This is a genomic window from Runella sp. MFBS21 (assembly GCF_029433105.1).
In the GTDB taxonomy this organism is placed as follows: Bacteria; Bacteroidota; Bacteroidia; order Cytophagales; family Spirosomataceae; genus Runella.
The window spans coordinates 324,319-416,679 of sequence record NZ_JARNTW010000004.1; the positions used below are offsets into that span (position 1 = coordinate 324,319).

Below are 92,361 nucleotides of genomic sequence, written 5' to 3' on the forward strand. Positions count from 1 at the left end.
ATGCCTCGTGATTTTCAGTGCTTTTTGTTTCAGTAGCGGGTTTTTTAGGGACAAAAACAGGTTTTGGTTTTGGAGCTGCCTGTGGGGAAGCGTCGCTGTTCTCGACTGTAGTTTCAGTAGCGGGCTTTTTAGGGACAAAAACAGGTTTTGGCTTTGGAGCTGCCTGTGGTGTATTGTCGCTGTTCTCGACTGTAGTTTCAGTAGCGGGCTTTTTAGGGACAAAAACAGGTTTTGGTTTTGGTGCTGCTTGTGGGGAAGCGTCGCTGTTTTCGACTGTAGTTTCAGCTGCGGGTTTTTTAGGAGCAAAAACAGGTTTTGGTTTTGGAGCTGCCTGTGGTGTATTGTCGCTGTTTTCGACTGTAGTTTCTGGTACAGACTTTTTAGGAACGAATGCTGGTTTTGCTCTAGGTGTTGCTGGCGGAGCTATTTCGTTAGTTTCCTCAGTCGTTTTACTTTCGGTAGTGGGAAGAGTTGGTTTAGGTGAAGGTCTAAAAGCGGGTTTTGGTTTGGCCGCTTCGCCCTCTACAGAAGTGGCTTTGGCGGCAACACTTTGTTTTTTCAATTCCTCTTTTTCTCGTACAAACTGCTCGTACAAACTCTTCTTCTCTTCTGCTTGTTCGGGCGTCAGATTAGAATAGTGATAATTCATATCTTTGACATCAAACTCACTGTAATCAAAGGTTTTGGTCATCGTAAGGCATTCGGTAGGGCATACGGTAGTACACAAACCACAATAACAGCATTTTGCCATATCGATGTCAAATTTGGCGGCATAGAGGCGAATCGGAGAGCCGTCGGATGCTTTCCCGATTTCGGCAGTGGCTTTGATAGGCTCAATGTCAATACAATCCACCGGACATACCTTGGCGCATTTGTCGCATACAATACAGTCGTCCATTTCGTTGTGAAGACGATAGCGACCATTGTCAGGAATAGGCATCGATTCAAAGGGGTACTGTAGTGTTACCATACCATTTGACTCGTTGAAATAGTCTTCTTCGCGGATATTGTTTTGACTACGACGGCGGCGCGCTTCCCACAAATGCCTGAATGTGAGTTTCATGCCTGCCAAAGTGGTACGAATACCTTCGCTGATATGTTGGAAATAAGTTTTCAATAGAAAGGAGATTGATATAGACCTAAATTGGGGTAAATGAGTTATTTCTTGTTACCGAGTTTTTGAAGCCAATTCAGAAGTCGTTCGACATCGGCGCGTAAAAAGAGCTGAGTACCTTCGTTCATAGTAGCAGCCGACCCACACGCGACCCCCCATTGAAGCATCTCAAAATAAGATAATTCTTGGGTAAGTGCCCAGGTCATGCCAGCTACCATACTATCACCTGCACCTACAGTACTGCGCTTTTGAACGGGCGGAGCGGGTACGTGTTCGACCAAATCTTTGGTAATGAGCATTGCGCCTTTAGGCCCCATCGATACAATTACTACCTCGCATTTACCCTCGCCGATGAGCATACGGGCGGCATCATCTACGTCGTCCATTTCCAGTTTGGAAGCTCCTACCAGCGCTTCTAGTTCGCCGATATTGGGTTTTAACAAAAATACACCTTCATCGCAGGCCGCTTTTAAAGGCTCGCCCGAAGTATCAAGAATAAGCCTTGCACCCATTTTTTTTGAAATCGCCGCTACCTTTTCGTAAAAATCTACTTCCATCTGAGGAGGAAGGCTACCGCTTGCCACTACGTAGTCGGCCTGCGATTGGGCTAGGGTATCTAAAAAAGCTTGTTTTTCGGTTTCTGTAAGTGGGGCACCGGGCATTCCAAAGCGGTATTGGGCATTGGTAGAAGTTTCGGCTACGATAAAATTTTCACGTGTCCATTGCTGAGTCTTTACTACTTTGGTCTCAATTTCCTCTTGTTTGAGCAGCTCTTCGAGATGCTGACCTGTAGGGCCGCCTGCGGTAAAAATAGCTAAAGAATTGCTCCCCAATCTCCTCAATCCTTTGGATACATTGATACCACCACCACCAGCGTCAAAACGCGGATTGTCACAGCGGAGTTTTTGCTCTGGAATGAGGCGGTCGATAGACGTACTTTTGTCAACGGCCGGATTGATGGTGAGGGTGGTTATTTTCATTTTGGTAATTGATTCCACTCGTTGATTTGTTGGAGGATTTCTTCACGGCCCTGATTAGCAACTGATGATGTAACAAAAATTTGGGGTAAATCTACCCACGTTTCTAGCAAGGTTTTTTTATAATTTTCGAGATTAGTTTTAAGCTGAGCGGCGCTCAATTTGTCAGTTTTTGTAAAAACTAGTGCAAACGGAATACCTTGAGTTCCCAATTTTTCTATGAATTCAAGATCTACTTTTTGAGCCTCAATACGACTATCAATCAATACAAAAGTACAGACTAGACTTTCGCGCTTGAAAAGATAATTGTCAATCATTTCGCTCCATTTTTTTCGGTCGGCTTGCGAAACTTTGGCGTAGCCATAGCCGGGTAAATCTACCAAATACCATTCGTTGTTGATATTAAAATGGTTGATTACCTGGGTTTTGCCGGGCGTTGATGAGGTCTTGGCCAAATCGCGACGCTGTGTGAGTGAGTTAATCAATGACGATTTGCCTACATTCGAACGCCCAATGAAAGCATATTCAGGGCGGTCAGGGGCGGGACATTGCTCATTGTTGGACGAGCTTTTGACGAAGACAGATGTTTTGATTTTCATAGCACAAAATTACGAATAATCTACACGAGATAGTTCAAATTTCGTAAAACTCAATCGGGAGGTCGTCGGGATCGGCTATAAAAAAGAAGAATTTTTGGGTAAATTCATCTTGTCTTATTTCTTCACAAGTAACTCCTGCATGGAGGAGCAAAGTATGGGTTTGATGAATGTTTTCTACTTTGAAAGCCAAATGTCGGAGTCCGGCTGCTTCGGGGCGGGAAGTACGAGCAGGGGGATTGGGAAACGAAAAAAGCTCAATTTGATACAGACCATTGACCGCCAAATCCAATTTATAGGAATCACGCTCTGCTCTATACACTTCTGCCATGACGGTCAATCCCAGTATTTGGGTATAAAAATGTTTAGAGCGAGCATAATCGCTACAAATAATGGCTACATGATGGATTCCCTGAAGTGAGAGCATACAGTAGAAAATAGTTTATTTGACAAAATCGTAAATCATTTCGGATACTTCGGCCATTGCGTTGACACCCACTTCGGGTTTGGTTAGTTTTTTAGAAAGCAAAACCAAGACATACGCCTTCCCATTGGGTAAAAACACAATCCCCGAATCATGCCTTACGCCAGTGATAGAGCCAGTTTTGTGGGCTACTTTGGCATGAGAAGGAAGGTGTTTAGGAATCATTTCGTTGAATTTTTGATCCAAAAGTATTTGAATCATTTTATCGGAGGCTGTGGGTGATACAGCTTGTTTTTGGGCTATTTTTTCAAAAATAAGCATCAAATCATAAGCCGTTGTGGTGTTGCTGAGTCCCTTTTCAAAGGCTTTGGTATCTTCTACGCCTCTCAGCACATTTATATCTTTAGCACCTAATTCACGCATGAATTGATTGGCATTTTTGGCATCCACTAAGTCAATGAGAATATTGGTGGCCAAATTGCTACTCACAATAATCATCTGATAAGTAAGGTCATAAATGGTCATTTTAGAGCCAATTTTTTTATACATATCATCTGCACTATCATCGCTGATATCGAGCTTAAAAGGGCTACCATCCACAATACTTTTAAATTCATTTTTGACCAAAATAGAATCGCTTAAATTGAATTGTCCGGCTTCTGCTTGTCTAAAAACTTCCATCATCACCGGGGTTTTCATGGTACTTGCCGCATGAAAATTTTCTTTTTCGTTGATAAACAACGTTTGCTGGGTTTGAAGGTCTTTGAATGCAAGTGCAAAGTCACCTTCTATTTGGCTTAGTTTGGATACAATGCTTGTGCGCAGTTGGTCGATAGTAGGCTTTTGGGCAAAAGAAGGAAGGCCTAGCCCTAGTAGCAAGTAGTATAGAAAGTGTTTCATAATTGACGAAGCATGTTTTTAAAAAATAAACATAGTCAAGTTTAGCTCATACTTGTAATTTATTTTGAGAAAACTTGATGAATTTGACCTTAAACATGACTACCGCTGAAGCATAACAGAACCATAGTGCCGTTGTATGTTGTTGGTTTTTAGGTTTTTATATTCAAAAACATAGGTGTAACTATCGAGAGGGCATAGCGTATTTTTAAAGAAGCCATCCCATTGTGGTTGAGGGCTTTCTTCGGTATAAATTGGAAGCCCTAATCGGTTATAGATAGTGAGCTTATGGGGAATTCCACCCGTGATGAACAAGTGAAATGTATCATTGATGCCGTCGCTATTGGGGGTAAACACATCCGGAGCAAATACTCTCACGCCGCACTGTTCTATCGTTACCTGCACCGAATCGGAGGCTGAGCAAGAGTTTTGAATGATGTGTAAGGTGTAAGTACCCGTTTGGGAGACAGTAATAGAAGGAGTAATGGCACCCGACGACCAAGCATAGGTATAAGGTGCACTAGGATTAGGGCTGGTGATAAGAGGACTTACTACTAGGCTTTCACCTTCGCAAAGTGTTGTATCTTGCCCTAATTTTACGGTAGGAGAGGCAATCACTTCTATGGTGCGTGTAGCTTCGCAGCCTGCTTCAGTACTTACCAAAACTTCGTACTTATCTGGCTGCGATACCGAAATGGCCGGGGTCGTTTCATTGCTGTGATTCCAGAGATAGCGGAGATTTGGCTCAGAAGTACCTGCGTCCAACACAAGAGTCAATCCTGTAAAGCATAATTGTTGATTGGGGGCTAGGCTAGGGGGCTTGCCTGCTATTACTTCAGTAGAGGTTTTGACGTTACAATTACCCTTAGAGAGCGTAAGGTCATATTGTCCGGGTTGATTGACTGTAATTTTGGGGATAGTTGCACCCGTTGACCATCGGTATCTGACGGCAGTATCTTGTGGCGTGAAAGTAGGTGTAATCTCTACCGTACGTTTGGGACAAATCTCTTTCGGAGAACCAAAGTCTACTTTGGGGAAAGGAACTACCTCCACTCGAATCGTGTCTTTGACGGTGATTCCACAGTCGTTGCGGTAGCTGACCGTGTAGGTAGTGGTTTGGGTAGGACGTGCTATAGGGGTACGGGAGCTAGGAGCTGAGAGAGATGTGGTAGGAGTCCACTGATAAGCTCCGTCGGAAGAAGGGCGTCCAGTGAGGAGTACATCTTGATTAGGACAAATGTCTTTGAATACATTTTTAAGTACCGCTTCTTTCTTTAGGCACACGGTTTGGATGTTGTAAGCACCGCCTGTAGAGCCTGAGATACCCCACCATACTTCGGGTTTGCCGCTAAAAATATCAGTTACAATGTCTTTGTTGAGTCTTAGACGTAGTTGGCAATCAAAATACACTTCTAGCGTAAGTGTTTGGGAATCCCACCGAATGTTTACTAAATGGTTTTTTCCGTCCTCGATATTGGGACTAGTGGCAGAGGCGGATACTGGGCCTTGTAGATTGTGAGGGGTAAGATGATTGACGGAGCCATTTTGAAGAATCGCCATGTGGTCACTTGCAAGATCACCTACGCCACTACCATTGTTATAGGTATCAAATTCGACTCCTAAAGAAGGTGAAATTCCAGCAAAGCCTAGCCCCATCCCCGAACCTCCAATGACATCTTTCCCCCTTGATTGCATAATAAAAGCCATGCCATCCGCACCAGCGTCGTTACTGCCAAAATTGATGATAAATTCTAGGTTGAGAGATTGGTGGAGATTTAATTTCTCTTCGTACCATACTACCCCAAATTGATTGGAACGCGCATCTGTGACGCGGTAGCATTCGCTGTCGATGGGGCGAGCATCTTTGTAAGTATAGTAAGTTTGGGTAAAAGCAGTAACTGCGTACAGAGAAAAAAATACAAAGAAGATGAAGTTTTTCATTTTTGCCGCTCAGTTTCTGTTACACTTACCTACCCACCAAAAATACGGAATCTGAGCAAAACCATGAAGTAAATGAGAATTTAAAAGGTTGATAGACTCAAATTTTTATACTTTAGTCAATCAACCTTCTAAATATTTCACCTTCTTTAAATCTGTGAATAGGGGGTCGGTTCTAGAAAAATACGTTCAATCCGCGATACTGTATTGGCGTATTCGGGCGCTTGGGAAAGTTGTTTCCAGTCAGGGTCAGCGCTGAACTTGGCCCAATTGGCGTTACGTTCTTCCATGTCCTTGAATGTAAGCATATAAGTAAGGCAAGGCAAACGATGTCCGATAAGTACTTCTCCAAAAAACACAATGTTGAGTTTAACTTTGTTGAAAATTGCGATTTCTCCCTCATTAAACATCTTGATTTTGCGTCTGACAGCATCTTCGCTGAAGCCCTCGTACGTTCGTAATTCCAAAATACGCGGCTCTTTGGGAGGAGTAGCTAAAGTAGGCATCCCGTCAAATGCCACCATCAGAGAGCTACTGATACGGTCATAAATAGCCTTGTCGGGCAAAGTTTGATGATAAGCTTCACTGGCTTTGAGGTAGTCGGCATCGGTTTTGAGCTGTTGTTGAATTTGGAAATATGTCTCTTGAGAACTATGTACTAGTAATAAATGGAGTTTGGCAGGTTCATCCTTTCCTAGTTCTTTAAAAACTCCCACCTGCTTCACACCGAGGCGATTGAGCGCCGGAATGAGTGCATTTTGAAGATAGGTTTCTAGACGAGGCATACCTCCCATTCTTAGCTCAAATGAGCGCAATTCATAGATTTCTTTTTGTTTTTTAGGAGAATGAGCTAACACAGGTGAGGCAGCGCCAAGCCCCAAAAGAGAGGATGTAGCAATAAATTTTCTTCTTTTCATGATGATTGTAGGTTATCTTAATCCAAAGTTTGGACTAGGCCGTCTTTACCTACACAATGTCAAAATCTATGAATCGAAATTTATTTTTCTATGGCTTGGCGTATGAGTTCTCTGATTTGAAGACTTGTAGCATTGCTTTGGCGGGGTTCGGTTTTGGTAAAAATAATCCCTGCTACTTTGTTTTTAGAATCCTGCCAAGGATGAGTTCCAAAAAGCCCAGGACTACTTGTTTCAAGGCCGTTGTCAGAAGCATCTACTACGTCGCGCCAGTTGCCGATACCATACCGCACCACGGAAGTAGGATGAGACGAATACAGATTAGAAGGATAAGGCGTACCTTCTATGACTGCCCCTCGGGTTTGGTCTTTTAGCATTTCTTCGACGGCGCTTTCGCTCAAAACGCGCTTGCCATTGTAAGTGCCTTTGTTGACAATCATCTCTAAAAATTTGAGATAGTCGCCTGCGGATGTCCAAACACCACCTGCGATGAGGGGATTTTTGAGGCTGCTAAGGATATAAGTGGCTTTCATATCGCAAGGAGTGGCGATTTTTTCATTGAATAGCATCTGCCACGATTGGCCTGTTACAACTTCGGCGATGCGTCCTGCAATGTGCATACTTGCACTTCCATAATTGAAAGTAGTACCAGGCGCATGAATCAGCGGTGTATAGACGGCGATAGAATCTACGGCTTCGGCAAAAGTCAAATCTGTTCGGTATTCATACTTTTGGGGCGAGTCGCCCGCAAAGCCTGCGGTATGAGAAAACAACTGCCGGATGTTGATATGTCCTTTACCATATCGACTAAAAATAGGTAAAAACTTACCGACTGTATCGTCCAGACTTATTTTTTTGTCATCTATCAGCGACATCATCACCGCCCCCGAAAGCCATTTGGATGCAGAAGCTATCAGACGGCTATCGGTGGCAGTGAGATTAATGCCTTTTTGATAAATGAGTTTCCCATTTTTAGAAACCAGCACGACCACATTGTTCTCATAAGCTTCCACGCTTTTTTCAATCAGGGCATCGACTGCCGAAAAATCGTAGGTGTCGGGTTGGACAGTATCCGTTGTTTTACAAGAAAAAATGGAAGTAAGGAGAGCGTAAGTCAATAACTTTTTCATGGTTGTATCTAAGCGTTAATAGAAACTTGAGTCAAGGCTTGGATACAAACACAGGAGTAAAGTTTAACGGACGAAATATTTTTTGTGAAAATGTACGAATCACTCTTTTGGACAAAACATACAGGTTATTAGACCGACGGTGAAAGGTCAGAAATTAATCTATGGTCTTGTAAGTCTGTGAATGTCATTTGTTTTACGGTTTTTGTGACAAAGTTAATACCCAATATTTCAAGAAAGTTTATGATTATATTATCAGGCGTATTACCATCCCAAATAAGCTTGATACGGTCGGCAAGTATACCTTCATAGCTATCAATTTGATCTTGAATGTTTTCGCTTGTATCGGTAGGCCATTCGGGAAAAGGTTCGGGTTTTTGTTTTTGGCCAGTAGCGGGGTCGATATCGGGGATGATGGGGAAGAATCCGTCTTCAATGAGAAAGCTGTTCTTAGCATTTGGGCTATAAGCGCCTTCAAAACAGGGGTTTTGGGTATCGTGAGGTATTTTAAAATGATTTTGTAAAAATCGCTGGCAATTGAGCCTTCCCAATTGGAAGTCATGGGTTCGGTATTTTAGTCTTAAAAATCCACTAAATCCTCCCAATGCTCCACTTGCGACTGCTTTTGCACCTACTATTTTTTCGCGTATTTCTCCTTCTATATACCTTACTGGCGCGATTAAAAAACGGCTAAAATCCTTGTTTGATTCGGCAGCAATTAGGTCTTCTTCTTTGAAAAGGGGCTGCATCCTGAGAGCTTCGTACAAGCCCACTACAATTTCGGGGAGAAGAATTCTATCTTTTGGAACTAGAATTTTGTTACGTTCTGTACTTGGAAAGGGATCTATCATCAACACCGTCCCCGTCATATCTTGGTGATTGCTATTAATGCGAATATTACGGTCGGTTAGAAGTTTTTTTGTGACGTCAAAAGGCTCATTGTTAAGCATTCCGCCGTCGGTATTTACGGTTTCAATGATTGCGTCATCGTCAAAAGTTTTTTTGTTGGGTGGACCAATGAGCGGATTCTGATTAAGAAAAATGCCTTTCCTGCTCACTTTGCGCCAACGTAAGCCAATAGGAAACGCACCCGTCGCCATCGCTGAGTCTCGCAGGGTTTTAAGATTGGGTGTATTAGGATTGTTTTTCTTAAAACTTACTGGAATGCGTCCATCGTTTTTGTAAGCGTCGTCGGTGATTCTAAACAAGGCATAATCGCGATGGTTGTAAGAAATATAGGCGCTATCATTTTCTAAAAGGTTATTTTTATTTATAAAATCAAGAGGAATGTTTTTGGCTTGACTATCAGTCCCTTGAAAGAATATTTTGCTTACCATTCCGGTCAAATTACTCAATGTAAGACATACTTCTGGGTCAGGAGCGATGTAAGGTTTTTTAGCCAGTGACTGATAATGCTTTGAGGAGATATTGATAATCTTGTGGGCTATTTGGTCGATAAAATCCGAATTAAAAATCGAGGTGGCACCGTGTTCGGCTAGGTCAGTATCTGAGAGCATGATGCGGAGCATATCGTCAGCGATGAGTTTGACCCACGCCTCGTAAAGTTTATTTTCTGCCGTAAAATTTTGATAGCCTCCCGTTTTTTCGTTGACATGCACCGTCCGTTGGTCCGACAACGCTGCCAGAGCAATAGGTGCGGTCATTCCCCCAGCGGATGTACCTGCCAATACATCAATGACCACTGTATGTTGTGGAATATCTGGAAGGTTAGATATTTTTGCTTCCTCCCAACGGTCGAGAGCTTCTAGCAAATAATCCATGACACCAGCGGTGTAGGCTCCGGCCGAAATGGCACCCGCCATACAAAGACCGAGATGAAAGGTTTTATCTTGGGTTTTCATGAGATTTTGGGAAAAGGAGAGGATTAAAAAAGAAAGTTTTTTAATCAAATTTGCATAAAAAAATACCACTTGATAAGAAATATTTATCAAGTGGTAGGAATAAAAATCATTGCCTTAGGTGGTAATGAGTATTTGATTTTCATTTGTTTTGCTCAATAATTTTTTGAGCATTTTTGTTCTTAGGATTTAAGGCTAGAGATTTTTTATATGCTTTTATTCCTTCTTCTTTTCGATGCAGCAGAAGCAAACATTCGCCAAGGCTATCGAAAGTATTGTATGCATCGGGATAAAATTGGGTGTTGAGTTCAAAAATCAGGAGTGCATCTTTTGGTTGGTTAGTTTTAAGGAGTTCGTACCCAAAAATGTTAATACCATTCTCATCTACTTTATAATCACTTAGCAAGCCTTTTTTATGTTCTTCTTTTATAAAATCAAGGGTTTGCTCAATAGATTTGGATTGCTGATAGAAACTGAGTATGCTCTTTAAATTCATTTCTCGTTCTTTGATTTTTTGCTCAGCAAGAGTTTCTACTCCGTAATAATCCCGGTCTTTATCAGTGACTTGGCTAGAGTCTATTTTATATCTTTCCCATTTGGCATCAGGTCCCATTTTTATGTATTGAGTTCCATAAATTTGGGGTTTGTTGCGACTCATTAGTTCTCGGTCAATGGCGGCTGCCAAAAGCCACCGATTGATAGTGGTATCAAGGTTGATAGCTGTACGCATGTGCTTAACAGCCATGCCATAGGCTACAGAATCTTCCCCATGTTGAAAAATCATAGCAGAGTGATAATAATCTTTCCCAGTCTTGACAGCTCCAGCTTTAATCAATTCATATACTCTTTTTTCGCGCATACGGTCTTTCTTTACTAATTCATCCCAATTGATATTAGAGACCGTTCGTGCTTTTTGGTCTTCTTCATACATTTTTTTTAGCTCTTCATTATCACTAGTTTGGGCTTGGATATGAAGCACTGAAAAACAAAGTAAAATGAAATAATAGCCAATAATTTTCATGCTGGTTAATTTAGTTGATGACTTTAGAATAGCCCCTAAAATACAAAGACCATTCAATAAATGGCCTTTGTGTAAAATAATTTATAGCTGTGAAATTAAATATCTACATCCCTTTCAACTCATTGACAACCTTGGTGATAGAATCTTTGGCATCTCCAAAAAGCATAAGGCAGTTTGGATAATAGAAAAGCTCATTGTCAATCCCCGCATAGCCCGCTGCCATGGAGCGCTTGCTTACAATCACGGTACGCGCTTTGTCGGCGTTTAGGATAGGCATACCGTAGATGGGGCTTGCTGGATTGCTACGAGCGGCAGGGTTGACGACGTCGTTGGCACCTACTACAAATACCACATCGGTAGTAGCAAATTGGTCATTGATTTCTTCCATTTCTACTAGTTTGTCGTAGGCCACATTCGATTCAGCCAAGAGTACATTCATATGGCCGGGCATCCTACCTGCTACGGGATGAATAGCGTATTTGACTTCTACTCCACGGCCTTCAAGCAGGGCTTCCAGTTCGTGAATCACATGTTGGGCTTGTGCTACGGCTAGTCCATATCCAGGTACTACGATTACCTTTTGGGCATAATTCATCAAAATGGCCACGTCCGAAGGGGTACTACTTTTAACTGCCCCTCCCGCAAAACTGCTTGTGTCGCCACCACCCTGGCTACTACCTCCACCGAATGAACCAAAAATAACATTGGTAAGGGAGCGGTTCATGGCGTTACACATCAAAATCGTAAGCAGTGTCCCAGCCGAACCTACCAAAATCCCTCCCGTAAGCATGACTTGGTTGTCGTACAAAAATCCTCCAAATGCCGCCGCTACTCCCGTAAAAGAGTTCAGCAAAGAAATCACAACAGGCATATCAGCTCCGCCGATGGGAAGTACAAACAAAATACCGTAAAGTAGAGACAATACAAATACGGTATAAAATAAAGCTGCTGAAGGATGTCCTATGGCAATATAAACGCTTAATCCTAAGATACTTAATAGTAGCACAATCGTCAATATGTTTTGAGCAGGAAGTTTGAAGGTTTTCTTCATGATTTCTTGCAGCTTGGCATACGCAATGATACTGCCCGAAAATGAAATACTTCCAATCACTAAACCTGCTACAATCGTGAGAATGGTAGCAGGAGAGGCCTCAGGATGCATATGGCCAAATTCAACCAATGAAATCAGAGCTGCACAAGCTCCTCCCATACCATTGAAAAGGCTCACCATTTGGGGCATGGCGGTCATTTTTACTTTTTTTGCTGAAATCCAGCCAATCACTGTACCTATGGCAATGCCCCCGAAAATCCAACCATAATTGCCGATGGATTCTCCATCTTCGTTTTTGTGCATAAAAATAGTCCCCAAAATGGCGATTGTCATCCCTGCGGCGGCTAGAAAGTTGCCATTACGGGCTGTTTTGGGGCCAGAAAGCATTTTTAATCCAACGATGAAAAACACCGAACCTAAAAGGTAAATAAGATATAACCAATATTGTTGTAGCATTTCAGTTGTAGATTTGGCCACTATTGCCCTTTCTTCGCTATGTTTGAAAAAGAAGTAAAAAGTGGTTAGGTTTTAGGTTGATTTTGTGGAGAGAATGGCAAAAAGTTATTTCTTTTTCTTAAACATTTCCAACATTCTATCAGTGACTACGAAGCCACCAACTACATTGAGGGTGCCCAGAATAACCGCCAAAAAGCCCAAAATAAGTGCTGGCCAATTTCCTTCTTCGGCATGACCCATGACTATAATAGCTCCAATGATTACCACCCCATGAATTGCATTTGCACCTGACATGAGAGGCGTGTGGAGGGCAGAAGGAACTTTTGAAATGACCTCAATTCCGACAAAAATGGAAAGAATAAGGATATAAATCAGTTGGATATTTTCTCCAATAAAAGTGATGATAGAATCCATATGTTTGTGGCACGGGCATCCTGCCCGTTTTTAAAAATGATTTGATGACTAATAAACTTGGCACTCAGGTAGTTTGATTAGTTTTTTATTTGGTGACGACAGACAGGATGTCCGTACCACATTAACCCAAAATGCTTTTGGTGAAAGTGTGGATTAGTTCGCCTTTATGGGTAATGAGGCTTCCTTTGGTGATCTCTTCGTCAAGCTCCCATTTAAAACCGTCTTTATTAGCCAAGTGCAACAAAAGAGTACTGATGTTTTTGGCGTATAAATCACTGGCATTGGTAGCAAGTAAAGCGGGCAGATTGGATTCACCAATGATTGTAACGCCATTTTTGACGACAGTTTGGTTGGGTTCACTCAAGGCACAGTTACCGCCCGATTCTACCGCCATATCCACAATCACGCTTCCTGTTTTCATGGATTTTACCATTTCTTCTGACACCAAAATAGGAGCCTTTTTCCCCATTACTAGCGCCGTGGTGATGACCAAGTCAGCATCTTTGATGCGTTGTTTGATGAGGTCTTGTTGTTTTTGTAAAAACTCCGCTGAAACTTCCTTCGCATAGCCTCCTTCCGATTTGTTGGCTTCCATGCCTTCTACACTCAAGAATTTTCCCCCAAGTGATTCAACTTGTTCTTTGGTTTCGGGGCGTACGTCTGTTACTTCTACCACAGCCCCCAATCGCTTAGCTGTTGCAATAGCTTGTAAACCAGCTACGCCGGCTCCAAAAATCAAAACCTTAGAGGGCTTGATAGTACCTGCAGCGGTCATCATCAAGGGAAAAATCTTACCCAAGGCATTGGCTCCTAGTAGTACCGCCTTATAGCCTGCTAGGTTGGCTTGAGAGCTAAGGGCATCCATACTCTGGGCCTTCGTAGTACGAGGTACGGCATCCATGCTAAAAGCCGAAATCTTTTTTTGATTCAAAACTTTTACCAAATCTGGCTGCGTATAAGCATACAAAAATGAAATAGCAACTGCACCTTCGCGCATTTGTGCCACTTCGTCTTGGGTAGGTGCATTGACTTTGAGAACCACATCGGCATCGCTTAGCAGTTGGGAAATGTCTGCTATAACGGTAGCTCCTGCATTTTCATAATCAATATCTAAAAGAGAAGATTTTTCGCCAGCGCCGCTTTGAACGGCGCATGTAAAGCCAGCTTTGAGAAGAGACTTAACAACATCAGGTGTGACCGAAACCCGCCTTTCAAAGGCTTTTGTTTCTTTTAAAATCGCTATTTTCAAAATCAGGATGGTTTTTAGGAATAAAATGCCAAAGTATAGGACTTTATCCATTTAAACAACATCTGTACGGGGTTTTTTGCAAATAAATGTAGTATTTTTTTTGCCTACTAAGCTTTCTTTTTCAGTTAAGAAAGCGTTTGGCGTTCTTGACATTTGTAAAATTAAATTCACAAATAATGGTGCGAGGCACTTTGTAAATATGGCATTAGAACAAACATGGCGATGGTTTGGCCCCAATGACCCCGTAAGCTTGTTGGATGTAAAACAAGCGGGTGCTACGGGAATCGTGACGGCCCTTCATCACATCCCTAACGGACAGGTATGGACAACCGCCGAAATCCAGAAACGTAAAACAGAAATTGAAGAAATAGGCTTGACTTGGTCGGTGGTAGAGAGCGTACCAGTTCATGAAGACATCAAGAAAGCGTCGGGTAATTTTAAAGAGTACATCAATAACTATAAAGAGTCTTTGACCAATTTGGCGGCAAGTGGTGTCGACACGGTTTGTTATAATTTTATGCCTATTTTGGATTGGACTCGCACCGATTTGGAGGCTCCCATGCCAGATGGTTCTACGGGTTTGCGCTTTGATTTTAACGAATTTGCGGCTTTTGAATTATACATTTTGCAGCGCCAAGGCGCAGAAAAACATTATACCGAAATCCAAAAACAAAAAGCTAAAAAGTGGATAGATAGTGCTGAGGAGGCTGACGTACAGCGCCTTGTTCGTAATATTATCGCTGGCTTGCCTGGTTCGGAAGAGAGCTATACTGTAGAGCAGTTTAGAGAGGTATTGGATACTTATAAAAAAGTAGGAGACAAAGAATTGCGTACCAACCTCTATGCTTTCTTGCGAGAGATAGTACCCGTAGCTCAAAATCTAGGAATTAGGCTTTCCATTCACCCTGATGATCCTCCATATCCGATATTGGGTCTACCACGTGTGGTAAGTACTGAAGCCGATGCTAAACTTCTATTGGCGGCTGCCGATATGCCTGCTAATGGCCTTTGCTTTTGCACAGGTAGCTATGGAGTACGAGCCGACAATGACTTAGTAGGGATGATTGAACGGATGGGCGACCGAATCCATTTTATCCATTTGAGAGCTACACAACGCGACGACGAAGGCAACTTCCACGAAGCCAATCACTTGGAAGGAAATGTGGATATGTATGGAGTCATGAAGGCGTTGGTATTTGAACAAAGACGAAGAAAAGAAGTAGGACGCAAAGATTTAAGGATGCCTTTCCGCCCTGACCATGGGCACCGAATGCTTGATGATCTCAATGCCTCCAAAAAAACAAATCCCGGATACACCGCGATTGGTCGTTTGCGTGGCTTGGCCGAATTACGTGGCTTAGAGTTTGGAATAGAGCGCAGTTTGTAATTAAATCCCCCTGTGAAAGAACGTACTTCATCTAACACAGGGGGATTCCCTGTTTACTTTAATTCGAGAGTGTCCAGTAATTCTGGACAAATTTGACCCAGTCTTTTTCATTGTCAGGAATGCGCACATCGGGCTGAAAGCCTACGTTGTCGATAGGGGCATAATCCACCCATCCTGTGCGGGTAGTAGGAAGTCGTAGTTCAAAAAGAGAACACGGAAGTGGCATGTTTCTTACATTGCCATAATCCATCATTCCACCCGTATTTTTACCAAAAAGCGTTACTTTCTTACTTTGTTTGGCAAAATAAACGAAGTATTCGGCACTACTGTAGCAGTGTTCGTTCATAAGGACAGCCACTTTTTTAGGGTTGGGGAGTACCTCTTTAAATTTTATATTTTCGGGGGCGTATTTCACCATTTTCCCTATTTGTTTTTGATTTTTAGCCAATGTCTCTTGCCAAGGTTTTGCTTCTTTTTCTGAAATCCACTCCTCCTTAAGTGCCTTATCGATGATTGCCTTTTCGGCCAGTAGATTGTCGGCTGTACTTCTAAAGTGAGAATGAATATCTTTAAAATTATGAGTGTTGAGGTATTTCAAAATCGCCGGAAAACTGCTGTTCATCCCTCCCCCATTTTCACGGATATCTATAATAAGATAAGGACTGCGACGAATGGTCAAATCATGAATTTTGAGTAGACTATCTACCATAGCATAAGAAACACCAAAGGAAGGAATACGGATGTAGAAAGTTTGATTATCAAGAGATTTTAGGGAAAAATCTTCTTCGACTGCTTGGGATTTAGCAATCTCCAAAGGAGTAGCTTCTTGTGGATAGCGGCGTATCCAATAACCCGAATTGGGGATATTTAGTAGGTTGTTGTCTAAGTAAAAGGTACGTTCTGAGGATGACAAATCACCGGCCCAATAGATACCTTTGTAAGGGCTGTTGCCTTGGGCTTGAGCTTCAAATTTAATCATGCCAAGTTGCCATTGTTTGTTTTGACTTGAGAGTACAACGGCCACGATTTTGGTAGGGTGCTGTGGGTGCCGCATCAAGACCACTTGATAGCTTCCATCTGCGATCTCCCAAATTCCTTCAAGGGGGTGAAGTTGGGAGGTATTTTTAGCTAGATAAATCTTTGCAGAGCTTTCGTCGATATCGATTTTTTGGACAGCAATATTCACTTCTGGAGCATTGAAATAGAGCTGAAAGTGGCCATCACCAAAAAACTTCTTGTACTGTTTGAGGAGTTTAAAACAATTTTTATCTCCTTCTAATTGAGTTGCTGCTGTACGAAGGCTATCTACAAGGGCTTCATAATGAGGGCGAGTTTTGGGATTGACTTTGTCGTAAAAACCGGCGTAATTATCTTCCGTTTTTTTGATAATAGCATTTAAGGCCGTGGTACAATCGCAGGAGTTTTGGGCAAAACTAATCAACGAACTAAAAAATAATATCCATAATAATAAAATGGGCTGAGGGGCTTTCATAGACCAAGGGTGTTTAAGGTTGAGTGCACAAAGCTGCTTTACCAGCATGTTGTTATCAACTTTATTAGATAAACACCATTATTAGAGGGATGAAATAGCGGGTTTTATTATAAGAGAAAACCTGCTTAAATATCTATATCAAAATAGACTTACCAAGAAAATCTGTTAGAGCTTGGTAAGTCTATTTTTTAGCCTACAAAATATACTGACTCAAATCGCGATTTTTGACTAAACCAGAGAGGCGCTCTTGGACGAGTTCTTTGGTAACTACTACGTGGGCATTGGCTCCAATAACATCCGGTATATCAAACATAAAGTCATTGAGCAAAGTACTCATTACGGTTTGTAAACGGCGCGCTCCGATGTTTTCAACGTCTGAGTTAATCGTAAAGGCCAGCTTAGCGATTTCGCGGAGGGCTTCGTCTTGAAAAGAAAGCTCTACGCCTTCGGCCTCCATAAGAGCGTGATATTGACGCGTAAGAGAGTTGCGAGGTTCTTTCAGGATAAGATAAAAATCGTCTTCGGTGAGGCTTTGCAATTCTACCCGAATCGGAAAACGGCCTTGTAGTTCAGGTATCAGGTCAGAAGGTTTGGAGACATGAAATGCTCCTGCCGCTACAAACAAAATATGGTCGGTTTTGATAGGGCCGTATTTGGTATTGACATTGGAACCTTCCACAATCGGTAACAAATCGCGCTGTACACCTTCACGACTTACATCAGGCCCGCCACCTTTGCCGCCTGAATTGGCGATTTTATCAATTTCATCAATAAAAATAATTCCCAAATCTTCTGCCTTGCGAATAGCCTCTTCCTTTACTTCATCCATATCGATGAGCTTGGCGGCTTCTTCTTCAAGCAATATTTTGCGGGCATCGGCGATGGTCAGTTTTCGCTTTTTGCTGCGTTTGGGCATCATATTGCCAAGCATTTCTTGAAGATTCATCATCGACACGTCATCAATCGGCCCCCCCATTACGCCAATGTTTGGAGAGGAAGAAGATTGCATATCGATTTCGATTTTTCGGTTTTCTAGCTCTCCTGCTTTTAATTTTTCACGAAAACGATTGCGTGTGCGTTCGTTGAGTTCATGGTCGGGCATGGAAGCGGCGGGAGGGGGCGGTTGTACTACGTCGTTGTCGTCTTTGATTTCAAAACCCACATTTGCCCGAGGAGTATTCTGGAATGAGGTATTGGGATACATGGGTGGAATCAACACATCCAAAATCATATCTTCTACAATCTCTTGGGCTTTTTGCTTTACTTCTTCTTTCTTCGCGCTTTTTACCATATTGACAGCCTGCTCTACCAAGTCTCTCACCATGCTTTCGACATCGCGACCTACGTAGCCTACTTCGGTAAACTTAGAGGCTTCTACTTTTACAAAAGGTGCATTGGCAATTTTGGCCAAACGACGAGCTATTTCTGTTTTACCCACACCCGTAGCTCCAATCATCAGGATATTGTTGGGAATGATTTCTTTTTGCATTTCGGGAATACTATTCATGCGGCGCCAGCGATTTCGGAGGGCAATGGCTACATTGCGCTTGGCGTCGTGTTGCCCGATGATATATTTGTCAAGTTCGGCGACTATCTCGCGGGGGGTCAGTTTGTCTAGTTGTGAGGACATAAATGCAATGAAATTTTTACAAAACAAACGTAGAAACGTTGGCAATTTCAAATTTGACCTCTATTTTTGTACAAATTTGATAAACGAATCTTGAAGATGAAACGTAACTTTCTGAAAATAAGTGCTTTAATGTTGGCTATTTCTTTAGCCTCGTGTAAGTATCAAAAGAACAATACCATTGACCAACCAGATGTGCGTGCGGGCGATGAGTATGTTTATGGCGTGCACCCTGATTCGGCCGCTCGTCAGACTAAGATTAAATACACCGCAAAACCTGAGTTAGAGCAGCGTACTAATGCCATCCGTGAGAAATTGTTTGGCGGCGCTACTCCTGAAGCTAGCGCTCCTGTAGCTGCGGTAGCTGACTCTGCGGCTAAAACCAACTAAGCATTTTCTATTTTAATATAATCTAAGAAGCGACGTTCATTAAAGCGTCGCTTCTTTTGTTTCTGCTACCAACAAACTTTTACTCTCATGAAAAAAAAGCTACTTTTTAGTATGGTACTAATGGCAGTAGGTAGCCTAGCCTATGCCCAAAATGCGGAAGAAAACGCGGCTAAGTTGCCAATTCAACAACTTTTTGAAGGGATGAAAAAAAGTGACTCTTCGCTGGTACGCCAAACGCTAATGGTAGGCGCAAAGCTCGAAGGAATCACTAAAACGCCAAGCGGTGAAATGTCGGTTCGCTCAGATTCTTTTGAAGGCTTCTTGAAAAGTATTGGTAAAGCCACTCCGGGCGATTTGGACGAACGCCTTTCGTCGATTGAGATTAGAATTGATGGTGACTTAGCAACCGCTTGGACTCCCTATCAGTTTTATTACAAAGGAAATTTTAGTCATTGTGGGGTAAATGCTTTTCAGTTGATAAAAACAGCAAAAGGCTGGAAAATCTGGAGCATCATCGATACGCGACGCAAAGACAATTGTAAATAAAAAGTCAACTCATAACTCAAAAAAGTATAGACCTCATGCGCTACGTAGGAGATATTACAAGTACTGATACTTATAAAATTGGGCTTTATACTTGGAACGGTAAATACATCGTGAAAGTAGAAGCAGGTTTGTATGAGCAAACTTACAAAATCAGCGAACTAGATTTTTTGGGCGATGAATCAGATATTCGAAAGATATTTACTGATGAATCCTTCTTGAAAACCATTTTTGCTCGTTTTCAACAAATGCACAATGATTTTCAAGCTGTAGTACAGGCATCCTGCCTGTAAAAATCAGAAAGTATAGTTAGTTTTAGTGTACCACAGGCATCCTGCCTGTAAATTTGTGAGGTATAACTGATTTCAAATTTTTATGTATTACAGGCAGGATGCCTGTAAAAACTAATATCAAATTTTTATGCAAGCTTCCCTGATTGAGGAGGGAAGCTTGCATAAAAGTCTTCTTACTTCAATTCACCCGGAATCACCGTTATTTTTTTCGCTAAATTATTTCGCAATATCGTCACTTGGCTACGTCTTCCGATGGTGTCTTCGATCAGTAACTTATGAAGGTCATCGACTGAGCTTACGGGTTTTCCTTCAAAACCCACAATAATATCACCCGTCTGAAACTCAGAATTGTAAGCTACGCCGTCGGCTTCTACACTGACAATGTAGATGCCGGTTTTGGTTTGCAACTGATTGTATTGCATGATACGGTCGGTGAGATTGATGAGTTGACCACCTATCCCTAAGTAACCTCTACGTACCCGCCCTTTCATGATAAGCTGCCCTGCCACTTGGGCCGCGATATTGGAAGAGACCGCAAAACAAAGCCCCTGAGCTGGCAAAATAACGGCGGTATTTACCCCAATCACCTCTCCATGAGAATTGACCAAAGGCCCTCCTGAATTGCCGGGATTCAAGGAGGCATCCGTTTGGATGACATCATCAATCAACCGCCCACCCTCTGAGCGCAAGGAGCGCCCCAAGGCACTAATTACACCCGCTGTTACGGTATATTGAAAACCGTAAGGATTTCCAATCGCAATGGCTATTTGTCCTACTTGTAAGTTTTTGGAGTCACCAAAAGAAACTGCTTTTAGAGCATCACCATAAATTTTCAAAACCGCAATATCGGTGGCTGGGTCGCGGCCAATGACTTGGGCTTCAAACTCGCGTCCGTCTTGGAGCAGGGCTGAGATTTTGGTAGCGCCTGCTACTACGTGATTGTTGGTAATGACAAATCCGTCTGATGAAATCACAAAACCCGAGCCCGAACCTTGCCCTTCATTGGGCTGCCGATTGCGAGGGTCTTTTTTGCCACTGACCTTGATTTGAACTACCGAATTGCTGACTTTTTTTGCTACATTTACCACCGTTTGGGAGTATGCGTCGAGCAGAGGCGCATCATTTTGTAAAACCGACGCGCCACCCTGGGTGGTGCCGGTAGGAGAATCGATGAATGCAATCATGGTGTTTTAGAGAATGAGATTGTAGTAGAGTCTCAATCCCTGTACCATCCAAAAAAAGAAGACATTTTGACAGACAATGACCTTTGAAGAATACCTTATCAGTAAAAAAATAGACATAAAGGCATTTCGGCAACACGAAGCCGAGCGTTTTAGTGAGTGGGAAAGACTTTTTGCCCAGCTTCATCCCGAGAGCTTCACAGCTCAAAAAAAATTCCTGATTAATGATACTCGAAGAAAGTATCGGATAAAATTGGACTAATCAAGTTAGAATCAATGATTTTGAGGTTTTTAGTAATAATCACCTCAAAATATTATGACTTCCGTATTCATTTTTCTGCGTTACCTTTCCTATCTCTTACTTTTAACCAATTTTACTTTTGCTCAAAAAAAGCCAAACATCATCATGATTTTGGTGGATGATATGGGCTGGGGCGAAGTGGGCGTATATGGGTCTAAATACTGCCAAACACCTCATTTGGATGCCTTTGCCAAACAAGGCCTAAAATTTAATAGCTTCTATGCCAACTCCACCGTATGCTCTCCGACCCGCGCAGCTTTGCTATCGGGCAAATACCCTGATTTGATAGGAGTGCCGGGCGTCATCAGAGGAAATACCCTCAATAGTTGGGGGTATTTTAATCCTAAAGTAAAGACCTTACCACAATTGCTAAAATCGGGAGGGTATCATACAGCTATGGTCGGTAAATGGCACCTTGGGCTCGAACCCGAAAACCATCCCAATGAACGTGGATTTATGCACTTTCATGGGTTTTTGGAAGATATGATGGATGACTATTATACGCATTTGCGAGAAGGCAAAAATTGGATGAGGCTCAATAAACAGACAGTTGACCCTAAAGGACATGCTACTGATGTATTTACAGATTGGGCGATAGAATATCTTGACAATCAAAAGAAAAGCACTCAGCCCTTTTTTCTGTATTTGGCTTACAATGCGCCGCATTTTCCGATGCAACCTCCTCGCGAATGGCTCGATAAAATCAAAAAGAGGAATCCAAATCTTACCGAAAAAAGAGCACTTTTGACAGCCCTCATCGAGCATCTTGATGATAATATCGGAAGGGTAATGGCCGCCCTCCAGAAAAACAACCAAGCAGAAAATACGCTCATTGTATTTAGTAGCGATAATGGCGGCCTTCTCTCTACCGAAGCCGACAATGGACCTTGGAGAGGAGGCAAACAAACAATGTATGAGGGAGGTCTTCGAGTGCCTACTATGGCCGTGTGGAAAAACAAAATTGTGGCCAACTCTCAGACCAACACTCCTGGATTGATGATGGATTTGCTGCCTACTTTTTGCGAAGTGGCTGGTGTCACGCCTCCTATGGATATTGATGGGAAATCATTGTTGTCAACGATGTTGGGAAAAAGCGTCACTTCTTTTGACCGAAGGGTGTTTTGGATGCGGCGCGAAGGAGGGGCTGATTATGGAGGCCAAGATTACTATGGAATGCGCGAAGGGCAGTGGAAGTTAGTACAAAACAATCCTTTTGAGCCTTTTCAACTTTTCGATATGTCGGTAGACTCGCTGGAGACCCACGACCTTAAGAAAACAAATAAAGAAATATATGAATCACTCAGTAGAAAAATGCGTGTTCATCTTCAAAAAGTAGGAAGCGTACAATGGCAAAAGTAGTTTGCTATGTAGTTGTTTAAATAGAAAAACACAACTCCTAATCTTAAACTCTTTTCACAAATGAAACTTGTATTTGTTGGTTTACTAGCTTTTTTTGTAAGTACTGTTTATGCCCAAAAAAGACCCAATATCCTTTTTTGTATCGCTGACGACTGGGGAAAACATGCCGGTGTGTATGGTGATAAAGTAGTTCAAACCCCCAATTTCGACCGTTTGGCCAAAGAAGGAGTGCTATTTACCAATGCTTTTTGCGGCTCGCCCTCCTGTACTCCTTCGCGTGCTACTATTCTGACAGGACGCTATCCCCATCAAAATGAAGAAAGCGGGAATCTTTGGAGTACCCTTCAAATTAAATTACCTAATTATGCTCAGCTTCTCACTCAGCATGGTTATCATGTGGGTTTAGAACGTAAAGGTTGGGGACCTGGCAATTTTAAAGTAGGAGGTTATGAACAAAATCCTGCGGGAAAGAGCTACCAAAATTTTGAAGAATTTTTAGCAAAAAGGCCTCAAGGCCAACCCTTCTGCTATTGGTTTGGCAGTCAAGACCCACATCGGGATTATGTAAAAGGTACTGGAAAAGCCGCAGGCCTCAATCCTCAGCAAGTACGCGTACCAGCTTATTGGCCTGACCACCTCGAAGTACGTGAAGATATTCTTGATTATTATTATGAAGTACAGCGATTTGATCAAGAAGTAGGGGAGTTGATAAAAAAACTAGAAGCAATAGGAGAATTGGAAAATACCTTCATCGTAATCACTTCCGACAATGGTATGCCTTTTCCTAGAGCTAAGGCCAATATTTATGACGCAGGGACTAATTTGCCTTTGGTGTTTTATTGGAAAAATCAATTATCTCCTCGCACGACTGACACGTTCATGAGCTTTGTGGATTTTGCCCCTACTTTTTTAGAAGTTGCAGGAGTACCGATTCCTAACATGGTCACGGGCAAAAGTTTGTTGCCTTTGCTGCAAGGCAAAAGCCAAGTGCATCGGAAGGAAGTATTTTTGGAACGTGAACGTCACGCTAATGTACGTCGAGGTGATAGGAGTTATCCTATTCGCGCTATCCGAAATACCGATTATTTGTACATTCAAAATCTTTCGCCAGACCAATGGCCGGCGGGTGATCCACAATTGTATTTTGCAGTAGGGCCTTATGGAGATGTAGACCCTAGTCCTACTAAAAAATTGGTGTTGAGTGACACCGTCGCTTACGCTAAATATTATCAGTTAATTTTTGCCAAGCGTCCTCAGGAAGAATTGTACGATTTGAGAAAAGACCCAGAGCAGCTCAGAAATGTAGCCCAATCTTCCGCTTATCAGAAAGAAAAACGCAAACTGAAAGCTCAGCTGGAGCAATGGCGTAAAGATACCCAAGATCCCAGAATGGAAGGAAAACAGCCTTTTGAATCTTATCCTTACTATGGCAACAACGCCGCCACCGAAAAGATGAAAAATTAGGCTTTGGTTTTACTTACTTCAAATAAGTACTTTTTGAGGCGTTCTTCTACTTCAGAAGCGGGAATGTTGCTGTGCAAATCTCCCTCTACGGCTAGCGAGATACGTCCTGTTTCTTCCGAAACCACTATCACGGCAGCATCCGTCACTTCGCTCATTCCCAACGCAGCCCGATGACGAAAGCCCAGATTGCCGTAATCGTCGCTATCAGAGACCGGAAGAATGCAGCGCGCTGCTTTGATGCGACCGTCGGCCACGATGACGCCGCCGTCGTTCATGGGGCTATATTGATTGAAAAGGGCCAAAAAAAGGCGTTTGGAAAGTACGCTATCTACTTCTTCGCCTGTTTGGAGGTATTTGTCAAGCTCATCGTTTTTCTTAATCACAAGCAGCCCGCCCGTAAACTCTGACGACATGGCACGGATAGCTTCAATGATAGGTTTGATTTCGTTGATTTTATCAGCGGGAGTAGGCTGACGCAAAAAACGCCCGATGAGGCGGTTGTTGGCAAAAGCGGTAGACTTACCTACAAAAAGTAAAAAGCGACGAATTTCTTGTTGAAAAATAACAATCAAAGCCACCGCACCTACTCCCATAAAGTATTCAAGGATTTTGGTAAGTAGCTCTAAACCAATGGCTCGTACAATTAAGTAAAAAAGATAAATCAGAAAATATCCTAAAAATACCCTGCTGGCCAAACTGCCTCTTACTAGATAATAAATTTGGAATAGCAGAAAGGCGACTAGGAAAATATCTAATACATCTACCCACTCAATATTTAAAAAACCTATTTCAAACAAAAACATTATAATCAGCAGTTTGCAGTTAAGACAATCGGATTAGGCTTCATCTTGGCTCTTTACTTCTTTGCGTGCATTAAAATAACCCCTTACAACCGTAAATGTTGTAATAGCCAAGAAGAAAATCACTACGTAATGAACATAGTTGATAATCCACGGGAATTTTTCTCCAAAATAGTAACCGCCGCCCGTTAATCCAAAAATCCACAAAGCGGCTCCGAGTATATTGTAAAGCATAAATCCGCCCCATTGCATTTTGACAAGACCCGCCAACAAGGGCGCAAAAGTACGCACTACGGGTAAAAAGCGGCTAATGACCAATGTACGGCTTCCATATTTGCCAAAATACTGACGAGTGGTTTCGATGTGCTGTTTCTTAAAGAAAAGCGAATCGGGGCGGTTTTGGATACGATCTCCAAAAAAACGGCCCGTCAGATAGCCTGTTAAGGAGCCTAAAATAGCAGCTCCAAAAAGACATCCTAACAAGAGAAATATAGGAACATCAAGGATTTTGAGAGCACAAAATACTCCCGCTAAAAATACCAGATAATCGCCTGGTAAAAAGAAAGCAAAGAAGAGACCATTCTCGGCAAAAATAATGAGTGTGATAAGTATTAATCCGCCCGTTCGGATGATTTCTTCGGAGTCTAATAAATACTGAAAAAAACCTGAAATTGAATCCATGTGAGTATCGTAAGATATTACCTTAGCAGGGGTTTGCTACTACCAAGGAAAAGAAAAAATAAGGGTAGTTAAGGTAAATACGCCTAACTACCTTCAAAATTACACAAAATCAGACAAGTGCCATCTTTTAATAATTTCTTAAAGAATAAGTAGAGGCTAGATTGTTATTTAAAGGCAGAAAATGTTACTTTTGATAAAACCAGATTATCATGGCTTTATGAGTAATACTTCTATCCATATCCTCCTTGTAGATGATTATCCACAATCACTTGAAGAATTAAAAGAAAAAACGGCTTCAATCAAAGGAGTCAAAATAGTCGATTCGCTTATCGATAGCAGAAAAGTAATTCCCCTTTTAGCGCATACTTCCAAACTAGATATTATACTCTTGGATGTACATATGCCCTACCTTACCGGAGTAGATGTGGCGTATCAAGTGAGGGCTTTATATCCTTCTACGAAAATTTTGTTTCTTACCACGACCGAAGACGAAACCAATATTCATGAAGCTCTCAAAGCCGGTGTGCAGGGGCATATCCTCAAAAGTGCACCGCAAGAAGAGTTTGAAAAGGCACTCTCGGCGTTAAAACAAAATAAATCTTATTTCAACGGCGAGAGCGTTTAGAATGCTACATCAATTCGCTTAGTTCTAGCCAACGCATTTCTTTTTCTTCAAGTAAGTTGTTGATGCGTTCGATTTGCTGCGCCCATTGCGTAATCTCTTGGTGATTGTGGCTGCCACCATTAAGCTTTTGTATATAATCGGCCTTTTCTTGCTCTAGTTTTGCCATTTCGATTTCCAAACTTTCAAATTCCTTTTGCTCTTTATAAGAAGCCTTGCGTTTGGTGGTAGAGGCAGCTGTTGAGGGAGTTGTGGTAGAGCGCTCGACGGTATTTTTACTTTCTACTTTGCTGACGGTATTTTCGGCTAAAAAATTACGATAGTCGGTATAATTGCCCGGAAAATCGCGGATGTTACCACCTTCTTCAAATACAAAAAGATGGTCAACCAGACGGTCGAGAAAATAACGGTCGTGTGAAACGATAATCAAACAGCCTGGAAAATTCATCAAAAACTCTTCTAGAACGTTGAGAGTCGTGATGTCGAGGTCGTTGGTAGGTTCGTCAAGGATGAGGAAGTTGGGTTCGGCCATCAAAACACGAAGGAGCTGAAGTCGGCGTTTTTCGCCCCCGCTGAGTTTTTCGATGAGCGTCCCTTGCTTATTAGGCGGAAACAAAAAAGCTTGTAAATATTGGGAGGCTGTCACGGTTTGGCCAGTACCAAGCCTAATCACTTCTGCTACTTCTTTTACCCAATCTACGACTCGTTGACCGTCTTTGTACTCAAGGTCGGTTTGTTGATAATACCCAAACTGTACCGTATCTCCTTTCACCACCTGCCCATTGTCGGGGCGAAGCGCACCTGTTATCATATTGAGTAGGGTAGATTTTCCAGCCCCATTTTTACCAACGATTCCGATACGATCCCCTTTCTTGAAAGTATAAAGAAAATTGTGAACGACTGTTTTATCGCCAAATCGTTTACCAATACTATGCAATTCCACAATTTTACTTCCTAGCCGTGTCGATTTTACATTGAGTTCAATCTGATTGTCATATCTGCGTTGGCTGGCTTTTTCTTTGGTATCTTCAAAAGCATCTACGCGGTATTTCGCTTTAGTGCCTCTTGCTTTGGGCTGGCGCCGAATCCAGTCCAACTCTTTGCGATAAAGATTTCGGGCTTTATCGATTTCGGCAGCTTCTACAGATTCTCGTTCGGCTTTTTTCTCCAAAAAGTAAGCATAATTTCCCCGATAAGTATAGAGATTCCCATTGTCGAGTTCGACGATAGTATTGCAGACTGTATCCAGAAAATACCTATCGTGAGTTACCAACAAAAGCGTGGTATTCTGGGTGTTGAGATAATTTTCGAGCCACTCTACCATGCTCAAATCAAGATGGTTGGTAGGCTCATCTAGGATAAGTAAGTCGGGACTTTCGATGAGAACCTTGGCCAAAGCGACACGTTTGCGTTGGCCACCCGAAAGAGTTCCGATTTTTGCTTTGACGTCTGGTACGCCCAGTTTGCCCAAAATTTCTTTGACGCGTGCCTCAAAGTCCCAGCCTTGGAGGGAGTCTACGCGTTCGATAGCTTTTGTCAATCTTTTTTCGTCGTCCAAGAGTAATGCTTGTTCGTATTCTTTGACAGCCAAGGCTACGGGATTGTTGCCCGAAAACAGCACCTCCATGACGGGGAGCTGAGGGTCAAAATCAGGTGCTTGATCAAGGTAGCCTACTCTAATATCTTTCCGAATACTCACTACACCTTGGTCTAAGGGTGTAATGCCCGCTAAGATAGTCATGAGGGTGGTTTTGCCAGTTCCGTTGGCTCCGATGAGTGCTACTTTGTCGCCTCGATTAAGGCCTATTGTCAAATCTTTAAACAACCACTTGTCGCCAAAAGACTTGGAGATATTTTCTGCGGAGAGATAATTCATACCACAAAGGTAGCATGAAGAAAGTTTTGCTTGTATTTTTTCTTACAAAACGACCTTATAAAACCGATAAATACTACAGGGAGACACGGTCGGATTTGGTAGTTGGAAATGTGAGTTCGAGGATAGTTCCTCCCTCAGTTGGGTTGGGATAAGCTTTGACAGTTCCTTTGTTTAGTTTTACTAGCTCTGCGCATACCAGTAGTCCTAAACCTGTGCCTTTTTCATTGCTTGTACCCATAGAAGAGGTGGTATTGAAAGAAGAGGCTATTTCTCCATCCCATTCAAAGCGCTGTCCTGTATTGTGGATAGTGCACAAAACATGGGAGGTTTCGTCAGTGATTGTTACTTGAATATCCCCACCTGGCAGTGAAAATTTGGTAGCATTATGAATGAGATTGGAGAGGATGATTGTCAAGTGGTTTTCGTCTACATAGATTAGGTTTTGGGAGGAGTCAAAAAGGAGTACTTTCAATTCTTTTTCTTTAATCATACCTTCTAAGTGGGTAAGTACATCGTTGATGCTATCTAACAAAACCAAAGGTCGGGGATTCATACGTAAAGCGCTTTGTTGAGAAAGAGCCCAGTAGAGGAGGTTTGTGAGCAAGTTGTCGAGCAATGTTAGTTTTTTGCGTAGGAGTGGTATCAAAAGATGCGTGGACATCAGGTTGTGCTCGGCCAGTTGCAGTGTATTGTTCATATCTGCTAGAGGGCGCCGCAGGTCATGTCCCAAAATTCCGAAGAGTTTATCTTTGGTATCGTTCAATGATTGCAGTTGTTTGCTACGCTCAGACAAAGCACGATTGAGGCGATTGACTTGATAATAAGACCCAAGCATAACAAACAACAAAAACAATCCTACTCCTACAATTCCCCAATAGAGACTATTTTCTCTTTTTTCTTTTTCTAGTTCAAGTTCTTTTATTTCTAGTGTCTTACGAAACAGCTCTTTTTCTTTCTCTTTCTTGTCTATCTGAAATTTTGCTTCGACGGTTTTGATGGTGGCTAAATCATTCTCTTTCTTTAGGAGACTGTCAGTCTTATGCATTTCCTCATACACCTCTAAAGCTTCTTTGTACTGTCCTGTAGCTTTAAGGGTATGGGTAAGTATCCTTAGTACATCGAGGAATTGCTGGCGAGGAGGAAGGCCTACCAAAAGATGACGAGACTGTTTTGCGCTTAGCAGCGCTTTTTGAGGTTGTTTAAGAGCCAGTAATATTTCTGCTTTTACTTGGTAAAGTTTTGATATATCAAAGTTGCGATTAGGAGTAGGGGATTTTTGGAGGAAAGTTTTTCCTGCGAGGTTTATGGTTTCTAGGGCTTTTTGATATTTTTTCATACCCACAAGGTGTTGAGCCATGTAAGTCAAAATTTCCCCTTCTATTTCGGCATTTTTCTGAGCCTTCTCTTTTCGAACAAGCTTAAGCGCTTTCATATGCAAGTCATAAGCACGTTGGAATTGCTTTTTTTTATTTAAGACAATAGCCGACAGTCCATAAGCGTATATTTTATCCTGATCTACATTTTTCTTTTCTGCAAATTCAACAAACTTAAGTAGATAATATTCTTGGTTCTTGTAGTCTCCTAAGTCTTGAAAATCAAGGGATAATAAATTGTAGGTATGACCCATGTACTTATCTATTTGGTGTAGTTCGAGGTAGCGCAGGGTACTTAAGTATTGGTTAATTGAAGTTTTAAGGTTATATAATTTTGAATGCAGGGTACCGATGCGATACATCACAAAAGAAGCTTCTTCCCAATTTTTATTTTGATTAAGAATCTCAAACGCTTGATTTAGATAAGCAAAAGAAGAATCAAATTGGGTTTGTGTAGTATGAAATTGGGCTAGTTGTATCAACAAACGACCGTGATACTGTTGTTGTGTTTTGAGTTGATTGTTGGTCTTTATTTCTTGTTTTAGTAAACCCGCTAGTGTGCTCCATTGCTTTGGCGTGAGGGTATCATAAAACTCTAGCAGTTGGGAATTAGTGCGGTCGGTAAGAATGAGTGATTGGAGAGTTTGAGCCCTCAAAGGTAATCCGTAAAATTTTAATAATATCCCTAAAAGCAAAAGACGTATCCATTTCATGTCTTGCGGTTAGCTAAGGTTTAATGTATTGGGGTAAGTCTATTGATTTGTAGGGGATTATCGAGCTTCGCCAAACCACCAAAAATTTTTTAAAGTCTCTCGATAGGCGGAACCAATCGGGATTTTGGTAGAGCCTACAAAAAGCGATTTAGAATCAAAACCATTTACTTTATCTAAATTAACAATAAAAGATTTTTGTACACGAGCAAAAGAACGTTTAGGTAAACGCTCTTCTAACGTTGAAATAGGCTCGTTTACTACCAATGTCCCTTGGTGGCCTATGAGCTTGGAATAGATCCCAAATGCTTCAATATAGTCGATTTCTTCAAATAAAAACCGGCGCAATTGGCGGCCAGCTTTAAGGAATATGCTATTCTGACTGGTAATACTATTGGCTGTTATCTTGATAGATAAAGCACGATTGATAGCCCTGACAGTGCGGGGAAAAGTCAGAGGCTTAAGTAAATAATCTGCCACATCGTAGTCAAAGCTCTGAACCGCCAAATTGGGGTCTGCGGTTGTAATCACCACTGGAGGGGGAGTTACGATCATATTTAGTAAATCCAACCCCATAAAGTCTGGTAAGTGGATGTCCAAAAAAAGAAGATCAATCGGTGAAGACTGAAGAATACCAAGCGCATCCATCGCTGATGTACAGATGATAGGCTTCTCAAAAAGAGGAAGTTGCTGCAAAAATGACTCTAATAGCAACGCCGAAGTTGCATCGTCTTCAAGAATAAGGGGCAAATAGTTTCTCACAGGGTAAATAGTATGTAGTGGTATACCTTTTATGCAAAAATAAGTATATATCCTTCATAATGTGTGCCAATTTATACTATGAAACCATATACTAAATTGGTTTATATGGTATAAATGAAAGGTTTCATCCCTTAAATAAAAGTTTTCGTTGTGTTTTTTTGAGGATTTTGTTTTGAGAAAGTTTTTTTTAAAAATATCTAATTGGGCTATTAATAATGACTTTCATAGGGCGGAATGGGTGTTTTTGTGGTATAAATATTCCAAGTAGGCTAAAAAAAATTCCAATCGAATAAATTTGGCAGGGTAGTTGTTACTTTTTTAGGCAATACTATCTAAAATCTTATCCATGCCATATCCCTTACTAAAAACCCGGACCGAATAGGTGCAGTGCTTCTGAGCTTGAAAAGGCTGCTTTGCATCTCCTGATTTATTAGTGAAAATCAGATTTTTTACTTCCTCTTGAAAGGGGGAAGCTGGGATGTTTATGTCCTGTTTTTTTTAATCGTACACGCATTATCAATTTGTTTAAATCTATCAATCATATGATTAAACACTTTATTTTGAGTCTTTTATGGCGCTTTTGTAATACCATTGGAAGTAAAGTTTTATACTTCCGAGGTGCGCTGGTAACTCTTGTGGGAGTATTAGGGTGGCTCTATCCTTCTTGGACTCAAGCTCAAATAGTAACTCCTACTATTTCTGCTTTAGAGTCTCGTTGTCAAGCCTCGGGAAAGGTAGTAGTCACTGGTGAAGCTACTTATCTATACTCGCTCACTGGAGGAAATATCCCAGGGCAACTTGGGCCTTTTGATGGTCCTAATGTGACATTTGAACTTCTTGCGCCTGGTAATTATACCCTGACGGTCATCGATCCTGCCACTAATGATGAGGAGAACTTTCCTGTATCAGTGACTAGCAACTATCAGCAAAACTGGACGTTTACCGCAGCGGTGTCGTATTTGCCCTGCACGGGTACTGCTCCTACTGTAAGTATCGGTAGTCTGGCCATTACTGGAGCTACTGCTTCTCAACAGCGTCCTGATTATTTCTTTAGAATTTCGACTAAAAATGGGACACTTCCCGCTGACGGTACAGTACCGCCTCCTTACGATACTACTTTAGCTGGGTCGTTTCCGATTGTATATCCTGCTGGAATGGGTGGTACTTACGAGATACAAGGGAGAGACTCTTGCGGAAATTACAAAACTATCAAGGTGACGGTTCCGTCTTCAGTACCTGCTCCTACGGCTTCGTCTTCTTTTGTGAAGTTTAACAATTGCGATGGTGATGCAGAATACAAAATAACCGCCAGTGGTGGTAACGCACCCTATATTTTTAAAGTCAAATCAGGCCCTGATCAGGTAGGGAATGAGATTACAGATCCTACATCTGCTACCTTTACCTTAACAGCGGGAGGCACTTACGTGATTTCTGTAACAGATCAGTGCGGAGGCACTCGGGATGTGACTGTCACACCCAAAGCCTATACTTCGCCTACTACGTCGGTGGGGACTTCAGTAGGGATATGTGGTGCGCCTGGTGACGATGGAACCGGTTCTATTCGCCTGACTACTACTGCAAGTTCTGTAGGTATTGGCCCCTTAACGTATACTCTGACAAGTGTTAGTTGTGGTGTAAACATTAGTGTTGTATCGTCCAATTTTGATACCACTTTTATCAATCTACCTCGCCCTTGTACTTATACCGTAGAAGTAAAAGATGGATGTGATAAGGTCAATACTCGTACCGTAGAATTGACAGGGCCTGGGCCTCATTCAATGGGTTGTAGTAAGTCTATCCAATGTCCTAATGGTGCTTCAGAACAATATCGCCTCCAAATGTCAGTGTCTGTAAGACCTCCCTACAATCCTACTCCCAACTATACTTTTGTCATAAAAGACAGTACTACCAATACCGTTGTTTATACCTCTACCCAAAGTAATGCTTCTTATACTTCGGCGGGATTAGCACCGGGCAAATACTATTTGAGCATTACGGATGCCTGTGGTGCTATGTGTACAGATTCAATCGTAATAGGTACTTATGCCAACCCTACGGTATCCGTAGATGCTACAAACCAATGTTTTGGCTCAGGACAAGCCAATGTAATCGGGATCAACAACCGCGGCCCCGAAAATGGATGGAACAATATCTATACTTACCGAATCATCGCGCCTTCGGCATCACGTGTCAATGAAGGTCCAGAATCGGATTCGCCCACTCACACTGGACAGTTTTCAAGTCTAGTGTCAGGTGGTAGCTATACTTTTTCTTTCAATGATGGTTGTAAAACCGTAACTACCCAAGTGACAATTCCGACCTATACCCAGCCAACATGGGAAGTAGGATTTGGAGCACTTTGTGGAAATGCAACGGTAGCCAACCTACAAATCATGAATTTGCAACCTGAAGGCCAAGTAGTAGGACCATACAAATGGCGTATCATTGGTACTGATTCGCAATTGTATGGTAGCACTGCGCCTTACAATGGTACCCTTCCTTATCCAAATTCTATGGGTCAAGAAGATTCGGTATTTGTAGGGCTTCCTGCCAAAAACTTGGCTGGAGAAGCAGCAACTTATCAAATACTCGGTAATGATGGTTGTAAAAACTCTTATCAAGGTTCAGGTAAAATCGGCGCTCTTCCTGACGAAACTTTGCTTTTAAATACCACTACTGTATGCGCCGACGGATCCACTTTGTTGAGAGCGCGTGTGTCTACTCCTATTGTGGGTGGGACGTATCGCTACTATCGTAATGGGGTTAAAGTGGCAGAAAGTAATAAACTTTTTACCAATATTGTTCCAGCATTACCAGGTACATACACGGTTAAAGTAGTAGCTAGTACTTTGCCCGATAGCTCTTGTGTACAGGAAGCGTCAGAGGTAGTGGTTCAAGCGTCTGCTACTTTGGTAACTACCGACCCCGCACCTGTGTGTCCAGGAGTAGCCGTGAATTTAACTACTACTACGGCTGGTAGCTCAAGCGGTACGATTACCTTCTATAGAGACAAGAATTTGACCCAAGAAGAAACAAATCCAACTGCCGTTACGACCGCCCAAACTTACTACGTAAAACTCGTACCTACTGGAATCAATGACTGTGAGGTGATTGACAGCGTAGTGGTGACCAACAAGATATGTGTGGGTTCTATCGGGGATTATGTATGGAAAGATGCCAACGATAATGGGATACAGGATAACAACGAGCAAGGAGTTTCGGGAGTTATCGTTCAACTTTTGAATGCTTCTAACAGCAACGTATTGGCTACGGATACTACCGATGCCAGTGGACTCTATGGTTTCTCTAATCTCCAAAGCGGTACTTACAAAGTCAAAATTTTGGTGAGTAGCTTGCCAGATACTTGTCAAATTACGCCAAAGTCAAATGTCAATACTGGTGGAGGAGATGATACAAATGACTCTGATTTTGATCCAATTAGCGGCGAAAGTCCCACGATTACAATTGATGTTACGGGGTCGGGGTTAACCAAAGACAATCCCACTATTGATGCAGGCTTGTATGTACCTTGTGTAAAACCTTCCGCAGGAGCAAATCAAACTTTGTGTGTAGGTACGACTACCATCGACCTAAAAGATGCTTCGGCACTAGAAGCTTGGAGTAAAGGCACTCAGCCCGCAAGCACCAACGCTACCATCAACGCTAGTTCTGGAGTAGTAACTGGGCTTACGATAGCAGGAGACTATTATTTTATTTTGACTTACAAAGGTCAAGCAGCATGTAGTGATACTGTCAAAGTGACTGTCAATCCTCGCCCTGTGGCGCAAGTAGCCGCCAAAATACAAGCGATTTGCCTTGGGGATACTCCCGCAGCCTATACTGCTAGCCCAAGTACAGGTGTAGGCTATGCTTGGTATGGACCTTTGGCTGATACTACTAGTGCATTAGGAACAGCAATCGCTGGTCAAACCACCGCTTCTTTCACTCCTAGTGGAGCCGCAATCAATACCGTTGGTACAAAATACTATGCAGTGATTGTAACTGATGCCACTACCTCATGTCAAGACACTGCTTTTGCAACCTTGACTGTTAAAGCATTGCCAGTGGCTAAGGTGACTGCCAAACAGCAAAGTATTTGTTTGGACGAAACCCCCACAGCATACGTAGCTATGCCAAGTACAGGTGTAGGCTATGCTTGGTATGGACCTTTGGCTGATACTACTAGTGCATTAGGAACAGCAATCGCTGGTCAAACCACCGCTTCTTTCACTCCTAGTGGTGTAGCTCTTGAAGATGTAGGTACTAAATACTATGCAGTGGTTATTACAGACAATAGTACTTCTTGCCAAGATACGGCTTATGTGAGTCTGACTATTTTTGACAAACCAGCGGTAGAAAACTCTGAACTCTCAGCTTGTGAAAATGAATCAGGGGCAGGAGTAGGTACTTTTAATCTCAGTAGTTTAAACAACACCGTTGGCGGAAGCAACAAAGTAGAGTGGTTTAGTAATGTACAGCGCACCACACCTATTGCTAATCCCGCAGCTTACCTTAGTACTTCGGGCAATGTCTACGTACTAGTTACCAATGAAACTACCGGCTGCTCCGATACTACTTTTGTCACGCTTACTGTAAACACCAAGCCCAACGCTGGCGCCGATAGCATTGGAGTAAAGGCAATATGCAATGATATTGCTACCGTGAATTTGCCCGATGCTGCCGCTGGTGAGAGCTGGACACAGCTGGGTTCTTCTCCCAAAGCCGTAACAATAAACGCTACTACGGGTGTAGTGACGGGTATGGACGCTATTGGTACTTATCGTTTTGTCTTAACAAATTCAAACACCAACTGTGCTGATACTGTAAATATAGAAGTGAAAAACTGTCTCAAAGGTAGTTTGGGAGACTATGTTTGGAAAGATACCAACGACAATGGTATTCAGGATGCTAACGAAAATGGAGTAGCGGGAGTAATTGTACAACTACTCAATGGAGATACAAATGCACTCATTAGTACTGATACTACTGATGCAAACGGAATCTATGGTTTTACGGGGCTCGACAGTGGTAACTATAAAGTGAAAATTGTGCTTAGTAGCATTCCGGCAGCGTGCCAAATCAGTACTAAAAAAGACGCAGGTTCTCCTAACGATGATGCCAAAGACTCTGATTTTGATTCGATTACTGGCGAAAGCCCTGTGATTGTCATCAATACCTTGAGTAATGGAATCGACAAAGACAATCCTACCATTGACGCGGCTTTGATCACACCTTGTGTTAAGCCCACTTTTACTTTGACGAGCACACCGGCCTGTTCGCCTGATGTACAAACCTACAGTATAACATTTAGTGTAGCGAATAAAAACGGAACATTGAAAGTAGATAAAGGTATCATAAGTGGTAATAACCCTTATACCGTGACAGATATTCCGTCGGGTGCTACAATCAAAATCACCGATAGTCTTAGCGCTATTTGTAAATTTGATACCCTGATTGTAGGGCCTAACTGTAACTGTAACCCTAATGTTCCGACCATTATTACGCCTAATTTGACCGCTTGTGAAGGAGATACCTTCCCTACGCTCAAAGCAACTGTGTTTGGCTTGGCTACAGTAGAATGGTATGCTACTCCTACTGGTGGCTCACTTCTTCACACAGGTCTTTCGTTCAAACCTGGAGGAATCGTTTTGGGAGATACCATCTTCTATGCGCAGGCTCGTAGTACTGATCCAGCTTGTTTGACTGACATCAGTTCGAGCAGGGTTGCGGTTACGATTGATGTCAACTGCCTTAAAGAAGTGGATTTGGCTTTGAAAAAATTGATAAGCAAAAAAATCGCTTCCATTGGCGATACCATTGAATACAAGCTTAAAGTTTGGAATGAAGCAAATTTCGATGCTACAGGAGTAGTCGTGACTGATAGTCTCAATGCTGGTATTCAATACATAAGCAGTAGTGCTGTACGAGTAGCGGGAGGAAGTGCAGGTAGCTATAATCCAAGTACATATCAATGGAATATTGGCAACATGGCTGCTAATGGTGATACAGTAGTCTTGACAATTCGCGTAAAAGTATTGGCGCATGGGGTATGGTTTAATACCGCCGAAATCACCGCTACTAACGAAAAAGACCGCGACTCTACGCCGGGCAATGGCGTCGAAGACGAAGACGATTTGGATCGTCAGTGCTTTACGGTGCCCTTTAAACTATGTGCAGGTGAAAAAGTACAGGTAAGTGTGCCTGCTCAATACACAAATGTACAGTGGTTTAAACAAGGCTCAGGGGCAGTTGTCGGAACAGGTAACCTGATTTTATTAGAAGAGCCAGGTAGCTATACTTATACGGCGTCTAATTCAACTTGCCCCGCCGAGGGATGTTGCCCGGTGATTATTGAGCCTGGTGATAATTGTTGCCCCGCCGAAATTTGTATACCTTTTTCTATCAAAAAGACTAAAAAGACTTCTCTCTAAGAGCTTAGGAGTTAATAGTTTATTGTGGGGCTTGTGCTGAAATAAGTTGACCTTCATAAATAAACCGCTCGGCAATTAATCACGATTCGCCGGGCGGTTATTTTTTTATTAGTAATATCAAGTTTATTACTATATTTCTTGAAATCGTAGCGGGGGGCGTTCCTAGGGTTCTGTGATTCTTTTTTTGTTTAACGTATTGAGTTATAGATGGATAGTTTTATATTCAAGTTGGATAAAATCAACTGGCCTCACCCATAAACTTCTCTTTCAAATGTTCATAAAAAGATTTACGGTCAACATAAAAACCTACTAAATTGGCGGTCATAGCAGCAAGCAATAAATAAAATATAGCCGAGTGGCGGTCGGTCATTTCTAGTACCAAAATAGCAGAAGTAAACGGAGAGCGGGTGACCCCCGTCAGGTACCCTACCATACTTACTAAAATGACTAAGTTGTAATTGGCTTGTGCGACTTGCAACACCTGAGCAATAAGTGCTCCTAAGGTGGCGCCAGCACTTAGAGAGGTTGCAAAAACGCCGCCAGCACCTCCGCTAAGATAGCTCAACACCGGTCCCAAAAAACGCCCTGCAAATTCGTACCATTTGGCCTGTTTGTGGTCGGTAAAAAGTAGACGATTCATAAGATCTTTACCGCTACCACCCGTCTGAGGGCCAGTGAGATAAAGCAATGTAGCGAAAAGTAATCCTAAACCTAGCACAAAAAGCACTTGTCGGGGTATGGATTTAAAATGCTTGTTTTTCCAATCACTCAAAAACAAAAGTAGTTTGGCCAGATAAGCACCCGCCAAGCCCGATATCATCCCTGCAACGATGATTACCCACACAAAAGAAAATCCGACAGGAGTGATTTTGGGGAAACCCAAATATAGATATGGGCCGAGTAAGGCTTGGGCGGTCATCCCAGCTATGATAACAGAGGCAAAAACCGCAGTGCGAAACTGAGTGATGTGGGTTTTGGTAAGTTCTTCTACCACAAATACGATTCCGCCTAAAGGAGTGTTAAAAGCGGCCGCCAATCCCGACGCCCCTCCCGTCACAAGCATGATGCGCTTCGATACAGGAGGCCAAAAAGAAGGTAGCAGACGATTGACAAACCGAAAAATGGAAGCCGAAATCTGTAAAGTAGGACCTTCTCTACCAATCGCCCCATGCCCCAGCAGCATACTTAAACTACTCGCAATTTTGACAATCGCAATTCGTACTCCAAGAAGCTTATCAACGCGGGTGTCGTGGCGAGGATTGGCAAGTTCGATAGATGCCATGAGTTGAGGAATCCCACTGCCTCGGGCTGTAGGTGCAAACTGCCACACCAGCCACCATGAGAGCAAGAAAAAAACAGGAATGAAAACAAAACTCCATAAAGGATATTGAATCACTAACAAAGCACCCAAATGCTCAAAAATAGAAAAAAGCTTCTCGTAAGCTACTGCTACAAAGCCTGTTAAGATAGACGCAATCCAAAAAGGAAGCGCTTGAAGCGTAAGCGTCCGTACTTCTTTATTGACAATTTTGTATTGTAGCCATTCAAGGCTATCTCTTAGTTTTTGGGTGAGCCAAGTGATTTTGTGATGCATAGCAATGAAGCGTGGAGGCAGTGTTGGAATTCAAATAACAAAAAAAAACCTTAGCAAACGCAATCAGTGTTAAGAGATTTGTAAAATTTATGTTTTCAAAAAAAGTAAGTATGTTTGACATCAGTAGATGCTGCTACACCATATTTTTACGTTAAAAGCTTATGTATTCCACTACCAGAAGTACGATATTGATATTTTTTTTGTTGAAAGCTTGTTTCGGTTTTTCTCAAGCTAATTTTATGAAAGGGGAAATTTATACTCCTTCAAAAGATACCATCTCAGGGTATATTGATTATCAAGAATGGACCCAAAGCCCGCTTAAAATTTCTTTTAAGAAGTCTTTAGATAAAGAAGTAGAGACTTTTACGACTTCTGATTTGTTGGGGTTTGAGATAATTGATACAAAAGAAAAATATGTATCGATGGATATCACACTCGAAAAACTCGTACGCGATATGGATCTAACGAAGTTTGGAACGATTGCTAAATATGCCAATCGAAAAAAAGATTTGAGGCTCAAATCTGCGTTTGTAAGGGTGCTATCGAGTGGCAAAATTACGCTCTATCATTTTGCCGATAATGAAATGGGGGAGCACTTCATCGTCAACAAAGACAAAAAAATTGAACCCTTGATTTATCATGTTGCTATGATTGACGAGGGGGCTTTGCACATTACAACCTATCAAGACCAACTTCGATTACTGACTGCTGATGGTTGTAAGTCTTTGCCTATCAAGAATCTGTCTTATAAAATAGTGCAACTGAGTAAGGTGATTGATAGTTATAATGCTTGCTTTAGTGAGTCGCCCGTAATGGAGACCAAAACAAGAGAAAAAGGAAAATTAGAATGGAGAATCATGGCAGGTATCAACGTCAATGCATTAAACCATACCATTTACAAAGACATTTCGGATGATGTTTATCGTGACGAATGGCGTGCTTTACCTACACCAGGAGTATTTTTAAATTATCAAGCCCCTCGCCTTAGAGGGAGATTGGCCCTACAAAATGAGGTTTATTTTTACCGTTATCAGAAAACTTTTACGACTAGGAATGGCGATAGAAGCTTTCATCATCTATTGAGCTATATCGGTATCAACAATTTGATTAGATATAGTTTCAAAATCTCAAATCCTACTTTTTATATGTTAGCTGGAATTTCAAACGGCATTATGATTAAAAATGAAAGTTATATGGAGTTACTAGGTAGTAAAAGAAAATTAGGGGAAGATTTTCGGAAACATGAAGTAGCAGTCGTAGCAGGGGTAGGATCTCGTTTCAAAAAAATGGCTTTTGAAGTGCGCTTTACGCTAGGAAATGGGTTTACTCCTTATCCCGATCATCGAAGTATCAGTAAATCCCTCTCTTTTATGGGGAGATATTACATAAAATAAAATGCTATGAGTAATCCAAAGCCGTTGAACTCATAGTCGAAAACAAAGTCAAAAATCGCAGTTTAGTTAATATGTATTTTCAAATTGTTTAATTTAATGGAAAACATTCAACACCAACAAAATGACAAGGGAGGTTCGTTTGATTATATTTTGAATGGACAAAAATTGGCCGAAATGGCTTATATCAAGGCAGGAGATACCAAAATTATTATTGACCATACCCATGTAGATGAAAGTCTAAAGGGACAAGGTATAGGAAAACGCTTGCAAACAGAGCTTGTCGCTTATGTAAGAGCCAATGATATCAAAGTGATTCCGCTATGTCCCTTTGCCAAAGCTACTTTTCAGAAAACGCCCGAATGGCAAGATGTGTTAGCCTAAAAATCAATCAATGATATGTCAAACGTTCAGATGATTATTGAAGAGCGCCCTGCTGATATTGGGAATTTTTTGGTAGGACGATTATTGCCTTTTCGTGGTAAGAGAATGGTAGGGCCTTTTATTTTTATCGACCACATGGGGCCGGCTTATCTCAAAGAATATCAGAATATTGACGTAGGGCCACATCCGCATATTGGGCTATCTACGTTGACGTATTTGTTTGAAGGCAACATCATGCACCGCGATACCCTCGGAACGGTGGTAGAGGTAGCCCCTGGCGAAGTCAATTGGATGACCGCAGGGAAAGGCATTGTGCATTCTGAAAGAACCCCCGAATATCTGCGTCATTCCGACAAGTACCTGCATGGCTTACAGATTTGGGTGGCTTTGCCCAAAGAACTCGAACAAATGGAGCCTTCTTTTCATCATGTAGGGGCAGAAGAACTACCCACTTGGGAAGAAAATGGGGTTATGTATAAATTGATTGCAGGTGAGGCTTTTGGTCATAGCTCTCCCGTGCCTGTATATAGCCAACTATATTTGTTGGAAATCAAAAGCGCCACTCGCCAAACCGTCCAAATTAGTCATGGACTGTATGGCGAAGCGGGTATGTATATTCTGGAAGGCAGTATCGAAGACGGAGGCATTAGTTATGAACCAAAGAGAATACTGGTAGCCAAAAATCCACAGCTTTGTGAATTTACTCTTGAGGCCAATACCACCGTATATGTGTTTGGGGGAGAGCCTTTTCCGGAAGAAAGGTTTATTTTTTGGAATTTTGTTGCTACGAGTCAAGACCTTATCGAAAAGGCGAAAGAAGATTGGCAAAACGACTTGTTCCCAAGGATTGAAGGAGAAGGCGACCTTGTACCTTTGCCTTCCCCTATTCCAAATTTAAAACCAAAAAAAACATAGACTCCTAACGGCTCGCAAGCGTACGTAGTTTGGTGTTTTGGTTGCGTATGCGCTGACACAGAATCTTAATGATATTTTTGAGTACTTCGCCTCGTTCATCCATAAGGTCATAAAAATCAGTTTGATCGATGCGGAAAAGGTGTACATCACTGAGGGCAGAAACCGTTGCTGAGCGGGGTTCTGCATCGAGCAGGGCTAGTTCGCCAAATACATCACCACGACCAAAGGTAGCCAATTGGACATGCCCGTCATAGATGCCTACTTCTCCGTCATAAATGACAAACATACTTGTTCCTAAGTCACCTTTCTGAAAAATCGTTTCTGCTTCTATGTAGCTTATTTCGCGCATGATAGGAGCAATACTACTTAGCACGTTTTCGGGAGTTTCGGCAAAAAGATCCGTGTTTTTCAGAACCATGACGCGTTCTGTAATCGAAACAGTAGCAGTGCTAGAAGAGTGACTCATGAGTTGTAAATCAGGATAATTAAACAATTGGTCGAGCGGCATTCCCCGTAAAGTGAGACGAATCGTCCAGTCGGTAAAAACATGGGAGCCTTGTTGGAGAATATAATTTTTAATGGATTCTTTGGCCGTGAAACTACCCATTTGCGCATCAATGAGGCGGATTTTGTCGGCATCGGAGGCATTGTCGAGCAGCGCATACAAGCTGCCGTATACTTGGCGGGGTACGATATTTTCTAGTAATTCAAGCGAATTGGCACGTCGCTCACGTGAGCTATGCAGAATACTCGTTTGAGTACTTGAAATCGCTTCTGGGTCGTAGAGTTGTTTCAAAAATCCAAAGATACGCTGTACTATAAGGTCTTGCTCGTAGGTAAGACTATTTTTGAGGTCTTGTTCGAGCGGTTCTATTTGGGCATGTAGAAGTCTTTGAGCTAAGATTAGTTCTTCGTGCAGGAGTTTTTTAAATAATTTTTCTTCCTTTTTGAAGGAATCAAAATGATGTAACGCTTGTAAGGCCGCCGTACGAACCGATACATTGGGGCGCTGCAACAATTCGATAAGTAACCCAAAAGCTTCGGGCGTTTTCATTTGGGAGCAGGCAGCTACCGCACGGCGGGCTGTAAGAGCATCTGCATCGCTAGAGACGCGTTTTTGGAGCAAAGGGAGAGATTCTTTTTCGAGCAAAGCTAGACTTCTAGAAGCAGCTCGCCAGTGGCGCTTTTCGGCTAAAAAGTCAATCAGTTTTTGTATCAACTCGGTATCCGGAAAAACACCTGCGGTATGAATAGCGGCATCAACCACTTCTTCATCGGAATGCTCAAAGGATAGCTTTACGAAGTCTTGAAAGGAATTTAGTTGCAGCGTTTTTACAATTTCAAGTACCGCCAACTGACTACTACTGTTGGGGTTTTGGCGCATTGCTTCAAGCGCGGTAAGGGCAAATTTATGGTTTGGATTAGGCTTGAGCAATCCCAAAATTGCTCCTTTGCGTACCATCAAATCGGGTTTATAGAGAAGTTCGATTCCATTTTTTTCGGATTCTTTACTCACAATACGCGCCGCTGTTTGTCGAATCGCTGGCGAAACATCCTCCAACGCCATTTGTTGTAATTGGCTATTTTTAATCACCAATCCCAACTTATCAATTGCTTCCAATGCACTCAATCTCACTTGGTCGTGAGGATACGTAAGTAGTTCACCGATAGAGGTCTGTAGTTTGTCGGAGGAGACTCCATGCATGCGATTGTGAGCGAGCCATTCGATAGCGTTTACTATTTCTTTGGGTTTGGTACTTTTGAGATTACGTAAAATAGCGTGAGTTGCTTCTTCAGGAATCGCCAAGTCTTCTACCGCTACAAAACGTTTGCTGAGAGCATCTTGGAGAGTGGAGACGTATTGGCGATAAGTACGGTACAAAAACCACAATGAGAATATAGCTCCCACGATGATTTCTTCTACCAAAAACCACTCGCTACCCTGCCACAAATGATGACTCAAATAAAGCATCAGTCCGCCGATACCAAGTCCTAAAGGTTCATAAAAGCCTTTGGCTAGAGTATGGCCTCTGAGGCGTTGGTGGGTAGAAAGAGGCTGAAACAATACCAAAAATACGGGATCAAACAATGCCCTACGTACTACTTCAAACCCCAAATACACAAAACAGTAAGCAATGAGTTGAATAGACTGGTCGAAGTCTCCCAAAAACACCACCGTCAATCCCAAAGCCGCTCCTAGACCTCCGATGGGTAGTAAAGCGAGCACGCGGTTGATACCAAAATGCTCGATGGTCTGGCGCGACACTACAAGTTTCACAAACGTGGCGAGTAAGTAGGTAATTGCCAAAACACCGCCAAGGTATTTCATCACATCGGCTTGGCTGTGGAGCTTGTATTTGACATTAATAAAAAAGGCATATTCAACCCCTGTGGCCATAATAGCTACTGCCGTCAGACTCAGACACATCGCAAATATCAGTTCGCTACCTCCAAACAACTGCGTAATAAGTCGCGGCAGATGTTTGCGATGAAGAGGCTCAGAACCGTGTCCTGTAGACACATGGTGTGAACGAAAAGTCAGAACCGCTGTGTACATCGCTGCCCAAAAGAACCCAAACGCCAAAAACAACAGTACTATTAGTTCAGTATGGCCATGAATGAGTACCGCAAGCATACCCCCGAGGGCTTTGGCGGGCATGTCTCCGGCACTGATTACGCCAAAAAGTCGTTTACTTTGGCGTACATCAAATACCACGGCCGATACACCCCAAAATTCGAGATTGGTCAGAAGATAAATGGCACGGTAGCCCACCATAATCGTCACCGCTGCCGCTATGGAATGTCCTACGTTGACCAGTATCAAAATGATAGCCGTGAGAACAATCACCGACCAAAGTACCCTGATGACCAGTTTGTCGAGACGTAGATGATGCTCAAAATAAGTGTAAAGCTTCCCAATCAGCATCATTCCCGCTGCCGAAGCCATGTAGGCAATAGGAAGGCTCGTTTCGGGGTGATTTTCGAGCAAAATAACATTGGCCGACACATAAATAAGCATGGTGCCGAACCCCAAGAAAAAATGATGTAAAAAAAACAGTCCGACGGTTTTGACTTCATCGGCTCTGATTCCTAAGGAACGATACAGTGGGTGAGGCAACATAAAAGACTCTCTAGCCGAATACAGTCGGCGGGTTAAGTAAGCTAGTGTTTATGAAAAGACCGTTTAGCTTTTTCAGTTTTTGACAAAAATACGGATATTGGAGAAAAAACAACGGTAAGTGAGGTGTATCGCCAACGATTCATCATAAATCCTTAATATTTTTCGGCTATGAACTTTGTGTATCCTTTCTTGGTGGCGTTTTTTCTTCTGCCATTTGAGCAAAAATTTCTGAGGCTCAAAGAAACTCTTCCACACTGGGATGAACGATTAAAATATGCTCGACTTATTGCATTTGGGTTGCTAGGTCTCCAAGTTGCTTTTAGTATCAAATGGTTGGTTCCACCCATTTTTTTTGGATTATTGGCGATGGCGGCTGTACCAGCCTATTTGCTTCGCTATCACACTCCCAACGCCCGTTTGTTACTTTGGATGATTGGCCCTTTTGGGATTGTATACTTGATTGATAATCTTTTCAAATATTGGACACCCAAATTTTACAAATCGCACGAAGAAATCTTTGACTCCGCTACAGGTATGGCGCTACTTTCGATGTTTGTGTTTGCATTGATGGCGCGCAACCAACAAAAAAGCTTTGATAAAGCCCTCAATGAAGAACGCCTCAAAAGAGAACAGGAAGAAGAGGCTAATCGTATTTTGGAAGCTAAAAAGCTAGATTTGGAGTCGCAGGTGGCTGAGCGAACGGCTGAAATTTTAAAACAAAAGGAAGAACTCCAACATGCCCTCGACAATCTGAAAGCGACCCAAGAACAGTTGATTCAATCAGAAAAACTGGCCTCTCTGGGCGAACTTACGGCGGGAATTGCCCACGAAATCCAGAATCCGTTGAATTTTGTTAACAATTTTTCTGATGTATCAGTTGAGTTGTTAGAAGAGCTAGAAGAAGAAAGAAAAAAAGACGCCACGGAGCGAGATAGTGAGCTGGAGGAAGAAATTTTAAATGATTTGATTCAAAATTTACAAAAAATCAACCATCATGGACGCCGAGCCGCAAGTATTGTATCGGGGATGCTGCAACATTCGAGAGCAAGTACGGGCAAAAAAGAAATCATAGATATCAATGCTTTGGCAGACGAATATATGCGGCTTAGTTATCATGGATTAAGAGCGAAGGACAAGTCTTTCAACGCCAACATGGTCACGGAGTTTGATGCTACCCTGCCAAAACTAGAAGTAATCCCGCAAGATTTGGGACGTGTTTTCTTGAATTTAATCAACAATGCTTTTTATGCAGTATATCAGCATTCGCTTCGGCCCGAGATAGCAGGTAGCGGCTATCAACCTACGGTGTGGGTCAAAACAAAATGGACGGGTGAGGCCGCCGAAATTTGTATTGAAGACAATGGCATGGGTATACCTGACGAAGTAAAATCTAAAATTTTTCAACCTTTCTTTACAACCAAGCCTACCGGGCAAGGGACAGGCCTTGGGTTATCGCTGGCGTATGATATTGTTACGAAAGGTCATGGCGGTACTATTGAATTGGAAAGTGAGGAAGGAAAAGGTACTAAATTTATTATTAATTTACCGATCAATTAGTTTTCAAAACCTTATTGCATGAAGTATTTTATTTTACTTTTAGTGGTTTTGTGCAGCTTTGGTGGCTGGGCACAAAAAAAGTTAGAACCATTGGATGAATCAGAGCAATCCGGTACCACTTTAGCAAAACATTGGAAGTGGCACCGTGGCGACAATCCTGCTTGGGCAAACCCCACCTTGGTTGATTCTACTTGGGAGGCTTTTTCGCCTACCACATCTATTCACAAATTGCTCTCACTTAGAGAGGCCCAAATCGCCTGGTTTAGGCGTCCTATCAAGATTACGCAGGCGCTGGTTAATAAGCCTTTAGCGCTGAGTATCGATCAAGTAGGAGCGTCGGAGATTTATATAGATGGCAAACTCCTGAAAAAGCTAGGAGTAGTCAGTATCGACTCCAAAAAAGAAGTGACACATTCGGTAGAGAGATTTATCCCTTTTAGCCTGCCCGATACCAATCTTCACGTGATTGCGGTGAGGTTTTCTTACACCAAATCTAACTTCTACTATCCTGGTACCAATCAAGATACGTTCGAGCTTAAGTTTGACCAAGTAAGCAATATTGGGGATATTGTGTACAACAGTGGTATACGTAAGTCAGAGATATTTTATTTGGCGATGGGGATTTTCTTGGTGTTTGCCGTTCTCCATTTTTCTTTTTACGCCTCTAATCGTGCCCGCAAGGTAAGCCTTAGCTTGGGTTTTACGATGTTGACTTTTGCCCTGGCGTTTTTGCTGGAGAATCTCGAACATCATCAATCAAACTCCTCTTTAAGACAAGTTTATCAACTTGTGGAGTTGATAGCATTCTATGCTGGATTTATACTGATTAATACATCGCTTTATTTGTACCTAAGCCAGCCTTTTAGGGTATTTTTCTATCTTCAACTAGGGCTCATAGTAGGGAGTGTGATATGCTTAATATTTGGTTATGGGATGCCGATTGCCGTGGAAGTATGGCTTGCCCCTTTACTGATTTTTGTGGATTTTATAAGGGTTAGTATCCTAGCCGACAGGCGTAGAGATCCCAATGCAAAAGTACCTATTTATTCACTAATAATAGGGGCTGCCTTTTTTGCATTGGCTATTATGATTGTGATAGCTGGTAGCATGATGGTCGATAATTATAACTACACCAAAAGCTCAGGTTTTCAAATGATAATGATCATAGCAATCGTACTTTGGGTACTCATGTTTTTTAGTATTCCAGTCGGGTTGTCATTTTCATTGGTAAAGGAGTACTCTCGCACACATCAAGCACTACGCAAAAAACTTCAAGAAGTAGAAAAACTCTCCGCCCAAAACCTTGCTCATGAGCAAGAAAAACAGCAAATGTTAGCGGCTCAAAACGAAATACTTGAACGACAAGTAGCAGAGCGTACCGCCGAACTACATGAGTCGTTGGAAGAGCTAAAAGCGGCGCAGGCACAATTGATACAGTCAGAAAAATTGGCTTCTTTGGGTGAACTGACAGCGGGGATTGCGCACGAAATTCAGAATCCTTTGAATTTTGTTAATAACTTCTCTGAGCTTAGTATAGAGCTGCTAGATGAGTTGCAGGAAGAAAAACGTAGAAGCACCCTTGCTATAGAAGAAGATTCTCTGGAAGAAGAAATTTTTGGTGACTTGGTGCAAAATTTGAGTAAAATCAGTCATCACGGCAAACGGGCAAGTAGTATTGTCAAAGGAATGCTCGAACACTCTCGGAATCATTCTGGCACCAAAGAAATGACCGATTTGAACAACTTGACTGATGAATATCTTCGACTGGCTTATCATGGAATGAGAGCCAAAGACAAAGCTTTTAATGCTGACTTTAAAGCTAATTTAGACCCTTTGATTCCCAAAATAGAAGTAGTAGGGCAAGATATAGGGCGGGTGATATTGAATCTAACCAACAACGCTTTTTATGCTGTACATCAGAAAGCCCTGCAAAATTTGCCTTCTTATAAGCCATTGGTTCAAGTATCTACGCAGCTGGTGAGAGATTCGGACGAAGAGCAGTGGATAGAAGTTCGGGTCAAAGACAACGGGACGGGAATTCCTGACGCCGTAAAGAGTAAAATCTTCCAGCCATTCTTCACCACCAAACCTACCGGCCAAGGCACCGGGCTGGGCTTGAGCCTTGCCTATGATATTATAACCAAAGGGCATGGGGGAGAAATGACGGTAGAATCTCAAGCAGGAGAAGGTACTGAATTTATCTTTAGGTTACCAGTATCATAATGGACTAAAATACGCGAAAACAGCCTTCTACAATGAAAAAATACGGTCTATTCATCGTTTTGCTTTTGTACGTCAGTCAGGTTTTGGGGCAGAGTATTATTAGTATTGACTCTATTCCATTGAAAGGATTAGTCCTTGAAAAAAACTGGCGATGGAGCGCAGGCGATAGTCCCGAATGGGCCAATCCCGAATTTGACGATAGCGCATGGAAAGAAGTGAATCCTACCCAAGACCTAGCCAATATTCCTAATCTTACTACCAAGGGAATAGGATGGTTTAGGGCTACTTTGGAGTTTTCGCCAGTGGTAGCGCAGCAGCTCAGTACCTTACAAATCAGTCAAAGCGTAGCTTCGGAGATATACATAAATGGACTTTTGGCGCGTAAAATCGGTGTGGTCAGCACTAATCCAGAGCAAGTGAAAGCAGTCAATTTGTTTAACCACTACAACATTGGCTTGCCTTATTCTGTAAGTTATCCTTATGTTCAGATTTCAATTCGGGTGGCTTACGAACAAAACCCCTTTTACAATCGCGTAGGTTTCAACCAAAGCCACTGTTTTAAAGCTACCGTCGTTGCTACCGAACATGCCAGTACCATTAGCCGAGCCATACGTCAGCAGACTTATTACGGGTGGTTTCAAGTAGGGGTGTTTTTTATTCTTACCTTTCTGCATTTGTCGTTTTTCTCGCTTTATCGCACGCAGCGTGCCAATCTCTATTTTTCACTGACTACCTTGTGGTTGGGAATTGCGTTTTTGTGTATACCGCTTACGTTAGATTATTTCGAAAACTTGACGGAGTATTTTCTGGCCGAATTTGTGCAGACAATTGCATTCCCTATTGCGTACTTGTTTTTGATACGGGCTATATATGAAATCTATCATCAACCTACGGGAGTACTTTATTGGATGATAGTGGTGTTCGGTATATTGGTTGTTATTTCACTCTTCACCCCCTATTCGTTAGGATCGGTATGGGCTGAGCTAGGTACCGAACTCCTCATGACTGCCGAAGTAATCAGAGTCACGGCTTTGGCTTTGCGGCGGCATTTGCCAGGCGCAAGGCTTATCATGATTGGGATGGGGGTGTCTTTGGTAATGTTTCTGTTTTTTTACGTAGATATTTTGCTCAAAAACTATGGGTTTAGCCCCATTATTGAGAGTGGATTGGGGGGCGTAATTACTTATCAAATTGCGGTATTGTGTGTGCCTTTGTCGATTTCGCTGTATTTGGCGATTAGTTTTTCTAAAACCAATAAAGAACTCATCGAAAAACTCCAAGAAAACAATGAACTCAGTAAGCAAAACCTGCGGCAAGAGCAAGAAAAACAACAGCTTTTGGCAGCTCAAAACGAAACTTTAGAGCGCCAAGTAAAAGAGCGAACGGCGCAGCTGGAGCAATCTTTAGAAGAACTAAAAGCGACTCAAAATCAGCTCATTCAGAAAGAAAAAATGGCAAGTTTAGGGGAGCTTACGGCTGGGATTGCGCACGAAATCCAGAATCCACTCAATTTTGTGAATAATTTCTCGGAGGTAAGCATGGAACTCGCCCAAGAACTCGCCGAGGAACTCGACCGCGACCCCATAGACAAAGAATTGCTGAAAGAATTGGCGGGTGATTTGACCCAAAACCAACAAAAAATTAACCATCACGGAAAGCGTGCGAGTAGTATCGTGAAAGGAATGTTGGAGCACTCGCGCAACAATACCGGAGAGATGCAGCTTACAGACCTCAACGCGCTCGCCGACGAGTACCTCCGCCTGAGCTATCATGGACTACGAGCCAAAGACAAAACCTTCAATGCAGATTTTAAGGGGGAGTTTGACGAGAAGCTACCCAAATTGAAAGTCATGCCACAAGAACTTGGGCGAGTACTACTGAATCTTCTCAACAATGCCTTCTATGCTGTTCATGAAAAAGAACGCCTAAGAATCCCTAATTATCAGCCTTTAGTGACAGTTTCGACGCATTATCGAGAAGATGATAAGCAGGGAGCTTGGGCCGAAATCAGAGTCAAAGACAACGGAACTGGGATTCCTGAAGCAATAAGAACGAAGATTTTTCAACCCTTTTTTACCACTAAACCCACTGGCGAAGGTACGGGGTTGGGACTATCTTTGAGTTATGATATTGTTACAAAAGGTCATGCTGGAACCTTCGTGATAGAAAGTGAAGAAGGAGAAGGCACCGAATTTTTTATTTCATTGCCTTATCGTGGATAAAAATTTAAGAATAGTAATAATCTAGCAATAAATAAGTGCGTTTCTGAAGCCTTAATAGTGATTTTTAGTAATTTATTGTAGATTTACTACGACTAAACCAGAATCCCTACTAATCTCAATTTGTTATGTTATTACTCTTCTTGGCATTGTTGGTGGGGGCATCAATAATTTTTGCCATATGGTATTATTTCATACTTAAAAAGGCTACTTCTAAAGCCGTTTTGATTGCCCAAGCCCCACCCCAAAGTTGGTCTGACGAATTCTTGGAAAATAAACGCCTACATACTGATCTTGTTGCTGACGAAGTGGTCAAGAGTATCATGAAGCAAGGGGAGAAAAATCATGTCAACAGGTTGTTTGGGATGATTGTGAACGATAATGATACGCTTCCTGAGGAGCTTCCACACCAACTCAAAAAATACTTTGAAGATACGGCTCAACTTCCTCCTTGGGCTGATGAAGATATGATCAAACTCGGACAGCAAATTTATATTCGTCATGGAGTTTTGATTAGTTTGTTGTTGTCATTTAAGTCTCTTCCAGAATGTTATGCTTGTGCCAAGGGTGCAATGGTTCTTTTTCATACGGCTCGTCTCAATGAGCAGCATGGCTCAATGGATACTTACTCACGCCGGATTGCCGAAACTGCCCAATTTGTCTTGTATGCCATGTCGCCAGGGGGCTTATCGCCTGAGGGACGGGGCATGCGAGCTATTCAAAAAGTAAGATTGATTCATGCCGTCATTCGATTTTATTTACATCAAAAAGATTGGGACGTGGCTCAGTTTGGAGAGCCTATCAACCAAGAAGATATGGCGGGGACATTGATGTCATTTTCGGCTCTTGTCCTAGAAGGGCTTGAACTGATAAACGTCGAACTGACTACTACAGAAAAAGAGGCATACATTCATTGCTGGCGAGTGATTGGGCATTTGATGGGTCTTGATGATGATTTGATTCCTATCAATGCTGCCGATGCATTGGCGCTCGGTCATCGGATTTTAGATCGCCAGATTGCTCCTAGCGAGCAAGGGAGATCTTTGATGGAGGCTTTGTTGAGATTTCAGGAAAAAACATCACCTGTAGCGATAGACGCTGATACTACCCAACAAATGATGCGATTTATGATGGGGGATAAAATTGCAGATATGTTAGGAGTACCTCCCGCAGATAAACAATCAGTGGAGCAGCTAGCCAATAAGGTCCGTTTTTTTGTGGATGTAGAAGAGGTATTAGATCGTACTATACTGTTAGCGATATTGGTTCAAGCTGTCAGTAAAATCATGCTTCAACGAATGATAGACTTGATGGATAAAAACCAAATTATCAATTTTTATATTCCAGAATCTTTGCAGCGAGATTGGGGAGTTTCTGCTTAAACAAATGCGCTAATTTGTAAACGAGCACAGTTGTTTAAGCTTGCTAAAAGTAAGAGTGAATGTGGCTAATAATGTTTAGTAATTTCACATAACTCGTCAAGATATTGTTGCTTTTTGGCTTTACGCCAATATTGAGCAGATGCAGTCCAGTACTGGTGAGACGACAAAAACTTGACCTGAATTTGGTTCCAAGTTTCGATGTTTGGTACCATCTCTCTTTCTCGAAGCTCTTCGTAAAGACTATGAGCGATAGGCCAAAAATCATCCCGGCCCAGATAGTCAAGGTCAGCATCTGCGATGATTTGTTCGAGATGAGTTAAGGGCGTCTGAGGAATTTTGGTAGCCATAATCATCCCACAAATTTTTTCGATTTGTGGATTTGAATAACCAAATGAAGGCAAGGTGAGATTGGCGATTCGGCAGCTTTCCTCTTCATGACCTCTATAAGTAGTAATAAAACCTAAGTCATGATAAAAAGCAGCAGTTTTGAGCAAAATAAGTGGCTCTTCTTCTTCAATACCTTCGGACGAAGCAATCTTCAAAACCGCTTCAGCTACATCAATAGTGTGGTGATACCCATGATAGGTAAGTGTAGGAGAGAGGTTTTTTTTTAGTTTTTCGAGTATGTAATTTTCGACAGCTAGAATATCCATTTGGATAGATTAATTATGGTACAAATTTTAAGAAAAATTTGATATTACCAATCATAGTTTCAAAGTTGGCAATCAGAGGAGCACTGCAACTAATCAAACGCACTTATGACCTAAACCTATACAGATGAATACCATCAATTATTTTTTGGAACATGTACTCCACATCAATTTAGGGGATTATCCGCCTATTCAAGTTTTTTTTCTCACATTGGGTACCTTTTTTTGGATAGTTGTTTATAGAGATACCATCCTAAACATGAGACGGTATAAACTCGTTGAGATTCCCATGATTGTGGCTGCGTTGGATCTTTCTTGGGAGTTTTGTTGGGGGTTTTTACTCGAAAATGACTACGCTCCCTTTTTTAAATGGGCTTGTATAGTTTGGTTTTTTATGGATGCCTACATCAATTACTATACTCTCAAACATGGCACCAAACTAGTCACTAATTCTTGGATTAAGAAAAATTATCTTCTGATTTATCTATTTATTCTGATTGGTGGGGGTTTTATTACTTATTTTATGAGATATACACACCAAGATGATGGTATCGGCGCTATTTCAGCTTTCTTTATCAACCTCGTCATCTCTAGTACCTATATTTATCAATTACTCACCTACCCTCACTACCGTTATCAAGAATTTAGTTATCGTATTGCATGGGCAAAGTTTCTCGGAACTGGGTTTATTGCGTTAGGTTGTGCCCTACATTACCCCGACAATCATTTTTTGCATACTATGTCGGGCATGGTTTTCATCATGGACATGGTGTATATTTATTTGTTTAAAACCTACGTCCCAGAAAATCAATGAAAAAGAAAAAAGTTGCCGTTGTTGGAGGAGGATTAGGTTCTCTATCAACGGTCTATCATCTCATGATGCAGCCTGAGGCTAAAGATTTGTACGAAATCACGGTGTATCAAGCAGGCTGGCGATTGGGAGGTAAAGGAGCAAGCGGTGTCAATCCAGAAATGGGATTTAGGGTAGAAGAGCATGGGGTTCATTTTTGGTTTGGATTTTATGAAAATGCTTTTCGAATGATAAAAAATGTGTACGCAAAATTGGCACGTCCCAAAGATGCTCCATTGGCTACCTTCGAAGAAGCTTTTAAACCGCAGCCTAACGTTGACTTGTCTCAAAAAATCAACAATCAGTGGGTAGATTGGGTTTTGGATTTGCCCCCTATATCGGGTACTTTGGGAGATGGAAAATTCCCAAACCCTGTGGAGTTAATATTTGAAATTATATTTCATAAACTTGCCGACGAATTTAAGGAAGGTATCGTAAAAGTAGAATTAGGATTTTGGGATTCTATTATCAGTTTTTTTCGAAAACTATTTAAACAAAAAAGAGAGCATCCTCGCCTTCAAAACTCCTTGGATGGATATATTCAGAAAGTGGAGGAAGGTCTTCTTACTAAAACTTTTAGCCATGCCGTTGAAAAACATTTAAGAGTGATAGGGACGGTACTGAGCAATAAGCAAACGCATCATGCAGAGCATGTAGAGGCGCATATTGAGCATTTAGAATCAGTACACCACTGGATTTGGGATTCGATAGGGCATTTGATTGAAAAATTTCCTCATCTGTTGCGTATTTGGTGCATTATTGACTTTGCCATTGTGGCTACCAAAGGCATCTTCAAAGATGGAGTAATAAAGATGGAGCACGGTAAAATGACCTTAGACTTCAGTGTGATTAATGATTATGACCTCAAAGAATGGCTGATTATACACGGGGCTGACAAACATTTTATTTATGAATTTCCCGCTATCAAATTGATGTACGATGGGCCATTTGCTTTTTATAAAGGGGCTGTTTCGGCTCCCAACGTAGAAGCGGGGACTGCCCTCAACATCCTTTTTAGGTGGGTACTTACAAGCAAAGAAAATTTTATATGGCGAATGCAGGCAGGAATGGGAGATACCATCTTTGCCCCTTTATATCTATGGCTCAAAAAAGAGTTTCCTGAAAATGTTCGCTTTCAGTTTTTTGAGAAAATTTCAAATCTGGTATTGTCAGAAGATAAAAGGTATGTAGCTGAAATTGAGGTAGAAAAGCAAGTGAAGTTGCAGGAAGGTTTAACCGAATACAACCCTTTGATAGAGGTAAAAGGGCTACCAAGTTGGCCTTCTCGACCACTGTATGAGCAATTGGACCCATCACAAGCACAGATATTACAAAAGCAGAATATTGACCTAAGTAGCGATTGGACAGGCTGGAAAGGTGAAAAAATTATCAAAAAATGGGGTGAAGATTTTGACGAAGTGGTGATTGGAGCGTCGGTAGCATCGCTTCCGTATTTTTGTAGTGAGCTTATTGAAGCCAACAAAGCTTGGGCTAATATGCTTGATAAAGTGGGTACGGTACAAACGCAAGCGTTTCAGATTTGGCTCACCAAAAGCCCTGAACAACTGGGGGCGCATCCCCAAAAAGTGTTATCAACTTATGTAGAGCCACTTGATACTTTTGCAGAAATGAATCAAGTATTGAGTCGAGAGGTTTGGGAGGGTGCCTATGTTCCTAAGTATTTGTTTTATGTGTGTGGCGCATTTGCAGAGTCTGAATTGATACCTCCGTTGGATTTAAGTTATTTTCCTGAAAGTCAACGCCAAAAAGTTTATGACAGTATGAAGAGTTTTATTGAAAAAGACTTACGTCATATCCTACCCGGGGCTTTTGATGAAGCAGGACAATTTGATTGGAATATTTTATTCGACCCCTACAATGGGATAGGAGAGGAGCGTCTTAGGAATCAGTATTGGAGGGTCAATATTGATTCCTCAGAGCGCTATGTATATTCCTTAAAAGGCTCTTCTAAGCACCGTTTGCAGGCTCATGAAAGTGGCTTTACCAATGTAGTGCTTACAGGAGACTGGATTCAGAATGGCCTTAATACTGGATTTGTAGAAGGAGCCGTGGTGTCAGGGATTTTGGCAGCGAGAGCCGTTTCAAAAAATGATACAATAGACCTATTTTTACCGTGGTAGTCGGAGATATGAAAAAACGAATTCTACTTTTATTGGCATTTCTTCTTATAAAAACGCTGTCTTGGGTAGAGGCGCAAGTGGTGGTTGACAACCAGTGGAAGTATCGTGTGGTAGAAGCAGATATGCAAGTATTACCAATGAAAAACGAGTTTGTTTATAAGGATAGTATGGTGGTTAGGGGGATATATGATGCACAATTTTTACCTTTTGAAAGTGCTTTTATTAAAGGACAAGAAACCTACAATTGGCTAAAACTAAAAGTCACCAATCAGACTACTATTGCTTCGCCTTTCTATATCGGAACCAATCGATTCGAATTCCTGACATGTTGGGTTAAGACCGATTCTACCTTGATAGGGCCTCTTAAAAGTGGTATTAAAATAGCGGATGATGAGAAAGCCCTACCTGTATCAGGTCTTGCTTTTTTTGAATTTGAGTGTAAACCCAACCAAACGGTGACGATTTATCTCAAAGCTGTGAACAAAGACATGCCTATCACGCCGCAGATGAGGGTTCCGCTGATTGTGACCACTAAAAAATACTTTCAGAACAACTATGAAGGCCCAAGCGACTTTACTTTTATGTATTTAGGCGCTACGATTATCATGTTGATTTCTAATATCCTGCTATTCTTTTTTACCCGAATAAAAGCCTATTTTTATTATTGTGGAGAGGTCATAAGTGGGATTTTTTTTATCATAGGTATTACTCCTCAATTTGCGTATCCACTATATGGACATAGCGATGTAAATCGCGCTCCTATTTCTATTTTTGGGACTTTTGTAGCTATATTTTATATTTTACTTGCCCAAAATATTCTAGAAATTAAAATATATTACCCCAGAGTAAACAGGTTCTTGAATTATGTTTTGGGGGCGTATTTGTTTTCGGTTGTTTCCAATTTTTTTCCAAGTTTAGAACTCATCAGGGCAACAATCAATTACTTGGCGTTTTTTATAGCTTATCCTACCATTTTTGTGGTCTGTGTGTTGATGTCTTTTCGAAAACATTTGCCCAGCATTTTGTTTTTTGTAGCTACCTTTTTTTATGTAACAGGTACGATATTGATGGTGTTGCAAATTTTGGAAATCATCCCGCTGTTTTTGTTTGGTATTACGGCGACTACCATGTCTCAGATTGCAACTATTCTTGAAAACTCGCTCTATTCTTTAAGTTTGGGGGCGCGTATCAATGAAGTACGTCATCTTCGTACTCAAGAGGCTATCGAGCGACTGAAAGCGCAGCAACTATTGGCCGAAAAAGAGCAAACTAGAAAATTATTGTTAAATACGCTGCCAGAAAGTACAGTAGATGAACTCATCAAAAACGGAGCGGTAAAACCTCGATTGTATGATGCTACTACGATTCTTTTTATGGATATAGTAGATTTTACGAAGCATACAGAGCAGATGTCGCCAGAAGATTTAATCAAGGAGCTGGATTACTATTATAAAAATTACGACGAAATAGTAGTAAAATATAAACTTGAGAAAATAAAGACGATTGGCGATGCCTATCTCGCTATCTGTGGCATTCCCGAGCCCAATGAGCGCCATGCTCATCAAGTGGTGGAAGCTGCCCATGAAATATTACGTTTTGTGAACCAAGAAAAAGAGCAAAGATTATTACAAAATAGGCGAGCATTTGAGGTGCGAGTCGGGATTCATAGCGGGCCTACTATTGCTGGGGTAGTAGGTAAGTCTAAGTTTGCGTATGATATTTGGGGTGATACTGTCAATACCGCTGCAAGAATGGAGCAAAATGGTAAGGCAAATCGAATTAATGTTTCGGAAGCAACTTATGCCCTGTTAAAAGACGATTTTAAGTTTGAATACCGTGGTAAAATCGAAGCTAAAAACAAGGGAAAAATTGATATGTATTTTGTTGAAATTCAAACAGTATGAAGTATCTGACGTAATATCTCCACGCATTGCTCCAGCTCAGTAATCGTAGAAGAGGCAAACCCCAAACGTGTATGATGAGTCAAAGGAGCGTGAAATTTACCGTCTGCAAAAAACAAACCTTTTTTGAGGGCTTCAGTAGCGAGCATTTCTAGGTCGATACTTGGGTCGAAATGTGTCCAGACGGCCATACCTCCATCGGGAATTTGAAATTGGAGATAGGAGCTTAAATAAGTCGAAAGTAACTCACAAAATGCGTCGCGCCGGATGCGGTATTCGCGTAGGGATTTGCGGATATGTCGCTGAATGACCCCGTTTTGGAGTAGTTCGGCGAAGGAATTTTCGAGCATCAAATCGCCTTGTCGGTCGATGATGCGTCTCAGTTGGGATAAATGATGAATTACGTTTTCGGAACCTACCAGGTAGCCTACTCGAAACGCGGGCGAAATCGCTTTTGTAAAAGAACCACAGTACAAGACCATCCCTTGGCGGTCGGCACTTGCCAAGGGGAGGAGTGGTTGACTTAAATAATGAAAATCGTAGTCATAATCATCCTCAAACACGATAAATTTGTAGGCTTCTGCCAAGTGAAGCAGCTGAAGTCGGCGATCGGCGCGTAGCGCCACAGTGGTAGGGTAATGGTGATGTGAAGTCACATATACCATCCGAATCGGCTGCTGTTGGCATAGTTTTTCAAGGGCTTCGATGACCAATCCGTGGGCATCTACGGGGATTTTGATGAGTTCGGCTCCTGCTTGTAAAAAACTCATGTTGGCGCCTCCCCAGCTCAATTCGCCTACTACGACTTTGTCGCCTTTTTTGAGTAAACCTGTACTTGCTAGATAAAGCCCCATCACCGTTCCACGAGTGATAAGGATATTGTCGGCGGTGGTTTTGAGGCCACGGGTTTCGTTGAGATAAGCCGACAGCTCTCGTCGCAGCCATGCCGAGCCTTTGGTATCGTTGTAGCCTAGTTTCACATAAGGGTTGCCCTGTAGAAGTTGTGAACGATACGCCCTCGACAGTTCGGCTAAGGGTGCTAGACGCGGGTCTGGAAAGCCATCGTCGAGGTGGAGAGAAGCCGATGCCCCTAATACGCCGCGAGCTAAGTGAGGGGCTGCTTCTATCCTAAAACCAGCCGTTTTGACGGGATTGGCGTTTGAATTTTGGTTTTTATCTAAAGGTGTGGGGTGGATTTCTGGTAAATTTTCTACTACATAGGTGCCGCTTCCAGTGCGAGTTTCGAGCCATCCTTGTACTAGCAGTTCGTCGTAAGCCTGAACAACAGTCTGTCGGTGGATATTCAATAGCGCGGCCATTTGTCGCGAACCTAGTAGCTTTTGGCCTGCTCGTAATTCTCCTCCTCTGATGAGAACCATGAGCTGATTGGCGAGCTGTAAATAGGCAGCTTGCTTGGCGGTTTTGTCAAGGTGAAGGAGGGATTGATAAGCTACCATTGGTGATAAAGTGGACTACTGATTTTGTGAAAAGTGGACACTTAAAGTGAGCCAGTAAAGGTATAATTTTGTATCAAAATCAACAACATTCAATTTTTCAACCCATGCAGCCCACTTCCAAAACTACTCCTAGCCGCTTGGCCAAACGCACACGGCACGACGACGAAGCCATTTACGCGATTTTAGACGAAGCTTTGTTTTGTACCGTAAGTTGTGTCATTGACGGTCAACCTTTTGCGATTCCGACGGCCTTTGCGCGTTATGGCAATTATGTGTATATCCACGGTTCGGTAGGTAGTCATTTTATACGTGCTATCGAAAATGGTGCACCGGTGTGTATCTCAGTAATGCTTACCGATGCGCTTGTGGTAGCCAAGTCTGCTTTTTCTCATTCGGTCAATTATCGCTCTGTGATTATGTTTTCGAGTGCCGAAAAAGTAGAAGCCTATCATCCCAAAGCAGAGGCTTTGAAATGGATTACGGAAAAAATAGTACCCAATAGTTGGGATTATTTGCGACCTATGACCGAAAGCGAAGTAAGAAAAACAACCGTTTTGGCTTTTAAAATCGAAGAGGCATCGGCCAAGTATCGCACAGGTATGCCCAACGACGAAGTCGAAGACAAAGCACTGCCGATATGGTCGGGATTGATTCCGTTGCGAACTATTCGGGAAGCTCCCCTTGCCGATGATAGCAGTCAGTCGTTATCTTTGCCAGCGCATTTGATTCCCTCTGACATTTCAATTTAACCCACTATTCCCATGAAACGCTCCGATATTCGGCATATGCCGCAGTTTTTTGACCGTTATATTTTGCTCGTAGATGATATTGATGTCATAGAAGGGCTAGAACAAACGGCCTCGCTTTTTGAGACGCCCTCGGTCAAGCAGGTACTTATTACTCTTGGCGACCAAGTGTATGCACCGGGCAAATGGACTGTTAAGGATATTTTGCAACATTTAATTGATAATGAGCGCATTATGTCGTATAGAGCGATGCGTTTTGCGCGTAACGACAAAACCGCTCTCCCGGGTTATGATGAAGACCTTTTTGGGGCTAATACCACCGCATCTCAGCGTAACCTCGACGATTTGTTGGACGAATTTGCGATAGTGCGCCGCTCCACTATTGCCCTTTTTAAGAGTTTTAATGATGAAATGTTTCTTCGAGAAGGCATTAGTTTTAACCAGCAAATCTCTCCTTTGGCTTTGGGGTTTGTGCTGATAGGGCATCCGATTCATCATCTTAGGGTACTTCGCGAACGTTATTTCCCGTTGGTGCAGGGTTGAGACAAATTGATATGATGTTTCCAAACAAAGTATGTTTAGCCGAGGCGCACCAAAAACTTGGAGAAGTTTCGGCGGTATTTCTGGAAGTATTTCGGCATGGTACACTTTCGGTGGAGCTATATCAGCCCGAAGGAGAAGACAAACAAACGCCTCACTCGCGCGATGAAGTGTATATTATTGCAGCGGGTGAGGCGGTATTTGAGCTAGAAGGCCAAAAGACGCCGGTCAAAACGGGTGATTTTTTGTTTGTACCCGCGAGAGCGGTTCACAGGTTTGTCGAGTTTAGCGAAAATTTCTTGACCTGGGTACTTTTTTATGGTCCCGAAGGGGGAGAAAGTCCTCTCAACGAGAACCAAAAATAGCACTTCCTACTCTGACGAGTGTACTGCCCTCTTCGACCGCAATCGAATAGTCGCTACTCATACCTATCGATAGTTCGGCGAGGGAGTTGGCGCAAATTGTGGCATTGAGTTCGTCAAAAAATTGCTTCAATCTTCTGAATTCTTCACGGATTTGGGCGGTATTGTCGGTATTGGATGCCATGCCCATCAATCCTACGATGCGTACATTTTTCAACGCTTTGAAACCCTCGGAGGTCAGTAGTTCCTTTGCTTCGCTTTCCGAAAGTCCAAATTTGGTTTCTTCTTGGGCAATAAAAATCTGTAACAAGCAGTCAATAACGCGCTCATTTTTGGCCGCCTGTTTATTGATTTCTTGTAGCAGTTTGAGGCTATCTACGGAGTGAATCATGGCCACAAACGAAGCCATGTATTTGACTTTATTGGTTTGTAAATGACCAATCAAATGCCATTCGATGTCTTTGGGCATTTGTTCATATTTGGTCACCATTTCTTGTACTTTGTTTTCGCCGTATCGTTTAAAACCCGCTTCGTAAGCCTCCATGAGCATAGCTACGGGCTTGGTTTTGGTAACGGCGATGAGTTTGGCGTTGGGGCCAAGACTATTTTGGATTTGTTGGATATTTTGAGCAATAGACATACTTTAAAAATCAAGGTGGCAATTAATCCATTCGCCGTCGAAGCGAGTGCCGTATTTTTCATAAAAATCAATGGCAGGTTTGTTCCAGTCGAGCACTTGCCACATCATGCCAGTGCAGTGGGTAGCTTTGGCTTCTTCTACGGTAGCGTCAAATAGTTTTTTGCCGAGGCCATAGCCACGCATTGTCTCGGTCACTACGATGTCTTCGAGGTAGAGGCGTTTGCCTTTCCAAGTAGAGTATCGAAAATAATAGAGCGAAATCCCAACGACTTTGTCATCTACTTCGGCCACAAAAAGTCCAAAAATAGGGTCTGGCCCGAAACCATCTTTGAGCATCATTTCGGGGGTATTGGTGACTTGCTCGGGGGCTTTTTCGTATAGAGCAAGTTCTTTTACAAGTTCAAATACGGAGGGTACATCTTCGGGCAAGCCCTTTCTAATTTTGATGTTCATAGTTGAGAAAAAATACTTTAGAATAGTCATTTATTGTAATATGCGGCCACTAGAACTTTATCTTTAATCCAAGCTCCTTTTTCATTGTCAGTAGGGCTTCTGCATTTCCTTTGGCATCATCTACTGGATTGTGTGTATGTTTTGTTTTTCGTAAATGTTTGAATGTTTTGAAAGTGTCTTTTTCAATTCCTTTATAAAGACTACCTAAGTTTTGAGAACTAAATCCAAATGGATTTGTCCCTGTAAAATGATGAAAATACCAACAAATAAACATCCAATCAAAACCATTGTTATCGCTAATGAATATGGGTCTATCTTTGCAAGTTTCTTTAATCCAGTTTGCAAAGTTTGTCATTACGAGTTTTGGTTCTTCAAAAGCTAAAGTTTCTTCTCTTGAATATCCTGACACATTGAGCGCTTCAGGAATAAATTTTTCGGAAATGGGTTTAAGTTTTCCATAAAATGTTTTGTCAAGTTGCTCGTCCACTAAAACGGCTCCAAAACAAATCATAGAAAAGTCTCCCGGAATGGGTCCATCACTTTCTATGTCGACCATTACATATGCCATTATTTTGAGTCTGTTTACGATCTCTAGTAAAAAACTACGCCTAACTTCTCATAGCTATTCTCTTATTCAAACCCACTACTGTCTTCTGAAGTAGGTACTGCAGAACTTGTTTTGGTGGGCAGAGAAGGTAATCCATGCGCTTGGAGGTATTCGTAGCCAGTTTGGTAACCTTGCACGATGAGCCTGACAATGTCGTCGGAGTTGAATTTGAGCATATCAAGATGCAGAGGCTCATGTGGCCGAATCACCGTTAAGTTGAGTTGGCGGCCTTTCAATCCTTCTTTTTCGACATAAGCCTGCGCCCAAGCGATATCACTATTAACGATTTGGTTGACGTTGATGTCTTTGACGCGGTCTAGGAGTTTGAATAAATTGCGATAATTGACGGGTTCGTTATAAATATGCTCGGCATGGCAAGCCACACACACGATTTCGGTGGCTCCGTCTTCAAGGGCTGCTTTGAGGGGCGCTACTACACGCATACCGCCGTCGAGGTAGGCAGATTTGCGTTGACCTGCAATAGTGACGGCAGGCATAAGAGTAGGCAACGAACTACTCGCAATCACGTATTCTACAAAATGCTCATCTTGAGGGCAAGCATATACCATTTTCCCACTGATGACATCCACTGCCCCTACTTTGATTTTGATTGGGCTGTTTCGTAAAATAAATGCATCGATATTGTTACGGACTAGGTTGTGGAGGGGAGTAGTATCAAGCAGCCCATCAAAACGACTCATCAGGGTATCAACACCCAAGCTAAAGCGTGAGCGCATCAAAGCAATGTCTTCGGGCTTGGTGATGTTTTTGACCCAAAATTCAATCAATTGGCGGCTAATGGTTGGCCAGTCTACTTTCTTAGATTCTATTGATTTTTTACCTGCCTCATTGACCATATAACTCGCGTTCAGACTTCCTACTGAAACGCCATATACCATCTCTGGCTCAAAGCCTTTTTCTAAAATTGCCTGAATTACTCCTACTTGAAAAGCTCCTTTAAGGGAGCCACCTCCTAATACTAATGCCTTCATATTGTTGTACTGTTGATGTGAACGAGCGGCGAAATTTATCAAATTCGATGAATAAATGACGCTCGGACGAAACAAATTATTGAAGTTTGGTGTAATGTTAACAGATTTGTACCAAATTTGGCGTTTGTCCGAAAACAAACCCAAAAAAGATTTAAATACAATAATTTGCTCTTCGGGTGACAGTGACCCTCCAAGAGGGTTTATTGTAAGCTACCAACGAAATGATGCCCCTCTCATTAAAAGACATACAAGCCCCTATTGCTTCTGAAATGGAAGCCTTTGAGCGAAAGTTTCGGCAGTTTATGAAAAGTGAAGTAATGCTGCTCGACCAAATCATGAACTACATTGTACGTAGAAAAGGCAAGCAATTGCGACCGATGTTTGTGTTTTTGACGGCAGGTGTGAGTGGTACCATTGGCGAAAGTACCTACCGAGGTGCTGCCCTGATTGAATTGCTACATACGGCTACGCTTGTGCACGATGATGTGGTGGATGAGTCCAATTATCGGCGCGGATTTTTCTCGGTCAATGCCCTCTGGAAAAACAAAATCGCCGTTTTGGTAGGAGATTATCTTTTGTCGAGAGGTTTATTGCTTTCAGTTGATAATAAGGATTTTACACTTTTGCAAATCGTCTCCAATGCAGTACGAGAGATGAGCGAAGGGGAGCTGCTTCAGTTGGCTAAAGCACGGCGTTTGGACATTACAGAAGAGGTGTATTTTGAAATCATTCGCCAAAAAACAGCCTCTTTGATTGCTTCTTGTTGTGGGGTAGGGGCGAGTTCGGCGGGGGCTTCTAGCGATTTGGTAGAAAAAATGCGCCAATTTGGGGAGAAGGTAGGGCTTGCATTTCAAATCAAAGATGACTTATTTGATTTTGGCGAAGCCGAAGTGGGCAAGCCTTTGGGCATTGATATTAAAGAAAAGAAAATGACTCTTCCGTTGATTTATGCTTTGAAACAAACGACATGGAGCAATCGGCGACATATCATCAACCTCATCAAAAATCACAGCGATAAACCCCAAAAAGTAGCTGAGGTGATTAAGTTTGTGCGGGAATCGGGAGGGATTCAGTATGCGACTCAGCAGATGCAGAAGCTAGTGGAGGAAGCTCGCATTATTCTACATTCTTTTCCCGAGTCAGTATATCGAACCTCCTTGGAAGGTCTGGTGCAATATACGATTGATAGAAATAAATAGGATTGGGTATTGTAGAGACGTAACATGTTACGTCTTTATTGTGGGATGTAACAATGTTACGTCTTTGATTGTCGAATATTGTAGAGACGAGAGACGTAACATGTTACGTCTCTACGACCAATTTGTTACGTAAAAAAAACATCACCAACATTCCAATTCCTGAAATCACCAAACCAAGCGATTCGCGGGCTAGTTCGATATTGATACTACGCATTTGCATTTCTCCCCAAAATACGCCTTCATATTGGGGAGGCCACTGTTGATAAGCTGCAAAAAAATACGCTAACGCCATAATCACAAATACATAACTACGCGGAGCTTTTGCAAAAAAGATGCTCAAACAAGCCGCTACCGCAATCCCATAAATAGGCATCCATATTTCGGGGTCGGGGTCGTTGTATTGCACTACCACAAAATAGGTAAACAAAAGGGCGAAAAAGAGAGAAACGATTTTGGTCAGATTCATGATGCTTGAGGAAATAACAGATTTTTGGGTATTGTGTTTGTGGTTAGAAGGAGATACAAAGGTAGGATGAACAAAAGTCCAAAACAAAAAGCCTTATCTCTTCTATTTTGAGATAAGGCTTTTAATGTGGGTAAGCGTTCGAAAATTATTTTGATAAAGAAGTCAAAGTGGGTTTATCAAGTTTGAGGGCAGTAGCTTTGGTAAGAGAAGCTGACTGGTTTTCAACTTTGATTTCGACAGGTGCTTTGGTAGCATGGCTGTGACCACCTTTTACGGCAATGTACGGAGCAATCACCAACGATACGATAGACATCAATTTAATCAAGATGTTCATCGAGGGACCCGAAGTATCTTTGAAAGGGTCACCTACGGTATCTCCTGTCACGGATGCTTTGTGTGGCTCTGACTTTTTATAATACATCTGCCCGTCGATATTTACCCCTTTTTCAAATGATTTTTTTGCGTTGTCCCAAGCACCACCAGCGTTTGACTGAAAAATTCCCATCAATACACCTGATACAGTTACGCCTGCAAGTACTCCACCCAATACTTCAGGTCCCATAGTAAAGCCTACTAACACGGGTACAATCAGTGCAATAGCACCAGGTAAAATCATTTGCTTGATAGATGCCTCCGTAGAAATAGCCACGCATTTTTCGTATTCTGGTTCGGCTTTGTATTCCATAATGCCCGGAATCTCACGGAACTGACGACGTACTTCGTTTACCATTTCCATGGCCGCTTTTCCTACGGCTGAAATACACAATGCGCTGAAAATAAACGGAATCATGCCGCCTACAAACAAGCCCGCCAAAACGTCAGCTTTGTAAATATCAATTTGAGTAATGCCCGCAATTCCTACAAAAGCTGCAAACAATGCCAACGAAGTCAAGGCTGCCGACGCAATCGCAAATCCTTTACCAGTGGCAGCGGTAGTGTTACCTACGGCATCCAAATTGTCGGTACGGCCACGTACTTCAGAAGGCAATTGTGACATTTCGGCGATACCACCTGCGTTGTCGGCAATTGGACCGAAAGCATCAATCGCCAATTGCATCGCCGTAGTAGCCATCATACCCGCCGCTGCAATAGAAACACCATACAATCCAGCAAATTTGTAAGAAAGGATAATGCCCGCGGCCAAAGTAATAATAGGTAATACGGTCGACTCCATCCCTACAGCTAACCCACCGATGATATTGGTAGCGTGTCCAGTACCTGATTTTTCGATGATAGAAAGCACAGGACGCTTGCCCATGGCAGTATAGTATTCGGTGATATAAGACATAAGCGCACCTACTACCAACCCAACCACGATTGCTAAGAAAACCCCATTGGAAGTAAACGCAAAGCCACGGAGGTTGAGGGTTTCAGGTAAAATATTTTTTACCAAAAAATAAGACGCTATGAAAGTAATGATGATAGAAGCCCAGTTTCCGATATTCAAGGCATTTTGTACGGATGAAGTTTCGCTTTTGATACGCACAAAGAAAGTAGAAACCAGCGAAGCCAACAAACCAACACCAGCAATCAGCATAGGAAGTAACACAGGAGAAAAACCGCCGTAGTTGTCGGTTACGTCAATTTCTTGACCCAATACCATCGTTGCCAAAATGGTGGCTACATATGAGCCAAATAAGTCGGCGCCCATCCCCGCTACGTCGCCTACATTGTCGCCTACGTTGTCGGCGATAGTGGCAGGGTTGCGGACGTCATCTTCAGGAATACCTGCTTCTACTTTACCTACAAGGTCGGCTCCCACGTCGGCAGCTTTGGTGTAGATACCACCACCTACGCGCGCAAAAAGTGCGATGGACTCGGCTCCCAACGAAAATCCAGCCAAGACTTCGATAGCTGTTTTCATTTCGTCAGAAGTGAGGGGCTGGCCCGCAGCAAAAAGATTATAAAATAAAATGAACAAGCCACCCAAGCCCAAAACGGCCAAGCCAGCTACGCCCATGCCCATTACGGAGCCACCTGTAAATGATACTTCTAAAGCTTTGGAAAGAGACGTCCGTGCTGCTTGTGCCGTGCGAACATTGGCTTTGGTAGCGACTTTCATACCAATATATCCAGCCGTAGCCGACAGCAACGCCCCAATCAAAAAGGCGACGGCAATAAGAGGTGAGGAGTGGATGGGGTTTTCGGGCGTTCCTTCTTGGGTTCCCAAATACCCTAAAACAAGGGCGGTTGGAATGGCAAAATAGGCCAAGATTTTCCATTCAGCCTTCAAAAATGCGATGGCACCATCGGCAATATAGCCCGAAAGTTTTTGCATGTTGGCATCACCAGCAGGCTGGCTCGAAACCCAGTTGAAGCGCCAAGCGGTGTACAAAAGCCCAATAGCCCCAAAAGCCGGGACAAGGTAAACGATACTATTCATGCGAAGAGTTAAAAAGTTTAGTTGAATATTTATACAATAAAGTCGGGCAAATATAGCAGAACGTCCCACATTTCCACAATCCTAATCTTAGTTAATTGCTGATTTTGTATCGCTATTGTGCAATTTTAGGTTATGCCCTCTTTGCTAAACATAACTCTTATATAAGTTTTTCGTGATTTTTACCTTCATAGAAGCAAGATTGACATGGCGGCTAAGCCCTCGTGTCAACACACTACATCGCAATTTTAGCGCCTATCCTCTTCCGCTTTCTAGCAGAAAACCGTAACTTTGGATAGGAACTTGTATCATATGGAGTTATCGCAGAAGCTACCTATACTTTATGGCTAAAGACAAATACCATCAACTTGTAAAAAAGGCACTCATAACAGAAGGTTGGACTATCACTCATGACCCACTTTTCATACCTACTTTGAAAAGAACTATTCAAGTGGATTTAGGAGCAGAAAGATTAATTGGAGCAGAAAAAGGAAATCAACAAATTGCAATTGAAATAAAGAGCTTTATTGGCTTATCTGAAATTCATGAGTTTTATAAAGCCCTTGGGCAATTCAATTATTATCAACTCGCTATTGAAGAGACTCAACCACAACGGATATTGTTTCTAGCCGTCCCCTTGGATATTTATGATACTCTTTTTGAAGAGCCCCTAACTCTCAAGGTAATAGAGCGGTATCATCTGAAGATTATTGTTTATAACGTTAAAGAAGAAAAAATAGAAAAATGGATAAGCTAACTATTTATAAATCAGTCGTTCAGGGTATTATGGATACCATAGTAGAAGACTTCCAATCAGCGACTCAGCCCTTCCATATGCAAATGATTAAGGATGATGTCCATGGACAATACCTGCTTTTTCAAAATGACTGGCACAATGAACGCCGATTGTACGGGCCAATTTTACACATGGAAGTCGCATCCTCTGGCAAAGTTTGGATTCATTATGATGGTACCGACCTAGTGGTAGCAGAGCAATTGCTCGAAGCAGGTATTCCAAAAGAAGACATCGTACTGGGTTTTCGTTCACCTGTGGTTCGGCCCGATACGGGATTTGCGGTGGCATAGATTAAAAATTAATAGGCAGATTTTATGATATTTTTATTTGACATCATTTTTCAATCTGGTGAATTTTCAGGTGATGACAACTCTTTTTGGACAGATTTGTTGGTTGGTATCTTAGGTGCAGGTGTCGGAGCCTACACTACTATTTGGGTTTATCTTCAATCACTGAAAAAAGAGAAACTAAAAGAAGAAATTAAGAAAAAAGAATTTGAGAAAGACAAACTTAGATATTTGCAACATTTGATAAATAAATCCTTATCTACCATAGAGCATTTAATTACTGGTTTGGACAAGTTCATTCAAACTATTGAAGAAGATAATATTACTTTTCCGGAACTAATATCAGCCTCTCTACATGATTTAGAACGCATCGTTCATCGTATAAATCAAGAAGAACATTATCATTCTTATTTAAATCAGTTAAAAAATGATGATATAGCTGTCATCTTCGGGATTATAGATTATTTTTATGACTCTTATAATGAGATAAGAAAATCTTTAGAAAAATCTCAGAAATTTGATTTCGACCGCAAACAGGAATATACAAAACTAGTATATGAAGTTAGAAAAATGGTGGCGTCTAAGTTAGGAGAGCTAAAAAAGGACAAGAATCCCTATTTGGATTTCTACGAAACATTAAATCGCCTTCTTGTAAAACATATTAATGAGACAAAACAAAATCCAACAAATCTTGAGTTGATTCAAAAAAACTTAATTCAGCCACTTCTTGAGTTATGGAAAGATAACAAAGAAATGAGCCAAGAAATAGACTTTGATGAAATTGTAAATAATGTAAGTAATGCCAATAAAATGTTATTCCCAATAAAAGAAAATAATAAAAGTGTGGCTATTGACTTACAAGATTACTCAAATGATTTTAAGAAAAATCTTGAAATACTAAAAGAAAAATATAAACCCCTTAACAGTTTTATAGAAAATTTGTCTCAGAAATAAACTTCTGAAGTTTCCACTTGTATCACAAGCTCTAAAAATGTGCGTTGATAACGCACTAAAATCCAATCTAAGGTACAGACTTTAACGTAGTTGATATGCAATTCTCCCACCTCCACTGCCACACCCAATACTCGCTACTCGACGGGGCGGCAGATATTAAGAAACTGTTTAAAAAGGCCAAAGCCGACGACATGCCCGCTATCGCCATTACCGATCACGGCAATATGTTTGGTGTATTTGAGTTTGTGGCCGAGGGACACAAACAAGGTATCAAGCCCATCGTGGGCTGTGAGTTTTATTTGGTAGAAGACCGCCATAAAAAACAGTTTACCAAAGAACAAAAAGACGTTCGCCGTCACCAATTGCTGTTGGCCAAAAACGCCGAAGGTTATCGCAACTTGGCCAAACTCTGCTCGCTGGGTTTTATTGAAGGTATGTACGGTAAATACCCGCGTATCGACAAAGAACTGCTCGTGAAATACCACAAAGGGCTTATTGCTACGACTTGCTGCATCGGGGCGAGTGTGCCGCAAGCCATCATAAAGAAAGGCGAAGAAGCTGGTCGCCAAGAGTTTAAGTGGTGGCTCGATTTGTTTGGGGATGATTATTACGTCGAAATCCAACGCCACGGTATCCGTGACCAAATCATTGCCAACGAAGCCTTGCTTAAATACGCCAAAGAGTTTAATGTCAAGGTGATATGTTCCAATGATAGTCACTACGTAGAACAAGACGACGCCAACGCCCACGATATTTTGTTGTGTGTCAATACGGGTGATAAGCAATCAACGCCTACCAACAAGGACTTTGACGACGAAAATCCGATGCCTAAGGGCACACGTTTTGCGTTTTTCAACGATGAGTTTTATTTCAAAACCAAAGACGAAATGCTCAAAACGTTCAGTGATTTGCCCGAATCGCTGGACAATACGCAAGAAATCGTTGACAAAGTAGAATTGTTAAAGCTCAATCGGGATATTTTGTTGCCCAATTTCCCGATTCCTGAAGAGTTTAAAAAGCACAGTATTTCGCAAATGATTGAGTTCAACGGCAGAATGAAAGAACTCACCGCCGATGTACTTAATCAGTGGGAATACCTCAAACACTGGACATTTGAAGGCGCACGCCAGAAATACAAAGAAATTACGCCAGAGGTAGAAGACCGCCTCAACTTTGAGCTGAATACCATCAAAAACATGGGTTTCCCTGGCTACTTCCTTATCGTTGCCGACTTTATCCAAGCGGGGCGCGACATGGGCGTACTCATTGGGCCAGGGCGGGGTTCGGCGGCAGGAAGTGCCGTAGCGTATGCCATCGGAATTACCAACATTGACCCCATCAAGTACGACCTGCTTTTTGAGCGTTTCTTGAATCCCGACCGTATCTCCATGCCCGATATTGATACTGACTTTGACGACGAAGGCCGCCAACGGGTGATTGATTATGTAGTGCAGAAATACGGTAAAAACCAGGTAGCTCAAATCATTACTTACGGTACAATGGCCGCCAAATCGTCGATTAAAGACGTGGCGCGTGTGATGGATTTGCCGCTACAAGAAGCCAATGCTGTGGTAAAACTTGTGCCTGATAAGCCAACCTATGGCATGAACCTCGACAAGGTTTTCAAAGTGCCTCTCGAAAAAATGGCGGAAGTTGTAACACCCGACGAGGTAGAAAACTTGAAGAAGTTGCGTGAAATGCTGAAAGGCAACGACTTGACAGCCAAGGTTCTTAAAGAAGCTCAAAAACTAGAAGGAACCGTCCGCAACGTAGGTATTCACGCCGCCGGGATTATCATTGCGCCTTCTGATTTAACAGATTTGATTCCTGTTAGTACCTCCAAAGAATCTGACTTACTGATTACCCAATACGAAGGAAAAATCATTGAAGATGCGGGGGTCATCAAGATGGACTTCTTGGGGTTAAGAAACTTGACCATCATCAAGGAAGCCCTTCGGATGATTGAGGCCAACCACGGGGTTAAAATAGAGATTGATTATATTCCGTTGGATGATGTCAAGGTTTTTGAATTGTTCCAAAGAGGTGATACCAACGCCGTTTTCCAGTTTGAATCCGACGGGATGAAAAAGTACATGCGCGAACTCAAACCTGACCGTTTTGAAGACCTTATCGCCATGAACGCACTCTATCGCCCAGGGCCGATTGCCTACATTCCTAACTATATCAACCGAAAGCATGGACGCGAAAAAATAGAATATGACCTTCCTGAAATGGAAGAGTATCTGTCTGATACTTACGGGATTAACGTTTATCAAGAGCAGGTGATGCTGCTTTCTCAAAAGTTGGCAGGTTTTACCAAAGGTGATGCCGACGTGCTTAGAAAAGCAATGGGTAAGAAACAGATCGAAACCCTGAATAAGCTTAAAAGTAAGTTTTTGGAAGGGGGACGAAAAAACAACCTCGACGAGAAAAAACTCGATAAAGTCTGGACAGACTGGGAAGCTTTTGCGTCTTATGCCTTCAACAAATCGCACTCTACCTGCTACGCCTTTGTAGCCTACCAAACGGCCTATCTCAAAGCCCATTATCCTGCCGAATACATGGCGGCGGTCTTGACAAGCTCATTGGGCAACATCGAAAAAATTACGTTCTTCCTCGAAGAATGTAAAGCTCTCGGAATTCCTGTGTTGGGACCCGACGTCAACGAATCGGAACGTCGTTTTGGTGTAAACAAAAGAGGCGAAATTCGTTTCGGATTGGGCGGAATCAAAGGAACAGGCGACGCCGCCGTAGAGAGTATCATTGAAGAACGAACCAAAAACGGCCCTTACAAAGACCTTTTTGATTTCATTACTCGGGTGAACTTACGAACTGTTAATAAGAAAACCATCGAATCGTTGGCCTATGCGGGAGCGTTTGACTTGTTTGAAGAATACCACCGCGCGCAGTACTTTACAGCTGCTGACGGCGAACAGCAAAACTTAATTGAAAAACTCATCAAATACGCTAATGCTGTTCAAGCTGATAAATCCAATGCACAGGCGTCGTTGTTTGGTGGTTTTGGTGGAAGTGGTGCCGACATTGCCAAACCCAAAGCACCTAATGTCGAACGGTGGAGTGACATTGAGCGGTTGCGTTTTGAAAAAGATGTGGTTGGTTTCTACATTTCGGGTCACCCGCTTGATATGTATCGTTTGGAATTGACTAACTTCTGTACCTGTACCCTCGACAAAGTAATGGCTACCTCCGAAGTCCCTGACAGCACTGATGGGGATGAAGAAAGCGATAGCCCCGTTGTAGCCAATGTAGAAATTGGCGGGCGCCCGTTGTTGTTTGGGAAAGATATTACAGTGGCGGGAATTGTGAGCAGCAGTCAAGTCCGCACCACCAAAACAGGCAATCCTTTCTGTATTTTCAAACTTGAAGATTATGCGGGTTCGATGGAGATGGCGCTTTTTGGAGAAGATTTTGTGAAATTTTCGGCTTACGTACAAATGGGCCATTTCTTGTTTGTGAAAGGAAAAATTCAGAACCGTTGGAAACAAGAAGACCAATACGAGTTCAAAATATCTTCGATGCAACTTCTGAATGAGGTACGTGAAAAGCTAACAAAAGAGATCAAACTTCAATTAGATTTAGAAATGATTGATGGGCCACTTGTTAGCAAGCTCAACGAAGCCGTTCAAGCCTACCCTGGCCACTGCGCACTCACGGTTTCGGTGGTGGATCATCAAAGTCGGACGGAGGTGAAACTTCAATCTAGAACGCATAAAGTAGCTCCTACTAATGAGTTTTTTAAACTTTTAGAAAGTATGGGTGGGGTTAGATTTTCGGTCAATTAAAAATTAGGTTTTGATAAAAAAAGCCCTTCCAATGTCATGCTGGAAGGGCTTTTTAGTGTATAAGGGCACCCGCTAGTTTGCTTTGATAATTTTTAGCGTAATGCTTTTTTCAATCCCTTGTAAACGAATCAAATAAGTGCCCGGCTTTAAACCTTCAAGAGATATTTTTTCTTGATGCGATGCTGAAATAGTCTCAAACTTATTTTCTTTAATTGAGGAACCCTTCAAGTCAATGAGTTTCCACTGAATCGTTTGATTGTCTTGTCCTTTTATCAAAACAGTAGCAAAAGAATTCACCACTGGATTGGGAGCGATAGTAGCCCACTCTTTAATTTCAGTACTTTCAATAGGACTATTTTCTTTATTGGCGACTCTGGCATTGCAATTAGTGACAGAGACGGTTTTAGAACCAGTCATGTTTCTGTTACAAGAAGAATTGGCATCGGTGGCTATTACGGTGTAGGTACCAGCTAAGGTTTGGTTTCCAAAAGAAATAGCGCTACCTGTTCCTGCTATGGGATTGCCAATGTTAGTATTGGCTCTGCGCAATTGATAATTCATCCCCGTTTGAGAGCTACTTAGGCCAATGGCTACGCCATTTCCACCGTTGCAATAACTTCCCCCCCCAGTGAGAGTAAAGACATTGGGCGTCTGTCCGAGATTGATTGTAGCAGATCCATTCATATTGGTCAAGCAAGCTCCTCCTTCCACAAACGCTTCGACCGTGTACGTACCAGCTTCAGTGATGGTGGAAAATACGAGGTTGTTGCCTGTTCCAAGGATAGGTTCTCGGAAGTTTTGGTTGTCTTTTTTAAGTTGGTAAATTACTCCGACTTGTGACCCGTTGAGAACGATAGCAGCGGCAGGTGTGTTGCCCGAACTACTAGCACATAGGGTAGTTCCACCTTGCAAATTAAATACAGTCAGTGATATAAGAGTTGCGTTGATAGTCTGCTGCTGAGAAGAAGCCGAACAAGTCATACTGTTTTTCAATCTCACTTGGAAGGTATAATTCCCTGAGGCAAGTCCACTGAAAGTATTGCTTTCTTGCCAGTTGGTTCCGTCTTTAGAATATTCGAGTGTTCCCGTTCCTGAAGCGTTGACAACGGCGGTACCCGTGTTGGTAGCACAAGTAGGCTGGGTCAAGTTGACGCTGGAAATGGTTGGGGCGTTTGGTACGGGGTTGACAGTCTGCTGCTGAGAAGAAGCCGAGCAAGAGGTATTATTCTGCAACCTTACTTGGAAGGTATAATTACCCGATGCGAGGTTGGTAAAAGTATTACTTTCTTGCCAGTTAGTACCGTTTTTAGAATATTCCAGAGTACCCGTTCCAGAGGCGTTGACGACGGCAGTACCGGTGTTGGTAGTACAAGTAGGCTGGGTTAGGTTAACGCTGGAAATGGTTGGGGCGTTTGGTACGGGATTAATGGTCTGCTGAGTCGAACTATTGCTGCAAGATGTATTATTCTGCAAACGTACTTGGAAAGTATAATTTCCTGCGGGGAGGTTGGCAAATGTGTTACTTTCTTGCCAGTTGGTCCCGTCTTTAGAATATTCAAGTGTTCCTGTACCAGAAGCATTGACGACGGCCGTACCCGTGTTGGTAGCACAAGTAGGCTGAGTCAAGTTAACGCTGGAAATGGTTGGGGCGTTTGGTACAGCGTTGATAGTTAGACTCAATATTTGTGAGACACATCCTGTTTGGGTGTTTTTAGCAGTTACTGAGTAAGTATTAGGCGAGAGTTGACTAAAAGTGGCACTTGTTTGATAACTCACACCATCAACACTATATTGAATATTGGCACCTGTTGGAGCGGTTACAGTAATAGTACCCGAAGAAGTAGCACAGTCAGGTTGAGCAGTGACAGAAGCCGTTGGCGCTGGGAAGGCACTACATCCTACCGTGATGACCACATCATTGCCGTCTCCACCCGTATAAGAAATAGTAGCGGGGAAGCTACTTCCTCGGAAGTTAGTAATGGTAGCACCTTGAGACAATCCATTAAAATTGCCTTGAATGGCGTCCGCCCCGTCATTGTTGATGATGATGAAGGTTTCGCTTCCTACAGGTGTGTAAGATCCAGTCATAACTAAATCTACTCCCGTCAAATTTACTTCGCCTTCGATACGAAGTTGTGAATAGGTACTACCTGTTCCGTCGCCAACGGTGGTACCGTTGAAGGTAATTTCTAAATTACTAGCACTGGCAAAGGAAAGTGTACTTGCGGTTGCATCGGTACCGTTGAAGGTAGGTTTGACTGACTTAGGTGAAGTACCTGGGTCAAGCAAAAGCGTGCCACCTCCCGTGTTTATCCCGGCTTCGCCAATGACCAGGTCGCTACCGCTGATGAGCTTGATATTGGTAGCTGCTGTACGACTAATCGCCCCGCTGACACTAATAGTACCACTGTTGGCATCGCCGATTTGAAGTTTTCCTGCCGTAATGCGGTCGAGTTCGGCATCCGAAAGGCTCAGTGGACCATCCAAAGCGTCGGTTTCTGCTCCTAAGTCAATGCTCACGCCATTGGTATAAGGGCGTAACGTTACTGTGCTTGAAGCGTTGGTATTAATTTCTGCGGTATTTTTTATATTGATACTGTTGGCAATAAAGGTAATATCCCCTCCTGCGGCGGCCGTAGTAATCTGCCCTCCAAAGAATGATTCAATCTCAATACCTACTCCGCTACCCCCTTCAATGCCTGTTATAGTGATGGCACCTCCTGTGGTGCTATTGACAGTCCTGCGAATATATACCCCTTTATTATTGGGGCCAGTTGAGCTTCCAGCCGTTCCTTGAATGTTGATTGCTTTCCCATTCCCCGCCGTAACGGTGCCATCTAAGTCCACCCCTAAGCTTCCATTGGATGCTGTAGCGTCAGCTCCTCCTACGCCAATAATAGTAATAGTGCCATCATTGGTTGTGACCAAGTTACCAACTTCTACCCCATCGCTAAACGACTGGTTGGCACCCGTACCTTCTATGTAAATAGTACCTGTACCCCCCGCAAGGACTTTTCCACTTAGGCCAATGCCCGTATTGCCCGTAGAATTATTGAATGAACCATTGGCTCCTTGCCCACCCTGACCAATGAGTCGGATATTACCGTTATTGGTACTAATTTGGCTATTAGAATCATCAAGCTGAAGGCCATAATTAAACGAAGCGGTGCTTGGTGAGCTACTGCCAATACCCTGTACCGTTACATTTCCAGTTCCTCCCGCCGCAATACGGCTATTAGCATCCAGTAAGACACCTGTATTAGCGCTACCGGTGCTTGCTCCTCCTGCTTGGCCTGTAACGCTAATGTGGCCATTGGTAGAAGTGATGGCACTCGATGTTAGAAAAACACCTTGATGGTATCCATCTGTACCAGTTCCGCCAGTGCCTAGCACCGTTACAGTTCCTGATCCACCCGCAGAAATTAGTCCTGAACTTTCAAGATAGACTCCATGGTTGGAGGTCTTACTGCCCCCACCTTGGCCTGTTACGCTTACATTTCCTCCTGAAGAGGTGATGGTGCCTGCATCAAGGTGTACCCCAAATGTATAACCGTCGGTCTGGCTAGCTCCTGTGCCTTGTACCGTCACCGTACCCGTCCCGCCTGCGGTAATCATCCCAGAGGATTCGACTGCAACACCGTGTTGGTTATAACCGCCTGGAATGCCATCTCCTTGGCCTACAACACTCACATTTCCCCCCAAAGAAGTAATTTTAGAATTTGTACCAGTGACCAACACGCCAATGTTTTCATTGCCAGCGGCAGTACCACCTGTTCCCGTTACCGAAAGCGCGGCGGTTCCTCCTTCAATGATACCACCATTGCTCACCGAAATTCCTGCTTTGTAGCCAGAAACTCCGCTTTTTCCTTTGATAGTGGCTTGCCCACTGCCCGTTACTTTTAGCGAGCCGCCATTGACATCAACACCAGCAAAATCGCCCGATGAAGGCGTCGCTTGCTTGTTGGCTTCTACCACTAAGTTGCCGTTTTGGGTAATTAGGCTACTGCCCGTATTTGCAATCACATTTTTGCTCACCTTGAGTGTAGCTGTGCCCGTTCCTGAAAGTAAGAGGTTGGCGTCAACTGCAAACGTAACGGCATCCACTCCCGGATTGGCATCATCGTTTTGTAAGTCAAGATCAAGATTGGCGTTAGTGGCGAAAGTGATGTCTCCGTTAAAATTCACTTGGTCGTCGCCTGTGCCGCCATTGATGGTCAGCGAGGGAAGAACCTCGCTGCTGAAGGCTCCCACGTTGATAATATCACTACCGTTAGCAGTATTTACGGTGATGCTTTGTAAACCACTCAGGGCTACATCGGCGGGGAAGTTGGTGGTAATACCACTGTTTAAACTAAACTTCTTACCTGTCACATTGAAACGAATGTTACTACCATTTTGGCTAATGTCCAGTATCTCCCCGGTGCCTGTTACGTCTATGATGACCAGATTGTTGCCCGTAGTAGTGATTGTGTAGTCGGGTTGGCTACTTGCCACTGTTATTACCACATCATTGTTGTCCGAACCTCCCGTATATGAAATTGTTGCATTCAGGCCACTACCTCTAAAATTAGAAATCGTCGCTCCTTGGGCTAGACCATTGAATGTACCCACGATAGCATCCGTATCGTCGTTGTTGACAATGGTGAAGGTTTCGCCGCCAGTGGGGGTGTACGAACCAGAAAAGGCAAGGTTAAGACCCGTCAAATTTACCTCACCTGCCACGTTTAGCTGTGAATAGGTATTACCTGTTCCGTCCCCAATAGTGGTACCGTTGAGGGCAATTTCTAAATCACTAGCACTGGCAAAAGAAAGTGTACTGACCGTAACGTCTGTATCGTTGAAGGTCGGTTTTACAGCTTTGGGTGACGTGCCTGGGTCGAGTAACAGCGTACCGCCGTTGGTATTGATACTTCCGCCACTGATGATGACATCGCCGCCGCTGATGAGTTCCATGTTGGTAAGCGTTGGGCGAGTAATTCCAATCCCAACGGTGATATCGCCCATCGTAGCATCACCTACGACAAGCGTACCCGTGCTGATTCTGTCAAGTTCAAGATCCGATAAAATAAGGGGGCCATTTGCACCATCAGGGGCAAAAGAAAAATCAATCGCCGTACCTGCCGTGAAGGGCTTGAGGGTTACACGGCCTGACGAATTAGTACGAATGTCAGGGGAATCCACTATTCGTAAACTGTTGGTAATGATTGCAATATTACCGCCATTTACTTCCGTGGTAATGCTAGAGACGGGAGCCCCGCCTTGTTTTGACATATAAATACCGTAAGTCGAACTTCCGCCGCCTGATTTTCCCGTGAGCGCAATATTCCCTCCCGCAGACTTAACCAAGCCTTCCAATGCTATTCCATGGTTTGAGACACCAGTAGCTAATCCGCCTTCGCCCGTGATAGTCACAGTGCCAGTACCTCCAGCTGAGATTTCGCCACTTTGGCTCATCGAAAGTCCATAGTTCAATTGGCTAGTTCCGCTGCCTCCGCCGTAGGCATTGACCGTGACATTCCCGCCAACTGAAGTGATTTTAGCCGAACCTTGTATGGAAACTCCTACGTTAAAATCTCCAGTTGAGAGGGTAGCACCTCGCCCAGTGACAGTAATTGCTCCTGTTCCCGCAGAGGTAATTTGTCCAGAAAGGGCAATCCTTACCCCTTCGTTACCGACACTAGTACCATTCGTTCCTCCTCCCGTTCCTTCCACGTTTACTGCTCCCCCCAAAGAGGTTATACTGGCCGTACTTCCTTGAATGAGAATACCATAGTTACTATTTCCACTCGAAGCACCGCCGTTGCCAATTACCGTGACGGTATTATGACCTCCATTGATCACTCCTCCAAAATTTAAACTAATACCTACCTGATTACCTGATGCGTCGTTCCCTCCTGTTCCTTTGACCGTCATAGTACCTGAACCTAGGACTTGTAATTGAGTATTAGTAACCATAGATATACCGATAAAATTACCAGTGGTAGGACTTGCTTGTTGGTTTGCTTCTACTGTGAGGTCACCATTGTTCGTTCCGAGCGTGCTCCCATTATTGAAAACTACATTTTTGCTTACTTTGAGAGTAGCCGCTCCTGTTCCTTGAAGTATTATGTTAGCATTAATCGCAAACGTAATGGCATCTACTCCTGGGCTAACATCATCGTTCTGCAAGTCTACATCAAGGTTGGCATTTGTAGCAAAAGTGATGTCTCCGTTCATATTGACTTGGTCGTCGCCTGTGCCGCCATTGAGGGTTAATGAGGGAAGAAGGTCGCTACTGAAGGCTCCCACATTGATGATATCATTGCCGTTGGCGGTGTTTACAGTGATGATTTGTAAGCCACTCAAAGGTACATCCGCAGGGAAGTTGGTGGTAGTACCATTATTCAAACTAAAGTTCTTGCCAGTCACATTGAAACGAATGTTACTACCATTTTGGCTAATGTCCAGTGTCTCCCCGGTGCCTGTTACGTCTGTGATGACCAGATTGTTGCCCATAGTAGTGATTGTGTAGTCGGGAGATAAGCAGCTAAAATCTTGTGCATCACCCGTGATAGTCCAGCCTTTGTTGGTTATCAGATTGGTACGAGCTGCTTGGGCAGCACAGTATTTGAGTGGTGAGGCATTACTAAGGTTTTTATTTGAGTAACCCCCGTTGTCCCAACCCGTGAGCGTCGCATCGTAGTTAGCCACCGACAAACCCGAATTTTTGAGCATATCGGTCATGACCGTCACTGCGCTGAGGTTCAACGACCCTAGATTCTGGTTAAAAGCCGTAGCACGCTCAAACATAGAACGCATAGTTGTCACCACAGTCGTGTTAAAACTACTCGGTAAGGGTTGATTGAAAGCACTACAGCCATTAAACATAAAAGCCATGTCTGTTACAGAAGCGGTAGTAAAGCTACTCGGGAAGGGTTGGTTATAAGAACTACAGCCTAAAAACATTCCATTCATATCCGTCACAAGTGACGTATTAAAACTACTTGGTAAGGCTTTGTCATAGGCACTACAATTAGCAAACATAGTCCTCATATTCGTCACTCGCTCTGTATTAAAGCTATTAGGTAAGTCTTGATTATAGGCTGTACAGCCACTAAACATTCCGTACATATCCGTAACAAGCGATGTATTAAAACTACTCGGCAAAGCTTTGTTGTACGTACTACAGTCTAGAAACATAGTCCTCATATTCGTCACCCGCTCCGTATTAAAGCCACTAGGTAAGTCTTGATTATAGGCTGTACAAAGACTAAACATGGCAGACATATTCGTTACAAGCGAGGTATTAAAGCTAGTCGGCAGGGCTTGGTTGTACGAACTACAGCCTTGAAACATTCCACCCATATTCGTTACAAGCGAGGTATTAAAACCTTCGGGTAACGCTTGGTTAAAGGAGGTACACCCTGCAAACATAAAACTCATGTCTGTAACGGCGGAAGTATTTGGCACATCCGTAGCGTTGAGTACCATATTTTCACAGCCCCGAAAAGCATTATTCATACTCGTCCAAGCAATACTACCCCATTGGTCGATCGATAGCAACTTGAGTTTATCACCACTGTCAAAAAATTGAATACTCGGAAAATTTCCCCGAATGGCCACCGTATAAGTTCCCGCTGTACCGTAGTTGTGGGTTACACTGCCCGTCAAACCAAATTCATCAAACATACCATCGTTGTTCCAGTCCACGTCGTAGTTGTAGCCCGTACCCGTGGTCGGAATTGTGATGGAAGTACTGTTGGATGTACCTGTATTGTCGGTTTTCCAAGTGGTAATAAAAGGCTTCCCTCCGTAGCCTTGAACGGCAAAATCGTAAGTTCCCTCTCCTAAATCATTGTTCAGAATCCTTACTGTAGCGGTCCGTAAACCTTCTGCTGAGGGATTGAACGTGACGACAAATGTAGTAGATTGCCCCGCGCTGATCGTAGCAGGCAAAGTAATCGCACTTACCGTAAAATCGCTAGCATGAGTTCCTGTTACGCTGATTGCCCCTGCGTTTAGTTGGAGGTTACCAGTAGCACCAGTTACGTTTTGAATCGTAAAGGTATGACTAACCGACCCTGATGCTACATCTATTATGCCAAAGTCAGTATCATCAACCCCCGATGGCGTTAAATCACCATCTGCGATATTTTGACCAAGTCCTGTAACGTTTATTTCGGGAGAAACACCAATTGCCTGAACGTTAAAAGTATAAGGGGATTTGTCAGAATCATTGCTTTGAATACTGATTGTTGCAGTTCTAAACCCATTACCGCTAGCGTCTATTATGACAGGAAAAGTGGCTGAACCGCCAGGTTCGATGGTGAGAGGTAATGACACATTTCCGATGCCAAAATCCGCAGCTCCTGACTTCGTAATGCCATTTGCTGGAATGATCAAATCAGCCGTTCCCATATTCTGAATGGTGAACGTACGCACGACTGGTTCTGTTAAAGAAATATCAATGTTACCAAAATCAGTACCATCTTCGGTTCTAGGTGAGGTATCGCCATTGTCAATAGTTAAATCATTGCCTTTGATATTGATATTAGAAACGGCAGGTGCTGCCACCGTAATCACTACGTCGTTATTATCAGTTCCTCCCGTATAACTAATCGTCGCATTGAGGCCACTTCCTTGGAAGTTAGAGAGGGTAGCTCCCTCAGCCAAACCATTGAACGTACCTACGATAGCATCCGTACCGTCGTTGTTGACAATGGTGAAGGTATTTCCAGCAACAGGGACGTAGCTACCCGAAAGTACCAAGTTCAACCCTGTTAAATCAATCGTCCCCTGTATATTCAACTGGTCATACTCTGTATTGACCGTTGTGCCACCGATGGCGATATTAAGGTTATTGCCAGAAGTAAAAGAAATGGAATTCCCACTCAAGTCCACGGTTGGGGACTTAGGATTTATCCCACCAGCTGCATTAATAGCAATATTACCCGTGCCCGCCCCAAATGACTGATTCAGGTTTAGTGCTTGCCCAGTAGTGAAATAAACATTGCCAGCAGAGTGGGTAATGGCTTCATCCACATTAATAACGCCCGTGTTGGCATCCCCTAAATGAATAGCTCCTCCTGTAATATTATCAAATTCAAGATCAGAGATGGTTATTGGCCCTCCAACCACGTCACTGGTAGAAACAAAGTTAATACCTACCCCATTAGTCAATGGCAAAAAAGTAACTTTGTTAGACAAATGGCTTGTTATTAATGTCAGCGTGTTAGATTCTGAGGCAAAACTATTAGTTCTCAGCAGTATATCTCCCCCATTGGTAGAAGTATTGATTTCTCCATCTGATCCGCCATAAATGGTGTTTGAAATAGCAATTCCGTAAGACCCAGTGCCACCACCTTCTTTACCCGTAACTATTACATTCCCTCCACCACTCGTAATTAGGCCATATAAAATAACACCATTATTATAGCTACCCGTACCCACTCCGCCTTCACCATTAAGCGTTAGTGTGCCCATTCCACCAGATGAAACTGAAGCATTAGATGAAATAACAATACCATTACTTCGAGGTGTATTTCCTGAACCACCTCCATAGCCATTGATGGTGAGATTACCTCCAGCAGTAGTTACTTCCCCTTCGAATATTCCAACTCCAGTTAATGACTCCTCAGCATTATTTAAACTTCCTCTTCCTGTGATAGTAACATTTCCTGTACCACCTGCCGAGATAGTACCACGGACATATACGCCATCATAAGCTAAGCCCGCCCCCCCACTGTTGGTTCCAGTACCGTTTCCTGTTCCATTTATGATAATATTACCACCTGTTGACCTAATTTCACTCAATGCGATCATACCAACTCCATAACTTCCAAAACTGCTCGTAGGGCCACCGACGCCTTCTACCGTTACGGTATTGGTTCCTCCTATTATTTTTCCGCCCCTCCCCATATAAATGCCATAGGTAGTACGACCAATATCCCCCCCCTTCCCTTTTACTGTCAGTAGCCCACTGCCAGTCACCTGAAACAACGAATTCAGGCCATCTAGCCGTACCCCCGCAAAATTACCGCTAGTAGGTGTACCTTGCTGATTGGCTTCTACAAGGAGATTACCGTTGGCGGTCGTTAGCCCTCCGCCTGTGTTTACAAAAACATTCTGACTTACTTTTATGGTAGCGCTACCCGTTCCAGCTAAAATCACATTCGCATTGGTGCCAATGTTCACCACATCTTTACCAGGAGAAGCGTCATCATTTTGTAGATCTAAATCAAGATTTGCATTTGCCGCAAAAGTGATGTTACCATTCATATTCACAATGTCATCGTCAACACCACCATTGATTGTCAAACTGGGTAATGAGGAGGTAAACGCTCCGACAGTGATAATGTCATTGCCCGCATTTGTATTGACGACAATGCCTGTATTACTAGAAATGGGTATGTCAGCAGGCGTCGTGAATGGCGTAACAGCACCACCGTCAATGCTGTATGTTCTCCCTGAGACAAAAAACCGTACATTTGAGTTACTCTCACTTACCTCTATGGTTTCGCCATTGCCACTGACATCAGTGATAGTTACCGTATTATTGGCGGTAGAAATTGTATAATCGGCCGACGACGAAGGGGTTGTTCCTATTCCTTCAATAGCAAACGTATAAGGATTTTCGTCTTCATCATCATTGGCAATGGTCAGAAGTGCAGTCCGTACCCCGTTTCCCGAAGGATTAAATGTTATTTGAAACGTTGTGGATTGAGAACGTGCTATGGGTGACGACGGCGCCGCAGTCAGCGAAAAATCAGAGGCATGGCTGCCCGAAATCGCTACTTTGGGGGTTCCCGTAAGATTAAGTGTTGCAAGGTCATTATTGTCAATGGTAAAAGTGCGAACTATCGAGCCTCCTGTTACAAATTCTGCCCCAAAATGAGTATGATTATTGGTAATAGGCGTTGAGCTACCGTTCGCAATTGGATTACCATTTCCGAAAACATCCATCTCAGGCTGCATGCCAGTCCCCAAAAGATTAATCCTAAATGGGCTTTCGTCTGGGTCATTGCTGGTGATAGTAACTGTCGCTGTTCTTCTATTTGCAACGGATGGATTAAAGGTAATTCTTAAGGTAGTAGTGGCATTGGGGGCAAGTGTAGTGCTGGGCGAATTGCTGACTGTAAAATCACTCGCCTCTGTTCCAGTGATTTCAATCGATGAAATAGTAAGCGTACCAGTTCCCCTGTTTTCAATGGTAAACTCGGTATTCGGCGTAGCATTATTTACAGCAACTAAGCCAAAAGATGTTCCATAAGTAGTATTTGCACTAGCATTATTGGGAATGCTAGTCATAAAATATTTGACATTAATATCGGGGGATTGAGCTAATGAGTTAAAGCTAGCTATGATACTAACCCAAAATGTCAGTATTGTAAAAAAGTTTTTCATTGGTAGAAAATTTAAAACGAGTTCAACATGAATCGGTAGTAGAAAAAGGAGGTAGAAACATTTCGTCAAACATTTCCGTAATCCTCCTTCCCTTTCTACCACGAAAGTGTCAGCCAAAACAGTCCCGAAAAGACAAGGCTATCGCCAAGCCCTCCCAAAAGGAGGGGCTCAAAACGAGAGAATTACGTCAAGAATGGGAGTTACTGCAACTTATCAGGTGCAATCGGTGCAGGGACTACATTGGAAACTGGCTTGGTGCTTTTTAAGTAAGCAAACACCGCTTTCATGTCTTCGTCGGCCATGTTGATGTAATTGGGCCAAGGCATAGGAGGCAACAAGGGGCGTGCGGTCGCAATGCCTTTTGATTTGCCTTGGGTGAGAGCGATTTTGAATTGTTCATACGACCAAGTTCCAATACCCGTAGGGTCGGAGGTGAGGTTGGCGGCAAAGCTCATGCCCCAAGGCCCAATGCTAGATGTACCGTCGCCTCCAAAAAGCATCCAACCATTTTTCAAAGCGTCGGGGACATTCTTGCCCACAGGGCGGTCGGCCGGATAGCCCGATAGATGAAGCTCCGCAATAACCTCTGGCCCTTGAGGACCCATTTTTTTGGGAGAGTGGCAATCTTGACACCCTAAAATACCCACCAGATACTCGCCCCTTTTGATCATAGCCGAATCTGACAAAGGAGCTGTGGCAGCGGTATCGTGGGTGTCGTTAGCTGATTGGGTGCAGCTTAGTATGATGACCATCAAAAATAGAGCGAGTACGAGAGAGGAGTTGCGTAATGTGTTCATGACGAATGGTAAGATAAAAAACATGAGGGTTTATGAAAAAGAGAGAAAGATTATTATCAAGAAAATGGGGGTTAGAGATATTCTCCAACCACTCCATTTAAGTTTCATTGAGTAGGGCAATGAAAGTTTTTATTGCATTATCATGAGATCTTCCATGCTGACGACGATGTCGTCGCCTTCTTGCTTGATGCTGTATTTCATGGGGAAATAACCAGCCTTGGCAAACTTGCTAGGAAGCGGAATGTTTTTAGAAAGATTAGGCTTACTTTTAAGAAACTCGTGAGAAACCATCGGCTCAATAAAAGTGACTTTTCCGTCATAAGAGCCATAGATGAGGGTTTCGGTAAATTTTCCTTTTCCAGCCAATTCAGGAGACGCAGGGTCGGCCCAGTGAACGCCCATTTCAGGAACTCCTGCTGGAAGTCTTATATAATTACTGGGTAAAAAACCCGCCGCAGGGAGGTTGTCAAACTTAGCGGGTGCTGCAGTGTAAAGAGGAATCGCTTTGCGTTCGGCCAAAGGCTGCCAATAAAAGTGCATGTCAAAATGCGCGAGGTCATATACCCCCGGAGGCTCGTGCCCCGTATGCAGATAGTCGAGCATGATGTGGTCAAAAGGTATTTTGCCGATGGCTTCATTGGGGAAAGCAAGTACAAGCGCAACACCTGCATGAGGAAGATTGTCAAGAGCCCCTTTGGTGAGGGTAAAGCCTACTGAAGTAGGTTGGTTGTCGGCTGAGAATTTTGCCCACGAGTAGGCTTTCCCGTTGCCGATGTTTTGTTCGGCACCTTTATAAATAGAAGCCGAAGGTGTTTGGTCTTTGGTGCTACAGCTTACTAAAAATGCAGCAAGCACCGTCAAAAGTAAAAGTAAGTTTTTCATAACGTGAGAAATTAAAAAATTTAAAGACTAAAAAAATATCAAATGAGCAAATGCTTGCTACGAAACTTGTTAGCAAAATTGGGATAATTTATAAGAAGGGTGTTAACACTTATGTGCCAATCTTTTCCTCATTTGTCCCATTTTAAGGTAGTGAAATGAGTAAGATGCTAATAGAAAAAAAGATTAACAATCTTTCCTCATTTTTAATAATCTTTTCCTCGTTTTGGACTTTTTTCTTGTATTGGCTTGAAAATAGAGGTTTTATGAAAAGGGCTATTTCCAATCTGAAGGATTTTTTCCAAACTTTTCGAGAAACATTTTGGAAAAATAGGGAAGACTTTCGAACCCGACTTGATAAGCAACCTCCGACACCGTTTTTTCATTTTCTTGGAGTAATGTAGCCGCTACTAGAAGTCGATAGTTACGAACGTATTCAGTAATAGTTTGGTTAGTCAATGCCTTTATTTTGCGTCGAAGCTGAACGGACGTAATTCCCATTTGTTGGGCAAATGAATCTACGTTGAAGTTACTGTCGCTGAGGTTTTGTTGGATGATGTGATTTGCTTTTTCCAAAAAAGGATCAATGGGTTGGGGTTCTGTATCCTTGTTGAATTGAGAGGAAGAGGTACTGTATTTTTCTTGTAAAAGCTGACGCTGCTGACGCAAATTCTGGACGCGTGTCTTTAACTCTTCTGCATTGAAGGGTTTGGAGATATAATCGTCGGCCCCTAAACTTAGCCCTTCGAGACGGTCTTCGAGACTTGCCTTAGCGGTAAGCATGATTACAGGAATATGATTGGTGCGTAAGTCTGTTTTGATTAGTTTACAAAAACTAAACCCATCTAAATGGGGCATCATAAGGTCACATATGATAATATCGGGAAGGTATTCATTGGCTTTATTCAGACCATCTTGCCCGTCGCTAGCTTCTATCACTTGATAATTTCCCTCAAAAATGGTTCTGACATATAATCGTAAGTCGGGATTGTCTTCTACAATAAGCAATATCGGCTCAGTTCCATTGGTTGAGGGCTGGGGCTGGGTTATAAATGGAGTAGGAAGAGAAAGCTGTGAAGCGGGAAGCACAGAAAGCTCAACAGAATCTAGCGTAGAAACTTGCTCCAAGGTAAAAGGAATAGATACTTTAAAAGTAGTACCTTGGGTCAATACGCTACTTACTTCAATTTGCCCTTTGAGTACATCTACCATTTCTTTTACCAAAGCCAATCCAATACCTGTTCCTTCATAATTGCGGCGATTGCTATCATCGACTTGATAAAATCGATCAAAAATACGGGGCAGTCGCTCAGCTTCGATTCCGATGCCATTGTCGGAAATGGTAAGAATCATTCTCTCCTCAGTTTGGTCTTTCTGTAAGTGAGTGGTGTATTCTACAATAGCGGTAATGCGGCCATTTTCGGCCGTAAATTTGAAAGCGTTAGAGAGTAAGTTAGTGATGATTTTTTCGATTTTGTCGGCATCGAAGTACACTATATGATTGCTACGGTTTTGGTCATATTGAAAAATGATTTTTTTGCTTTGCGCCAAAGATTCGAATGAGGCAAAAAGCTGCCTTAAAAACAAAGCAATATCTCCTTGTATGGCATGAGACTTCATCTGGCCTGCCTCGAGTTTTGATAAATCTAAGAGTTGATTGATGAGCGTTTGGAGTCTTATCAGGTTTTGCTGCATCATTAGAATAACACTTTCTTGGGGATATTTGTGTTTTAAATCCTCAAGAGGTCCTACCAAAAGCGTAAGAGGGGTGCGAAATTCATGTGAAATATTAGTAAAGAAGCGAGTTTTGAGCGTATCTAGTTCTGCCAATCGTTCGGTTTCTTTGTTTTTGTAAAACAACTGTTGTTGCAATCGCACCCGATTTAACTGACTTTGATACCAACGGTATCCAATCCATAGCAATATACCTGCATACAAAAGATAAGCCCACCAACTACGATAAACAGGAGGAGAAATATGAATTTTAAGTATCACAGGCTTACTCCATACCTCGCCATTAAGTGAACCCATTACATTAAAAGTATAATCTCCCGCTGGTAGCTGACCATAGTTGGCGAAGCGATTTGTTCCGGCTTCTACCCATTTATTGTCAATGCCTTCGAGACGATAACGGAAACGATTTTTGATGGGATTGGTGAAGTCCATGACGCCAAATTCCAAGGTAATGAGGTTTTGGTCATGCTTTAATTTCAAAATAGAGCATGTTTCGATGGGCTTATCCAAAATTCCACTTTCATCGTTTATCTCTATAGGTTGATTATTGATTTTTAGATTGATGATTTTGGTAATAGGAGTCGCTTGATTTTGATTTAGTTCTGATGCTTTAAACAATGTCACGCCATTGATTCCCCCAAAAAGCAGTGTACCATCGGGTGCTTTGTAATAGGAATTGGTATTAAATTCATTGTCTTGTAGTCCATCAGATTTATTAAAGTTGTTGAATATGAGTGTTTTGGGGTTGAGGCACGCTATGCCTCGATTGGTACTCATCCAAAGATTGTGGTCATCGCCCTCTATAATCCCATAGACCACCTTATTAGGTAGCCCTTGGGCTTCGGTAAAATGCTCAAATTCAGAAGTTTGTTTATTTAATTTTTCCAAGCCACCACCTTTGGTGCTGACCCACAGGTATTTATCAGGTGATAAGGGGTCATTGATCATGCCTGATACAAAATCATTACTTAAGCTTTTTCGGTCGGTTTTACTGTTTTTGTAGAGAGAGAAAGTGGGTTTTGTGAGAAAATTAGTAGCCTTGATAAGACCTTTTTGAGTGGCAATCCAAAGCGTATTTTTATCCTGGTAGAGGGCGTAAGTTTGCACCATGATACCGCTTTTGGGAAGTAAGTGCTGATAACTGTAAGTATGAAATTGTTCGTTAGAAGGATTAAAAGTAAGCAATTGGCCATTGAAGAGTCCCAGCCATATTCGTCCGTCGGAGGTTTCGAGGAGCCTAGCACTAAAATCTGGAATTATCCCTACCAACGGAACCCTATACTGCTTGATATACTTCCAATTTTTGTCAAACAAAACCAAGTTACGTGGCTCTTGCTCGCGGAGGTTGGATAGTACCCAAAACTGCTGTTTATGATCTTGAAGGAGGGCGTCGTGCCCGAATTTATGATCCTCAATAGGAGCCGGTAACGACTCTGGTTGATTGGTCTCAGTATTGAGTCGATAAAATTGGTAGGAGGGGAAATAGTTGGCGTGAAAATAGACTCGTTTTTGTTGGTCTTGAAACAAAGCACCCGACGAATATTTGGGTAGATAAGAACGAAATTGTTTAATATGAGGATTGAACTTGACGAGCCCATATCCTCGTGTACCTCCCCATATATTACCAGCTTTATCGCGAATGAGGAGGTTGAGGGGGGGAGAATTGGGTGGGAGTACGGCATAAGCATTTTCGGGCGTTAATGCTTTTATTTTTAATAAATCATCTGGCTTAAACAACCACAGATGCCGTTGGTTGGTAATAATCAATGTCCCGTCTTCAAATTGGTTTAATACCGAAAGGTCTTCTCCCTGAGGAAATGGAATAAAATATTTCGAACCAAGCACACTGCAATATATCTGCTGTGAAGCAATGGACCATAGCCGATTTTTATGATCACTAAGGCATTTGAAGAAAGAAGAGTTTGTATTGAAATGCCCTACAAAAAAATCGGGATATTTATGATTATAGAGACCCTTGGCGTATGCAATGCCCAAAGATTGTTTTTCGTTGCGAATAGGGATTTTATCGACAAAGTTTTGGGGTGAAACAGACTTTACCAAATGGCTAAAATCTACTTGGTTGGGATATCCTTTTGGAAGAGTAATTTTAAAAATTTTGTTGGCTACGTCGGTCATTACCCAAATTGAGCCGTCATTGTTGGTCAGAAGGCGAAGGATATTGTAATTGCTAGCTTCTTTTTGGGTATTGTCAACGATATTGGCGTGATAAAATTTCCCACTTTGAGGGTCATAAAGATTGAGGCCGTCTTTTTCAGTACCAATCCAAATTCGACCCTGCGAATCCTGCAATAGGCTAGTACAGGTATTGCCCGAAATGCTATTTTCGTTATAAGGATCGTGGGTAAAAACCTTAAAATTGTAGCCATCATAGCGATTAAGACCATCTTTTGTGGCTATCCACAAAAAACCTTCGCGGTCTTGCATAAGGTCATAAATCATTCCTTGCGAAAGACCATCTGCGATACTAATGGATTGCCAAGCAGTTTCTTGGGCAAAGCTAACGGTTGAGTAAAGTAAAAAAATCCAAAAAAAACGCATGGATATAGAGTTTCATTCAGCCTCAAAGTAAATAAAAAAATAATATTACAGGCGCAATTTCCTGTCAGTTTGTCTCCGCCAGAAAGTAAAAAAGGAACCTAAGTCATTATGGGTTAAGAAAACTTAGGTGTAAGTATAATTTCTTCTACATTAAAAAAGCGACGACTAGGGTCATCGCTTTTTGCAATCAATAGAATTAAAGTAGGGTAAATTGTTATTCTGGTTTGACAACCTTAATAGTTGTCGTTTTAAGAAGGGTTTTAACGTTGAGTAAATAAACACCGGGTTTTAAAGTAGCGATATCAAGGTTTTCGGTAAGGTTAGGAATCGTCGCGTAAATATGATGAGAGAATAAAGTTTGCCCTGCAATGCTCAACAATTGAAAGTCGACTCTTTGGTTGGCTACATCAACTAGTTTAACGGAAATGTGGCGGCCTACAGGATTGGGAGCTACAACCGCCCAATTATCAAGCGAAACTTCTTCTGCCATAGCAACTCTAGCATTACAGTTAGTTATGGAGACTGTTTTTGAACCCGTCATGGTTCTAGTACAACTAGTAGTAGCTTGAGTTGCGATTACGGTATAAGTGCCTGATAATGTCTGATTACCAAACGAAATGGCACTGCCTGTACCAGCGACTGGGCTACCGACATTGGTGTTACTACGGCGCAGCTGATAAACAAACCCTTCTTGTGAACCTGAAAGTCCAATACTGACTCCCGCTCCACCTTTGCAATAGCTACCTCCCCCAGTGAGTGAAAATGAAGAAGGAGTGATTCCGATAGTAACATTCGCACTGCCATTCATTGTAGCCATACAACTACCTTGAATAGATGCCTCAATTGTATAATTGCCGCTTTGTTGTATGCCAGTGAATACAATAATGTTTCCAGTACCATTTTTTGGCGTTCCTACTGGAGAGTTATTATGAAATAGTTGATAAGAAACATGGCTCTCCGAACTACTAAGTGATATAGCAGTAGAAGGTGCGTTGCCTCCTTGTGTGTTACAAATGCTTCCACCTCCTCCTACAGTGAAGGCAATAGGATAGGCATTTGATATGACAGACGCACTGCTGCTCATGTCTTTGGTGCAACTGGTAGAGGCATTGGTAGCCACGACAGTGTAGGTTCCTGTGACGGTTTGATTACCAAACGAAAGAGCGTTTCCCGTGCCAGCGACCACATTACCTACATTTGCATTATCTCTTTTGAGTTGGTAATTGACACCTGATTGTGAACCGCTGAGGGTGACTTCTACGCCTGTTCCTCCTTGGCAGAAGCTACCACCACCGCCGACGTTGTAGGCCGTGGGCAAGTCATTGACGGTGACAGACGCACTGCTGCTCATATCTTTGGTGCAACTGGTAGAGGCATTGGTAGCGACGACGGTGTAAGTACCAGCGACGGTTTGATTGCCAAACGAAATGGCATTTCCTGTGCCAGCGACCACATTGCCGACGTTTGCGTTGTCTCTTTTGAGTTGGTAATTGACACCTGATTGCGAACCACTGAGGGTGATTTCGACGCCTGTTCCTCCTTGACAGAAGCTACCGCCACCGCCGACGTTGTAGGCCGTGGGCAAGTCATTGACGGTGACAGACGCACTGCTGCTCATATCGTTGGTGCAATTGGTGGAGGCATTGGTAGCCACGACGGTGTAGGTTCCTG

Annotated in this window: 63 protein-coding genes (1 of these 63 only partly in view); 27 read left to right on the forward strand and 36 right to left on the reverse strand. The window is 42.5% G+C overall.

Annotation, left to right across the window (positions count from 1 at the left end; genetic code table 11):
* From P1X15_RS11765 to P1X15_RS11825, 13 genes are all read right to left on the reverse strand, one after another.
* A protein-coding gene (locus tag P1X15_RS11765) for a 4Fe-4S binding protein (RefSeq protein ID WP_277338318.1) crosses the window boundary here: on the reverse strand, positions 1 to 1,117 show its 5' portion. It extends 101 nt beyond the left edge of the window; only the first 1,117 of its 1,218 coding nucleotides appear in the window; the start codon lies at positions 1,115 to 1,117; its stop codon lies off the left edge, out of view.
* Between the two features lie 41 nt (positions 1,118 to 1,158).
* The gene (locus P1X15_RS11770) at positions 1,159 to 2,094 is read right to left on the reverse strand and encodes a 1-phosphofructokinase family hexose kinase (protein WP_277338319.1); all 936 of its coding nucleotides are present in this window, start codon (positions 2,092 to 2,094) and stop codon (positions 1,159 to 1,161) included.
* Positions 2,091 to 2,690, reverse strand: coding sequence for a ribosome biogenesis GTP-binding protein YihA/YsxC (gene yihA, locus P1X15_RS11775; protein ID WP_277338320.1), 600 nt, complete (start codon positions 2,688 to 2,690; stop codon positions 2,091 to 2,093). Before yihA ends, P1X15_RS11770 begins: the two co-directional genes overlap by 4 nt.
* A 34-nt stretch (positions 2,691 to 2,724) precedes the next feature.
* Positions 2,725 to 3,114, reverse strand: a complete 390-nt coding sequence (locus tag P1X15_RS11780) for a VOC family protein (RefSeq protein WP_277338321.1) — start codon at positions 3,112 to 3,114, stop codon at positions 2,725 to 2,727.
* 15 nt (positions 3,115 to 3,129) lie between these two features.
* Positions 3,130 to 4,011, reverse strand: a complete 882-nt coding sequence (locus tag P1X15_RS11785) for a serine hydrolase (protein WP_277338322.1) — start codon at positions 4,009 to 4,011, stop codon at positions 3,130 to 3,132.
* Positions 4,012 to 4,110: 99 nt separating this feature from the next.
* Positions 4,111 to 5,949: a lectin-like domain-containing protein gene (locus tag P1X15_RS11790; RefSeq protein WP_277338323.1), complete on the reverse strand. Its 1,839-nt coding sequence runs from the start codon at positions 5,947 to 5,949 to the stop codon at positions 4,111 to 4,113.
* A gap of 146 nt (positions 5,950 to 6,095) precedes the next feature.
* The gene (locus P1X15_RS11795) at positions 6,096 to 6,863 is read right to left on the reverse strand and encodes an NIPSNAP family protein (protein ID WP_277338324.1); all 768 of its coding nucleotides are present in this window, start codon (positions 6,861 to 6,863) and stop codon (positions 6,096 to 6,098) included.
* An 80-nt stretch (positions 6,864 to 6,943) separates the two neighbouring features.
* Positions 6,944 to 7,990, reverse strand: coding sequence for a serine hydrolase (locus tag P1X15_RS11800; protein WP_277338325.1), 1,047 nt, complete (start codon positions 7,988 to 7,990; stop codon positions 6,944 to 6,946).
* A 128-nt stretch (positions 7,991 to 8,118) separates the two neighbouring features.
* Positions 8,119 to 9,849, reverse strand: a complete 1,731-nt coding sequence (locus P1X15_RS11805) for a patatin-like phospholipase family protein (RefSeq protein WP_277338326.1) — start codon at positions 9,847 to 9,849, stop codon at positions 8,119 to 8,121.
* A gap of 139 nt (positions 9,850 to 9,988) precedes the next feature.
* Positions 9,989 to 10,867 carry a hypothetical protein gene (locus tag P1X15_RS11810; protein WP_277338327.1) on the reverse strand — a complete coding sequence of 293 codons (879 nt, stop codon included), beginning with the start codon at positions 10,865 to 10,867 and terminating at the stop codon, positions 9,989 to 9,991.
* Positions 10,868 to 10,970: 103 nt separating this feature from the next.
* Positions 10,971 to 12,374: an NAD(P)(+) transhydrogenase (Re/Si-specific) subunit beta gene (locus P1X15_RS11815; RefSeq protein WP_277338328.1), complete on the reverse strand. Its 1,404-nt coding sequence runs from the start codon at positions 12,372 to 12,374 to the stop codon at positions 10,971 to 10,973.
* A gap of 105 nt (positions 12,375 to 12,479) precedes the next feature.
* Positions 12,480 to 12,788, reverse strand: a complete 309-nt coding sequence (locus tag P1X15_RS11820) for an NAD(P) transhydrogenase subunit alpha (RefSeq protein WP_028664589.1) — start codon at positions 12,786 to 12,788, stop codon at positions 12,480 to 12,482.
* Positions 12,789 to 12,909: 121 nt separating this feature from the next.
* On the reverse strand, positions 12,910 to 14,088 hold the full coding sequence (locus P1X15_RS11825) for a Re/Si-specific NAD(P)(+) transhydrogenase subunit alpha (protein ID WP_277338329.1): 1,179 nt from the start codon (positions 14,086 to 14,088) through the stop codon (positions 12,910 to 12,912).
* 148 nt (positions 14,089 to 14,236) lie between these two features.
* Here P1X15_RS11825 and uxuA point away from each other — a divergent pair, with 148 nt between their 5' ends.
* Positions 14,237 to 15,424: a mannonate dehydratase gene (gene uxuA, locus P1X15_RS11830; protein WP_277338330.1), complete on the forward strand. Its 1,188-nt coding sequence runs from the start codon at positions 14,237 to 14,239 to the stop codon at positions 15,422 to 15,424.
* A 58-nt stretch (positions 15,425 to 15,482) separates the two neighbouring features.
* Here the strand turns inward: uxuA and P1X15_RS11835 are convergent, their stop codons facing one another.
* Entirely contained in the window at positions 15,483 to 16,916 is a 1,434-nt protein-coding gene (locus P1X15_RS11835; RefSeq protein ID WP_277338331.1) for a S41 family peptidase, read from the reverse strand.
* Between the two features lie 193 nt (positions 16,917 to 17,109).
* Positions 17,110 to 18,546: an ATP-dependent protease ATPase subunit HslU gene (hslU, locus tag P1X15_RS11840; RefSeq protein ID WP_277338332.1), complete on the reverse strand. Its 1,437-nt coding sequence runs from the start codon at positions 18,544 to 18,546 to the stop codon at positions 17,110 to 17,112.
* Positions 18,547 to 18,642: 96 nt separating this feature from the next.
* On the opposite strand from hslU, the gene P1X15_RS11845 reads away from it, so the two are divergent.
* From P1X15_RS11845 to P1X15_RS11855, 3 genes are all read left to right on the forward strand, one after another.
* On the forward strand, positions 18,643 to 18,933 hold the full coding sequence (locus tag P1X15_RS11845; RefSeq protein WP_277338333.1) for a hypothetical protein: 291 nt from the start codon (positions 18,643 to 18,645) through the stop codon (positions 18,931 to 18,933).
* Between the two features lie 87 nt (positions 18,934 to 19,020).
* The gene (locus P1X15_RS11850; protein WP_277338334.1) at positions 19,021 to 19,479 is read left to right on the forward strand and encodes a hypothetical protein; all 459 of its coding nucleotides are present in this window, start codon (positions 19,021 to 19,023) and stop codon (positions 19,477 to 19,479) included.
* 35 nt (positions 19,480 to 19,514) lie between these two features.
* Entirely contained in the window at positions 19,515 to 19,769 is a 255-nt protein-coding gene (locus P1X15_RS11855) for a hypothetical protein (protein WP_277338335.1), read from the forward strand.
* Between the two features lie 173 nt (positions 19,770 to 19,942).
* Here P1X15_RS11855 and P1X15_RS11860 read toward each other — a convergent pair whose 3' ends face one another.
* Positions 19,943 to 20,953 carry a S1C family serine protease gene (locus P1X15_RS11860; RefSeq protein WP_277338336.1) on the reverse strand — a complete coding sequence of 337 codons (1,011 nt, stop codon included), beginning with the start codon at positions 20,951 to 20,953 and terminating at the stop codon, positions 19,943 to 19,945.
* Between the two features lie 76 nt (positions 20,954 to 21,029).
* Here P1X15_RS11860 and P1X15_RS11865 point away from each other — a divergent pair, with 76 nt between their 5' ends.
* From P1X15_RS11865 to P1X15_RS11875, 3 genes are read left to right on the forward strand one after another with little or no spacing between them, the layout of a single operon-like run.
* Entirely contained in the window at positions 21,030 to 21,212 is a 183-nt protein-coding gene (locus P1X15_RS11865; protein WP_277338337.1) for a hypothetical protein, read from the forward strand.
* Positions 21,213 to 21,266: 54 nt separating this feature from the next.
* The gene (locus tag P1X15_RS11870) at positions 21,267 to 22,610 is read left to right on the forward strand and encodes a sulfatase (protein WP_277338338.1); all 1,344 of its coding nucleotides are present in this window, start codon (positions 21,267 to 21,269) and stop codon (positions 22,608 to 22,610) included.
* 60 nt (positions 22,611 to 22,670) lie between these two features.
* Complete coding sequence (locus P1X15_RS11875) at positions 22,671 to 24,074, forward strand: sulfatase (protein WP_277338339.1); 1,404 nt, start codon at positions 22,671 to 22,673, stop codon at positions 24,072 to 24,074.
* On the opposite strand, the gene cdaA is transcribed toward P1X15_RS11875, so the two are convergent.
* Both cdaA and P1X15_RS11885 read right to left on the reverse strand, forming a co-directional pair.
* Complete coding sequence (cdaA, locus tag P1X15_RS11880; RefSeq protein ID WP_277338340.1) at positions 24,071 to 24,877, reverse strand: diadenylate cyclase CdaA; 807 nt, start codon at positions 24,875 to 24,877, stop codon at positions 24,071 to 24,073. The genes P1X15_RS11875 and cdaA overlap by 4 nt on opposite strands.
* A 33-nt stretch (positions 24,878 to 24,910) precedes the next feature.
* Complete coding sequence (locus tag P1X15_RS11885) at positions 24,911 to 25,555, reverse strand: DedA family protein (protein WP_277338341.1); 645 nt, start codon at positions 25,553 to 25,555, stop codon at positions 24,911 to 24,913.
* A 181-nt stretch (positions 25,556 to 25,736) separates the two neighbouring features.
* On the opposite strand from P1X15_RS11885, the gene P1X15_RS11890 reads away from it, so the two are divergent.
* A complete protein-coding gene (locus P1X15_RS11890; RefSeq protein ID WP_277338342.1) occupies positions 25,737 to 26,180 on the forward strand; it encodes a response regulator transcription factor in 444 nt (147 codons plus the stop codon).
* 4 nt (positions 26,181 to 26,184) lie between these two features.
* On the opposite strand, the gene P1X15_RS11895 is transcribed toward P1X15_RS11890, so the two are convergent.
* From P1X15_RS11895 to P1X15_RS11905, 3 genes are all read right to left on the reverse strand, one after another.
* Complete coding sequence (locus tag P1X15_RS11895; protein WP_277338343.1) at positions 26,185 to 28,053, reverse strand: ABC-F family ATP-binding cassette domain-containing protein; 1,869 nt, start codon at positions 28,051 to 28,053, stop codon at positions 26,185 to 26,187.
* 73 nt (positions 28,054 to 28,126) lie between these two features.
* Positions 28,127 to 30,139, reverse strand: a complete 2,013-nt coding sequence (locus tag P1X15_RS11900; protein ID WP_277338344.1) for a HAMP domain-containing sensor histidine kinase — start codon at positions 30,137 to 30,139, stop codon at positions 28,127 to 28,129.
* A gap of 57 nt (positions 30,140 to 30,196) precedes the next feature.
* Entirely contained in the window at positions 30,197 to 30,898 is a 702-nt protein-coding gene (locus P1X15_RS11905) for a LytTR family DNA-binding domain-containing protein (RefSeq protein WP_277338345.1), read from the reverse strand.
* A 542-nt stretch (positions 30,899 to 31,440) separates the two neighbouring features.
* On the opposite strand from P1X15_RS11905, the gene P1X15_RS11910 reads away from it, so the two are divergent.
* Positions 31,441 to 37,329 (forward strand): SdrD B-like domain-containing protein, encoded by a 5,889-nt coding sequence (locus P1X15_RS11910; protein WP_277338346.1) that lies wholly within the window; start codon positions 31,441 to 31,443, stop codon positions 37,327 to 37,329.
* Positions 37,330 to 37,567: 238 nt separating this feature from the next.
* On the opposite strand, the gene P1X15_RS11915 is transcribed toward P1X15_RS11910, so the two are convergent.
* A complete protein-coding gene (locus P1X15_RS11915) occupies positions 37,568 to 38,923 on the reverse strand; it encodes a chloride channel protein (RefSeq protein ID WP_277338347.1) in 1,356 nt (451 codons plus the stop codon).
* A 239-nt stretch (positions 38,924 to 39,162) separates the two neighbouring features.
* Between P1X15_RS11915 and P1X15_RS11920 the strand changes: the two genes are divergently transcribed.
* The 3 genes from P1X15_RS11920 to P1X15_RS11930 all read left to right on the forward strand — a co-directional run bounded on the left by P1X15_RS11920 (position 39,163) and on the right by P1X15_RS11930 (position 41,613).
* On the forward strand, positions 39,163 to 40,317 hold the full coding sequence (locus P1X15_RS11920) for a hypothetical protein (RefSeq protein ID WP_277338348.1): 1,155 nt from the start codon (positions 39,163 to 39,165) through the stop codon (positions 40,315 to 40,317).
* A 96-nt stretch (positions 40,318 to 40,413) separates the two neighbouring features.
* Positions 40,414 to 40,698, forward strand: a complete 285-nt coding sequence (locus P1X15_RS11925) for a GNAT family N-acetyltransferase (RefSeq protein ID WP_277338349.1) — start codon at positions 40,414 to 40,416, stop codon at positions 40,696 to 40,698.
* Between the two features lie 15 nt (positions 40,699 to 40,713).
* Positions 40,714 to 41,613, forward strand: a complete 900-nt coding sequence (locus tag P1X15_RS11930; protein ID WP_277338350.1) for a pirin family protein — start codon at positions 40,714 to 40,716, stop codon at positions 41,611 to 41,613.
* Between the two features lie 4 nt (positions 41,614 to 41,617).
* Here the strand turns inward: P1X15_RS11930 and P1X15_RS11935 are convergent, their stop codons facing one another.
* Positions 41,618 to 44,734, reverse strand: a complete 3,117-nt coding sequence (locus tag P1X15_RS11935) for a cyclic nucleotide-binding domain-containing protein (protein WP_277338351.1) — start codon at positions 44,732 to 44,734, stop codon at positions 41,618 to 41,620.
* A gap of 168 nt (positions 44,735 to 44,902) precedes the next feature.
* On the opposite strand from P1X15_RS11935, the gene P1X15_RS11940 reads away from it, so the two are divergent.
* The 4 genes from P1X15_RS11940 (at position 44,903) to P1X15_RS11955 (ending at position 52,115) form a co-directional block, all read left to right on the forward strand.
* A complete protein-coding gene (locus tag P1X15_RS11940) occupies positions 44,903 to 46,291 on the forward strand; it encodes an ATP-binding protein (protein WP_277338352.1) in 1,389 nt (462 codons plus the stop codon).
* Between the two features lie 18 nt (positions 46,292 to 46,309).
* Entirely contained in the window at positions 46,310 to 48,514 is a 2,205-nt protein-coding gene (locus P1X15_RS11945) for an ATP-binding protein (RefSeq protein WP_277338353.1), read from the forward strand.
* A gap of 32 nt (positions 48,515 to 48,546) precedes the next feature.
* Positions 48,547 to 50,736 (forward strand): ATP-binding protein, encoded by a 2,190-nt coding sequence (locus P1X15_RS11950; RefSeq protein WP_277338354.1) that lies wholly within the window; start codon positions 48,547 to 48,549, stop codon positions 50,734 to 50,736.
* A 125-nt stretch (positions 50,737 to 50,861) separates the two neighbouring features.
* On the forward strand, positions 50,862 to 52,115 hold the full coding sequence (locus tag P1X15_RS11955) for an oxygenase MpaB family protein (RefSeq protein WP_277338355.1): 1,254 nt from the start codon (positions 50,862 to 50,864) through the stop codon (positions 52,113 to 52,115).
* A gap of 65 nt (positions 52,116 to 52,180) precedes the next feature.
* Here P1X15_RS11955 and P1X15_RS11960 read toward each other — a convergent pair whose 3' ends face one another.
* A complete protein-coding gene (locus P1X15_RS11960) occupies positions 52,181 to 52,768 on the reverse strand; it encodes an HD domain-containing protein (protein WP_277338356.1) in 588 nt (195 codons plus the stop codon).
* A gap of 256 nt (positions 52,769 to 53,024) precedes the next feature.
* On the opposite strand from P1X15_RS11960, the gene P1X15_RS11965 reads away from it, so the two are divergent.
* The 3 genes from P1X15_RS11965 to P1X15_RS11975 are packed head-to-tail and all read left to right on the forward strand — an operon-like array spanning position 53,025 to position 57,660.
* Positions 53,025 to 53,579 (forward strand): hypothetical protein, encoded by a 555-nt coding sequence (locus P1X15_RS11965; RefSeq protein WP_277338357.1) that lies wholly within the window; start codon positions 53,025 to 53,027, stop codon positions 53,577 to 53,579.
* A complete protein-coding gene (locus P1X15_RS11970; RefSeq protein WP_277338358.1) occupies positions 53,576 to 55,756 on the forward strand; it encodes an NAD(P)-binding protein in 2,181 nt (726 codons plus the stop codon). The genes P1X15_RS11965 and P1X15_RS11970 overlap by 4 nt, the downstream gene beginning before the upstream one ends.
* An 8-nt stretch (positions 55,757 to 55,764) precedes the next feature.
* Positions 55,765 to 57,660, forward strand: a complete 1,896-nt coding sequence (locus P1X15_RS11975; protein WP_277338359.1) for an adenylate/guanylate cyclase domain-containing protein — start codon at positions 55,765 to 55,767, stop codon at positions 57,658 to 57,660.
* On the opposite strand, the gene P1X15_RS11980 is transcribed toward P1X15_RS11975, so the two are convergent.
* The gene (locus P1X15_RS11980) at positions 57,648 to 59,114 is read right to left on the reverse strand and encodes a PLP-dependent aminotransferase family protein (RefSeq protein WP_277338360.1); all 1,467 of its coding nucleotides are present in this window, start codon (positions 59,112 to 59,114) and stop codon (positions 57,648 to 57,650) included. The two genes, P1X15_RS11975 and P1X15_RS11980, sit on opposite strands and share 13 nt — an antisense overlap.
* Before the next feature lie 104 nt (positions 59,115 to 59,218).
* Between P1X15_RS11980 and P1X15_RS11985 the strand changes: the two genes are divergently transcribed.
* From P1X15_RS11985 to P1X15_RS11995, 3 genes are read left to right on the forward strand one after another with little or no spacing between them, the layout of a single operon-like run.
* Positions 59,219 to 59,863 (forward strand): pyridoxamine 5'-phosphate oxidase family protein, encoded by a 645-nt coding sequence (locus tag P1X15_RS11985; protein ID WP_277338361.1) that lies wholly within the window; start codon positions 59,219 to 59,221, stop codon positions 59,861 to 59,863.
* 12 nt (positions 59,864 to 59,875) lie between these two features.
* Complete coding sequence (locus P1X15_RS11990; RefSeq protein ID WP_277338362.1) at positions 59,876 to 60,403, forward strand: DinB family protein; 528 nt, start codon at positions 59,876 to 59,878, stop codon at positions 60,401 to 60,403.
* Between the two features lie 11 nt (positions 60,404 to 60,414).
* Positions 60,415 to 60,765: a cupin domain-containing protein gene (locus P1X15_RS11995; RefSeq protein ID WP_277338363.1), complete on the forward strand. Its 351-nt coding sequence runs from the start codon at positions 60,415 to 60,417 to the stop codon at positions 60,763 to 60,765.
* Here P1X15_RS11995 and P1X15_RS12000 read toward each other — a convergent pair.
* From P1X15_RS12000 to P1X15_RS12015, 4 genes are all read right to left on the reverse strand, one after another.
* Positions 60,746 to 61,402 carry a YggS family pyridoxal phosphate-dependent enzyme gene (locus P1X15_RS12000; protein WP_277338364.1) on the reverse strand — a complete coding sequence of 219 codons (657 nt, stop codon included), beginning with the start codon at positions 61,400 to 61,402 and terminating at the stop codon, positions 60,746 to 60,748. The two genes, P1X15_RS11995 and P1X15_RS12000, sit on opposite strands and share 20 nt — an antisense overlap.
* 3 nt (positions 61,403 to 61,405) lie before the next feature.
* On the reverse strand, positions 61,406 to 61,855 hold the full coding sequence (locus tag P1X15_RS12005) for a GNAT family N-acetyltransferase (RefSeq protein ID WP_277338365.1): 450 nt from the start codon (positions 61,853 to 61,855) through the stop codon (positions 61,406 to 61,408).
* Positions 61,856 to 61,904: 49 nt separating this feature from the next.
* Entirely contained in the window at positions 61,905 to 62,423 is a 519-nt protein-coding gene (locus P1X15_RS12010; RefSeq protein WP_277338366.1) for a 3'-5' exoribonuclease, read from the reverse strand.
* A 62-nt stretch (positions 62,424 to 62,485) separates the two neighbouring features.
* Positions 62,486 to 63,454, reverse strand: a complete 969-nt coding sequence (locus tag P1X15_RS12015) for a patatin-like phospholipase family protein (protein WP_277338367.1) — start codon at positions 63,452 to 63,454, stop codon at positions 62,486 to 62,488.
* 224 nt (positions 63,455 to 63,678) lie between these two features.
* On the opposite strand from P1X15_RS12015, the gene P1X15_RS12020 reads away from it, so the two are divergent.
* Positions 63,679 to 64,653, forward strand: coding sequence for a polyprenyl synthetase family protein (locus P1X15_RS12020; RefSeq protein ID WP_277338543.1), 975 nt, complete (start codon positions 63,679 to 63,681; stop codon positions 64,651 to 64,653).
* 103 nt (positions 64,654 to 64,756) lie between these two features.
* On the opposite strand, the gene P1X15_RS12025 is transcribed toward P1X15_RS12020, so the two are convergent.
* Both P1X15_RS12025 and P1X15_RS12030 read right to left on the reverse strand, forming a co-directional pair.
* On the reverse strand, positions 64,757 to 65,119 hold the full coding sequence (locus P1X15_RS12025) for a transmembrane 220 family protein (protein ID WP_277338368.1): 363 nt from the start codon (positions 65,117 to 65,119) through the stop codon (positions 64,757 to 64,759).
* 145 nt (positions 65,120 to 65,264) lie between these two features.
* Positions 65,265 to 67,502: a sodium-translocating pyrophosphatase gene (locus P1X15_RS12030; RefSeq protein WP_277338369.1), complete on the reverse strand. Its 2,238-nt coding sequence runs from the start codon at positions 67,500 to 67,502 to the stop codon at positions 65,265 to 65,267.
* 340 nt (positions 67,503 to 67,842) lie between these two features.
* On the opposite strand from P1X15_RS12030, the gene P1X15_RS12035 reads away from it, so the two are divergent.
* The 4 genes from P1X15_RS12035 (at position 67,843) to dnaE (ending at position 73,339) form a co-directional block, all read left to right on the forward strand.
* On the forward strand, positions 67,843 to 68,256 hold the full coding sequence (locus P1X15_RS12035) for an element excision factor XisH family protein (protein ID WP_028666477.1): 414 nt from the start codon (positions 67,843 to 67,845) through the stop codon (positions 68,254 to 68,256).
* Entirely contained in the window at positions 68,244 to 68,585 is a 342-nt protein-coding gene (locus tag P1X15_RS12040; RefSeq protein ID WP_277338370.1) for a XisI protein, read from the forward strand. The genes P1X15_RS12035 and P1X15_RS12040 overlap by 13 nt, the downstream gene beginning before the upstream one ends.
* A gap of 24 nt (positions 68,586 to 68,609) precedes the next feature.
* Positions 68,610 to 69,536, forward strand: a complete 927-nt coding sequence (locus P1X15_RS12045; protein ID WP_277338371.1) for a hypothetical protein — start codon at positions 68,610 to 68,612, stop codon at positions 69,534 to 69,536.
* A gap of 95 nt (positions 69,537 to 69,631) precedes the next feature.
* Complete coding sequence (gene dnaE / locus P1X15_RS12050) at positions 69,632 to 73,339, forward strand: DNA polymerase III subunit alpha (protein WP_277338372.1); 3,708 nt, start codon at positions 69,632 to 69,634, stop codon at positions 73,337 to 73,339.
* 72 nt (positions 73,340 to 73,411) lie between these two features.
* On the opposite strand, the gene P1X15_RS12055 is transcribed toward dnaE, so the two are convergent.
* The 5 genes from P1X15_RS12055 to P1X15_RS12075 all read right to left on the reverse strand — a co-directional run.
* Complete coding sequence (locus P1X15_RS12055) at positions 73,412 to 84,721, reverse strand: choice-of-anchor D domain-containing protein (protein WP_277338373.1); 11,310 nt, start codon at positions 84,719 to 84,721, stop codon at positions 73,412 to 73,414.
* Positions 84,722 to 84,921: 200 nt separating this feature from the next.
* The gene (locus P1X15_RS12060; RefSeq protein ID WP_277338374.1) at positions 84,922 to 85,518 is read right to left on the reverse strand and encodes a c-type cytochrome; all 597 of its coding nucleotides are present in this window, start codon (positions 85,516 to 85,518) and stop codon (positions 84,922 to 84,924) included.
* 129 nt (positions 85,519 to 85,647) lie between these two features.
* Positions 85,648 to 86,400 (reverse strand): DUF5602 domain-containing protein, encoded by a 753-nt coding sequence (locus P1X15_RS12065; protein ID WP_277338375.1) that lies wholly within the window; start codon positions 86,398 to 86,400, stop codon positions 85,648 to 85,650.
* A 273-nt stretch (positions 86,401 to 86,673) separates the two neighbouring features.
* Complete coding sequence (locus P1X15_RS12070) at positions 86,674 to 90,690, reverse strand: hybrid sensor histidine kinase/response regulator transcription factor (protein ID WP_277338376.1); 4,017 nt, start codon at positions 90,688 to 90,690, stop codon at positions 86,674 to 86,676.
* A 214-nt stretch (positions 90,691 to 90,904) separates the two neighbouring features.
* A partial coding sequence (locus P1X15_RS12075) for a T9SS type A sorting domain-containing protein (protein WP_277338377.1) occupies positions 90,905 to 92,361 on the reverse strand: 1,457 nt, incomplete at its 5' end.

Excerpts from the sequence above, each read along its gene's own strand:
- P1X15_RS12030 (WP_277338369.1), bottom strand. The coding sequence starts at position 67,502 with ATGAATAGTATCGTTTACCTTGTCCCGGCTTTTGGGGCTATTGGGCTT.
- P1X15_RS11865 (WP_277338337.1), top strand. The coding sequence starts at position 21,030 with ATGACCTTTGAAGAATACCTTATCAGTAAAAAAATAGACATAAAGGCA.
- P1X15_RS12000 (WP_277338364.1), bottom strand. The coding sequence starts at position 61,402 with ATGTCTATTGCTCAAAATATCCAACAAATCCAAAATAGTCTTGGCCCC.
- P1X15_RS11835 (WP_277338331.1), bottom strand. The coding sequence starts at position 16,916 with ATGAAAGCCCCTCAGCCCATTTTATTATTATGGATATTATTTTTTAGT.
- P1X15_RS11940 (WP_277338352.1), top strand. The coding sequence starts at position 44,903 with ATGAACTTTGTGTATCCTTTCTTGGTGGCGTTTTTTCTTCTGCCATTT.
- P1X15_RS11825 (WP_277338329.1), bottom strand. The coding sequence starts at position 14,088 with ATGGATAAAGTCCTATACTTTGGCATTTTATTCCTAAAAACCATCCTG.
- P1X15_RS11975 (WP_277338359.1), top strand. The coding sequence starts at position 55,765 with ATGAAAAAACGAATTCTACTTTTATTGGCATTTCTTCTTATAAAAACG.
- cdaA (WP_277338340.1), bottom strand. The coding sequence starts at position 24,877 with ATGTTTTTGTTTGAAATAGGTTTTTTAAATATTGAGTGGGTAGATGTA.
- P1X15_RS11910 (WP_277338346.1), top strand. The coding sequence starts at position 31,441 with ATGATTAAACACTTTATTTTGAGTCTTTTATGGCGCTTTTGTAATACC.
- P1X15_RS11770 (WP_277338319.1), bottom strand. The coding sequence starts at position 2,094 with ATGAAAATAACCACCCTCACCATCAATCCGGCCGTTGACAAAAGTACG.
- P1X15_RS12060 (WP_277338374.1), bottom strand. The coding sequence starts at position 85,518 with ATGAACACATTACGCAACTCCTCTCTCGTACTCGCTCTATTTTTGATG.
- P1X15_RS12020 (WP_277338543.1), top strand. The coding sequence starts at position 63,679 with ATGCCCCTCTCATTAAAAGACATACAAGCCCCTATTGCTTCTGAAATG.
- P1X15_RS11900 (WP_277338344.1), bottom strand. The coding sequence starts at position 30,139 with ATGAAATGGATACGTCTTTTGCTTTTAGGGATATTATTAAAATTTTAC.
- P1X15_RS12015 (WP_277338367.1), bottom strand. The coding sequence starts at position 63,454 with ATGAAGGCATTAGTATTAGGAGGTGGCTCCCTTAAAGGAGCTTTTCAA.
- P1X15_RS11935 (WP_277338351.1), bottom strand. The coding sequence starts at position 44,734 with ATGTTGCCTCACCCACTGTATCGTTCCTTAGGAATCAGAGCCGATGAA.
- hslU (WP_277338332.1), bottom strand. The coding sequence starts at position 18,546 with ATGTCCTCACAACTAGACAAACTGACCCCCCGCGAGATAGTCGCCGAA.
- P1X15_RS11895 (WP_277338343.1), bottom strand. The coding sequence starts at position 28,053 with ATGAATTATCTCTCCGCAGAAAATATCTCCAAGTCTTTTGGCGACAAG.
- P1X15_RS12035 (WP_028666477.1), top strand. The coding sequence starts at position 67,843 with ATGGCTAAAGACAAATACCATCAACTTGTAAAAAAGGCACTCATAACA.
- P1X15_RS11955 (WP_277338355.1), top strand. The coding sequence starts at position 50,862 with ATGTTATTACTCTTCTTGGCATTGTTGGTGGGGGCATCAATAATTTTT.
- P1X15_RS11810 (WP_277338327.1), bottom strand. The coding sequence starts at position 10,867 with ATGAAAATTATTGGCTATTATTTCATTTTACTTTGTTTTTCAGTGCTT.
- P1X15_RS11790 (WP_277338323.1), bottom strand. The coding sequence starts at position 5,949 with ATGAAAAACTTCATCTTCTTTGTATTTTTTTCTCTGTACGCAGTTACT.
- P1X15_RS11860 (WP_277338336.1), bottom strand. The coding sequence starts at position 20,953 with ATGATTGCATTCATCGATTCTCCTACCGGCACCACCCAGGGTGGCGCG.
- P1X15_RS11820 (WP_028664589.1), bottom strand. The coding sequence starts at position 12,788 with ATGGATTCTATCATCACTTTTATTGGAGAAAATATCCAACTGATTTAT.
- P1X15_RS12055 (WP_277338373.1), bottom strand. The coding sequence starts at position 84,721 with ATGAAAAACTTTTTTACAATACTGACATTTTGGGTTAGTATCATAGCT.
- P1X15_RS12025 (WP_277338368.1), bottom strand. The coding sequence starts at position 65,119 with ATGAATCTGACCAAAATCGTTTCTCTCTTTTTCGCCCTTTTGTTTACC.
- P1X15_RS11785 (WP_277338322.1), bottom strand. The coding sequence starts at position 4,011 with ATGAAACACTTTCTATACTACTTGCTACTAGGGCTAGGCCTTCCTTCT.
- P1X15_RS11805 (WP_277338326.1), bottom strand. The coding sequence starts at position 9,849 with ATGAAAACCCAAGATAAAACCTTTCATCTCGGTCTTTGTATGGCGGGT.
- P1X15_RS11950 (WP_277338354.1), top strand. The coding sequence starts at position 48,547 with ATGAAAAAATACGGTCTATTCATCGTTTTGCTTTTGTACGTCAGTCAG.
- dnaE (WP_277338372.1), top strand. The coding sequence starts at position 69,632 with ATGCAATTCTCCCACCTCCACTGCCACACCCAATACTCGCTACTCGAC.
- P1X15_RS11920 (WP_277338348.1), top strand. The coding sequence starts at position 39,163 with ATGAAAGGGGAAATTTATACTCCTTCAAAAGATACCATCTCAGGGTAT.
- P1X15_RS12040 (WP_277338370.1), top strand. The coding sequence starts at position 68,244 with ATGGATAAGCTAACTATTTATAAATCAGTCGTTCAGGGTATTATGGAT.
- P1X15_RS12045 (WP_277338371.1), top strand. The coding sequence starts at position 68,610 with ATGATATTTTTATTTGACATCATTTTTCAATCTGGTGAATTTTCAGGT.
- P1X15_RS11970 (WP_277338358.1), top strand. The coding sequence starts at position 53,576 with ATGAAAAAGAAAAAAGTTGCCGTTGTTGGAGGAGGATTAGGTTCTCTA.
- P1X15_RS11985 (WP_277338361.1), top strand. The coding sequence starts at position 59,219 with ATGCAGCCCACTTCCAAAACTACTCCTAGCCGCTTGGCCAAACGCACA.
- uxuA (WP_277338330.1), top strand. The coding sequence starts at position 14,237 with ATGGCATTAGAACAAACATGGCGATGGTTTGGCCCCAATGACCCCGTA.
- P1X15_RS12010 (WP_277338366.1), bottom strand. The coding sequence starts at position 62,423 with ATGGCATATGTAATGGTCGACATAGAAAGTGATGGACCCATTCCGGGA.
- P1X15_RS11945 (WP_277338353.1), top strand. The coding sequence starts at position 46,310 with ATGAAGTATTTTATTTTACTTTTAGTGGTTTTGTGCAGCTTTGGTGGC.
- P1X15_RS11930 (WP_277338350.1), top strand. The coding sequence starts at position 40,714 with ATGTCAAACGTTCAGATGATTATTGAAGAGCGCCCTGCTGATATTGGG.
- P1X15_RS11795 (WP_277338324.1), bottom strand. The coding sequence starts at position 6,863 with ATGAAAAGAAGAAAATTTATTGCTACATCCTCTCTTTTGGGGCTTGGC.
- P1X15_RS11960 (WP_277338356.1), bottom strand. The coding sequence starts at position 52,768 with ATGGATATTCTAGCTGTCGAAAATTACATACTCGAAAAACTAAAAAAA.
- P1X15_RS12070 (WP_277338376.1), bottom strand. The coding sequence starts at position 90,690 with ATGCGTTTTTTTTGGATTTTTTTACTTTACTCAACCGTTAGCTTTGCC.
- P1X15_RS11815 (WP_277338328.1), bottom strand. The coding sequence starts at position 12,374 with ATGCTACAACAATATTGGTTATATCTTATTTACCTTTTAGGTTCGGTG.
- P1X15_RS11885 (WP_277338341.1), bottom strand. The coding sequence starts at position 25,555 with ATGGATTCAATTTCAGGTTTTTTTCAGTATTTATTAGACTCCGAAGAA.
- P1X15_RS12065 (WP_277338375.1), bottom strand. The coding sequence starts at position 86,400 with ATGAAAAACTTACTTTTACTTTTGACGGTGCTTGCTGCATTTTTAGTA.
- P1X15_RS11925 (WP_277338349.1), top strand. The coding sequence starts at position 40,414 with ATGGAAAACATTCAACACCAACAAAATGACAAGGGAGGTTCGTTTGAT.
- P1X15_RS11990 (WP_277338362.1), top strand. The coding sequence starts at position 59,876 with ATGAAACGCTCCGATATTCGGCATATGCCGCAGTTTTTTGACCGTTAT.
- P1X15_RS11875 (WP_277338339.1), top strand. The coding sequence starts at position 22,671 with ATGAAACTTGTATTTGTTGGTTTACTAGCTTTTTTTGTAAGTACTGTT.
- yihA (WP_277338320.1), bottom strand. The coding sequence starts at position 2,690 with ATGAAAATCAAAACATCTGTCTTCGTCAAAAGCTCGTCCAACAATGAG.
- P1X15_RS12005 (WP_277338365.1), bottom strand. The coding sequence starts at position 61,855 with ATGAACATCAAAATTAGAAAGGGCTTGCCCGAAGATGTACCCTCCGTA.
- P1X15_RS11855 (WP_277338335.1), top strand. The coding sequence starts at position 19,515 with ATGCGCTACGTAGGAGATATTACAAGTACTGATACTTATAAAATTGGG.
- P1X15_RS11965 (WP_277338357.1), top strand. The coding sequence starts at position 53,025 with ATGAGACGGTATAAACTCGTTGAGATTCCCATGATTGTGGCTGCGTTG.
- P1X15_RS11870 (WP_277338338.1), top strand. The coding sequence starts at position 21,267 with ATGACTTCCGTATTCATTTTTCTGCGTTACCTTTCCTATCTCTTACTT.
- P1X15_RS11915 (WP_277338347.1), bottom strand. The coding sequence starts at position 38,923 with ATGCATCACAAAATCACTTGGCTCACCCAAAAACTAAGAGATAGCCTT.
- P1X15_RS11995 (WP_277338363.1), top strand. The coding sequence starts at position 60,415 with ATGATGTTTCCAAACAAAGTATGTTTAGCCGAGGCGCACCAAAAACTT.
- P1X15_RS11890 (WP_277338342.1), top strand. The coding sequence starts at position 25,737 with ATGTTACTTTTGATAAAACCAGATTATCATGGCTTTATGAGTAATACT.
- P1X15_RS11800 (WP_277338325.1), bottom strand. The coding sequence starts at position 7,990 with ATGAAAAAGTTATTGACTTACGCTCTCCTTACTTCCATTTTTTCTTGT.
- P1X15_RS11845 (WP_277338333.1), top strand. The coding sequence starts at position 18,643 with ATGAAACGTAACTTTCTGAAAATAAGTGCTTTAATGTTGGCTATTTCT.
- P1X15_RS11780 (WP_277338321.1), bottom strand. The coding sequence starts at position 3,114 with ATGCTCTCACTTCAGGGAATCCATCATGTAGCCATTATTTGTAGCGAT.
- P1X15_RS11850 (WP_277338334.1), top strand. The coding sequence starts at position 19,021 with ATGAAAAAAAAGCTACTTTTTAGTATGGTACTAATGGCAGTAGGTAGC.
- P1X15_RS11980 (WP_277338360.1), bottom strand. The coding sequence starts at position 59,114 with ATGGTAGCTTATCAATCCCTCCTTCACCTTGACAAAACCGCCAAGCAA.